The sequence below is a fragment of the Flavobacterium fluvii genome (assembly GCF_900129545.1).
Taxonomy (GTDB): domain Bacteria; phylum Bacteroidota; class Bacteroidia; order Flavobacteriales; family Flavobacteriaceae; genus Flavobacterium; species Flavobacterium fluvii.
Map to the genome: position 1 here is coordinate 576,713 of NZ_FQWB01000001.1, position 115,343 is coordinate 692,055.

Consider the following 115,343-nt stretch of genomic DNA (forward strand, 5'->3'; position numbering starts at 1 on the left):
GGATTGAGGCATTCGAAAGATTGTTCCACTCTTTTATTTCCTCGACTGAAACATTGTATTTCTTGGCTATGTTGCTCAAATTATCTCCTTTTTGAACTACGTAATAAGTAGCAACGGCAGTAGTTAATGTGTCTTTTTTAGCTTTTTCTTCTTTGTTTGTTTTGGTTTCTGAAGACGCTATTTGTGGACTGTCATTTTTAACTACCAAAGAATCTTTGTCTGTTTTTGGTTCTTTCTTGACCGTTTTAACAAAGCTTTCGTTAGTTATGATTTTCAGGCTTTTGCCACTAGAAACCGTACTGCTTTTTAGTTTATTCCATTTTTTGATGTCAGCAACGCTAACATTGTATTTGTCGGCAATTTCACCCAAATTATCACCTCGTTTTACGGTGTAATATTTTGTTTTGGCAAGAGTTACTTGCTGCTGGGTATAATTCAATGTATCCGTTGCAACAAGCGCTTTTGCAACCTGGAATGGTCTTTCACGAAAATCCAATTCACGCTGTGCATAAGCATAAATTTTGTCCTCGTTTGAAGCGAAAACCGAAATTTTGTCTTTTGGTAATCTTAAAAAATGAGGTTGATCGTGATAAAACGGAACCACGTTCATTTTGTAGGACGGATTCAACAATTGCAATTGCGACACGGGAATATCAAGCAAATCTGAAATTTGTTTGAACGACATTTCCTTTTTAATCAATATGGTGTCTGTTGCAAAATGTTTTATTGCCGCTCTATTAGGGACAATTCCGTGTTCTTTGTGGTATTCATATATGTACATAGTCGCCAAAAAAGCAGGAAGATAACCTTGGGTTTCTTTTGGCAAGTTTTTTCTTATATTCCAGTAGTTCTGCTGTCCTCCAGAACGACGAATCGCTTTGGCAACATTGCCCGGCCCCGAATTATAGGAAGCCAAAACCAAATCCCAGTCACCAAAAATAGCATACATATTGCTCATGTATTGGGCTGCGGCTTCACTGGCTTTTAGCGGGTCGCTTCGATCATCTACATAGGAATCAATTTTTAGATTGTATTGCTTTCCTGTATGGTACATAAACTGCCAAAGTCCCGTTGCTCCTACTCTTGAAACCGCTTTTGGATTCAATGCAGATTCCACTACCGCCAAATATTTTATCTCCAATGGCACATTTTGTTTGGCCAAAGCCTCTTCAAAAAGTGGAAAATAATATTCTGAAATGGCCATTAAACGCTCATAAGATTTTTTTCTGTTCTTTAGAAATGACTTGATGATGTTTTCCAGGCCTGGATTGTATTCGATATTGAATGGTGATTTGGCGTCCATTGCAGCCAGTCGTTCCTTCAACAACTCAGTAGGCAATTCATAATCGACTTTTTCGTCGATATTGATATTTTTTATATCACTTGAAATATCATTGTAGATGTCCAAATTAGCCAATTCCTTCATCCACAGGCTATCGACACAAGCAGCCAAATCGTCTTTTACGAAAGTCTTTTTGATGGAATCCAAATAGAAAGCATTGGCTTCATTTTTGACAATCCCTTTGTTTTCTACAGATTTCTGCGAAAACAAAGACATTGACAATAATAGAAAAAACGATATTGTGGTGTTTTTTATATTCATACTTTTTAATCAACGTTCTATGTTTCAAATGATTAAAACCAAATCATCTTTTGCAAACATAGTACGTTATAACTAAAAATTTCACTAAATATTGTTAAAAATGCATTTTTTACTCCAAAATAGCTGCAATTCCCGGTAAAATCCTACCTTCAAGCATCTCCAACATGGCTCCTCCACCTGTAGAAACATAGCTTACTTTATCCTCAAACCCAAATTGTTTTACCGCTGCAACAGAGTCGCCACCACCAACAAGCGAGAACGCTCCGTTTGCAGTTGCTTCTGCAATAAAGTTACCCAATTCAATGGTTCCGTTGGCAAAACTCTCCATTTCGAAAACGCCTAAAGGCCCGTTCCAAAGAATGGTTTTTGATTCTAAAATTACTTTTTTGAAGTTCTCCAAAGATTTTGGACCTGCATCCAATCCTTCCCATCCATCAGGAATTTCTCTTACATCAACTATTTGTGTATTGGCTGTATTCGAAAAATCGTCTGCCGCCACAACATCTACAGGAATATGAATTTGAACTCCTTTTTCTTTGGCCAATCTCAAGATTTCCAATGCCAATTCTTGTTTGTCGTCTTCACAAATGGAATTACCTACTTTGCCACCTAAAGCTTTCACAAAAGTAAAAGTCATTCCACCACCTATGATCATGTGGTCCACTTTATCTAAAATATTTTCGATAACCGTAATTTTTGAAGAAACTTTCGAACCTCCAAGAACTGCGGTTACTGGTTTCACTGAATCTTTCAAAACTTTGTTCAAGCTTTCGATTTCTCTGGCCAATAATAATCCGAAACATTTCTCTACTGGAAAAAACTGGGCAATTATGGTTGTAGAAGCGTGTGCTCTGTGTGCTGTTCCAAAAGCGTCGTTCACATAAATATCTCCAAGTGACGCCAATTTTTCTGCAAAAGCAACATCTCCTGCTTCTTCTTCAGCATAAAAACGTAAATTTTCCAACAACAAAATTTGTCCTGCTTCTAAAGCACTTACCGCTTTCTCTGCATCACTCCCGATGCAATCAGGCGCAAAATAAACGGTTTGACCCAAAATTTCAGAAGCTTTTTTTACAATATGTTCCAATGAATATTTTTTTTCCACACCTTTTGGTCGTCCCAAATGCGACATCAAAATCACGCTTCCACCATCGGCAAGAATTTTGTCGATTGTAGGTTTTGCCGCTTCAATACGAGTTGCGTCAGTTACATTGAAATTTTCATCTAAAGGCACATTAAAATCAACTCTGATTATGGCTTTTTTGTTTTTGAAATTGAAATCGTTTATAGTTCTCATGTATATTATTTTTTAGTTTTTTTGAAAGAATGACAAATATAGAACTTTTCAGGAACTTAAAAATAAGAATAGTTCTAAAATCATGTTAATCTTCTAACGAAAACGTTATAACACAATCACTTTTCCGTTTTTCAAATTTAATTTAAAAAAGTGTATCTTTATTTTACTGAAAATATTTGAACCTCTTTCCGGAAAAATAATCAGCAAGAAATCAACAAAATCAACTAACTATGGTACATTCTTTTTTAAATGATTTAGACGCATTTTACATTGTTCTCCTTTTGTTTTTTTCGATGCTTGTAGCGGTTTGGATAGGTTACAAAATAGCTTCCAAAAACCCGAAAGCCTCTACAATGGGAACAGAACTTTTATCTCCTTTGTTGGGATTGTTGGCTTTGTTGATGGCTTTTACTTTCGGAATGTCCAATTCTCGTTACGATGACAGGAAAAATAATTTAATCGATGAAGCCAACTGCATTGGCACCGCCATTTTAAGGTCAGATATTTATCCCGACAGTTTGAAAATGGAGTTTAAAAAGGATTTTGAATCCTATCTGGACTCCCGAAGAGATTTTTACACTTTGGGTAACGACGAAGCCAAAATAAATGCCTCTTTGAAAAAATCGGCAGAAATGAGCGACAAGTTGTGGAATCGTGCCAGTTTTTTTGCCAAAGACAAAAATTATTTTATCCAATCGAACATGATGCTGCCTGCTTTAAACGACATGTTTGACAGCGCATCCAAATCAAATATTGTTTTTAATTCGAAAGTGCCGGAAACCATCGTCTATTTGTTGTTGATTTTTTCAGTCATTATTTCATTGTACATTGGCTATAAATCAGGATTGGAGAAAAAAATAGAACGGAATTTTATTTTGGGTTTTTGCCTTTTAATCTGTGTCGTGATTTTTATCACATTGGATTTGGATCGTTCCAGACGTGGTTTAATTAAAATCGACACTGAAATTGAAATTATGCAAAAACTGAATCAAAAATAAAAAGGCTTGATTATCCATTCCTTATTTTAAATGGCTGTTTTGATGACGGTATTCCCCCGGCGTCAGGCTAACGATTTGTTTGAATTTTTTTGAAAAGTGCGGCAAATTGGAAAATCCCGTGTCCATGGCGATTTCCAAGAATGTTTTATCCGTGGTGGCAATGAGGTATTGCGCTCTTTCTATCTTTTTTTCATGAATATAATTTAAAGGTCTTTGCCCGGTATGAATCAGAAATTGTTTTGAAAAATAATCTTGATTCTGGTTTACTCTTTTGGCCAATTGTGTCACCGTAAGATTTTCGTCCAAGTGAAGTTGCACATAACTCATCGTATCGAGAATTTTGGAAGGTGTGGATTGAGAATTGTTTGACTTGAAACCATTTGAACCCAAGAATCTGGAAATCAGCTGAAGCAGGATTCCTTGATTTTCAAACTTGAGATGCGTTTTGATTTCATCATTAAGCAACTGATACTCCTTGTAATAAACTTCTTTTTCATAAACTTTCGGATTATTTGACCTATTAATTCCTCTTCCAGGATTACTTTGAAACAATTTTTTGACAAGAATTATGTCAATTTCGGTAGCCGCTATCTTCATCACCGACCTATTATTGGTAAACAAGGAGATTCCGTCGGGAGATTCCTCGAAAAACTGGATGAAATACTGGCTCAAATAAGTATCGCAGTTCAAATTGCATATCGTAAAACTGGGAATGAGGTACAGATAACCCGGCTCTAAAGTCAGTCGAATGGAACTGTCGGAAATAAATCCCATACCTTCATCAATATAATACAACCGATAATACGGACTGATAACGTTGTTAAAATTCCAATTATGGTTAAGCTTCACATAATCTATATGCAACAGAGAGAAAGAATATTTGAAAATACTTTTGGACATATTAATTGATAAAAATCGGTTTTAAATAATAAAAAATCGGTTTTGTGTAAAATAAAATTACTGAATCTCGGCTACATTTGTTTTAATTATTCCAAAATAATGGATTAAAAAAATCAATAATCAAATTTATCGATAAAATATGTGTCATATAAAAAGTTTTTAAGCCTGTTTTACTATTAAATTAAAACAGGAAACAAACCAACAAAGTCGGAAATATATAAATTACAATGCAAATCATGAAAAGATGAACAGAAGAAATGCTTTAAAACTAGGCGTATCAGCACTGGCTGGACTCTATCTATCTCCTTTATTGGGTCAGTCCCGTATTCTTGAAACTCCCGTTTTCAAAGGGACTTTTGAACCTACTTGGGATTCGCTAGAGAAATATCAAGTACCCGATTGGTTTCGGGATGCCAAATTTGGAATGTGGGCACATTGGGGACCTCAATGCGAACCAGAAGCCGGCGATTGGTATGGACGAGGGATGTATGAAGAAGGTTCACGCCAATATAAATTTCATGTCGAAAAATACGGTCATCCATCCAAATTTGGTTTTAAAGACGTCATCAATGTTTGGAAAGCCGACAACTGGAATCCAGAAGAATTGGTGAATTTGTATAAGGATTCTGGCGCCAAATATTTTATGGCCATGGCCAATCATCATGACAATCTGGATTTGTATGACAGCAAATACCAACCACATTGGAATTCGACCAAAGTAGGTCCCAAAAAAGACATCATTGCCGGATGGGAAAAGGCGGCTCGCAAAGCAGGTCTTCCATTTGCGGTGAGTGTCCACGCTGCCCACGCCTGGAATTGGTTTGATACTTCTCAGGGCTCTGATAAAAACGGGGCTTTGGCGGGAGTGCCTTATGACGGAAAATTGACCAAAGCTGATGGAGTCGGAACTTGGTGGGAAGGTTTAGATCCCCAGGAATTGTACGCACAAAATCATACATTGAGCGTGAAACCTTCAAATAAGTCATCTGTACACAGTCAATGGGATTGGGCAGATGGGGCTTCAATACCATCTTCAGCTTATTCTGAAAAATTCCATGACAGAACGATTGATTTGATCGATAAATACAATCCCGACATGATTTATTTTGATGACACTGCATTGCCTTTGTGGCCTGTCAGTGATGCCGGTTTGCGTATAGCGGCACACATGTACAATAAAAGTCTTCAAAAAAATAAAACAGTTCAAGCGGTAATTACGGGCAAAATTTTAAACGAGCAGCAAAAAAAAGCCATCGTTTGGGACATTGAAAAAGGTCAAAGCAATGCCATTGAACCTTTGCCTTGGCAAACTGATACCTGTATTGGCAACTGGCACTACCACCGTGATTATTATACGAACAAACGTTACAAATCAGCTAAAACCGTTATTCATACGCTGATCGATGTGGTCAGTAAAAACGGAAATTTAATGCTCAATATTCCGGTGCGTGGAGACGGAAGCATCGACGAATTAGAACGCGAAATTGTGAAAGAAATTGGTGTTTGGATGAAACTAAACAGCAAAAGTATTTATGGAACCCGACCTTGGAAAATATTTGGCGAAGGCCCGCAGCAAGGAAGTGCCGGAGCTTTAACCGCTCAAGGGTTCAATGAAGGGAAAGGGAAACCGTATACTTCAGAAGACATTCGTTTTGCGCAAAAAGACAAGACGCTTTATGCTACCGTTATGGCTTGGCCGGAAAACGGCACAGCAATTATTAAAAGTTTGGGCAAAGAATCACCTCATCATTTCGACAAAATAAAACAGGTAAAACTAGTAAGCACTGGCGAAAAATTGAAGTTCAAGCAGGATTCACAGGCTCTTGAAGTCTATTTTCCTAACCAAAAACCGGAAGCTTCGTTTGCCAACGCACTGGAGATTATTTAAATTTAAAAGGGAATTTATGGTTTCAAAAAAATTATGCTACGCCTGTGATTTAGTTGATAATCCAGAACTAATGGAACAGTACAAAAGCTACCATTCTAATGACAATACCTGGCCTGAAATTACTAAAAGTATCCGGGATGCCGGAATTATAGACATGGAAATTTACATCTTGGCCAACAGATTATTCATGATTATGGAAGTGGACGAAACGTTTACGCCGGAGCGCAAACAAAAAATGGATGCCGCCAACCCAAAAGTACAGGAGTGGGAAGAATTAATGTGGAAGTTTCAACAAGCACCTCCAGGCGCCAAGGATGGCGAAAAATGGGTGGAAATGGAGCAGATTTTTAAACTCTAATACACTATGAACTATAATTTATGATGCTTTGTGTTGAATATTTTTTCGAATTATAAACATGGATTAGTTCGTAAACGTTTACGGAGGTAGTTTTTTTATTATAAATTAGTCAAAATATTTTTTATCTATAACAAAATCATAAATCAATAAATATGTCAACAGTGATTACCAAAACATTTTTAAGTTTTACATTATTACTTGTATCTACCGTGTTTTATTCGCAGTCAAAACTATTGTCTTCAAGTCCGGATAAAAGTATCAAACTAAATGTTGAGCTTACGAATGGTAAAGCATATTACAGCGTGCAGTATAAAAATGTTGAATTTATAGGCAAGTCCCCTTTAGGATTATTGACCTCAATTGGTGATTTTTCAAAAGATTTAGAAGTTGTTAATCATTCAAATCGTAAAATAAAGGAGACATATAGCTTGAATCATTCTAAAGTTAGTACAGTAAACTACAATGCCAATGAGTTGAAATGCTCTTTTGTAAATGTAAAAAAGGATACAATTGACATTATTTTTAGGATAACAAATACAGATGTAGCGTTCACTTACAATATACCACGAAACGGAAGAGGAGCAATAGATTGCACTGTTGAGAAAGAACTAACGGGTTTTAAAATCCCTAAAGAAGCAACTACTTTTATTACGCCTCAGGCACCTGCCATGACAGGATATAAAAAGAGCAAACCTTCCTACGAAGAAGAATATACAAGAGAAGAAGCTGTGGGCAAGAAATCGGAATACGGATTAGGGTATACTTATCCCGCGCTTTTTCACTTGAATACAAATGGATGGCTACTTATATCCGAAACAGGTGTTGCCAATAACTATGTTGGAACTCGAATTAGCGATGCGTCTACTGATGGTGTTTATACCGTGATGTTTCCTCAAGCAGGCGAGAACAACAACATTGGAGCTATTACTGCAAAAGCAAAATTACCAATGCAAACTTCATGGAAAACGATTACACTTGGAAACAATCTAAAGCCCATTGTAGAATCTACTGCCGCAACTGATTTGGTTAAACCGCTTGTAGACACTTCCAAAAAATATTATAGTGGTCGTGCAGCATGGAGTTGGATTATTTGGCAGGATGCCAGTTGCAATTATGAAGACCAGATAAAATATATTGATTTAGCATCCGAATTAAAATGTGAATTTGTATTGATTGATGCGCTTTGGGATGTGAAAATTGGAAAAAACAAGATGGTTGATTTAGTCAATTATGCTAAATCGAAAAATGTGGACGTACTGTTGTGGTACAATTCAAATGGTAATTGGAATGAAACGCCTCAAACTCCCAAAAACCTTATGGATACACATGAAGCCCGTATTAAAGAAATGCAATGGCTTCAGGAAATTGGTGTAAAAGGCCTAAAAATAGATTTTTTTGGAGGAGACAAGCAGGTTACCATGGAGCTGTATCATGACATACTTGTTGACGCGGCCACTTACGGGCTGAATGTTAATTTTCACGGAACTACATTGCCAAGAGGCTGGGAAAGAATGTATCCTAATTATATGACTAGCGAAGCAGTTTTAGCTTCGGAAAATTTAGTTTTTCAACAAGCATTCGCTGATCGCTATCCATCTACGGCAACGATATATCCTTTTACGCGAAATGCCGTGTCCTCTATGGATTTTGGTCCTGTTTTTTTAAACAGCCGTTTGAATCGTAATCAAAACAAGGGAACAATTCGTCGTACAACAGATGCATTTGAGATGGCAACTGCGATACTGTTTTTTTCGGCAGTACAACATTGGGGACTAACCCCTGAAAATTTAAAGGAAAAACCATCGTATTTATTCGATTATATTAAAAAAGTGCCGACTGTTTGGGACGAAACTATATTTATAGACGGTTATCCGGGTAAATATTGTGTTATTGCTCGTCGAAAAGGAACTCAATGGTACATTGGAGCAATAAACGGCGGGAATATTGAAAGGACTATTAAAGTAAATTTACCAATGTTGAAGGGTAAAAAAGTCTCCGTGATACAAGATAGTAAAGGTATGGATTCTGAATATCTAACAAGAAAAATTGAAAAAAACACTATGTATGAATTAAAATTATCTGCCAATGGAGGAGCTGTAATTTATACACAATAAAAACATAGGCATAGAGATTTATTTTAATATAGCTTAATCTCAATTTTCGTGTCAATAATAGCAAACCTCAATTAAAAAAGAAGCAGCCAACCCAAAAATTCAGGAGTGGAAAAATCTAATGCGGGGGTTTTAATAAGTGCCTCCAGGAGCCAATAATGGCGAAAAATGGATGAAAATGGAACAAATATTTCGGTTAAGCTATGATTAATTTTGTGTAAAAAACGGCATTAGTCGTGTACAGGACTTTGGGTACATGGACAGTCGCTGATTCCTTGAAGGAAGTCCAATCCTACGGTGATCATGTGCGTACCAGAATTAAAGGCCGTCATTTCATTGAAAGTCATTTGATAAGAATATCCAAAATAGAAAATGGATTTTTTGAATCCCGCCATTGGCCCCAAATTTAAAGGTTTCAATACTTGGTCATTAAGAAAACGATAGGACATTCCTACCCAATAGTAATCATCATCCCGGTTGTATTTTCGATACTTGATATTCAAATCGGTGCTCGAACGTCCATCACTTTCAAATAATTGGAAATAGGCAGAAGGTTCAATCTCGGCCCAATTGGGAATCTTGATGACATAACCGGTATACACTTGATAATTTCGGAGCAAATTGGGTTCTATTTTATATCCGGAAAATTGGTCGATGTCTTTATTCAAAATATTGTTGGCATTCAAACTCAAATAAAAATTATCCTTGCGATACAGAAATCCAACGTCAAAATTATTGTTTGAAACCTTTCTGTCGTCTGTAATGGCAAAATCAGGATTATTGGGAACTAAATTTGCGATGTCAATACTAAATGTGTTGATGTTGTAAGACATCCCAAATGACAAATATTGTTTGGAATAATAATCCAATATTAAATGATGGGCAAAAGAGAATTTGGCCCCCGCTTGATTGGTATTTCCATTTTTGTCATTGTAGAAAGAAACTCCAACTCCTGAACGATCAGCAATTCTAAAATCTCCATATATGGATTGATTGTCGGGAGCGTCTTTTATCCCGACCCATTGCGTTAGCCCGTTAGCCCTGATTCTAAGATTATCGCCAATTCCGGCATAAGTAGGAGAAATCACGAAGGGATTATCGGCTAAATATTGCGTGAAAACCGGTAAATTTAACTCTTGGCTGTAACCCGAAGTTACAGTCAAGAGTAAAAAAGACAGTATTGCTATTTTTTTCATTTGAATTCTTTTTATTATGGGAACTCTGTCGTTTCCGGCTTAAATAATTATCTGTACAAGGTGAAATGACCAACAAATTCTCGGGAGTCATTTTCATTTTGCAGTTTTAAAACATACCAGTAATCCCCTGTCGGCAATTCTTTGCCGTTGTATTTACCATCCCAAGATTGTCCTTCTCTGTAAGTACCCACTTTACGTCCGTATCGATCAAAAACATGGAATATCAAATCTGGATAATTGATTGTGTTTGTCGGTGTCCATCCATCATTGTCACCATCACCGTTTGGCGTGAACACATTTGGAATTTTGATGTCGATGAATTCAAAATATCTCGTAGCCGTTGCCACACAACCGTTTGAATCGGTAACCGTAACGGTATAATCACCGGATTTGTAGAATATGAAAGAGTTTTGACTTCCAAAATCCACTTCATTTAGCGTGTATTTATACCCAGGACTTCCACCTGTCGTAGTTGCCACAATTTCATTTAATCCTCCATCGCTCAAGACCAATGTCAATGGGTCAATTTGTAAAATTTCGAAATCTGGCGTGTCTTTTTCGCAACCATTGGAGTGACGTGCCGTTATATGATGTATGCCCGGAGACAAGTTCGTGAACACGTTGCTCGCTTGATAAGAACCCGATCCGTCCAATGCGTAATCCACATCGGCAGGATTAGTAATACTGGCATCTATGGTCACCGTAACGGTTAAACTAGGTGAATTGTTCAAACAATCATAATCAACAATTGCTTTTGGATCCAATTTTACCGATGCCGGCAAAGCAACCGTAATTTCAGCATTACATAAATTTGCATCACGGATATACACCGTATGATCCCCTCCCGATAATCCTGTAAAATCAAACTGTGTTTGGGTTGCAGTACCCGGAGTAAATGGACCGTTGATTTTGTCCAAACTCACACTATAAGGCATTGTTCCCCCAGTAATATCAAGGAAAAAGGCGCCATCGTTATCACCAAAACACATCTCTGGGATAATGGTCAATGGATCCACTGACGGAATAATAAGAGGTGGCTCCTTAATTTCTATCCCCAAAGTATGAATGTAACATCCATTCTGGTCTTGGGCAATAATTTCATAAAACCCTGGCTGAAGCAGCTCAAATTTGTTTGAAACGAAAAACTGGTCTAAACGTGGTGATATGGCATATTTAATTATACCCGTTCCTCCAGAAGCATTAATTACTATTGTTCCGTTGTTGGCTCCATTACAGGTTGCATCCATTGCAACATAAGTTGCCGTTATTGGAGTGCTTGGTTCAGTAACGGTAATCAGGGCTGAAGTGGTCGAACAATCCAAGCTTGACACTTGAACTTTATAACCACCTGCGACAAGTTGGGTGAAAACACCTGGACTTGCCTGAACAGCAGCAAGAAGTGGATTACCTGAAGCATCTTGTAAAGTATATACATAATTGCCCAACCCTCCTTGGGCCGTTGCCACAATTACTCCCGTGGCATCTCCAGCGCAATTGACAACCGCGTTGGACAAATCCAGCTTAATCATCAATGTCGGCAATGGATCGATCTTGATGTCATTAGATATGTAACTGGTACAACCATTGGCATCTTTAACGTAATAATGATGCGTTCCAACAGCTACCGGGAATGTTGTCGACGGGTTGAATGTTGCAGCGTTATAAACAATTCCATCTGCGCTATAAGTGTAAGGAGGTGTTCCTCCAACGGCACTTAATGTAAGAGTGGTTAGATTGTTACACGTTTGGGTGGTTGCCACTACTAAACTAGCGGTTACAACTGATGGCTCTCCTATAACAATTGGTGTAGAAGAAGTAGCACTGCATCCCCAACCGTCACTCACGGTAATGGTGTATGTTCCAGCTCCCAAACCGCTAAACATAGGCGAAGCTTGAGGGCCACTGGCAGTAGCCGGCACCATAGACGTGGTGTTTAACGTGTATAAATAATTCGATCCTTGACCTCCTGTTGGCGGTGAAACAGTTATGCTGGCATTCCTGTCTCCAAAACAACTCACCGATGCCGCACTTGGACTTGCCGTAAACACGATAGGTGTTGGATTTGCCAAAAGTACATCAACAAAAACGGAACATCCTTTTGCATCTCTTGCACGAACCGTATAGGTGCCTTGGGTTAAGTCAATAAAACTAGTTTTCGTACTCCAAGGGGAAACAACAGTCGCTCCCAACTCCAATTGGAATTCATAACCTCCCGGCCATCCTCCCACGGCAGATGCCGAAATAGAACCATCATTATTTCCAGAAATACAAGTTATGGCTGTATGCGTTTCGGCAATAGTCAATGCTGCATTTGGTTGGTTGATGGTAAAGTTTTTGGTCGCACCACAATACGGACTATTGTTTAATGTAGCCGTGATTGAATAGGTGCCTGCAGCCAAAGCATTGATGGTGAATGGTCCTGCATTTGGACTTGTTCCAGAGGTAACCGGATTTCCTAATGCATCAACTATTGTATAACTGAATGGTCCAGCTTGGTCTGGATTGGTAGCCGTGATGGTTCTATCAATAATGGTAACATTGGCACTGCCATTTGTACCTCCAAAACAGGTTACATCAACAATATTGCTTATGGCAAGATCAAACGTATTTGGGTTGCTTACATAATGCACGTCTTGAATGCTGCATCCTGTATCCAAATTCTCGACAGTAATTAGATAATTCCCAATATTTAATCCCGTGAAAACTCCAGTCGTATTGGTAAAATTATAATTAGCTCCAATCACGCCTGTGGTCGCATTGGAATCAGCAACAGTATATCTCAGATTAGTCGGCGTTCCTCCAATACTGCTTGCCGAAACCGTGATGTCTTCCAGATTCGTACAGGTAATGGCATTGTTAACAGCAATATTTATTTTGTCCAAAGCAATAAATGGATTTAAGACAATAGGTGTCGTCGTAGTGCCGATACAACCTTTGTTGTCATAAACGTTTACCGTATAGCTTCCTCCCAATAAATTAGCCTCAGTATATACATTGCTGGCACCAAACTGTACTCGAGTTCCTCCTTTTAGGAATTCATAATTGACATAAACTCCTGAACCTCCCGTTACTCCCGTCACGGTAATCGTGGCAAAGTTCATGGCATTTGAACTTGAATTACAGCCAAATTGCATCACGTTAGGAGCAGGAACTACAATAATAGCCGGTTCAGCCACGGTAATGGTTTGAGTTGCCACACAACCCCTTCCTGAAGTTACCGTCACTGTATAATTTCCTGCTGTCAATCCGCTAAAAATAGCAGAAGTTTGGGTGGTAATTCCACCATCAATACTGTAGGTGTATATTGGATTATCGTTCACTCCAACGGCAGGAGGATTCATCGTCGCTGTTATAGTTCCATCATTTCCTCCATTGCAAGTAACATCCGTTTTTGAAAGGGCAAAACCAGTGATTGGAGTGGCTGCTCCAAAAGTTACCGGAATAGACTTGGTACAATTTGTTGTAACATCTCTAACGGTTAGTGTGTGCGTTCCTGCAAAAATGTTGGTAACGTTTGCGGAAGCTTGATACGCTCCTGAGTCTATGCTATAGTCATAATTACCCGAACCTCCTGTAGCGGTTAGTGTCAACGCACCATCCCCATCCGTACAACTTGGCAAAGTGGTGATAGCTGCCTGCAATTGCAAAGCCGGTGAAATAACAACTAAACCTGCTGCAGTAGTCGTACAACCATTTTTGTCTTTTACAATTACAGTATAGGTTCCCGGTGCATTCACGGTAAAAGTTGGACTCGTTTGGAATCCTGAACCAATGCTATATTCAAATGGAGCCATTCCTGTTGCCACATTTACAGTAAAAGTATAAGTGCCTGTAGAGCTCGGACATTGACTTAATCCCGGAACGGTTATTCCGGAAGGAAGAGGATCTGTTGCAATAGTAATCGGAAATGGTGTTGTAATCACGCAATTATTGGCATCTTTCAAATAAACATCCCAAGATGTTCCTAAAACTGGATCTAAAACTGCAGAAGCGGAAGTAGTATAAGTTCCTGCCGTCGCACCGCTTATCACGTACGAATAAGTGTATGGAGCAACTCCGCCGGAAGCAGTCACGCTTACTTGGGCACCAAAATTACAATTGGCATTGATAAATGGGTTTGCCGCTAAAGCCAATGGTGCAGGTTGTGCAACATTAATAGATGTTGTAGCAGTACATCCTGTAACCACATCAGTTACTACTATAGTTTGCGTACCTGCGGAATTTAATCCAGAAACTGTTATCGTCGGATTTGATTGTGGTACACTTGCAATTCCTCCATTGATTGAATAAGTATATGTGCCTGCAAAATTTGCAACCGAAAACAACACTTCTCCATTAGTTCCTGGATTACAAGTCACGTCACTAATCAACTGGTCTGAAACGGTGATATTCGTTACCGAATTAACCGTGTATGATTCTTGGTAGGTACAGAAATTGGCATCCGTTACCTGGAACAAGTACGTATCAGGCAATAATCCTGTAAAGATTCCGCTTGAAGCTCCAGTAACATTCGATGTTGCACTTGCAGGAGACAATATCGCATAACTTAATGCACCAACTCCGTTTGTAGTAGTTAGTGTAACGGTACTTGTCAAGTTCGAGCAGGTTACTGCAGTTGAAACAAAATCTAAATTTGTTGGCGGATTCAATGCCGGAACATTTGTCGTTGCCGGAACAGTGCTTATACAACCATTGGCGTCTTTAATATAAGCTGTTACCATTCCTGCAATATTTGTGGAATAAGTATTTGTTGCCGTGTAATTCATGCCTCCATCAAAACTATATTGATAAGAACCTGTTCCTCCACTTCCTGTTACAGTAACAATAGCAGCTTGGGTTGCATTGCCTGCACCGCAAGTCAATCCTTGGGTAAGTGCTGCTGTACCTCCAACAATGGTAGGTTGAGTTATTGTTAATGGACTTGTTGCCGAAGCACAACTTTTACTGTCTTTTACAACAACTGTATAGATTCCTGCAGCATTCAATCCTGTAAACACATTTGAAGCTTGATAAGTTGTACCATTGTCAATACTGTATTGGTATGGTGCAATCCCATTTGCCGCCGTAATCACGACACTGCCATCGGAACCACCATTACAACTTACATTAGTTTGAGTAAAAGCAAATGTTGGAGTAGTTTGTGGTGTTATCATTACTCCCGAAGAAACAGCTTGGCAACCTTGAGTATCTGTTACTCTAAAAATATAGGCTCCGGCTGTTGATGTCGTTAGTACATTACTGCCCATAGCCGTATAACTCGTTCCCGCATTTGTAGAATATTCATATAAAGTGTAAGATGTAGTACCACCACCAGCAGTAAGTGTTACAACAGCATCTGGACTAGTCGTGCAATCCAACTCTTTTGTCAAGACAGCATTCAATGATAATTGTGGCTGTACGACATAATCTACCACGTTCGAACTACAACCATTGGCATCCACAATACTCAATTTGTAAGTCCCCGGAGCATTAATGGCATAGATTGGACTCGTTTGGTTTGAACCGTTAATAGTATAGGTTGCCGGGCTTACAGCTACCGTTTGTCCAATTGAAAGATCAATGGTTAATGGTGTTCCAACAAAACATTGTGATGCAGGCATAACGATAATTGGCAAAGCATCTGTTGCAATAGTAATTGGTAATGGTGTTGTTATCACGCAACCATTGGCATCTTTAACCCATACATCCCAAGAGGTGGCAATAGCCGGGTCTAAAACTGCCGAAGCCGAAGTAGAATAAGTTCCTGCCGACGCACCGCTGATTACATAGGAATAACTATAAGGCGCAACACCTCCTGAAGCAGTCACGCTTACTTGTGCACCAAAATTACAATTGGCATTAACAAATGGGTTTGCCACCAAGGCTAATGGTGTCGGTTGTGCAACAGTAACAGAAGTGGTTGCAGTACATCCTGTTATTTCATCTGTAACAATAATGTTTTGCGTGCTTGCTGTTGTCAATCCTGAAACAGTTACTATTGGATTTGTTTGTCCCGTGATAACTGTTGTTCCTCCATCTAACGAGTAACTATATGTTCCCGTGAAATTTGCAACCGTAAATCGAACTTCTCCATTAGCTCCCGGATTACAAGTCACGTCACTAATTAATTGTCCTGAAACGGTGATATTCGTTACCGGATTAACAGTATATGATTCTTGGTAAGTACAGAAATTGGCATCCGTTACTTGAAATAAATAGGTTCCCGGTGTCAAACCTGCAAAGGTAGTTGTCGTTTGTTGCGGTACAATAATTGGAGAAGGTGCAATGGTTTCATATTGCAATATGCCTACTCCTCCTGTGTGGCCCGTAATTTCAACTGTTCCAGGTGCCAAGCAAGTAACTGCCGATGTCGTGCTGAAAGTTAAATCCGTTGGTGGAACTAAAGCTGGTATGTTTACCCCATTTATTAAAGTATAAACACAACCTTTAGCATCTTTTACAAGAACATCAAAAGCAGTTCCAACATAAGATTGATAGGTATTGGTAGCAGAATAATTGGCTCCTAAATCAAAACTATAAACGTATGGCCCAGTTCCGCCAACGCCATTTATGGTTACTGTCGCCGGTTGTGCCGCATTTCCTGCACCACAAGTCAATGGCGTGGTCAAGAATGTAGTTGCCGTTAAAACCGTAGGCTGCGTAATTGTAATTGGAGCACTCGGATAAAGACATGATTTCGCGTCTCTAACCGTAATAACATAAGTAGTTCCAGCGGCTAATCCAGCGAACACGTTTGAAGATTGGAAAGTTCCAGTATTCAACTGATATTCATAAGGTCCAACTCCAGAAGTTACATTCACGGTAATCGTTCCGTCAGTACCACCATTACAGCTTACGTTAGTTACTGTAGGAGCAGCAAATACTGTAGTTGGAATTGGATCTAAAGTGAAAGTTGTCGTTGCCTGACACAGCGTTGCATTATTGGCATCCGTAACCCTGAAATCATACGTTCCTGCTGTTGTTGCGGTATATGGATTTGACGCTGCTGCAAAACCACCACTATTGAAAGACACTTCATACGTGTAATTAACAGGTAGTGTTGTATTTCCACCTGTTGTTGTTAAGGTAATTTCAGCATTTGGTATCCCTGTACAATCCAGTTCTTTGGTTAAAGTGGCCGACAAATTTAACTTCGGATATACTTCGTAATCCACGTTTTCCGTACAACCATTCCCATCTTTAATTACCAAATTATATGTTCCGGCGGCATTGAATGTAAAGCTTGGCGATGTCTGGAAAGCACTTCCGTTGACGCTGTAAGTTGCACCTCCAACGATGTCTGGATCTACAGTACCCGAAAAAGTAATCGTAAACGGCATGCTACCGTCGTAACAAATTGGAGCTGTTGGTGCCGTAATTGTAGGTACATCGTCTGTATTTAATGTTACGGTCGCTTGTTTAATACAGCCATATGCGTCTTTCACATAGACGATATAATTGCCACTATCCTTCATAAATGTATTGGAAAAGTTCCAATTACTGTCAGAAGCTGTGGGCGGACTATCTTCCAGACCTATTCCAATTGGATTTACATCCGGTAAAATCTGGTATTGGTAAGGAATAGGAACTGATACTTGAGGAGGCACCGCTGATGGGTCTTCCCTGGATACTGTGGTTCCTCCATGGGCAATGGCCACAATTTGTCCTGAATTGGCATTACAATTGGCGTTTTTTACTACTGAAACGGTAACTATTAAATCCGTTGCAGATTCATATATATCAAAAGGAAGAGTAGCGCTTTTACAACCGTCATTAGTTCCCCCATGTTCGGTAATGACCACATAATAAGAACCTGGAGAAAGTCCACCAATCAAAGGCATTGCAAAAGGATAAGCACCAACAATTATTCCAGAAACTTGATTTGCCGGCAAAATTGGTAAATTGGTTTTGGAATCATATACAACATAATCTACCGATGTAGGAGCAACATATCCTGAAGGCGCAGTAGGTTCTTTATCCAATGTAATAGAAACAGTACCATCACCAGCTCCTTTACAGGTAACATCTGTTACCACCCGTAAAGTGGCTAAGCTAGTGACTTTTATTGTAGGAGTTGTTGCCTGTTTGATATATGAACAGCCTGTCGCCATATCATAAACTATAAAGGAATAAATTACTCCTTGAGTCAATCCTGTAAAAGTAGCTGTTGGTGTCCCTGGTATATCTTCAGTAATATAGGGTGCATCCGGCACGCCTGCGATAACATTAGGCACGCCCGGATACAAACCGGATACAGCATCCCTTTGATATATGGCAAAGTAAAATGGACCAGCACCCAACAGTCCCGAAGTAGCGGTAACTTTAACTGTACCACCGTCAGAACAACTTGCAGTCGATTGAATATCAATTGTTAAATCATTAGGCGGGGATGCAACTGTTATGTTCTTTTTAAGAGAACATCCATTGGCATCAACTACAGTTAAAGAATAAGTTCCATAATTTAATCCTGTAAACGTAAAGTTTGTACCAGGATTGTTGGTCTCTGTTTGTGTTGGGTCGCCAACGTTATTGGTTAGAATATAAGTGTAAGGAGCGGTTCCTCCTAAACCTGCACCTACATCTACCGTAACAGTTCCTAAAGTTGTTCCTCCCAAACCAGAACATTCTATATCTTTTTTTGAAAGGGTATAATTTAAAGTATCTGGCTGGTTAATGATAATTGTTTCAGTATCTATACAGCCATTGCCGTCTTTCACAGTTGCTGTATAAGTACCCGCAATTAATCCAGAAAACACATTAGATACTTGAAAAGTTGTACCATTTATGCTATAAGTAAATGGACCAACTCCTTTACTGGCATCAATGCTTACAGATATCGATGCTGTGGCTTCGCCGTTGCAATAGATATCTTGGGTTTGCGTAACTCCAGTAATATCAGGATTCACGGGTAATGTGGTAACAATTGGAGTTGTTGTTTCAACACTGCAACCATTCGCATCCGTAACTTTAAAAGTATAACTCCCGGCAACACTTGAATTAAATACATTGCTTCCCATAGCGGTATAAGAACCGGAAGCTTCTTTAGATTCATAAGTGAACGGAGCTTTACCTCCTGTTGCGGTTATCGTTATTTGGGCTGCGGCTAAAGTTGGATCTATATTACAAGTAATTCCTTTATTCAAAACAGAACTCAATGTCAGTTGCGGCGCGACAACTACTGGTGCACTATCGGCAGTACAACCATTGGCATCTTTTACTCGAATGGTGTAACTGCCTGCTGTAGTAACCACAAAAGTATTTCCTGCTTGATAAGAACCGCCATTATTAATACTGTAAGTCAATGTTCCAAGCCCACCAGAACCTGCGGCGGTGATAGTGTAACTTCCCACTCCCAAACATTGTCCTGTAGCAGAAGCCTTAACTGTAGGTATTGGATCTGTAGCAATGACAATGTCATACTTAATTGTACATCCATTAGCGTCTTTTATCCAAACGTCCCAATTTGCATTCGTCACAGGATTTAAATTGGCTACGTTAGCAGCTACATAATCTGTTGTTATTGGAGCCACTCCGTCTTGTTTGTAGGCATAAGTATAAGAAGCCGTTCCTCCTGCTGCAGTAACCGTAACCTGTGAAGTTGGTGTAAAACAGTTGGCGTTTACTTGTGCTATGCTTGCTGATAAAGCAGCTGTAGGTTGCGTTATTGTAATTGATGTAGGAGCAATACAGCCTGTAGTTTCATCTGTAAAGACAACATTATAAGTAGTAGTCCCTCCTAGATTTGGCAAAGTAAACACTGCAGCCGTTTGACCCGTGACGGCAGTTGCTCCATTCACGCTATAACTATAGGTTGTAAATCCGCTTACATTGTAACGTATCGAACCTGTCGTGTTTCCAAAACAATCAACATCCTTCAATTTTGTTGCTATAACCGCAATTGGCGTAACTGGATTTACAATATGTGATTCCGTATAATAACAGCCATTGGCATCCGTAACTTTAAAGATGTAAGTTCCCGGAGATAATCCCGCAAAAACGCCTGATGTATTTGAAGTCGCAGAGGCAGTTGGAAATATAATTTCGTAAGTCAATGTCCCCACTCCATTTGTTGCACTAGTTGTTACGGTTGTTGTGGTCGCAGTACACGTTATTGGTGTAGCCGTAAAGCCCAAATCCGTTGGTGGGTTTAATTTTAATAAGATGCCACTGCCTGATACAACACAACCTTTGGCATCTCTAACACTATAAGTATAAGGTTGATCCGATCCATTATCATTCAATGTTAATGTATTTACAGCACTGTAGCCACTTCCATTAAAACTGTATTGGTATGGTGCTGTTCCTGTTCCTAATGTTGAAGTTACTGTTACTGTTGCCGCTTGTTTCGTATTAGTGGCACTACATGCAAATGGAGTTACTGATGCTGTAGCCGCTAAAGCAGCAGGCTGTGTCAGGGTAACCATTTTAGTAATGTAACAATCCTTGCTGTCTTTAACATAAAAAGTATGTGTTCCATCTCCTAAACCTGTGAATAAAGATCCCGGAACATAAGTAACCCCATCTTTGCTGTAAGTGTAAGGTGCTACTCCTCCTGATGGAATTATTTGTACCGCACCATCCAAAGCACCATCACAAGATGGATTAACATCGGTAGTGGTTGCCGTTATCGGAACCAATGGATTTATTGTTGTCGTGGCGGTAGTCGTACAGTTGTTGGCATCAGTAATTCTAAATTGGAAAGTTCCAGCCGCTAAAGTCGAGTACACATTGGTTCCCATTGCGACATACGTACTTCCACCATCAGTGGAAACTGCATATGAATACGGGCTTTTTCCTCCTGCTGCCGTAATTGTAATAATTGCTGCTGGCCATATTGTACAATCCAACTCTTTTGTAATCGCCGGCAAAACAGTTAACTGTGGATAAACGATGTAAGTTGTTGTTGCTACACATCCGCTGGCATCTTTAAGGCTTAAAGTATAAGTTCCCGCAGCATTGATTGTGAAATTTGGACTGGATTGATATCCACTACCGATGCTGTAAGTTGGCACTCCAACATATGTTCCCGTAATGCTAATGTTAATTGGTGATCCAACATAACATTGGATGGCAGGTGTGTCAATCGTGGGTAAAGCATCACTTATCACGGTTACCGTGGTGGTTGCGATACAGCCTTTGGCATCTTTTACATAAACATCCCAAATTAAATTGGTAGCCGAGTTTGTGTCAACTGTTACTACATTGCTATTATTATAAGTTGTCGGAGCCGTTGCACCCGAAATTACTGCTGCATAAGTATAATTTATTGTTCCTCCTGAAGCAGTTATGGTAATTTGTGAATCGTCATTGTTACAGTTAACATGGGTTGCAGTTGCAGAAGATGCTACTAAAACAGAGGGTTGCGTTATTGTTACTGAAGCATTCGCAGTACAACCGGTTACCTCATCAGTAATCAAAATCGCATAGGTTCCCGCAGATTGATTGGCCAGGTTGATGGTTGTTGCTGTTTGTCCCGTAATAGTTGAGTCTCCATTAATACTATAACTATAGGTTCCCGAAAATCCGGAAACAGTATATTGAACCGATCCCGTATTTCCTCCATTACACAAAACATCACTCAATTTGTTTCCGATAACCGCAATTGGCGTAACTGGATTTACAATATATGATTCCGTATAATAACATTCATTGTCATCGGTTACTTTAAAGATGTAAGTTCCCGGTGATAATCCCGCAAAAACACCTGTCGTGTTTGAAGTTGCAGCAGTTAGAGGAAAAGTAATTTCATAAGTCAGCGTACCAACCCCTGTTCCAACAGTAGGTGTTACCGTAACTGTACTCGTTGTTGCATTACAAGTAATGGCAGAGTTGGTTATAGTGCCAACAATTGGTGAATTTAATTTTAATAAGGTACCACTACCTGATACAATACAACCTTTAGCATCTCTTACACTATAAGTATAAGGCTGATCCGATCCATTATCATTCAATGTTAATGTATTTGCAGCACTGTAGCCGCTTCCATTAAAACTGTATTGATATGGTGCTGTTCCTGTGGTAGGAACTGCAATGGTTATCGTCGCTGATTGTTTGGTGTTGGTAGCGCTACAACTAAAGGCTGTTGCTGTTGCAGAAACAACCAAAGCAGTAGGCTGTGTCAGGGTAACCGTTTTAGTAATAAAACATGCATTGCTGTCCTTGATGTAAAAAGTATAGGTTCCGTCTCCCAAACCTGAAAACAATGAACCCGAAACATAAGTAGTTCCATCTTTGCTATATGTGTAAGGTCCTATTCCTCCTGATGGAATTATTTGTACCGACCCATCCAAAACTCCACTACATGAAGGATTAACATCGGTAGTGGTTGCCGTTATCGGAACCAATGGATTTATCGTTGCTGTAGTTGTTGTAATACAACCTTTGGAATCAGTAATTTGGAATTGATAAGTACTTCCAACAGCAGTGGTATAAGTAAAAGTAGTCGCAGTTGGATATGCAATTGTTCCGGGTCCAGTTCCAGAAAGTACCGTTACCGTAAAAGGAGCCGTTCCACCAGAAATAGTTCCCGTAATTACAGCATTAGGACTGGCGGTACAATCCAATGTTTTGATATTGGTAATTGCCGTTGTCAATTGAGGCGCAATGACAATATTACTTATGGTCGCAGTACAATTGTAACTGTCTGTAACGATTATGTTGTGGGTTCCTGTTCCCACATTGGAGAACGTATTGCTGTTTTGAGCAGGAGCTCCGTCTAAACTATAAACAAAAGGCGAAGTTCCTCCTGAGACATTTACTACCAATGAAGCCTGATTCAAGCTGTCAAAACAGAGGTCTGAACTTGGATCCAAAGTAGCCGTTAAAGTTGGTGGAGCCACGACATTTATCGCAGCACCAACTGCGCTAACACATCCATTGGCATCTTTTACGAAAACAGTATAATTTCCTGCAAGCACATTGGTAAACTGTGCGTTTACTTGGTATGGTCGAATTACTGCAACTCCAGCGGCATCCCTCAATTCGTATTGGTAAGCCAAAGTTCCTCCTGCCCCAACTGCCGAAACGGTAGCCCCTGTAGAACAAGTAGCTGCCGTGGTTACCGAAGCCGTAACCGTAAGAGGTGATGGAGCCGTGATAATTTGAGAAAATGTTTTAACGCAAGTTCCAGTCGAAGTGGCATCGTAACGTATTAAAATTGCATAAGTGCCATTGGCCAATCCTGTAATAGTGTAAGGAGAAGTCAATTGGGTATTCCAAGTCGTTCCGTTATTTGTGGAATATTGAAACCCTTTTGTGGCATCAAAATTTTGTGCCGCAATAGTAATTTCACCATCATTTGCTCCAGAACAACTCACATTCTTGAATCCCGTGATGGAAGCATCAAAGGCTTTGCCAGTTGACACTGTTATGGTGAAATCTTTGGTAGTGATACACGATTTTGGTAATTGATAGACTATTATGTCATCAATTAAAGCGTCATTCCCATTATATAGAATACTACCAGAACGGATTTTAAATGTCAAATTAGTGTTATTCCCTGGATTTAGAGACAATGATTTTAGATTCCAAATCTCATTATTCTCAATTACACCTGTTGCTTGTGAAGCCACTACCACGCCTGAACCATTTACTAATTCTATTATGAAATCCGGTTTAGCTCCAGTTCGAGAAGCTCGTATCAAATTAGCAAGATACAAATCCACTTTTATGTCTTGATTTGGAATAATATCGACAATGGGTTTGCTGTATAAAACGCCATAAGGTCCAGCTGCAGAGCCAATATTAACCAATAAATATCTTCCATTTGCATTCGTTCCATTGCTTGTATGATCCGTAAAGTGGTACCAAGCTCCAGAATTATTACTACTTGGATCGTCTGGTCTCCAAAAAAAGCTGGCCACGGAATATTGGTTGTCTTCGACTGATCTTGTTGTACAAGCATAAGGTGCCAATACATGCTGATCGTTAAAACAATAAGCGCTTGCAATCCCCGGACTTGTGGTTGGCGCTCCAGATCCAAAATCTTCTTTCAACAAGTTGCTATAAGTGGGAACGCTTAATAATTTATAGGAAACACTGACCGTATGAGTTCCTGAAGGCACATTGGTAAAAACATTGGATGGAACATTCGTATTCGGAACACCGTCCAAAAGATATTGGTAACTATAATTGGCTCCTCCATTATTGGTTACGGTCACTGTACTGGTTGCAGTACCATCGCAATTGAAAACAGCTTCATCAACGCTAATAGTTGGTTCAACTGGTTTGGGGTCAATAATGATATTAGGCATACTGAAAATACATCCGTTAGCATCCCTGATGTACACCGTGTAAGTTCCTGGAGCTTTGTAAGCATCATTAACGCTTGTCCAAGTTGATTGATTGTCATAACTATATTCATAAGGAGCAGTTCCTCCTTGCGGATTGGTAATGCGTATTTTTCCTTCTCCCGAAGGGCCGCAACCAGCCAATTCGGACACTCCTGCCGATGCAGTCAAAGCTGTGCTTGGCTGAGTTATAGTTATTGGTTGCATTGTGCCATAACAAACGGATGTTCCTAAAGTGTAACGCACAATGGTATTGTAAGTTCCTGCAAATAAGTTGGAGAATGTTGGTGTCAGTAAATAAGTAACGCCATTGTCAATACTGTACGCCAAGGTATATCCATTGGCATTCGTTACATTAAAATTAATCACTCCCGTGTTGTCATTGTAGCATTTAATATCGGTATGGCTCATCGTATAAACCGGAGGCGGTATTGCAGCAACCGTAATTGAAGTGGTTGTCGTACAATTGTTGCTGTCCTCAACGACAATATTATAAATTCCTCCTGTTGGAAGTGGATTTGTAACTGCAATTTGTGGTGTACTTTGGAAAACAGTGGTGCTGTTTACATAATAAATGAAAGGAGGAGTTCCTCCAACAGGATATACAGTTATCTCCCCATCGGTGCAAGTCAATGGTTTGGTAATTGCAGCCGTTGCGGTCAACAAATCTGGCTCTTTTATTTCAACAGTGTTGGAATAATCACAACCATCATCTGTCCTGACTCTTACTGTATAAACTCCTGGATTCAAATTCGAAAATTGATACTCGTTAGCTGCTATTGGGCCAACACTGTTAACCAAAGTTGCTCCTTGGGAAACACTAAAAAAATATTGCGGAAGCGCATCATTGGCTACCAATTTTATGGCTCCTTTGTCTCCTTTACAAAGAGGTTGGGTCAGGAAAGTGGAAACCGTAAAATTTCTTTGTCTAATAAGGATGTCGGGAACCGAGAAAATACAAGGATTTGCATTCACGCCTACCTGTTTGATGTAAACAGTATATGAACCTGCATTTATAACCGGGAAACTTGCATTTGGAAAAACATTGCTGGATTGATAAGGACCTGCGGAATTTAAGCTGTATTCATAGCCTGAAGGTACGCCTCCAACTGTTATTTGTCCATTAGTAGTACAAAGAATGTCCTTGGAAGTAACCGTGGGATTCAAAAAATTTTGATATACATTAAAATAAAACTGGCTAAAACAGCCTCCTGTATATCTTATGGTAAGCCTGAACTGGCCTGAAGTGTTTGCCGTATAATCTGCCCCAGTGCCTACAAGCGACCAAGTACAAGACGTGTTTTCATTGGCGCAATCAGGATTGACAACAGCCACGCAACTACCTTCATTCAATTTGTACCATTCAATCGCTGTTGCATCGCTAATTCCTGTTCGGATTACTCGAGTATCATTGGCACCACAAAGAAAGAGATTCGGCAATTTTTTTCCGTCATCGGGACAGGTTACCACCTCACCCAGATAAGGCAATTGCGCATAAGGAATTACGGGATTGGTGTTGGTAACCCCAAAATGCTTTACCGTAATCTCTTCAACGATACTTTTACAAGTGGATGCCGCGGTGTTATGAACATAATAAGTACCTATTTGTGTTGCGGTAAACGTTTGTCCAGTGCCAATTGGAGAACTACCGTCTGGATTTCTGGACCAGGAATAGGTGCTGTAACCATCCGAGGCTTTCAGTACCACGCTGGAGCCACATAAAATTACATTTTGGGTAAACTTGCAATTGGTAATATCTACCAAAAAATTCGTGGATTCTGGAGAACCTAATTTACAGGCAGTCGAGGCAAAACTACCTTCTTCCTGAAATACATTGGTGTTAATCACCCCTTGATAGGTCGCAAAAGCCTGGTTCTTTATTTCATTGGAACAAGCCGTAGTCAGACTATTACAATCAGGAACCACTTGTACATTTATACGTATTGTGTAAATACCGTCATTAACTTCTACCGAAGTGTTTGGAATATTGAAAATAACTGTCCTTGTAAGTGGATCATAGGACTTAAATGTTGCTCCACCTGCATTGGAATAATCTATATTGGTGGCGGGATTAAATGTGATATTTATGGGAAGTATATCTTTGATTGTAAAATTTTTGACATTATCATTACCCACACTTTGATAACTGATTTCATAGGTCAAACTTTGTCCTAAAGTAACATTACCGCCACCAACGTTAACCCCTGAAGTGTTTTTTACTATTTTGGTCAGGTCAATTTTTGGTGCAATAATGTCTACTGCATAAGCACTAAAAAAAGCATAAACGGGATCCGCCTGTCCCTTGGCCACCTGCAAGGTAAAATCGGTAGAAGTCTGATTGTTGTCAATGTATTCGGGGTCTGCACCGATAACTTCCAAAACACCGGTATCATAACCCAAGGTATTGGTTCCGGAAGGATTTCTAGGAGTTGAAACTCCATTGGTATTTTCTATTGTGGAGATGAAAAAATTATTGGCAGGTCGCAAAGGGGTCACGACTTGCTTTGTTCCAAATTCCAGTTTAGTTCCCCCTTGAGGTTTATCTCCGTCCAAAGCTGCATAAGCAAATTGTAAATCTACATTACCCGATGGTGGGGTTGTAAATCCAGTAACAGGAATTTTTTCAGTATGGGCTGAATATATATGACTAAATCCATCAAAGACACTAAATGATTTCATGTGAAGACTAGGATCTTCATAAACCACGAAAAGAGTCCAACCGGCTGACAACCCCGTTGTGCCATTAGCACCTGTGCTTGAAATTACATTGGCCACGGTGTAAGTTCCGGAAAGATTTGTCAAACCTGACAATAAACTGGTTACATCGGCAAAACAGGCATAAGGTGTATTCGAATCGGGAATAATGGGACTGGCAATTGCATCATAAACAATCTCGCCATTAATGTCATTGTATGTTGTGGCTCCGGGCAATTTTAATTTCACTTTATTGATATCAGTTCTACTCCCGCTCTGAAGCATTGCCCCCCAATACAAAGCGGCATAGGCAACCCTGTAACAAGTGGTGGCACTTCCGTCCTTTTGTGGTGGTACTGAAAGATCCGCACTACTGGAATTGAAAGTCGAAGCATCCCCATCAATATCAATGTACTGCATCGAAATATTCTGGTTGGCTAATGTATTGTCATTAAAAGGAAGATTGTCTTTTCCGAGAATATTGTTCCCGGCAACAATCATTTTTCCTCTTATGTCTATTTTTTTCCTTATTGAAAAAGTCTTGTAGGTTTGGGCATAAGATGACAAACCGATTAACCCTGTTAAGAGAACTAAAATCAGTTTAGAAAAAACAGGTTTTTTTATTGCTTTTATTAATCCATATTCTCCTCCTTTTGTTGAAATTATGGAGCGTTTAATCACACGGGAAGAAAACCCTTGTAACAAGAATATTTTGTTGACAATTAAAAAAAAGTCAATAATTAGTAGGTAGTTTTTTTTCATCGAGGTAAAATTGTTTACTTCAAGTTTATATTTTTCTAAATTAACCAGAGGGGCATCTCGTTAATTTATAATAGATTAAACTCAATAATTTTTTTTCATAATTGATCCGTTATTTATTAATTCTCAATTTTGGCTATAGACATTTTACCGTTGTATGGAGTACTTCCTTTAGACTGTAAAGCTTTTTTAGCCTCTTCAATATTGTCAAATTTATCATAGTAAATAAAATATCTACTTGTGTTAACGTCATAGAAGAAATTTATGTTGGTCTGTCCCGCAGCGACTGTTTTTGTTAAAAAAGCATCTCTTTTCGCAACATCGCTATGAACGGCCACCACTAAATAATAACCACTATTCACATTTTTAATACTTTTTAAAATTTGCATGTTGGCCTGTTCTTCTCCATAATCAAAATCTGCTGGTTTTAACAGAGTAGCACTGTAAGGAGTCGTCTCTTTTATGCGTTCCAGGGTCGCTTTGTCTTGTGAAAATCTATCTCCTTCATTAACAAAGGCAGCCTTTTTTATTCTTCTTTTTTTCTCGATTTCGGTGGCAATTTTGATTTGTTCCAATGATGAAACTAAATCCTTGTTTGATTGAACTGCTTGTGATTGCTCGTTTTTCAGTGCTTCAATTGTTTTCAAATAATATTGGTTCAACGTTTCGTTTTTATCAGAAACTTTCTTGATTCTTTGATTGTACAAACCTTCCAATTCTTTGATCTTGTCATTTTGAATTTTGTTTACTTCTGCTATCTGAAGATTCAAGGTTTCCAATGCTTTGCTTTCTCCTGCAGTGCTCTTGAATGGTTTTGGCTCTTTGAATATGCCTTTTTCACTTAAATCATTTTCCTCCTTCATATCCTGAAGATCTTTCTGTTTAGCGGATACGGTAGCATTCAAGTTAGTCAATAATTGTTGTTGGGTCTTTTTAGCATTTTCTAATGACACAGCTATATTATCCATCGATTTTGCAATATCATCTTTTGGCGCTACAGCAGCTTTAGCGAGAGCATCGGCTTTAGCTTTAGCATCAGCATCCAATTTTGCTTTGGCATCAGCGGCTAATTTTGCTTGAGCAAGGGCGTCGGCTTTAGCTTTGGCGTCAGCGGCAAGTTTTTCTTGGGCAAGGGCGTCGGCTTTGGCTTTGGCATCAGCTGCTAATTTTTCTTGGGCAAGAGCGTCGGCTTTGGCTTTCGCATCAGCTGCAAGTTTTTCTTGGGCAAGAGCATCTGCTTTTGCTTTGGCATCTGCTGCAAGTTTTGCTTGAGCAAGAGCATCGGCTTTGGCTTTGGCGTCAGCGGCAAGTTTTTCTTGAGCAAGGGCATCGGCTTTGGCTTTGGCATCAGCGGCTAATTTTGCTTGAGCAAGGGCATCCGATTTAGCTTTGGCATCTGCTGCAAGTTTTGCTTGAGCAAGGGCGTCTGCTTTGGCTTTGGCGTCATCGGCTAATTTTGCTTGGGCAAGAGCGTCAGCTTTGGCTTTAGCATCAGCAGCTAATTTTTCTTGAGCGAGGGCATCCGCTTTGGCTTTGGCGTCAGCATCCAATTTGGCTTGAGCGACAGCATCTGTTTTTGGTTTGGAAACAGTTGTTGGTTTAGATTTGGCAAGAGCATCAGCTTTGGCTTTGGCGTCAGCAGCCAGTTTTGCTTTTGCAAGAGCATCTGCTTTTGCTTTGGCATCTGCTGCAAGTTTTGCTTGGGCAAGAGCGTCGGCTTTGGCTTTGGCGTCAGCTGCAAGTTTTGCTTTTGCAAGAGAATCCGCTTTAGCTTTGGCGTCAGCATCCAATTTGGCTTGAGCGACAGCATCTGTTTTTGGTTTGGAAACAGATGTTGGTTTAGATTTGGCAAGAGCGTCGGCTTTGGCTTTTGCATCAGCGGCCAATTTCGCTTGAGCGAGGGCATCAGCTTTAGCTTTCGCATCAGCTTTGACCTTGGCGTCAGCGGCTAATTTTGCTTTTGCAAGAGCATCGGCTTTTGCTTTCGCATCGGCAGCCAATTTCGCTTGAGCGACAGCATCTGTTTTCGGTTTGGAATCAGTTGTTGGTTTAGGTTTGGCAAGAGCATCAGCTTTGGCTTTCGCAGCGGCATCCAATTTGGCTTGTGCAACAGCGGCTCTTCTTACCTTTACCTCGGCAGCCTGTTGTTCTTTTTTCGCTTTTTCTTCAGGAGTTAGTTTAGGTGGCGTATATGCTGTTCTTCGAGTATCGGCAGCAGGAATTACAGATCCTTCTTCGTCATCAACATATGAATTATTCTTGCTTTTGAATTTATAAGCCAAAACAATTTCGTGTGAGGCTCCGAAATTTGATAAATCACCTGTTCCGGTTTCATAATTATATTCAAAAGATATGTTTTGTGTGATGTTCAAGCCTATTCCTCCAGAGATTCCGTACAGTGAGTTGTATCCGGCTTGCGCCCAAACTCCAATCGGTATGTTAAGCATGGCCAATCCTGAAACTATGGTTTTGTCTTTTTTGAATTCGGTCTTAAGTAAACCTGAAAATTTACTTCTGTCGAAAAACCCGTTTGCATCGATATATCCGGTGTGCATGATGTGGGCTTCAATGCTTTTTTCAGGATCATCCTCAACTATTTTGGAAGTATTGATATTATATAAAACCAAATTATTTACCGAAAGACCGAAATCAAGAAAAGCCGTTCCGTAATTAATTCCTGGATTCACGGTTATTAAAGCATTTGAAGGTATGTTTTCCAGTGATGGATCTGGGTAATTTGTAATTACTTTTGATTCATTTAAACCGCTTTTGTAAACTCCTAAATTAACCCCAAAAGTTAGATTGCTATCGCTTTGAAGTTGAACATTGTGGGCATAATTTGCCACTGCGCCAAAAGTGGTCAACATACCGTAATTTTGCTGAAACACGCCAAAAGCAATGGCTTCATTTTCCCTGAATCTTCCTGAATAACTAAATAAATAAGTTTGTGGAGCATTTTCGAATTGGATCCATTGCCTTTTATTATATAAACTAATATATGTGTTTTGTTCTCTAACAAAACTGAACGTTGGATTGATAATATATCTATTGAACTTTAAAGAATTCCTAACCGGAAGTGCAAACGAAACAACTCCATCCTCTTGGGAATAGAGCATTTGCTTCGCAAATAAAAGAAAGACAATAACTACAAAGTACTGTTGTTTCATATTATTTCACTAGAGTTATGGATCCTTTTTTTACTTTCCCACCTTGTGTTGTCAGAATATAATAATAAACCGGGTTTACATTTTTAAAATCAATTTGGCTTTCTGGCCAATTGTTTAAATAATTATTGGAGGTAAATACAACTTCGCCGGTAGCGCTCATTATTACAACTTCCGTGTTGCTGCCAACACTGTATTCTTGGGGTATTACCCATGTATCGTTTATCCCGTCATTGTTCGGGCTAATCAAATTGGGAATTTCGACAACACTTGAATCTACGGCAGAATTTACTTCAAAAGGAATTTCGTCCACAATGACACATCCTGAATTTTGGGTAACTATGACTTTATAACTTCCCTCGCTGGTTACTGCATAAGTATTTCCTTGAACCCCCGCTATTAATGTATTATTTTGATACCATTGAAAAGTGGGATTTACGGCATTTGTCGTTACAACAACATTCTTCGTTTCTCCATCTATAATAACACTTGGGTTGGGAATGTTTATGCTGCTTTCCATTTTAAATTCTTTCAAATCTATGGAATAAGTATTGTTACAACCGCCAAAATCAATGGCTACAGAATATAATCCTGCTTGGTTTGTCGTATATGTTGCACTGGTTGCCCCGTTTATTTTCACATTGTCTTTATACCATTGATGTGAATTTCCCGCCATTGAACTAAGTGTTGTGAGATTCCCTCCTGAACAAAAAGGATTTCCCAAACTTGAGGTTATGGCTCCTGATGTTCCTCCCGAAGCTTCGGAAACAGTCACGCTATTGGAACGAGAATTGGAATCGGTACATGAAGCATAATCAATGGCAACATAATAGGTTCCTGCCGAGTTTACAAGTAATGATGGCCCCGTTTGTCCAGAAATAACAGTCGTTCCTTTGTACCATTTATACTTTATATTCGGATAATTTGCCGGCGAGGAGTTGGGTATGCTTGGTGTTGGATTATCAATCGATAAAGTAACATTTCCGCCTGTGCAAATAGTGGCAGTTGATTGTCTGTTGTTAATATAATAAACGTCTTCAAATGGTTTGTAATAGGCCGGAAAGAACGACAAAGTGCCGCTCGGGTTATTGGGGTCTTTTATGGAAAAACTACCGCTAACAAATCCCGTGGAACTTTTGACTCTCAGCTTGTAATTTTCAGATCCAATTAAATTTGTGGGTACTGCAAATGTTACCGTTTTTTGGCTAACCGTCACGTCGATTGTGGACAAGGTTGTCGTACTAACAGGATTGGTGAAACTTCCTGAAATATCTGAAAGCTGTACTTCAAAAGTAGTTGAAACCGGGAAACCCGCATGATTGAAAGTCGCATCAAACTGATTGTAATTACCCGCACAAATTTTACTGAAAGTTAGCGTTTGGGGAGCTATGGTTTGGCCGTTAATTGTTGTGGTTAACGAGAAAACCAAAGACAAAAAACAAAAAAAATATTTATTTACAATGGAAATCTTCATCAACTAAAATATTTACTTAGCCGGTATTTAAATAAATATTTTTTTTATAAAAATTACGGCTCAATTATTACAAAAACGTTCATTTTATTTGTTTTATTTAATCTTCGCTTGAAACTGTTATTCCACCTATTCGCAATCTAAAATCGGGTCTTTTATCATTCATGAAATCAATGAAAGTCACATTGTTCTCGGCTTTGGAATAGACATTGGCAAAAGCGGCATTTCCGTACCAACTTTCTAAATCTTCGTTATTGGAATTGTCCGCAACAAAAATATTACCCTTGCATAGATTGAAATACATCTGTTCCAATTTGATTTTCTTTAGATTTTCATCATTAATATAGATTGCCTTATCCAACAATATCGCGGGATTAAAACCAGAAATCACACTTTTCTTGAAGTCAATCGAAGCATTGTCGGCAATGAAAACACCCTCTTTAATTAGGCCAGATTCTATATCGGCTTTCACATTTTCACTATTGTTGACCAATGTTAAATTTCTTGCCGTAACAAAAGTGTGCTTTTTGGTAAAATCAACTTCTTCTTTTTTATTATAAGAAAGCACATTCAAACAACGAGAACCCGTGCTGTTTGTCAAATAAGAAGAACGAATGGCCAATGAATTTTCTATACGGCATTGTGTGCCATAATTAAATTTATAATCATCATTGCTTGATTTATAAGAAATCAGCTTTAACAAATTGACTTCTCCTCCCAGGATTTCAAAAGAATCTCCGCCAGAATGACTTGCCATTACATTTTCGATTATGGTTTTATTTCCAACTCCCGCCAATAACAACGCATTAAAATTATCGCCTCCTTTGACTTTTGCTCCTGCGAATTCTATTCTTACGAATCTTAAAACTCCAGAATTACTGGCTGTATTATTTCCTCCATAACCCGATAAAAGGGCATCTGTGTCAAAATTTACTGAAGAAACATTCCCAAATTTATTGGTCGGCGCATCACCAAGAATAATTATTCCTCCCCAATCACCCGATTTTCTAACAGTTTTGTTGGAAGTAAAAACTATGGGATCCGTTTCTAAACCTTCGGCAATTATAGAAGCTCCTTTTGTAATAATAAGAGAAGCTTTGGACTCATAATCTCCCATTATAACTGTTCCGGGTTCAATGGTCAAGGTTGCATTGTTTGTTACATAAACATTGCCTTGCAACAGATATACATTTTTTTTGTACAGCTTTGTGTCTGCATTGATATTACCTGTCAAAATCTGGTTTACCTCGTCATAATCAATTTTGTTGGGTTTAAAGTCTGTCCAGTTATTTAACCAGCTGTTAAATCCTGTTATTCCTTTTTCTTGTTGTGCATTTATGTCACAAACCACCAAAAGGACTAATGCTATTATTTGTATTGATTTTTTCATGACTTAAAATTTATAATTTTTCAGCATTTTTTCTACCCAATTTTTAAACTTAAAAAAGAATGATCTTGTTGATGAAATTACATGTCGTCAAATTCATGCAATGATTTCAAAATGTTTTCATAAAATAGAATGGCTTTTACCAAATCGTCCTTGTCGGAATAAGGCAATATCTTTTTTTGATAACTGGTCGTTGTCTCAAGATAACTTGTCGTGTTTTCTTCCTGTGATTCAAAAGCCTTTCTGTACTCGGAAGTATAAGGAATTCCAAAATCAATCAGGGTAATCCCTGGTTTAGTGGCCAATGCTATATAAGGTAATGTTTTGGCAAGAACTCCCACTCGTTCTACACACAATTCTAGCAACGCACCTTTGGGCAGTTCGGACAATTCTTTCTTGTCATAAAACTTTTTTATTATGGCAGTCCTGCTGATAATACTTTGTGGAGCGTTTTTACTTTGAGAAAAAGTTGCTGTCGATACTAATAAAATAATAATACTGGTAAAAATAATTTTAGATTTCATAGGCTAAGCTTTAATTGGGTTAACAAACTTACAAAACAAAATTTAATCTACAATTTTATTTTTCAATTTTATATATTAAAAGTATTACAAATTATTAAAAATATTACAAAATATCGAATATATCTGCACTTAATCCGATTTTTTTGAAATGACTGACAACAATTTAACAAGATTAATAAGCTGCAAAAAAAATATTATAAAGAATTAACATAGCTTTTTTAAGACAATATTTAAATTTTTAAGCCGGCAAAACATCGCATTTCATAAAATAAAAACCATCGAATAAAAGACTCGTTAATCCGATTGTTTAAAAAATGTACGTTTGGAGGTCAAAAACAGAAACCTGTATAATGGACTCTCTGGAATCCACGATTTCTTAAAACTTTGCAATCTAAATTTCGGGGCTATTCCTATTTCTGCTATATTTGCCTTATGCAGTTTTCAGAAATTTTAGGGCAGGAACACATCAAAAACCACTTGACGCGAAGTGCCGATTTAGGCAGGATTCCCCACGCACAATTGTTTGTAGGACCGGAAGGAAGTGGCACTTTGCCAATGGCGATTGCCTATGCGCAATACATTTTGTGCAACAACCAGAACGGGGAAAATTCGGGTTCCAATGAAAGTTGCAATCTTAAATTCCAAAAAATTTCGCATCCCGATTTGCATTTCGTTTATCCAACCGTAAGCACCGAAGACGTGAAAACAAAACCCAAAAGCATTGATTTCATTGCCGATTGGAGACAATTTGTTGCCCAAAATCCCTACGGAGGTTTGTTCGATTGGTATTCCGTTTTAGGAGTCCAAAACAAACAAGGAGAAATCCGGGTTGACGATGCGCAAGAAATTTTGAAATCACTTTCCTTGAAATCCTACGAAGGCGGTTATAAAATCATGATTGTTTGGATGGCCGACAAAATGAACACGGCCGCTTCCAACAAATTGTTGAAATTATTGGAAGAACCGCCGGAAAAAACCATTTTCATACTCATTTCCGAAAACGAAGAAGACATTATCCAAACCATACGTTCTCGTTGTCAGGTTTTACATTTCATAGGATTAAGCGAAAGTGTTATTACCGAAGCCTTGGTTTCTCGCGAAAACATGGAGCCAAAACTGGCCACGAAAATCGCCCATCAAGCACAAGGAAATTACAACAAAGCCCTGCATTTGCTCAAGGATGACAGCGACGAATTTCCGTTCGAACAATGGTTCGTGGTTTGGGTTCGTGCGGCTTTCAAGGCCAAAGGAAATGCAGCCGTGATTGCGGATTTGATTCAATGGAGCGAACAAATAGCCGCTTTGGGAAGAGAAACCCAAAAGAAATTCCTGCAATTTTGCATCGATATTTTCCGTCAGGCGTTGCTGCACAATTATGAAACACCAAGTTTGGTTTATATCGAGCCAACGGTCGAAAATTTCACGATAGCAAAATTTGCCCCTTTTGTAAACGGCAACAACATTCACGAAATATTCCAGGAATTATCCGATGCCATATATCATATTGAACGCAACGGAAATGCCAAAATCATTTTGACCGATTTGTCCATCAAACTCACTCGTTTAATACATAAAAAATAAGTTTATGAACAACGCTGCCTCTATTCTAATTTTGATATTTCTGGCTCTTACATTTATACAATCGGGTTATGAAAAACTCTTTTATTGGAAAGATAACGTCGATTGGCTCAAGGAACATTTTGCCAAAACCAGACTCAAAAACTTGGTGCCTTTGGCCTTGGGACATCTTCTGGTTTTAGAATTAATTTCGGGAATTTTGTGCATAGTGGGTGTCATCGAACTTTTGGTGAACAATGGAAGAACTTTTGGTTTCTTTGGTGCCATTTTTTCGAGCATTACTTTACTGATGATGCTTTTCGGACAACGATTGGCCAAAGATTATGACGGCGCCAGAACCATCGTCATTTACTTTATTCCTGCCGTCATGGCGGTGTATTGGTTGAATTAGGAAAGAATCAATTTCAATGGCAATTTCAATGACAAATAATAAAAATAAAAACTTTGTGTCTTCGTGACTTTGGGGCAAAAAAAATTGTGACTTTGAAATAAAAACTTTGTGCCTTCGTGCCTTCGTGGCAAAAATCTTTACACCAATAAGCTATGACTCCAAAACATCCTTCCGAATCTTTGACCGTGTTGACCGATTTGGTTTTGCCAAGTGAAACCAATGCCTTGAACAATCTTTTTGGTGGCGAATTATTGGCTCGAATGGATCGTGCTGCCAGCATTTCGGCTGGAAGACATTCGCGCAGAATTGCCGTGACCGTTTCGGTAAACCACGTGGCTTTCAACAAGGCCGTTCCTTTGGGAAGCGTTGTCATTATTGAAGCCAAAGTATCCAGGTCCTTCAAGACTTCAATGGAAATATACCTTGACGTTTGGATTGAAGAACGAGAATCCGGCGAAAGAACCAAATCCAATGAAGCCATTTATACATTCGTGGCGGTAGATGAAATGGGGAAACCTGTTGAAGTACCGCAAATTATTCCCGAAACCAAACTCGAAATCCATCGGTATGACGATGCCTTGAGAAGAAAACAATTGAGTTTGCTCTTGGCCGGAAAAATCAAACCTGAAGAAGCCACGGAATTAAAGGCGTTGTTTGTGTAAAATTCTTTTTCTTAAACCAATTTAAAGACAATCTTAATGAAAAAAATTACCCTAAATCTGATAATAATTTTATTACTACAAAGTTGTAACGAAAACAAAACCATTAAGTATTTAAAACTAAATGACAATCAAACTCTTAAAAAAGGAGAATGGTTAAGCTCAACAGACTCTTTAGCGGGAATCAGTATTAGGGAAAACAAAATAGCTTTTTTCAAAAAAATGGTATTTAATTCCGAAGACATTTGTGGATTTTCTATTATAGATTCAATACATAAAAATGACAATTCAGAAAAGAAGATTGGGATGTTTTTATTAGTGGTCAAAAACAAAGACACTACAAAATACAAAATTTTAAAAAGAAGCGAGAAATTGCTTGTAATAGAAAATAAAGGCACAACAGAAACTTATAAATTCTGGAGATAAAAATGACCACATAAGAATAGTGTTTTTTTAATCCAAATTCTCAAAAACATTCCCATTGCTTCTTCCAAAAAAAGAAGTATTTTTACCAAAGATAAGTACCAAAATAAATGAAAGAAAAGATGAGTTCAGAAAAAGAAGCCAAATTAAAAGCACTACAACTTACACTTGACAAACTAGATAAAACCTACGGAAAAGGCACCGTGATGAAAATGGGCGACAAAGCCATCGAAGAAGTGGAAACTATTTCTTCTGGGTCTTTGGGAATCGATTTGGCCTTGGGAGTTGGTGGTTATCCAAAAGGAAGAGTGATTGAAATATACGGTCCAGAATCTTCAGGAAAAACAACCTTGACATTGCACGCCATTGCCGAAGCCCAAAAAGCGGGTGGAATTGCTGCTTTTATTGATGCAGAACACGCTTTCGACAGAAATTATGCCGAAAAATTAGGAGTAGACATCGAAAACTTGATCATATCGCAACCAGACAACGGGGAACAAGCCTTGGAAATTGCAGAGAACTTGATTCGTTCTGGAGCCATTGACATCGTAGTAATTGACTCGGTTGCCGCTTTGACTCCAAAAAGTGAAATCGAAGGTGAAATGGGAGATTCCAAAATGGGTCTTCATGCTCGTTTGATGTCCCAAGCTTTGAGAAAACTAACCGGAACCATCAGCAAAACGAATTGTACCGTTTTCTTCATCAACCAATTGAGAGAGAAAATTGGCGTGATGTTCGGAAATCCTGAAACCACGACAGGTGGTAACGCCTTGAAATTTTATGCATCGGTTCGTTTGGATATTCGTCGTTCCACACAAATCAAAGATGGCGAAAACGTGCTTGGAAACAGAACCAAAGTTAAAGTGGTTAAAAACAAAGTGGCTCCGCCATTCAAAACTGCCGAATTTGACATCATGTACGGTGAAGGAATCTCTAAAACGGGAGAAATCTTGGATTTGGCCGTTGAATTTGAAATCATCAAAAAAGCAGGTTCTTGGTTCAGTTATGGCGAAACCAAATTAGGACAAGGTCGTGATGCGGTAAAAGCGTTGATCAAGGACAATCCTGAATTAGCCGACGAATTGGAAGAAAAAATCAAGGCCAAGATTAAAGAAAATAATGCTTAATATTTTAAGAAAATTATTAAATGCTCGGATATTTATTCGAGCATTTTTTTTGGTCTAATTTCATTTGGCAACAGTAATTGAAAAATCATTTTTTGATAATCAATATTTTTTTGGGTAATGACGCAACCTTTTTCATTCATTTTCATCTTATACAAGATGCATCCAAATTATAAACCTAAAATGAAAAAAAAATGAAAAAAATCGTGTTATTTGTAATTCTAATTACCTCTTTATTAAGCTGTAGTGTCGATAATGACAATACTAGCTATACTTATAGCGTACTGCCAGTTGAAAGCTATGTTGTGCCTGCCAGTTTTACTTTAGGAGAAACCTATGAAATAAAATTGAAATACCAAAAACCTACTTCTTGTCATATTTATCAAGGAATTTATTATGACAAAAACTTGAACACCAGAACGATTGCCATTCAAACTGCCGTACAAAACAATCAGGTTTGTACAGCAGACGTTCCTCCTGTCTCAGAAGTTTCATTTAACTTTATCGTCAACAATACAGGCTCCTACATCTTTAAATTTTATAAAGGAAAAGATGCCAATGGAGAAGATCTTTTTGAAGAAGTTGAGATTCCGGTAGTTCAATAAAATAAAAAATCTGTGGTATTAGAAAAGCTAATTAGCGAATGTCAAAAAAACCAACCCAAAGCTCAAGAACAATTGTATCGATTGTTCGAAAAAAAGTTTTTTGGGTTGAGTTTGAAATATTCCTCTAGTTATGCTGATGCCCAAGATAATTTTCAAGAAGGATTCTTGATTATATTTCGAAAAATAAATCAATACAGCGGAAAAGGTTCTTTTGAAGGCTGGGCAAAAAGAATACTGATTAATAACGCACTCCAAAAATACAAAGGAGTGCGTTTTATGGAAGTAATAAACGACAACATTCCCGATGTTGATGTGGAAATAGACGATGAAGCAATATCATTGGACTATTTAATGCAAATCATTCAGGAACTACCCGATCAATATCGAATTGTTTTTAGTTTATATGTGTTGGATGATTATTCACATCAAGAAATTAGCGAAATGCTCTCCATTTCCACTGGTACAACTAAATCGAATTTGCATAGAGCACGGCTTATCTTGAAAGAAAAAATCGAAAAAAAAACAGTGACGAATCTAAAAATATCGGCAAAATGAAAGAGAAAAAAAATATAGACCGATTATTTCAAGAACAATTAAGGGACTTTGAGGCGAATCCGGACAATCAAGTTTGGCTCAATATCGAAGCGGAATTAAAGAAGAATAAAAAACGAAAAGTAGTCCCGATATGGTTTAAATATTCAGGAATAGCTGCCGCATTTTTATTGGGTTTATTCACTTTGAACACGAATCAAACTTTCCATTCGAAAACAGAAAACGGTATTGTTTTTGATACTAAAATTTCCGAAAATTCCTCCAACAAAAAACAAGCATATTATCAAAATAGTTCAAAGAAAGTACAAATTGTTGGCAATTCCAAAGAAAATATCAAGTACAAAAAAGAAAAAATTAATACTAATTTTTCAAAATCAGTTGTAAAAGATGAAAAAGAAATCAAGCCTTATAATTCCTCAAATGCCCTTGGTGACAAAAAAAAGAATCCTAATGATGCTGACGTTTTTCTACCAAAAAATAATTTGTCGGTAAAACAACCGGCAACTAATGAAAGTAATTCTAATTACAACTCATTAAATCCCGAGAAAAACAGCGTTTCAAATGCAAATTCTTTAGCGAACGCACCAAATCAAGCCATAGAAAAAAAGAACATCAAAGAGAACGAAGATTCTAAAAAACAACCATCAATCAATTCAGAATCGACAAACGAATTAGAAGAAATCTTGAAAGACAAATCGGATCAAAAAAAGGCTGTGGTATCTAATTCTAAAAATAAATGGCAAATTACTCCCAACGTTGCTCCAGTGTATCTGAATGCAAAGTCAGGCGGTTCCCCTATTGATGACCAACTATCTGATTATGAAAAAAAATCAGATAATAGCGTTAGTTTTGGTCTAGGCATACGCTACGCCGTGAGCAATAAAATAGCCATTAGAACTGGAGTCAATAAAGTAGTTCTTGGTTATAACACGAATAATGTATTGTATTCTACAGGGTTAACCGCCAACAATTTGAAAAATGTTGACTATTTATCAGACAACGTGGTTAAATTTGTAAATCAAGCCAATTATAGTTCATCCTCAACATTTGAAAAAGAAATACAAAGCACCAATAAAGGTACTTTAAACCAAAAGATGGGCTATTATGAACTGCCAATGGAAGTTTCTTATGCTGTTCTAGACAAAAAATTTGGAATTAATCTAATTGGTGGGTTCAGCACTTTATTCCTGAATGAGAATACCATTTCATTGGTGTCGCCTCAATCCAATATTGAACTTGGCGAAGCAAAAAACTTGAATCAAGTCCATTTTAGCACCAATGTAGGTTTAGGGTTTAAGTACCAAATTCTAAAATCATTCCAAATTAATGTCGAACCAATGGTTAAATATCAATTGAATACATTTTCAAATAATTCTGGTGACTTTAAACCCTTATTTATTGGATTGTATTCTGGTATCAGTTATGGATTTTAATTTGGATTCGAAATGAATTATTAAGCTAGTTTTTCTTCTGAAACTCCAACAATTGTGCGTAAATTATTTTCCACGATTGCTCTTTAATACTGTTTTTGTCAGCCATTGTTTTTGCTTTCGTTTCAATAAAAGAATGCACTTTAACCCTCATAATGCCGGGACTTCCGCTATGAAAAGTAAAAGAAAAACGTTCCTTGTTGTCTCCAAAAGTCATTGGAACAATAGGCAATTGGTGTTCGATGGCCAATCGAAATGCGCCGTCCTTGAAATGGTCCAAAAGTATGGATTCATCATCCGGAACGCCGCCTTCGGGAAAAATACAAATGCTGAGTCCTTGATTGATTCTTTTTTGGGCACGTTCAAAAACACCGTGCTTACTTCTTGAACTTTTCCTGTCCACCAAAATACAGGTGCGCTTGTAGAAAAATCCAAACAAGGGAATTTTAACCAATTCTTTTTTCCCCACAAAAACAAAGGGTTTGTTTATTGTGACAAGCATCAACATAATGTCGATCATCGAAGTGTGATTGGCAATAAGCATATAACTTTTGTCTTTGTCCAATTCCTGCTCTTTATCAATTTTATAATAAAATCCCATTCCGAAAAGAATGATTTTGGCCCAAATTCTAGCCATTTTAAAGAAATAAGGATAACCGCTTTCAGTCAAAATGGACAACACCAAAAAAGGAAGCATAATCAAAATAGGAACAGCCATTAGGATATAAAACCAAACCCGCCAAAGTACCCAAAAAACAATTTTTATTCCTCTCATAAAGCCAAAAGTAAGTAAAACTATGCTATTATTTATAAAAGCATTAAATTTGGAAACTTTTAAGAAATTAAAACAATAATCTTTGCGAACTTCGCGGTCAAGAAAAAAATTATAATGGCAAAAATACTCACCGGCGTTCAAAGTACAGGAACACCACATTTAGGAAATCTGCTTGGCGCAATCATTCCAGCAATCGAATTATCAAATAATCCAGCAAACGAATCCTTTCTTTTTATAGCCGATTTGCATTCGATAACCCAAATAAAAGACGGTAAAACATTAAGACAGAATACTTTTAGCGTGGCAGCTGCTTGGCTTGCTTTTGGTTTAGATATCAATCGTGTTACCTTTTACAGACAATCCGACGTGGTTCAAACCGCTGAATTAACATGGTATTTGAGTTGTTTTTTCCCTTTCCAAAGATTGACATTGGCGCATTCTTTCAAAGACAAATCCGATAGATTGGAAGACGTCAACGCCGGATTATTTTCTTATCCAATGCTGATGGCTGCCGATATTTTATTGTATGACGCACAATTTGTTCCTGTGGGAAAAGACCAGTTGCAACATGTGGAAATCACCCGTGACGTGGCTTCTCGTTTCAATCATCAAATGGGTGAAACATTCGTGCTTCCTGAAGCCAAAATTCAAGAAGACAGTATGCTTATTCCGGGTACCAATGGCGGAAAAATGAGTAAATCGGCCAATAACATCATCAATATTTTCTTGGACGACAAAGCCTTGCGCAAACAAGTAATGAGCATTGAAACCGACAGCACTCCATTGGAAGCTCCAAAAAATCCAGATACTTGCAATGCTTTTGCCATCTATTCCTTGTTGGCCAATGAAGAACAATTGGCACAAATGAGAGCCAATTATTTGGGTGGAAATTACGGTTACGGTCACGCCAAACAAGCCTTGTTTGAACTGATTGTGGAAAAATTCAAAACCGAAAGAGAGAAATACGATTACTACATCAACAACCTCGAAGAAGTAGATGCTTTATTGAAAAATGGCGCAAAAAAAGCAGCCGTTCAAGCCGATGGTGTTCTGGCAAGAGTTCGTGAAAAACTAGGATTTGAATAATAAGTTTAAAGTTCCTAAAATGAAAACAGCTCTGATTTTTATAATTTTAGTTTTAATAATCGGCTATCAGTTTAAAGGTAAAAAATTAATAATCAATATAAAGGACACTTACTTTGTTATGTCTTATTTTACATTGGCAATTTATATTGCTTATGGAACAATAATAATCCAGATATTACTCTTTATTGTAAAATATTTGAAAAGCAGGTAATTGTACCCAGTAGTTTTTGGCAAGAGTTAGAGAAAATTTGGGTTTGAATCTATCTAATTCCTATTATATATTTAAAAAGAATCCTAAAAAAATTGAGAATCTTTCAAACTATAACCATTATAAAAAATCGTTTAAATTCCAAAAGTATTGCCCTCATAATTTCAGACGCTTCCAGCGTGACAAACTAAATATAGCGCATTTATTACACATTAATATATTCTTGCTATTTGTCACGCTGGAAGCGTCTCTAAATAAAACAACTAAAACAAATCGTTTAAAAAATTCCAATCTGGATTAATCGTATTAATCAATATTTCTTTTTTATCTCGTTTCAAATCTTTAATTTCTTTCTCACGAGCAATAGCAAGCTGTATCCAAGTAAAATGTTCATAATAAAGCAAAAATTCAACATTATATCGTGCAGTAAAACTATTTGGATTTGTTTTTTCTTTATGTTCTTGCAAACGTCGTTTTAGGTCATTTGTAACACCTGTATATAACACTGTTTTGTTTTTGTTAGTCAATATGTAAACATAAAAACTGTAAATACCTTCTGTGTATTCTATCATAATGTACTCTTAAAATCTATTATTATTGCCCTCATAATTTCAGACGCTTACAGCGTGACAAACTAAGTAGAGCGCGTTTGTTGCTCATCAATATATTACCAACCTATTTTTTTTTGCTATTTATCTCGCTTGAAGCGTTTCAATTACCTTTTTTTTAAATTCGTTTATATCGCCTCAAACAATTTCCCCGGCAAAGGTCGAATCACGCCTTTGAGTTCCATATTCAACAGCATTCCCGAGATTTTATAAATTGGGAAATCACATCGCAAAGCGATAATATCCATCAATTCTTTTCCGTTTTTTAGGAGATAATCATACACTTTTTGTTCGTCATTTTCGAGCGTGACGAAAAGTTGCTTTTGCACTGGTTTTGCCTTGCTTTCAATATCCCAATTCAGGATGTAAACCAAATCGGCGGCGCTGGTCAACAGGTTTGCTTTTTGGGTTTTAATCAAGTTGTTGCAACCTTGGCTGTATTTGTCGGTGGTTCGACCGGGAACGGCAAAAACATCGCGGTTGTAATCATTGGCAATATTGGCCGTGATTAACGAACCGCCTCTTTCGGCAGATTCGATAACAATCGTGGCTTCTGAAATTCCTGCAACAATGCGGTTTCTACGAACAAAATTTTCTTTTTCGGGATTGGAGGAACTCCAAAACTCAGTCATAAAACCTCCGTTTTGCTCTACTTTGGCCACGTATTTCTTGTGATTTTTGGGATAAATTTGGTTCAAGCCGTGCGCCACGACGCCAATAGTTTGCAAATCGTGTTCCATCGCCAATTGATGGGCAAAAATATCAACTCCATAAGCAAAACCGCTTATGATTACAGGATCAAGCGGCGCCAAATCTTCAATCAATTTTCGACAAAATTCCATTCCGTAAGACGTGATTTGTCGCGTTCCCACAATGCTGATGGTTTTCTTGTTTTTCAAGTCGATATTTCCCGAAGTAAACAACAAAACAGGCCCATCAATGCAATGTTTCAACCGATCTGGATAATTTTCGTCCTGAAAATAGGCTACGTTGATTTCGTTTGATTTTATGAATTGAAGTTCTTGTTCTGCTTTTTCGAAAACGGTTTTGTTTTTTAATTTTTGCAATAAAACAGATCCTATTCCATCAATGGCAGCAATTTGGGAAGCTTTGGTCTTGAAAACTTCGGCTGCGTTTCCGCAATGAGCAATTAGTTTTTTGGCCATAATATCGCCCACGCCTTCCACTTGTTGCAATGCCAATAAATGAAATAAATCTTGGTCTGTCATACTAATCGTTTGAACCTGAAATGTATAAAATTTTAGGCGGATTGTTAATAAAAATTGTGAATAAAATTTTGATAACTATTCTCAATGTATAACTTTGTAACTATGAATATCGAACCTTACATCGCGCAACTCTTGTACCGTTACCAATGTGTAACCGTTCCTGGTTTCGGAGCTTTTTTGACCGAAATCCAATCGGCTCAATTAATTGAAAGCTCCCATTCGTTTTTTCCTCCAAAGAAAGTGATTTCTTTCAATGCCCATCTAAAAAACAACGATGGATTATTGGCGAATCACATTGCACAAGCCGAAAAAACGTCTTATGAATATGCCATCAGCGCCATTCAATACGAGGTTTTCAACTGGAAAAAAGCGTTACAGGAAAACGGATTGTTTTCCATCAAAAACGTGGGGAATTTTTCGCTTAACGCCGATAAAAATTTGATTTTCACGCCTTACGACCAAACGAATTATTTGACTAATTCTTTTGGTTTGAGTGCTTTTGTTTCACCGATGGTGAAAAGAGAAATTTTCGAACAAAAAATCGAAGCTTTAGAAGAAGAAAAAGAAGTTATTGCTTTCGAGCCAGAAACTAGAACAGCAAGACCTTATTTAAAATACGCCGCTATTTTTGTTCTTGGATTAGGTTTAACCGGCGTCATTGGTTATCCGGTTTACCAACAACAAATTGCCAATGAAACGATTATTGTAGAACAATCTGTTCAAAAGCAAGTTCAAAACAAAATTCAAGAAGCCACTTTCTTCATTGAAAATCCAGTTCCTGCCGTAGCCGTGACACTTACCGTGAAAGAAGAAAAAATGTCTTATCACATTATGGCGGGTGCATTTAGAGACGAAAAAAATGCCCAAAAGAAATTCAAGGAATTATCCAGCCAAGGTTATAAAGCGCGTAGAATTCCACAAAACAAATACGGATTATTTCCTGTTCTTTACGGAAGTTACGCCACTTTTGCCGAAGCCGAAAAAGCAAGCCAGGAAATTCAAAAAACTGTAAATCCTGATGCTTGGGTGCTGGTTGAATCATTATAATTTAAAATCCTGTTCATTTTTCGAACAGGATTTTTTTTGCTGTTTAATTCAAACTCGCCTTGAACATTCTTAACTCTTCCCAAGTGAATTTATCGCCATATTTTTCTTTTAATGGCGAGATTGATTCTTCTTTGTAACCATAAAAAGCCTCGGTTAATTCCTGTATTTTATCGTCAGGCAAAACATCATTGATGCTTATCGTTTTGGCAATAATTAATTTGGTTAAATGACTCAAAATAGTTTCCTCGGTAAACTTTCTAATCGCAGCAATTTCCTTGATAGTATTCTTTTCGAGCCACAATTCATAGGTTTCCTGAATCGTCGATTTCTTGGGTTCTTTTATTGCTTTTTTCTTTTTGGCGTAACGTTCAATATCGGCTTCATCTTCAATCAAGGTAATATTGACTTCCTTGAACTGATTTTGAATGGCCTCGGTTTTATGGCTGATGTATTTTTTGATTACATCCGAAGTTAATTTTTCCTTCGAAATCGTTTCTCCGGCCACCACGGTTTCAACCAGTAATTTGGCCTTCATCAATCGCAAAACGACCTTGGTTTGCAGTTCTTCCAAAACCATTAATTCATCATAAAAAGCTTTCGCCTTTTTGAGGCGTTTGACCTCTTCCACTTTCCAAAGAATTTCAAAAACCAAATCGTCCATTGGTTTGATAAAATAATTATATGCCGCTTGGAAACGTTCCGAAACGTGATTCAAATCGACGGTTTCCGTTTTGAAAATTTTATTCAATTGCAGAATGAATTTTTGGGATGGATCCAAAAGCCTGTCTATGGCTTCCAATTGTTTTGCCGCCCAATTGGCCTGTTTGGATTTGGCCGAGCTTTCGGAATTATCCGAATAACTAAACTTGTGATTGCGCCATTCTTGAGCCAATTCTGCCCAATCAAAACTGGTTGTCAAATAGTTGTGGATGAAATTCTTGGTTTCAAAGTGCAAAGCATTCGCTAAAAACGAATCAGAAGATTTGTTCAACGAATAATCCATCACGTCTTGATCGTTCGAAATACCGTTCATTCGCAACGGAGAAAGCAAAATTAAGCCTTTTAACGAACGCAAACGCGACAAAGCCACATATGCTTGTCCTGGAAGAAAAACTTGCGAAACATCGAGCGCAGCTTTGTCAAATGTCAATCCTTGGCTTTTATGAACGGTAATCGCCCAAGCGAGTTTTATTGGATAATGAACAAAAGTCCCCAAAACCTCCTCCTCGATTTCCTTGGTCAATTCATCCACTTTGTAACGAATGTTTTCCCATTCGTATTTCTCGACTTCGATGGTCGTGTTTTCTTCGGGAAAATGAACCAAAATCTCCTCTTTCGAAAGCGATTTTATAATTCCCATTTTGCCGTTGAAATACTTTTTGTCAAAAGACAAATCGTTTTTCACGAACATCACTTGTGCACCTACTTTCAACTTCAATTCTTCATCAACAGGATATATTTTATCCGGGAAATCTCCGACAATCGATGGTTTGTAAACCACCAGCTTTCCTTCCAAATCTTCCAAAGCTTGGGCATTCATTGCGTCCGCTTTGGCATTGTGGGTTGTCAAAGTGATGTAGCCTTTGTTGGCTTTCAAATCGAAATTAGGATTTACGTATTGGTTCAAATTTTGAATGTCTTCTGTAGAAATTTGATTGTTTCTCAAATTGTTTAAAATCGAAATAAAAACATCATCTGTTTGACGAAAAATCTTGGACAATTCGATGTATAATGGCGGATTTTGCTGGATAACGTGCGAATGAAAAAAGAATTTTCCTTTGTAATACGTTCTTAAAGTTCGCCATTCCTCGTCTCGAATCACGGGCGGCAATTGCAATAAATCACCAATATACAAAACTTGAACCCCACCAAATGGACTGCTTTTTTTGCGAACAGTTTGCATCATAAAATCCATCGCATCCAACAAATCAGCGCGAAGCATGCTCACTTCATCAATGATCAACAACTCCATATTTCGAATAACCGATTTCTTTAAACCACTCATTTTGAAATGTCTTCGCAAAGTGGCTTTGGTTTCGAACTTGGTATTTTCCGAAAAATGTGGCAATGAATTATCTGGAATAAATCCACCAAAAGGCAACTGAAACATCGAATGAATCGTAACTCCACCGGCATTCAATGCCGCAATTCCCGTTGGCGCCACGACAACCGTATTCTTGTGTGTCGTTTGAATAATTTCACGCAGCAAAGTCGTTTTACCCGTTCCGGCTTTTCCCGTAAGGAAAACTGAACGATGTGTCTGATTGATAAATTGCAGGGTGTAAACGGCGGCTTCGGAAATGGCTTGCATAAGGCGTATAAATTTGAAAGCTAAAATATTGTTTTTGAGGAGACAAAACAAAAAATGTCACGCAATTGCGTGACATTTGATAGGCTAATTTTACAGAAATTATTTTTTAGCTTCCTCTTTTGTGGCTGAAGCTTTGTATTTTTCATTCAATAATTTCACGATTTCTTTGGTGATGTCCAGTTTTTCTTCGGCATACAAAATAGATGCTGGTTCGCCAGTTCCGTAGATGTAAGTATATCCTTTTTCTTTACCGTAATCTTTGATGAATTTTTTCACGCCTGTAACTAAACTATCCATTTCAACACCAACTTCTTGTTGTAATTGTTGAGCCAATGCTTGTTGAGCTTGAGCTAATTGTTGCTCTCTTCTTTGCAATTCAGCACCTTTCTTTTGAGCCCATTCTTGACCGTTTGCTTGTGCCTGTGATTGAAAATTACTTGCCTCTTGTTTGAATCGATTAATTTCAGCTTCAAGCTGTCTTCCTTTTTCGTCTGCTTTGGCTTTGTACTTTTCTTGAATATCATTTGCCTCGGTATATTCTTTCATTAAAACCGAAGTATCAACATAAGCTGTTTTTAATTCCTTGGCAGCTGCTGCAGGTTTTTCATTATTATTACAGGAAACTATTGTAATTGCAAGAGCAATAATCACTATTATTTTTTTACTCATGTTTTCAATATTTTTTTTTGGGTATTCGTGAATCTTCGATTTCATTTTTATTTTTTTTCTGATTTTTAAGAATTGGTAACAAAAATATAAAAAAATAGATAGCATTGTTATAAAGTTGGAAAAATGCTACACTATTTATGGTATAAGAATTTGTTATTGTAATTTTAGAATTGATAATTTGAATTGATTAAAACCGGCTTTATTAGCTTTAAAATAATCGATTTTCTCAAAAAAGACAACACAGATTAGTTTTGGCAGCGAAAACACTTCTTAAAAGCGCTTAAAATGATTTTCACTTGTTTTTTAGGATGTAAATGTGTGAAGAATACTCAAAATTCTCCTTGGCCTTCCAATTGGATTGTAATCCCGTTAAAAAAGCGCTGATGAAATTCATTTTACCGGATTTGTATTTTTCGGAAAGCAAACTCACATAAAAAGAGTCAAATTTCATTGGCAAGACTTTTTCCAATTTCATTTCTTCACTTTCGAAAAGCAATTGTATCGCCGTTTTGGAAAAATGCCAAAAATGAATCGGCACGTCAAAAGCTGCCCAAAATTTTCCGTAGTGTTTTGCATCGAATGATTTGAAATTGGGAACTGCAATAATTAATGTTCCGGTTGGTTTTAGCAAACGTTTCAATTCTTTAATTTGTTTGTCTAAATCCGGAACGTGTTCCAAAACGTGCCACATCGAAATCACGTCAAAAGAATGATTTTCTAATTCACTTGTTTCCTCAACAAAAGAAACTCCTTTGTTTTTTGCAATTGCTTTTGCCCTGTCACTTGGTTCCACTCCAATTGTTTTCCAACCGTTATTTTTTGCCACAGACAAGAAATCTCCTGTACCTGCACCAATATCCAATATTCGTCCTTTATTAGGTTGAAGTGAATTGATTAAATTCAATTTATTCTTTAAAGCAATACTTTTTATGAAATGGTATAATTTTTCAAACAAAGAACGTTTGTTGTCGGTATGAGAAATATAATCTTCGCTTTCGTAGTATTTACCCAAGTTTTCCAAACTCGGTTGCGGATGTGTAATCAACATATCCAGAGTTTCGTCATAGTACAAATCGAAAGTTTCTTGAGAAACCGAATAATCTTTTACAGTAAGAAAATGTTTTTTGTTTGAAATGTCCATTTATTAATTTTATTCTTTTTTTTAAATTTTCAACAATACCAAGCCTTCACAAAGTAGTTTCACGTGGAACAAATGATTTTAGATTGTTGATTAACGATGTAAGATTGCAGATTTAAATCAAAAATCGTTAATCCACAATCTGAAATCACAAATCTTATCTTCCCATATAAATCAACAATACGGAAACATCGCTTGGCGACACTCCGCTTATTCTTGATGCTTGTGAAATTGTCACCGGGCGAATTTTGCTTAATTTTTGTTTGGCCTCAATCGACATAGATTTGATTTTGTTGTAATCGAAGTTTTCAGGAATTTTTACATCTTCCAAACGTGTCAATTTATTCGCGTTGTTTCTTTCCTTTTCGATATAACCGGAATATTTCACCTGAATTTCGGCTTGTTCCAATATTTCCTGATCTAAATTATTCTCCGCAACATAAGCAGCCACTTTTTCGAATTTGATAATATCTTCCAAATCGATTTGCGGACGAGAAAAAACTTTAAACATTTTATCCCCTTGCGTAATTAAAGCGGTATCCTTTGATTCCAAAATTGGATTCGCTTCGGCTACTGTTACACTGGTCTCTTTGAAAAATGTTACCATCTTTTCAGATTCATTCAATTTGTGCTCCATTCTACGCAAACGCTTTTCAGAAGCTAAACCAATTTCATACGACATTGGCGTCAATCTGAAATCGGCATTGTCCTGACGCAATAAAGTTCTGAACTCAGCTCGAGAAGTAAACATTCTGTATGGCTCTTCCGTCCCTTTGGTAATTAAGTCGTCAATTAAAACACCAATATAAGCTTCGTCCCTTTTTAAAGTAAATGGTTCTCTTTCCTGAGCTTTTAATGCGGCATTTATTCCGGCCATCAATCCTTGAGAAGCTGCTTCTTCATATCCTGTCGTTCCATTTATTTGTCCGGCAAAATACAAACCTTCGACTAATTTAGTTTCCAACGTATGTTTCAATTGTGTTGGTGGAAAATAATCATATTCAATTGCATATCCAGGACGGAAAAATTTAACTTTTTCAAAACCTGCTACAGAACTCAATGCTTTAAATTGAATGTCTTCTGGCAGCGATGTAGAAAAACCATTTACGTAAACCTCACAAGTATTCCATCCTTCCGGCTCTACAAATAACTGGTGTCTTTCTTTATCAGCAAAACGATTAATCTTGTCTTCAATAGATGGACAATATCTTGGCCCGATCGATTGAATTCTTCCATTGAACATTGGAGAACGATCAAAACCTTCTCTCAAAATATTGTGGACTTCAAGTGAAGTGTACGTCATATGACAAGACCTTTGATGAACCAAAGGCGATGTTACATCAGAATATGAAAATTTATCCGGCTTTGCATCTCCTTTTTCTTCGTTCATTTTAGAATAATCCAAAGAACGCCCATCCACACGCGGAGGCGTTCCCGTTTTCATTCTTCCGGATTGAAATCCTGCATTCACCAAATCCTCGGTAATTCCATAAGCAGCACTTTCACCTGCTCTTCCTCCGCCAAATTGTTTTTCTCCAATATGGATCAAACCATTCAGGAAAGTTCCATTCGTCAACACCACCGATTTCGATTTGATTTCAATTCCAAGTGCAGTCCGAATTCCTTTTACTTTGCCATTTTCAATTAGCAACCCTTTTACCATTTCCTGATAAAAATCAAGATTTGGCGTTCTTTCCAGCATCAATCTCCATTCTTCAGCAAAACGCATTCGATCACTTTGAACTCTTGGCGACCACATTGCAGGCCCTTTGGATTTGTTCAACATCTTGAACTGAATTGCAGTCTTGTCAGAAACAATTCCGGAATAGCCACCTAGCGCATCAATCTCACGAACGATTTGTCCTTTTGCAATTCCTCCCATTGCAGGATTGCAAGACATTTGTGCAATGTTTTGCAAACTCATTGTAACCAGCAAAGTTTTCGAACCCAAATTCGCAGCCGAGGCTGCGGCTTCACATCCGGCGTGACCTGCACCAACTACAATTACATCATATTCTTCTAGAAACATTTTCTTCTTGTTTTTGATTTCAGACTTACGTCTAAAATCATTGTTTTAAACTTTGTTCCACGTGAAACAATCAATTTCAAATTACACACAAAACGTTTTTGATTTCAAAATCGTTCTATGCAAAATTCTCTTTTCCTGAAACTGTTCCACGTGAAACAATCATATTGCATATTTAAAAAAAAGAACTATTGTTCCACGTGAAACATAGCAATTTTTTCATCTTCCTTGGTTCTCATCAAAAGCTCGTCTGCTTCAGATTTATCTTTATATCCACAGTAGTGCAATACGCCGTGAACAATAACTCGCTTCAATTCGTCGTCGAAAGAAACATTAAAATCTTGTGCATTTTCTTTAACTCTATCTACAGAGATAAACATATCCCCGTTGATTTCGTTTCCAACCGAATAATCAAAACTAATAATATCAGTGTAATAATCGTGTTGCAAGTGCTCTTGATTTATCTGCAACAAGTACTCGTCATCACAAAAAATATAATTAATTTCACCTTCTTTTTTGTCTTCAGATTTGATTACATTAGAAATCCAGTTGCCAATAGCTTCTTCGTTCTCTAGTGTAAATTCGGTTTCGTAATTAAAGTCTATCATTTTTTATTGAAATATTCTTGAACTTTTTGATTAAAATTGGAGCGCAAAGGTAAGGATTGTCTATTTAATATTTCTATACTGTTTAAATAATCCAATAATGCGGATGGCAAAGGTTTAGCCTGATTCGAAAACTCTTTCTTATTTGTTTCTGCTTGACGTTTGTTTTCTTGTCCTTGTTGTTGAATTGCCGTGTTCAATTTCAGTAATTCTTGCTTCACATTCAATATCCTTTGTAATGTTTCGTTTTTAAAACCTTTGTTCAATAATTGCTTTTCTATCTGCTTCATTTGTTCCAAAGCATTTTGTCCAATTCCACCAATTCCTTGTTTGTTCAATTCGTTTTGTAATGCTTCACGCAATTGCTTTTGCTCTTTGTAAATTTCCATAATTGCCTTAGCATCACCTTCACCGTCTTCTCCATTTTCACCTTGTAACCCGGATTTATTTCCTTTATCTCCTTCTTTTCCTTCGCCCGGTTTTGGTCCCTTTTTCATTCCTTCTTTCATCTTCTCGCCCAGACCTTCCTGCTTTTTGATAATGTCCGGAAGTTGCAATCCTTCTCCCTTACCTTTTTTTGGTGTTCCTTCACCTGAACCAGACATAGACATTTGCATATTGTTGAGGACTTCAGTTAAAAAATCCGCTAATTTATTGGCAGAAGAAACCGTGTATTGCTGATGAGAAACTCCTTTTGGAATCTGGGCATCTGCCAAAGTCTCCAATGATTTGTCCAAATTATAGTGGGCGTTTCCAATTTCTTTAGTGATGTTTTCTCCAATTTTTGGATTGCGTAAAGACATTGCAAACAAGCTGTCGTCAATATGTTTGAACTGTAATTTTAAGTCTTGCTGATTTTTTAAAGCTTTATTAAAAGCAGGCGAACCTATTTTATATCCTTTGAATTTACCCATTAAATCTTCTTGCGAAAACGAGAACGCCAAAAGGTTATCCAAAATCTGACGCAACATTGCAATGTCTTCTTCCAGTTCTTCTTGTTCCCCACCTTCCATTTCCTGTTCCATTTTTTGGGACATTTGTTTCATCTTTTTGGAAGCACTTTTTTGCTTTGGCTTAGCAGAAGATTTACTGTTCTTTTGCAATTCATCCGAAGCTTTTTTCAAATCTTCATCAATACTTTTTTCTTGTTCTTTGTCTGTTGGAATATCCAAAGGTTTTTTCAATTCTTTGTTTTCTTTATCCAATTCTTTTAAATCCTCCTGAATTTTATCAAATTCCTTGTTTATTTCGTCTTGGTTTTCTTTGGTATTTTCCTTGTCTTTATTTGATAAATCTTCTTGCTTGTCTGCCAATTTATCCAGTTTGTCTTTTAATTGTTCCGCCTTTTTCTGAACGTAATATTTCTTGGTAAGCTCCACCAATTGTTCCAAACTCTTGGATTGGTTTTTGGCAGTTTGTTTGAACTTATCCATTTTTTCCATCAAGTCTTCCTGCTTGATTTTGTCATTCAATTCTTTTAGTTCATCCAATAATTTTTTATTTTTCTCTAAATCCTTATCGACATTTTCTAATCTTTTTTGCAACTCTTCCTTAAATTCATCTTTCTTTTCTGTTTTAGTCTTATCTAAATTTTCTTTCATTTTTTCAGCAAACTCTTTCATCATTTTATCCTGCTGATTCTGACGCTTGATAAAATCATTGATTTTCTGTTGATCTTTAAACTCCAAATTATCTTTTTCTTTGCCAGATTTCTGTAACTTATCCATTTCAGAAATTTGCTTATCCTGATTTTTTAATGACTTTTCCAAACCATTAATACTTTCATTTTGTTGCTGAAATTGTTGATCTTCCTTTTCATCATCTGTAGCAATTCGATTAGAGAAAACAGAAGATTTTGTGCTTTTGAAATTATGAATCGCATCGTTGTCAAATACCTCAAAATAGTATTCATAAGAAACTCCCTGCTCTACCGGAAGCGAACTTGGGAAAGCAAAAATGAACTGATCATACAGATTCGATTTGACAGCGATTGTTCCACGTTTAACCAATTCAGGCTTATTTTTAGGATAATAAACCACCTGTAGCCTAGATAATCCGTAATCATCGGAAATTTGTCCTAAAACATAGCTTTTATCGATTTTAAGGCTATCCGGAGCGTTGTTTACATTAATGGTTGGAAACTGATCTTTGATTACCGAAATTTGGTAATTCAGTTTCTCGTAGTTCTTCACTTTAGCATTCGAAGTCAAGATTTGGTATTCTGTGTTTTGAGAAATTTGTTTCGATAAAGTAAAATTATTTTCAGACTTGGCAAAAGGAAAATTAGAACTTAAATCTTTCCAGACTACATTCTGGGTTGCCAAAGCATTAATTCTCCAGGTAACACGAGTTCCTTCCGGAAGGATAGCGTTTCCGTTGCCTTTGATAATTTCCTGTTTCTTTTTCAAGTAAGAAGGAAAATTCAAAACCATTTCGAAATTCGAAATCGATGGAACGGTAACTACATTCAATTCATAATCGGAAGAAGAAACAGCATTCGCCTCCACGTGGAACAAAACGTTGGATAATGGTTTTTCAATTCTGTATTGGAACTCTCCTGCTTTGGTAGTTTCCATAAAATAACTTTCGTCTCCAATAAAAATCATTGCATTTTCAGGAACTATTTTTCCTTCAGTTTTAATGCGAATGATGAAATCTTTATTTTGTTCAGTTTTCAAATTGCTGTTCAGCATCACAAATTCAAATGGTGCAGGTGGCAAAAACTGATCTCGAAAATGCACTACCCTGTTCAAACTTTGAGAAATGATTTTACTATTTCCGGAAACATAAAAGAAAGCAAAGAATAAAATCGGCAGTACAGCCAAAGGCAAATATTTTCTATTGGTATTGAAATTAATCGCATTTCCAAAAGGAATCGGCTGTAATGAATTTGCTTTTTGTTCAATCGAAGCCAATAACAATTCCGATTTATTCTGATGCAAATCAGAATCTGACAACTGAAGGAAATTCGTCAGTTTGTCGCTTACTTCCGTGAAATGATTTCCAATAATCGCAGATGCTTCTTTGTAATCAATTCCTTTTTGAAGTTTGAATAATTTGAATGTTGGAAACAAAATAAATCGGAACAGTAGAAAAATCTCTACGCCAATAAAAGTCCAAAACAAAAGCGTTCTTCCCATTGGCTTGAGCCAAAGAAAATATTCCACAAAAAGGGTGAACAGGAAATACAGCAATCCCAGACCGACGAAGAAAATCATTCCCCGAATCAGTTCGTTGGTGTAAAACTTCCTGATGAAAAGTTCCAGCTTTTGATATATGAATTTTGAATGTTCCAAAATTTATAACGTTTATTTATAACCGATAAAAGTAACCATTTTTCAATTCTATCAATGTTAAAAATTGATTAAAGCTAAATTCATAAACTAATTCTCTAAAAACTTCCGACTTCTAACTACTGACTTCCAACTTCTAATTATCTTTGCACCACACTTCGACAAGCTCAGTGTTAATTTGAATTAATTTTAATAACAAAAAATGTCAAAACAAGTTCGAGTGCGTTTTGCACCAAGTCCAACGGGACCTTTACATATTGGCGGAGTGCGTACTGCCCTATTCAATTATTTGTTTGCCAAAAAAAACAACGGCGTTTTCTTTCTTCGAATTGAAGACACGGATCAAAATCGTTTTGTTCCCGGTGCCGAAGAATATATAATGGAATCCCTGGAATGGTTGGGAATTGCTCCTGATGAAACCATTGGAAAAAACGAAAAATTTGGTCCATACAAACAATCTGAAAGAAAACATTTGTACAAGCAATATGCCGATGAATTAATCAATTCCGGAAATGCTTATTATGCTTTTGACACAGCCGAAGCTTTGGATTTACATAGAAAACAACACGAAGAGCAAGGAAAAACTTTTATTTACAACTGGCATAATCGCGAAAAACTAGATACTTCTTTGGTGATTTCTGCCGAGGAAACTGCGAAAAGAATTGCCAATGGTGAAGATTATGTGATTCGTTTTAAAACACCGGTTGACGAAACTTTGCACTTGCAAGACATCATTCGTGGTGACGTAAAATTTGAAACCAATCTTTTGGACGATAAAGTTTTGTTCAAAAGTGACGGAATGCCAACTTATCATTTAGCCAATATTGTCGACGATCATTTAATGGAAACTTCCCACGTAATTCGTGGCGAAGAATGGTTGCCATCTATGCCGTTGCACATTTTATTGTACCGTGCATTTGGTTGGGAAGCACCGGAATTTGCACATTTACCATTGATTTTGAAACCGGTTGGAAACGGAAAATTATCCAAACGTGACGGCGATAAGTTAGGATTTCCAGTATTCCCATTGGAATGGACAGATGCTTCCAGCATAGACAAAACTGTTTCTTCTGGTTACAGAGAAAAAGGATTTTTCCCTGAAACAGTAATCAACTTCCTGGCTTTGTTGGGATGGAATGACGGAACCGAACAAGAATTATTTTCATTGGAAGAATTGGTACAAAAATTTGATTTGAACAGGGTTCATAAAGCAGGAGCAAAATTTGATCCAGAGAAAAACAAATGGTTCAACCATCAATATTTGGTAAAACAAAACGATGCTGATTTGGCGAAAGCCTTTGCTCCAATCGTTGCTGAAAAAGGTTTCTCGACTACGCTCGAAATGACAAAATTGGAAAAAATAGTTTCACTAATAAAAGAACGTGCACATTTCGTTTCAGAATTCTGGGATTTGAGTGACTTCTTTTTTGTTGCTCCAAAATCTTATGATGAGAAAGCATCAAAAAACTGGAAGGAAGAAACTCCGGCTTTAATGCAGGAATTGATTTCGGTACTTGGAGAAATAACCGATTTTACTTCTTTGAATATCGAAACCATCGTGAAAGACTGGATGACAAAAAACGAAATTGGAATGGGAAAAGTAATGCAACCTTTCCGTTTGAGTTTGGTTGGTGCTTTGAAAGGTCCTCACCTATTTGACATTGTGGAACTCATTGGAAAAGAGGAAACGATTCAAAGAATTGAGAAAGCAATAACAACTTTATAAAAACTAAAAAGTCCCGATTTTATCGGGACTTTTTTTATAAATAAATTATCAAATTTCCATTCAGTATTCCTGGATTTCCTTTAAAATCATAACCTAAATTTTGGTTGTTTAAATTGCCGAGCATATTATTTAAGCCATACTGATAGGAAACATTCAAGCGAACGTGTCGAACTCCAGCCGTGATTCCAATTGTTGGATAAAAATTAAATTTGGAAATATCCACAATGTCTTTCGCCAACAAAGTGGTTCCAGAAATAATATTGTTTTCTTGATCTTGATCCACTTTTAGTTTTCCATTGATTTGAACTAGTGGTCCAAACTCCAAACTCAAATGATTTTCAACAATTTTATAACTCAACATAAAGGATACTTGTGCAGATGCCAATTTATAATTGGTGTCTTCTGTTATAAAAACACTGTTTGTGACTACAGAAAAATTATTCTCGCTGAACTGCATTGCATAAACCATATCCCAATCGTCATAGAAATTTCCTCTCATGGAAAGTCCCCCATTCCATCCTGTATCAGGTTTGGTCTGAAAATTATTGGTGTTTAGCGTAAATTGATTAACACCGAAAAAAATCCCAATTCTATTGGAATCCCTGTATTCATATTGTGCAAAACCAGCCATTGAAATTAAAACAAGAGCTGCCGTAAAACATATCTTTTTCATAAAATTGAATTAAACATCGGCAAACCTAAAGTTTTTTTGTAATTTAACAGTAATTTTTTAACTAAATTATACTTCCTATGGACATTTCTTTGACTATCATTCTGGTATTCGGATTATTTATTTTTCTTTCCTCATTCTTTACCGTAAAACAACAAACGGCTGTTATTATTGAACGTTTTGGAAAATTCCTGAGCGTGAGAAATTCCGGTTTACAACTCAAAATTCCATTGATTGACAGAATTGCTGGGCGTGTCAATCTTAAAATCCAACAATTGGATGTTATTATTGAAACCAAGACTAAAGACAACGTTTTTGTGAAAATGAAAGTTTCGGTTCAGTTTAAAGTAATTCAAGACAAAGTTTACGATGCTTTTTACAAACTCGAATATCCACACGACCAGATCACGGCTTATGTTTTTGACGTTGTTCGTGCCGAAGTTCCAAAGCTGAAATTGGATGATGTTTTTGAAAGAAAAGATGATATTGCCATCGCCGTGAAACGTGAATTAAACGAAGCAATGACAACTTATGGATATGATATCATCAACACTTTGGTAACCGATATTGATCCTGATATCCAGGTAAAAAATGCCATGAATAGAATTAATGCTGCCGACAGGGAAAAAACTGCTGCCGAATTTGAAGGTGAAAGCACCCGAATTAGAATCGTAGCCAAAGCCAAAGCGGAAGCGGAAAGCAAACGTTTGCAAGGTCAGGGTATTGCCGATCAAAGACGTGAAATTGCTCGTGGATTAGTAGAAAGTGTAGAAGTTTTGAACAATGTGGGAATCAATTCGCAGGAAGCTTCAGCATTGATTGTGGTTACCCAGCATTATGATACTTTACAAGCCATTGGTGCAGACGCTAATTCCAATTTGATTTTATTGCCCAATTCTCCACAAGCCGGAAGTGATATGCTGAATAATATGGTGGCTTCTTTTACCGCTTCAAACCAAATGGGAGAATTAATGAAGAAAACCAACAAAAAAGTAAAACCAAAAACGGAAGAACATTCCAGTTATCAAGCTCCAGAGGCACCTGAAGAACCTCAAACCGAGGTTTAGTATTTAGATAATTACAACAAAAAAGAGGCTTAGTTGCCTCTTTTTCTTTTTGTAAACCAATTGATTATCAAAGGAATTGCTATATTGAATATCGTTCCTGAGTAATTCGACAGAATCGATTTATAATCACCTATAAAACTCTTTAATAAATTTTTTGGTGATAGACTTTCTTTAGTTTTTTCAACATTTAAAACTATTCTCTTAAGATTTAGTGTTCTTTCCACTTTCAAAATCTCCAGTTCCAATTCAATTTGTGCGTAAGAAGAGTATTTTTTTGGCTCCATAATTTAGTCGTTAAAAAATATTTCTGAAAATTTCTCTAAAATTGGCCCTTCAACCATTTTATCTTTAATTAAAAATAAAAGTCCAGAAATCACTAAATAAATTCCGGCAATAATTAAAAATCCTAAGGAATAACTTCCCAGTGCATTTCCAATTGCAAGAGCACCGGCAATAGAACAAAAGAACAAAACCATCATTAACGCAATTGCAATCAATACAAATTTCAAAATCATGGTGGTTGATTTCATCGCCACCTTAAACCCCCATAACTTATAATAAGCTACGCTGTTCTCGATATATGCTTGTGCTTCTTTTTGAATGTTTTCGGTGTGTTCTTTTATTTCTTCAAAAGCCATAAATAAGTTATTTAAGATAATTATTTTTCGTGATCATGACCGGCCATTTCCTTTTTTTGAAGTTTGGCGTTTTGTGCTTTCAAATCAGCCAATTTGGTTTCCAAAAAAGAAATGACATCTTCGGTTTTATGACTCATGCTCGAAACCAAATCTTCGTAGGTTTCTTCTAAATCATGTTTTGATCCCGAAAATTTATTTCTCAATTGATGAGTGATGTCTTCTAATTTATGTTTTAAATTGTCTTTGGCATCATCATAACCATCTTTAATTTTTTCCCTGGTTTTTGAACCTTTATCAGGAGCAAATAAAATTCCAATTCCTGCTCCAATCGCTGCACCAAGTAAAAGTGCCAATACTGAATTTGTGTTATTTGACATCATTTCTAGAATTAAAATTAATAATACCCCAAGTTAATCAATTTATTAACACTGCAATGTTAATATGCCGTTAAAGTGATTTTAATTTGTCTAAAACTTCAAATGCGGCGTTTTATTCATATATTTTTCAAACAACAACAAAATAGCTGTAAAAAACGAAAAAAAGCCTTAAAATCAATTTATGAAAGCCGTTTTTAATTGTTAAAATTGATGTAATTTTTAAAATCAATCGGAAAAACAAATGATAAAAAAAAGCGCTTATAAAAGCGCTTCTTATAGTTTTTATTTATTTAAAACTTGTTCTATAAATTCCGTTTCTCTTTCGGTTGTACTTTTCGTCGGATTGGATTTTAATTTCAAAATTTCTTCTTTAAAGGAATTTACAAAATCCGAATCGTATTCTAAATCCAATAAATTTAAAAGTGCTCTGGAACGAACAAATGTTGATTCACTTCGCAAAGACATCAAATACAATTTAGAAACATCTTCTTTTTCAAAATCAGAAGTTTTTAAACTGGAATACTTCAAAATCAGCTGGGCAAACAACAAAGAAGTTTTATTGTTATTGATATTCTTTTTGAAAGAATTTTGCAATAAACTGTAATTGGCAATTCCGGCCAAGGTCTCACCTATTGCTTCTCTAATAGCAATACGTTCTTCTCTGGTAGCAACTTTGAAATATTTATTGATTTCTTTTAACGCATTATTGATACTGTTTTCCTCTTTTTTACCTTTTTCTTCCCAGGCATCTTTGAGTCCAACCGTTTTGTTAAACACTAATTTAGAAGGGGTTGAATCTTTATCAACATTGAAATAACCCAAACGCTGAAACTGAAATTTATCTCCTGATTTCGCTGTAGAAAGACTTGGTTCCACGAATCCTTTTACAATTTGCAAGGAGTTGGCATTCATAAAATCAAGGAAGTTTTTCTCCTTATGACTGTCAGGTGCTTCATCAATAAAAAGTCGGTCATACAAACGAACTTCCGCTTCGACAGCGTGTTGAATTGAAACCCAATGCAAGGTTCCGGCCACTTTTCTTTTTGAAGCTTCACTCCCGCTTCCACTTAAGGAATCAGTATCATAAGTGACGTTAATTTCCGTAATATTTCCTTCTGAATCTTTTACAACAGATTCTCCTTTAATGATATAAGCATTTTTCAAACGCACTTCATTTCCAATAGACAAACGGAAAAATTTAGCTGGAGCCACTTCTAAAAAGTCTTCTCTTTCGATGTATAATTCTCTAGAAAAAGGTACTTTTCTGAAACCTGCATTTTCATCTTCCTGATTGTTTTCGGCATCTAAAAGTTCTTCTTTTCCTTCCGGATAATTGGTAATAATAACTTTTACCGGATCTAAAACTGCCATTACTCTTGGAGCAGTTTTGTTCAAATCTTCACGCAAACAAAACTCCAAAAGCGAAACATCAATCACATTTTCTCTTTTTGCAACACCAATAATATCGCAAAATTTACGAATAGAATTAGCCGTATAACCTCTTCTTCTCAAACCTGAAATCGTTGGCATTCTTGGATCATCCCAACCGTTAACTATATTTTCCTGAACCAATTGCAATAGTTTTCGCTTGCTCATTACCGTGTAATTCAAGTTCAAACGGGCAAATTCGTATTGATGGGGTTTTACCTTTTTATCATTAGACCCTGAACTTGATTCAGGGTAAATCTGGTCTAAAAACCAATTGTATAATTCTCTGTGCATCACAAATTCCAAGGTACAAATAGAATGTGAAATTTGCTCGATATAATCACTTTCGCCGTGTGCATAATCATACATCGGATAGATTTTCCAATCATTACCGGTTCTGTGATGATGACGGTGCAACACTCTGTACATCAAAGGATCACGCATCAGCATATTGGTCGAAGCCATATCAATTTTGGCACGCAAAACGTGACTTCCTTCTTGGAAATCTCCATTTTTCATACCTTCAAATAAAGTCAAATTTTCTTCAACAGAACGATTTCTATAAGGTCCATCAACACCTGGCTGTGTAGGAGTTCCTTTTTGAGCCGCCATATCTTCAGAAGACTGGCTGTCAACATAAGCTTTTCCGTTTTTAATCATTAGAATTGCCCAATCATACAACTGCTGAAAATAATCAGAAGCATAACGTTCCTCAGCCCAATTAAAGCCCAACCATTGCAAATCTTCTTTGATAGCGTCTACATATTCCTGCTCTTCTTTGGCTGGATTGGTGTCGTCAAAACGCAAATTAACCGGCGCATTGTACTTTAAACCCAAACCAAAATTCAAACAAATAGATTTGGCGTGACCAATGTGTAAATACCCATTAGGCTCTGGCGGGAAACGGAAACGTAATTTATCTTGGGGAAAACCACTTGCTAAGCTGTCTTCAATAATTTGTTCTATAAAATGAAGTGATTTCTCTTCGGCTGACATAATTTTATTTTATTTCAGCAAAGATAAAAAAAGCTAGTTTAAAAAGGTTTAAAGTTTAAGGTTTATAAAGACAACCACCACTTTCTTTTGCTTATAAATTTAATAATGAAATAATATTCGAGAATTTGTGACGCAATTTTTATAGGTATCTTTGCATCTTAAATGCAAATAAAAAATAAAAAATGGGAATTATAAAACTAAAAAATATCCGAACCTACTCCTATCACGGTTGTTTGATTGAAGAAGGAAAAATTGGTTCCGATTACTCGGTAGATTTAGAAATAAAAGCTGATTTAGAGGAATCAGCGCTTACTGATGATTTACAAGATACAATAGATTATGTACATTTAAACCGCATTGTTGTGGAAGAAATGGCTATTCGATCCAATTTATTGGAGCACGTGGCACAACGAATCATCAAAAGAATTTTTAATGAAATCGAAGCTATTTCAAGAATCAAATTGGGAGTTTCAAAATTGAATCCGCCTATTGGTGGTGATGTTGAAGCGGTTACGATTGAAATGAAAGAATACAGAAAGTAAATTAATTAGAAATTAGAAATCACGATTTACGAATTTGTAAAAGTTTGTAATTATTGCTTTCCACTTTCCACTTTTTTAGTATATTTGCACACCAATAAATAATTGGCGTCGTGGCCGAGCGGCTAGGCTGGGCTCTGCAAAAGCTCCTACTCCGGTTCGAATCCGGACGATGCCTCTAAAACCTTCAAGGAAACTTGAGGGTTTTTTTGTGTTTAATTTTTAGGAAAAATTAAGTAAAGTTATAGTTCGAATCTGGTCGATGCCTCAAGAAGAGATACAGAAATGTGTCTGTTTTTTTTGTTTAAATTTTAAAAAAAAATATCCTCTGAATCCATATAAAAATATAAAACCTTCAAGTTTCCTTGAAGGTTTTATTATAGATATTTTTTAATTAAACAACTATTTATCAATCCTTTCCAAAGCATCTTTTAGCTTTTCTTTTTCTTTTGGAAACCAGCCTTGAATGATTAAAGCCACTCCAAAAACCATCAAAACAATACTGATAATTTTTTTTATTTTAAGAATATTGCTTGGCGTCATTTTGGTTTTTAACTGCTTGGCCAATACTATTTTTATACAATCAATAAGTAAATAAGTCAAAATTACCGTGGTGAAAAAAGTCATCATTCTGGAGTTTTCCATTTCCAATTTTGGCCCGACCGAAATAATGACAGCCAGCCAAAATCCCAATACTCCAATGTTGATAATGTTTAGAAAAAAACCTTTTATGAATAAACCTAGATAGTCTTTTCTAATAATCTCGCTGTCAATTTTTTTGGTATCTATCTTCTTTTCTTTATGTAAACCTATATACGAAATAACGCCGTATGCCAGCATCAATATACCACCAAACATAAACAAAGCCGAATTATCTTCCAGACTTTTTATTAACCGGTAACTTCCCAAATAGGCAATCGCAATAAAAACAATATCACCTAAAACTACACCTATATCAAATACCAACGCTGCTCTAAATCCTTTTATAATACTAGTTTCTAGTAATATAAAAAAAACTGGGCCTATCATAAAACTTAAAAAAATTCCCCAAGGAATTCCCGATAAAATATCATTAATCATTAAAAAAAAACTTTTAAAAATTGATTCATTTATTGAATTATAAAAAATTACCCGAAAATTTATTTCGGGTAATTTAATTATTTTTCAGTAATTGTTCCACCTGCAAGCGCTTGTTGTTTTATTTGTTTTGGTTTACCATAAATAGAAATGGAACCACCGGCATTTACTTTTGCATCAACCAATGTCGTTGCATTGATATCGGCACTTCCACCGGCAGATATGTTGATGGTGGTTTGCGAAGTTACCAAATCTTTGGCTTTTAAAATACCTCCAGAATTAATGGAAACCTTTTGAGTGACAGCATTGCCCATTAAACTAATTATTCCACCTGAATAAGCCTTGATTGATGCTTTATCAACATCAAGTTCCGCTTCTATCCTGGCACCTTCTTGGGCTGATAAAACCATTGAAATTTGTTTAAAAACAGTATTGCAACTCACATTGCTTCCTTCATTGGCATCTATGATTTCAATATTTTTAAAGTATAAAGTTACTTTAAGATCCTTATTGTCTTCCAATATTTTGGTTAATGAAATTCTAACTTTTAATAAACCATTTTTATTGACTGTTTCTACATTTCCCTGGTTTGTTCCAGTAATGACTATTTTATTTTCATTAGACGGAATCAAGGTTACATTCAATTGGTCAAACACTTTCAATTCATCAAAATCATTTAATTTGATGGTAGTTTGACCAAAATTTAATTGCGTTGCAAACACGAATAACATTAAAATTATCTTTTTCATCACTTTAAAATTTAATTATTTCTTCTTATAAAATTAAAATCCAATTGTTTTTTAACCAAATCGGCATTTTTAACTTTAACGTAAATCTCGTCTCCTAATTGCAGTAAAGCTTTGGTGGTAGCTCCAACCAAGGCATATTGTTTCTCGTCGAAAGTGTAATAATCATCTTTTATTTCCCTGATTCTCACCATTCCTTCGCATTTATTTTCGATAATTTCAACGAAAATTCCCCATTCGGTCACACCAGAAATTACGCCCAAGAATTCCTGGTCGTTGTGGTTCTGCATGTATTTTACCTGCATGTATTTGATGGAATCACGCTCGGCATTGGTTGCCAAACCTTCCATTGTGGAAGAATGTAAACATTTTGTTTCGTATTTTTCCTCATCAACCGATTTTCCTCCATCCAAATAATATTGCAATAATCGATGGACCATAACATCTGGATAACGACGAATTGGCGACGTAAAATGGCTGTAATAATCAAAAGCCAATCCATAATGTCCAATATTGTCCGTAGAATATTTGGCTTTACTCATTGTTCTAATAGCCAAAGTATCAATTAAATTCTGCTCTTTTTTACCATTGACATCATTTAATAAAGCATTCAATGATTTTGAAATATCTCCTTTATTCCTGAAATCTATCTTGTAACCAAATTTTGCAATAACGGTTTGCATGGCAATCAATTTATCTTCATTAGGTTCATCGTGAATACGATAAACAAATGTTTTCTTTTGTTTTCCAATATATTCGGCCACTTTTCTATTGGCCAAAAGCATGAATTCTTCAATCAAATGATTGGCATCTTTTGATATTTTGAAATAAACACCTTCTGGTTCGCCTTCGTTGTCCAAGTTGAATTTTACTTCCACTTTATCAAAAGAAATGGCACCATCATTCATCCTGTTTCTACGTAAAATTTTGGCTAAATCCTGCATTTTAAGCGTTGCAGCGACAATTTCATCCGAAACTACATAAGAACTACCCGTAATTGAAATTTCTCCTGGAATAGTGTTGTCTTTTGTTTCTATGATGTATTGTGCTTCTTCGTAAGCAAAGCGTTGATCTGAAAAAATTACCGTTCTACCAAACCATTGATTGACCACCTGTGATTTTTCGGTAATTTCAAATATGGCAGAAAACGTATATTTCTCTTCTTGAGGACGCAATGAACAAGCAAAATTAGATAAAACTTCCGGTAACATCGGCACTACTCTATCTACCAAATAAACCGAAGTTGCTCTTTGATAAGCTTCATCATCCAAAATGGTTCCTTCCTGAAGATAATGAGATACATCTGCAATATGAATTCCTATTTCGTAATTTCCGTTTTCCAGCTTTTTGAATGACAAGGCATCATCAAAGTCTTTGGCATCTTTTGGATCAATCGTGAAAGTCAACGTATCACGCATATCACGACGTTTCTTGATTTCTTCTTCGGTAATGGAAGTGTCTATTTTTTGGGCATAAGTTTCTACTTCAATGGGGAACTCTGCCGGTAAACCATATTCAGCCAAGATGGCATGAATTTCGGTATCGTGTTCTCCAGGTTTTCCAAGTACTTTTATAACTGAGCCAAAAGGACTATCTGCTCTTTTTGGCCAATCTTCAATATGGACCAAAACAACATCACCTTGTTCGGCTTCGCCTAACTTATCCTTTGGAATAAAAATATCGGTGTACATTTTGGGATTGGCAGTCGAAACAAAAGCAAAATTTTTCTGGATATCTATTACACCCACAAAATCAGTTTTCGCTCTTTCAACGATTTCAATTACTTCACCTTCCGGTCTTCTGCCTTTTCTTCGGTTATAAACATAAACTTTAACCGTGTCTTTGTCTAAAGCCCTATTCAAATTATTGGTTGGAATAAAGACATCTTCACCAAATTCAGGACAAACAAAATAAGCTGTTTTTCGACCTGTCATGTCTATTTTTCCTTCGTAGTAATCTTGACTAATGGCTTTGACTAGATATTTTCCAGGTTCTGTTTCCACTATTTTTTTTGAGGAAGCCAGGATTTTTAAATCTCGGATGATTTCATTCCTGCTTTTGGTGTCATCAACTTCTAAAATGGCAGCTATTTGCTTATAATTAAATGCTTTATTGGCATTTTGAGCTAATATTTTTATTATTTTTTCAGAGAAATCTTTCTCTTTTTTTACTGGTTTTCTCAGTTTTTTACTCATAAATCTTTTCTTAAAAGTCTAAAATTACGAATAAGATTTCGGTTTTTAGATTTTCGTTTTCATATTTATCTAAAATATAACTTTTGTATCTTTATAAAAAACAATTCAAATGGAAGAGTTCAAGACCATTGCCACTTTTAATTTTGTACACGAAATCGTGGTTTTGAAATCAATTTTGGAACACGAAGGAATTCGTTATTTTTTTCAGAATGAACATTTGATTGCAATTGATCCATTGGCAAGCTATGCTTACGGCGGAATAAAACTAAAAATTCATCCCAACGATTTTGAAAAGGTTCAAAGAATATTGGACGAATTAAATAATAATTTAAAAATTGTTTGAAATTCTAAAATTTGAAAGTTGTCAACATATATTAAAAACAACAAAAAGAAAAAGGAATTTAAATTAAATTTTTTATGGTTATTATAGCGTGTTAATAGTTGGAATAACTTTAATTTTAAAAGGATGATTTTGTGGTTAAGCTTTTTTATAATGATTTATTAACATTGTTATAACAAACTAAATCATTCATTTTAAAGTGATTTTAAAATACTGTCAACAGTTGTTGACAATTCAAAAAACAGGAATTTTGTAAATAAGTTGACTCTTGATTTTTGTTAACAAAACTATTTTTTCTATCAATAACTTTTCTAAAAATTGACCAAACTAAATTAGGTTTTTTCATCCCGGTTTTGGATTAGGAATTTATTTGACACGAACAAGAAATAGTTCTAATTTTCTATCCAAAGTTGTTAACACTTTATGTTAATTTAAGGTTAACTGATTATCAAGCGTTTAGAAAACACTGTTAACACTGGACTATTTTAACATATTAATTGTATAAAAAACAACGTTTTTTCTGGATTTATGTAAATAACATTCTCTTTAAAATGCAGTATAGTAGTACCATGAATGTTATATATTTAATTGGATATATTTAAAAAGTACGCAATTCTTTCAGTAAATTTGCAGTTCGAAATTTAATGCATAAATAAGCATTACCTAAAATTGGTCGAAATACCAACAAAGATATGCTAATTCCATATGACCTATAAAAATAAATAAATATCTACTTATGAAAATCTCCATCGGAAACGATCACGCAGGACCAGAATATAAAAAAGCCATTGTTAAATATTTAAAATCAAAAGGATATGAAGTAACTAATTACGGATCCGATTCAGACGCTTCTGTCGATTATCCTGATTTTGGTCATCCGGTTGCTTTTGATGTAGCTGAAGGAAAAGTTGATTTTGGAATCGTGATTTGTGGTTCAGGAAACGGTATTGCCATGACGGTAAACAAGCATCCAAAAGTAAGAGCAGGTTTGTGTTGGATAAAAGAAATTGCTTACTTGACCCGTTTGCACAACAATGCCAATATTCTTTGTATTCCAGCTCGTTATACTTCTATTCAACAAGCTATAGAAATTGTGGAAACCTTTTTGACTACCGAATTCGAAGGCGGAAGACATCAAAATAGAGTGGATAAAATAAGCTGTTAAACTATTTTGGAAAACCATCACAATCATAACCACGGTCACCACCATCATCAGGTAGAAGGTAAAAACCTGTTGTTTTCGATTGTTTTGAATATTGTCATTACGGTGGCGCAAGTCATCGGTGGAATTCTTTCGGGAAGTTTGGCTTTGATATCTGATGCGTTGCATAATTTCTCCGATGTCCTTTCTTTGGTTTTTAGTTATGTAGCCCATAAATTATCCAGAAAAAAAGCTTCGGTAAACCAGACTTTTGGTTACAAAAGAGCCGAATTGATTGCGGCTTTTGTCAATGCAATGACTTTAATAGTAGTCGCTTTGTTTTTGGTTTTTGAAGCAACCGAGCGTTTTTTCCATCCGCAAATAATTGAATTCGGATTGGTAATTTGGCTTTCCATTTTAGGAATTGCAATGAATGGTTTGTCGGTACTATTGTTGAAAAACGATGCCGATAAAAACCTGAACATGAAATCGGCTTATTTGCATTTGTTCACTGATATGCTGGCTTCGGTTGCGGTTTTGATTGGCGGATTGTTGATGAAATATTTCCAGTGGTTTTGGGTCGATAGTGTATTGACGTTGGTTATTGCTATTTATTTGATAATTGTTGGTTTTGATTTGCTTAAAAAATCGACTCAAATGCTGATGCTTTTTACGCCAAGTCATCTTGACATCAATGATATTATTAGTGAAGTGCATAAAATTTCGGGTGTTAATAAATTGCACCACATTCATGTTTGGTATCTCAACGAAGAAGAATTGCATCTCGAAGCCCATTTGGATTGTTCCGAAGACATAAAAATGTCAGAGTTTAATGTTCTTTTGGATAAAGTGGAGCAGGTTTTGTTAGAAAAATTCCATATCAATCACATTAATATTCAACCTGAATATAAAAAAGAAGAAGATTCCAAGGACTTTATAGTTCAGGATTAGATTTTCTGAAAAAACCGGGTGCTTCGCACCAAAAATAATTAAAGCCAGGCCAAAAAACGGGGATTTTTTTAAGAATGATATTCAATGGTTGAAATAAAACCAAATAATCAAAAGTTGTACAATTACAATCAGCCAAAATTTTAAAAGATAACTTTTTTTAGCCGTTTTATGTCTGAAAGCAAGCATTCCTAATACAGAACCAACAGTTCCTCCCAAAAAAACACAGCCTAAAAGTGTCCGTTCCGAAATTCTTTGTTTTTGAGTTTTTGCCAAATGTTTGTCATAAGCCATTAGCATAAAAGTGATTCCATTCAAAATCAAAAAATAGCAGAATAAAATATCCATTTAACTAAAATTAAGTTTCAAAGATATTATTTTAGCTGTCCGAAAAAATCAAAAAATGACTAACATACAATTCATAGCCAAGTCTGTTCAGACTGCAGCCATAAATATTCAAAACACGGTTCAATTATTAGAAGAAGACTGCACAATTCCGTTTATTTCTCGTTATCGAAAAGACAAAACTGGAAATTTAGATGAGGTTTTGATTGAACAAATTGCCAAACTTCAAAAGGATTATGAAGTCATAGTTAAGCGAAAAGAAGCGATTTTAAAATCGATCGAAGAGCAAAATGCATTGACACCAGAATTGGATAAAAAAATCCAGCAAAGTTTCGATTTACAGGAATTGGAGGATTTCTATTTACCGTTTAAAAAGAAGAAAAAAACCAAAGCCGATGTCGCCCGTGAAAATGGATTGGAACCATTAGCCAAAATTATAATGGCGCAAAACAATGATGATGTTGATTTTCTGGCGACGAAATATTTGAATGACAATGTGATTAATGAAGATGCAGCTTTGCAAGGCGCACGCGATATTATTGCCGAATGGATTAACGAAAATATCTATGTTCGTAAACAATTGCGTCGTTTGTATGAACGGAAAGCAACTATCACAACTAAGGTAGTTAAAACCAAAAAAGACGAACAAGATGCTCAAAAATTCAATCAGTATTTTGATTGGTCAGAACCATTAACAAAAGCGCCTTCACATAGATTACTGGCGATGCTTCGTGCAGAAAATGAAGGTTTTATCAAGTTTAAAGTAGAAGTTGATATCGACGAAGCCTATGATATTATTGACGAATTGGTTTTAAAAGGTCAAAATCCAAGTACGCCACACGTACAATTAGCGATTGAAGACAGCTATAAGCGATTATTGAATCCAGCGATTTCAAATGAAGCTTTGCAGGAAGCCAAAGCCAAGGCTGATGCCAATTCTATTCAGGTTTTTGCGAACAATTTGGGACAATTGTTGTTGGCACCGCCTTTGGGCGAAAAACGAATTTTGGCAATTGATCCAGGATTTCGTTCGGGTTGTAAAGTAGTTTGTCTGGACGAAAAAGGGGATTTGTTGTATAACGAAACGATTTATCCCCACGCGCCACAAAACGAGGAAGCGATGGCAATGAAAAAAATCCGTTCGATGGTGAATTCGTATAAAATTGATGCCATTTCTATAGGAAACAGAACGGCTTCGAGAGAAACGGAATTCTTTATCAAGAAAATAGCATTCGATAAACCGGTTCAGGTTTTCATCGTTTCGGAGGCTGGTGCTTCGGTTTATTCGGCTTCGAAAATTGCTAGAGAAGAATTTCCCAATTACGACGTGACGGTTCGTGGCTCGGTTTCTATCGGGCGAAGACTTTCTGATCCCTTGGCCGAATTGGTGAAAATTGATCCGAAAGCCATTGGCGTAGGCCAATATCAACACGATGTGGATCAAACCAAACTCAAGGAAGAATTGGACAATACCGTAATTCGTTGCGTGAATTCGGTCGGGATAAACATCAATACGGCGAGCAAGCATTTGTTGGGTTACGTGAGTGGAATAGGAGAGAAGCTGGCTGAAAACATTGTACAATACCGTTCGGAAAATGGCCCTTTTGAAGACAGGAAACAATTGAAAAAAGTGCCTCGTCTGGGCGAGAAAGCCTATCAGCAAGGTGTAGCTTTTATCCGAATTTCGAATGCTAAAAATCCGTTGGATAATTCTGCCGTACATCCCGAAGCGTATGGAATTGTAGAAAAAATGGCAAAAGATTTAAAATTGTCGGTAAATGATTTGATTGCCAATAAAGAGAAAACAGCTTTGATTAAGGCCGAAAATTATATCACTCCGGAAATCGGTTTATTAACCCTAAAAGACATCATCAAAGAGCTTGAAAAACCAGGATTAGATCCAAGAAAATCAGCTAAAGTTTTTGAATTTGACCCGAATGTAAAAACGATTAAAGACTTGAAAACTGGAATGATTCTGCCAGGAATTGTCAATAACATTACTAATTTTGGTTGCTTTGTAGATATTGGTTTAAAGGAAAGCGGTTTGGTTCACATTTCCCAACTCAAAGCGGGTTTTGTGAGTGACGTCAACGAAGTAGTAAAACTACACCAACACGTTGAGGTAAAAGTCACTGAGGTCGATGAAGATAGAAAACGAATTCAGTTGTCGATGATTTTATAAAAAATCACCAAAAATAAAAACCCAAATTGCAATTTTCGAATTGTAATTTGGGTTTTTTAAAATTTTGAAATCTCAAGAAATCTATTCTTTTGTTTCTTCTTCTTTTTTATCGGCTGCTGGTTTGTCATCTTTAGCGGCATTTTTGAATTCTTTAACTCCACTACCTAGACCTCTCATTAATTCTGGAATTTTTTTACCTCCAAAAAGTAATAAAATAGCTATACCAATAAATATCCATTCAGAACCTCCAGGCATTGACAAAAAAATAATTAGATAATTCATTTTATATATTTTAAAATTAATTCATAATTTACGGCACAAAGGTATATAGAATTAGTTAATATGAAATCATTTGAAGTTAATTATTTAGCTTTAATAGAGTTAAAACTTTCGTAAAATAAATGAATCCTCAGGAAAACTAACGATTAAAATGGCTAGTAATATCAAGGCATTAATTATTATATTTGTAACATAAACGCAAAATATGTCTGAAAAGAGGCTTAAAAGAAAAATACTTCATAAAAAATTGTTCACAAAAAACCGATTGGTTATTTTGAACGAGGATACTTTTGAAGAAATTTTTTCCTTTAAATTGAATCTAATGAATGTTTTTGTGGTAGCCACTTCGGGAGCGATTTTATTGATTTTTTTTACCACCGTAATTATTGCCTTCACTCCTTTGCGAGAGTATATTCCGGGATATTCTTCTTCTAAATTAAAAAAGGACGCCACTGAATTGGCCTTGAAATCGGATTCGTTGACCTTGGCTTTGAAGAAAAACGAAGCCTACATCAAATCCATCCAAAAAGTATTGACTGGTCAATTGGAATATGCCAAATTCAACAAAGATTCCATATTGGCCGCGAGCGAAGAAACGCCTTCTAAATTTGATTTATCCGCTTCGGAAGAAGAGTTGGAATTAAGAAAAGAGGTAGCCAAAGAAGAAAAAAATTCCCAATCCAACGCATCAAAAGCGAAAAAAAAATAAAACTTTCACAATGTCTTTAAAACCTTTTTTTGCTAAACTTTTTGCCCACAAAATCTACCGAAAAACACAGCTTTGGGCAACAAATCCAGTTGCAACGCAGCAGCGAGTTTTCGAGGATTTAATTCATCAAGCTAAAAACACCCAATTTGGGGAGGATCATCATTTCGACCAAATTAAAAAGACGGAAGATTTTGCCAAAGCAGTTCCTGTTCGGGATTACGAAGGTTTGAAATCCTATGTGGACAAGGTGGTGAAAGGAGAGGAAAATGTGCTCTGGAAAGGCAAACCGCTTTATTTTGCCAAAACTTCGGGAACGACTTCAGGAGCCAAATACATTCCGCTCACGAAGGAATCGATGCCTTTTCATATTGAAGCGGCACGAAACGCCATTCTGCATTACATTCACGAAACAGGAAATGCCGATTTTGTCGATGGGAAAATGATTTTTCTGCAAGGAAGTCCTATTTTGGAAGAAAAAAACGGAGTGAAACTGGGAAGATTGTCTGGAATTGTAGCACATTTTGTTCCGAAATATTTGCAAAAAAACCGAATGCCTTCCTGGGAAACCAATTGCATTGAAGACTGGGAAACCAAAGTAAATGCGATTGTCGAAGAAACTTTCGACCAGAATATGACCGTGATTTCCGGAATTCCATCTTGGGTGCAAATGTATTTTGAAAAATTGCAACAAAAAGGAGGCAGGCCTGTGGGCGAAATTTTCAAAAACTTCAATTTGTTCATTTATGGCGGCGTCAATTATGAACCTTATCGAGCCAAATTTGAAAATCTGATTGGAAGAAAAGTGGACAGTATCGAATTATTTCCCGCTTCGGAAGGGTTTTTTGCCTACCAAGATTCCCAAAAAGAAAAAGGAATGTTGCTGTTGTTGAACTCCGGAATTTTCTATGAATTCATCAAAAGCGACGAATTTTATACTGAAAATCCAAAAAGGCACACCATTGGCGAAGTCGAGTTGGACGTGAATTATGTGTTAATTATTTCTACCAATGCGGGACTTTGGGGTTACAACATTGGCGACACTGTCCAGTTTACGAGTTTGAAACCGTACCGCGTAATTGTGTCGGGAAGAATCAAGCATTATATTTCGGCTTTTGGCGAACACGTCATCGGAAAGGAAGTCGAAAGTGCTTTGCAGGAAGCTATAATCGGAACGGAGATTCGCATCAACGAATTCACTGTTGCGCCACAAATTACGCCAAAAGAAGGCTTGCCGTATCACGAATGGTTTATCGAATTTGAGAACGAACCTGAAAACTTCGATGCTTTTGCAGAAGCGTTGGACAATGCGATGCGCAAACAAAATATCTATTACGATGATTTGATTGTGGGCCATGTGTTGCGAAAAGTGGTAATCACGAAAGTGGCCAAAAACGGTTTTCAAGATTACATGAAATCCATTGGAAAACTGGGCGGACAAAACAAAATTCCAAGATTGAGCAATGATAGAAAAATTGTCGATTTTTTTATTTAAAATGAGAGAGTGAAATAATCATAAATAATAGCTTTTTACATTTCAAAAAATTATTTTTGTTACATGGAAAAAATTCAAGAGAATGAATTGTTAATTGAAGTACTAAAAAAATTAGATTTTTTTAGTACTGATTCTTCTATTGAAAATGATTTTCCTGAAATAGTTTTCGCCAAAAATCCCCCTTTAAATCTTCATCCTAAACATTATATTGCATTAGAGTTTGCAGAAATTCTTGAAGCTGATGCTGTGTATTTTAAATATTACGATGACAATCGTTTTTGTGTTCCGCAGGTTTATTTTTATGATAATTCCTCAGGGATTTATGATAAAAATAAAATAGCCGAAATTCATAGAAATGTTTATAGTAGTTGTCAAGTAAATATCATTTGTTTTATTGAAAAAACGACTCTTTCTTTATTTGATACTAGGCAACCTATCAAAATTAAATCATTAAAATCTAAATCAAATGAATTATTTAGTAATGAAGAGTCTATTAGTAATGAAGATTGTATAATCGAAAAAGAATTTGAATTATCTGATTTAGTACCACTAAAAAAGTTTTTCTCTGCTAAAAAGTTAAACACTAATTTATTTTGGGAAACTGATGAAGCAGCAAAACATTTTTCAAATAATACATCTGCATATGGAGAACTAGTTAAAGCACTAAATCTAATTAGAAAAAGTTTTATTGAGATTTTTAAAGGATTTGAAATTTTTAAAGAAAATTTAGATGATGCTGAAAGTTTAGCACAAGAAATTCTTTTTAAATGTATACTAATTAAATACTTGGAAGAAAATGGTAAAACTTTTGCCGAAGAGTTTTATAAGGAAAAGAAACTAAAATATTCAAGTCTATATGACTTTCTTTATAATAATAATTTTATTGAATTATTAGAAAAATTTGAAAATCATTTTAATGGAAATGTTTTTGATTTAAATGAAGATAAAAAAGAACTAATTAAGAAAATAAATCTTTCTAGCCTTGCAGAATGTTTAGAAGGAAAATTAGGAAGCAATAAAACATTGTATTTATGGAAAATGTATTCATTCAAATACATTCCTATTGAATTAATCAGCAATTTTTATGAAGAATTTATACCTAAAATAGACAAAAAGATAAAGGGCACGGTTTATACTCCAAGTTTTTTAGTGAATTTTTTAATTGATGAATGTTTACCAATATCCAATAAAAAGAATGATTTAAATTACAATGTCAAACTTGCAGATGTAAGTTGTGGTAGTGGAATTTTTATCACTTCTGCTTTTAAAAGATTAGTTCAAAGATGGCGAGTTGCAAAAATGGAAAATGGAATTTTGGCAATTCCTAAATTAGAAATTGTTCAAAATATACTAACAAATAATATTTTTGGCGTAGATATTCATCCTACATCTGTAAAATTATCAAAATTCAGCTTACTTTTAGCAATGTGTCAAATGTTGCCAAATGAAGAAATATGGTACAAATGGACAAATGAAAAAGTTTTTAAAGACACTAAAAGAAAAGTTTTTATAAATCTAAATAATAATGTTTTCAAAGAAGACTTTTTTGATTTTCTAACAAAAGAAGAGTATCACAAATTTCATAATAGTTTTGATTTGATTATTGGAAACCCACCATTCAAATTAATAGGAAAAATAGAATATTTAAAACATATTAATAAGTTAAAAACAGTTGGGTTTGAATTTAAGGTTGAAGTTCCTCGCTATCAATTAGCTTTAATGTTTTTAGAGGCAAGTGGAATTCTATTAAAAGAGAAAGCTGATTTATGTTTTATTCAAAAATCAACTTCTTTGATTCATAATAAAAAAGAAAATTCTCAAAATTACAAAAGCCATTTTTTTAATCAATTTTATGTTCACCAAATAATTGATTTTACTTTACTAAAAGATGTTTTATTTGAAAAAGCTTTGGTTGAAACTTGTGCAATTTTTTACAAAAAGGAAAAAAAACAAGATTATTCAACCTTACATATAGTTTCCAAGTTATTAAAAAACACAAAAGATGGAATATCTTTCGAATTTGATTACTATGATTTTTTTGAGATTCCCAAAGAAAGTGTTTGTAATGAAAAAAATATTTGGAGAATAAATCTACTTGGAAGTAATAGATTAAATCACTTAATAAATAAATTAGAGCAAAAGACTTCGACTCAAACAAATTTGGAAGATTATTTATATAATATTTTAAAATTCCCAAAAAAAAGATATGCCGAAGGATATATGGTTAAAAATAATGTTACAAAAAATCCTAAAAAAGCAGATTATTTAAATGGTAAATTTGGAATAACTGCAAATAATATAGATCATAATAGTTTCACAAAAGAAATGATTGATAAAGATATAGAATTTCATAGGATTGTTACAAAAGAATTATTTACAGCACCCCAAATATTAATTAAAGAATCTATAGAGGATAATAATATTCCAATTCATATGATGTATGAAGACACTCCATTTGATTCAAGAATAATTGGAATAAGTGCTGATCAGGATTATATCAACTATTTAGAAATCTTATATGAAACTCTTATTAAAAATCAAAGGGTTTATTGTTTACAATCAATATCAACAAGTTCTCAATTTTATTTTAGAGGAAATACAGCTATTCAAAAACAAGATATTGATAATTGGGCAATTCCATTAAATGGAACAGAAATTAAATTATCTTTTGCTGAAAAGATAATTATGAATGATGTTTTAGACTTTACATATCCATCTTGGCAACTTGGTGAAGATGCTAAAACAAATAAAATAATTTCGAAAAAAGAGGAAAATAAAATATTATATGACTTCGCAGACATCTTCAACCAATCATTCAATTCTATTTATAAAAAAGAAAATAAAGAACAGCGATTAAGAAAACTGTGTATTGGCAATGATTTTTACGCCTTAGAATTTTATTATAGTAACGAAAATCATGAAACGAAAATTATTGAAAATGCTGATTTTCAAATAGAAGAAATTATTAAAAATAACGTCTCTAGAAATGCAGTAGTAAATAGAGTATTAAAAATTTATGGTGAAAATACAATAACATTTATTAAACCTAAAAATTTACGTTTTTGGTTGAAGTCAATTGCCTTGCGTGATGCAGATGATGTTTTTGATGATATAATTGAAAACGGATTGAAATGATTAGAAATTCATCAACATTTGGCATAGAAAAAACACCATCATTAGATGTTATTTATGAAAATTTAGTTCAAGTTTTTGACGAGAATATTCACGGCTTTTTTGAGTTTAAAAACGAGAATGAGAAAATAAATGAAGATTTGTTAGTAAGAAATAATGAGTTGAAAAATGAAGATGATATTTCAAATGTTTTTGACTCATTTTTAAATTTTGAAATTCCAAAAAATGAAAATAAATTTCATTTTAAGTTTCAGTATAAAACAATTGAATCAAATACTTCTACTGATATTGGAGTAATCTCATTAAGGTATTCTAAACATAAATGTATTTGTTTTATCGAAGCTAAAAGACTACCAACACCTGTTTACTCAGGAAGTCAAGAAACGGAATATGTTTGTTATAAAAATGTGACAAAACAAGGTGGTATTGAGCGATTTAAAACTTGTAAACACGGCAACAAACTTCCTTTCAGTATAATGGTTGGTTATATTCAACAAGAAAATTCAAGTCATTGGTATAAAAAAATTAACGAATGGATTGATGGGCAAATTTCAAAGAGTTCAAATAAAGAGATTACTTGGTTAGAAGAAGATAAATTAGTTAAAGAAACTTCTTTTTCAAATTCAAAAATTACTAAATATAATTCTACGCATTCAAAAAAGAATTTTACTAAAATTAGACTAGCACATTATTGGTTTGAGTTAAAAAATAATTAATTTATATTCCTTAAATTATTTAAAAATCAACAAATGACTAAAAACATATCAAGATCAAGGGCACAAGAATCTTCGGCGGCAATTGAAAAAATGTACATTACGATGCGTCATTTGTTCAACCGTGGGTTTTACAAGCCAATGGGGATTTCAGGCGAAACTTTGCGGGAAGCATTATTGTCATTGCGACCTGAAATTTATGGAAATATCGCCGAAGAAAAAGTAGAATTAAACGGACTTTTATATGTAATCGAGCGTCTTCCAACAGGAATTGAGGAATGTAGATTCATCAATTTAACTTCGGACGAAGGTTATTCCAAATCGCATTTCAAGGCTATTGTTCCTCCAAAAAGACGCCGCAATTGTTATCGCATTGACGAAGAACAAATGAATGTTGAAATCACGCGCGGACGTTCGGACATTTATGATATTTTGACGCATTTGACCTTCATTTTCATAGAGTCGCACAAGATTAAAAACAGGATTTTACTGGACGATGCCGGTGAAGTTTCCCGAGATTGGCAAAAACTGGAATTGGCTGTTTCCCAAAAGAAAAAGCTTTCGCAAACAGAAAGAGAACAAGCCGTTTCGCACGCCGCAAACATCTTGGGTAGAACGTTTATAGAAGTTTTGGACATATACGATGCATTTGGTTCGGAATTATCGCCAGATCGATTTTTACACGTAATTTATTGGTTGGGAAAATTAGCCATAGAAGAAGTGCTCGATGACAACAAAAGAACCATCACTTTCAGCCCCATTTTAAGAGAACGTTTGGGACATCATCTTCATGGTGAAATTTGGGCAACCAATATCAAGGAAGTTTTAAAAGCAAACAATCTTTTAGACCGACCAATTCACGTCATCAGTGCCAATATGCACAGCGTAATGAACTCCATTTTTGCCACAACGGTCTTGAAAACCAAGTTCAAAGACAAGTCTGATTTCTTCATTTATGAAGAATTGAGCAAGTCGGGTGCGAATGAAGTTAGAAATAAAGTGGAAGAATTTGCAAAACAATACGGAATGATTTCGCTGCCAGATGCGGCTTCGGGAACCAATATTGACGTTCAAATTTTTGACACTGCCAAAATAGATTGGGAGAAATCATCGTTTCCAAAGGCCAAAACTGGAGATAAAAAACCAGTTTTGATCGTAATGGATTATGCTTTTGGCGAACAGGCTTATGAAACTATCGATGAACTTTTGAAACCCTACAAGAAAGACACATTTTTGAATGTAGAATCTTTATCAATTATGGGAAAAGCCGGAATTCTAGAAGGTGGAAAAGGAGACATCATGATTCCTTCGGCGCACATCAATGAAGGAACGGCAGACAATTATTTTTTCCACAATGAGTTGTCGGCAAAAATGTTCGAAAATGACGGCATTCCAGTTTATGAAGGTCCAATGGTTACGGTCTTGGGCACCTCTTTGCAAAACAAGGATTTATTGAAGTTTTTCCACGAATCGACTTGGGGCGTAATTGGACTGGAAATGGAAGGTTCTTATTATCAAAAAGCCATTCAATCGGCATCCAAAATCAGAAAAAGCATTCCGCTGGACGTGAAAGTGAGGTATGCTTATTATGCTTCGGATAATCCTTTGGAAACGGGAAGCACGTTGGCTTCGGGAGGTTTGGGAACAACAGGTGTGAAACCTACTTATTTGATTACCATCAAGATATTGGAACAAATTTTTAATGTAAAATAAATCGGATTTATAATCCAAATCATAAATATGAAAAGAATACTTATTACAGGTGCAGCAGGATTTTTAGGTTCACATCTTTGTGACCGTTTTATCAAAGAAGGCTATTTTGTTATCGGGATGGATAATCTCATCACTGGAGATTTGAAAAACATTGAACATTTGTTCAAATTGGAAAATTTCGAATTTTATCATCACGATATTACCAAGTTTGTCCACGTTCCCGGAAAACTGGATTATATCCTTCATTTTGCCTCGCCTGCAAGCCCGATTGACTATTTAAAAATTCCAATCCAGACCCTGAAAGTGGGTTCTTTGGGAACACATAACCTTTTGGGATTGGCGAGAGTTAAAAAAGCCAGAATTCTTATTGCATCCACTTCGGAAGTTTATGGAGATCCATTGGTTCATCCTCAAACGGAGGAATATTACGGAAACGTAAATACCATAGGGCCAAGAGGCGTTTATGATGAAGCCAAAAGATTCCAGGAATCCATCACGATGGCGTATCATACTTTTCACGGCGTGGAAACCAGAATCGTGAGGATTTTTAATACTTACGGACCAAGAATGCGACTCAATGACGGACGGGTTATTCCTGCTTTTATTGGGCAAGCGCTTCGTGGAGAAGACTTGACTATTTTTGGCGACGGAATGCAAACGCGTTCTTTTTGCTATGTGGATGATCAGGTCGAAGGTATCTTCAGATTATTGCATTCGGATTATGTTTATCCGGTAAACATTGGAAATCCTGATGAAATTACCATTAAAGATTTTGCAGAAGAAATCATTAAATTGACAGGGACCAACCAAAAAGTGGTGTATTATCCATTGCCGATAAACGATCCATTACAGCGTCAGCCGGACACCACCAAAGCCAAAAAATTATTGGGTTGGGAAGCCAAAGTGAATAGAGCAGAAGGAATGAAAATTACCTATGACTATTTCAAATCCTTGTCCACAGAAGAATTGTTGAAAGAAGAGCACAAAGATTTTTCCAAGTATATAAATTAGTGAATTTAAAAGAGAAAAAATACTCAGGCTATATTCGCCCTTTCTCTTACTTGATTGATTTAATCATCATCAATGTATTTGCTTTTTATATATTTCCGTTTCATGACAACGAAATTGTTTATTCGATTCTAATAAGTTTTGCTTGGTTTGCAATCGCTGTTTACCTAGGGTTTTATGAAGTGTATCGCTATACAAAAGTAATTACAATCCTAAACCGTACACTGAAGCAAGCTACTTTATTTGCCTTGTTTTGCTTGGCACTGGAATTGTTTTATTCTGATTTTCTATATCAAAAGAGAGTTGTTTTATTGGTTGTATCTGCTATATTTTTAATTCTTTTTTTCAAACTCTTCATCTATTATTTTCTCAAAAAATATAGAATTTTGTTTAACAGAAATTTCAGGACGGTGGTATTATTGGGCAATGATAAAAACATTGCTCCCTTAAAAGAATTTTTTACGGAAAACCCAGATTATGGCTATAAACTAGTGAAAGTGTTTACTCTTGAAGATAATAAAAGAGAACAATTTGACGAATGTCTATCATTTGTATTTAAGAATAATTTAGATGAAATATACTGCTCTACAGCTGATTTGACCGAAAAGCAAGTTGGAGACGTCGTTAGTTTTGCCGATAAAAATTTAAAAACCTTAAAGTTCATTCCAGATGAAAAACAATTGCTTTCTGGAAACGTAAAGTTCGAGTATTACGATTATATCCCTGTTATTTCTTCAAGGAATATTTTACAGGATGACACCATTAATAGATACATAAAGCGCATTTTCGACCTTTTATTTTCAATAGTAATTATTATTGGAATTTTGTCTTGGCTTACACCAATTTTAGCCATAATTATAAAATTAGATTCCAAAGGACCAGTTTTTTTTAGTCAAAAAAGGAATGGTTTAAACTATAAAGTATTCAAATGTTTTAAATTTCGATCGATGGTAAAAAACGACAAATACGATAGGGATTTGGCGTTAAAAAATGACATAAAAATAACCAGAGTGGGTAAATTCATCCGGAAAACCAGCATCGATGAATTGCCACAATTTTTCAATGTCTTATTGGGTGATATGTCGGTGGTTGGACCAAGACCGCACCCGGTAAGTCACAATGACAAATATGCTTTGATGGCTGATAAATTTATGGCGCGCCATTTTGTTAAACCAGGAATCACGGGGCTGGCACAAACTAAAGGTTATCGTGGAGAAGTTGAAAAGCATAATGATATCATAAACAGGGTGAAATATGATATTTTCTATATGGAAAATTGGTCTATTTTATTGGACATTGAAATTATTTTCAAAACCATTTACCACTTCATAAAAGGCGATGATAAAGCATTTTAAAAACTACCTTTATTAATCAAGTTTTTAATTTGAAAATCAAGATTAAAATGATTTTCGGCATAATTAAAAATCTTTTGCTTCATCACTTGAATAGGTTCTTTTCCTGTTTTCGAGATTTCGATTAAAGTAGCATTCAAGCTTTCAAAATTTCCAACTTGGGCAATCCAGCCTAAATTGTTTTCTTTTACGATGGTTTCGCCTTCGCCACCGCCAAAATAAAGTACAGGAAACCCTAATGCACCATATTCGAATATTTTTGATGGGACTGAGCCATAAATTCTTGTTTTTAATGGGACAATGGCAATGTCAAAAGTTTTTAGTTTTTCGTGCAGAATATGGCGTTCCAGCATTCCGTGAAAAAAGATTTTTTTCTCGGGATTTTGTTGGATCAAATCTTCGATTTGTGATTTCTCGGCTCCATCGCCAAAAATGTGCAATTCAATGTTTACATCCTGCAATTCGATATTTTGGCACAATTCAAAAACGCCTTGCGCAACACCCAACAATCCTGCGTAAAACAGTTTGATAGGTTCATTGGCATTGGTCGTAAAATCCATTTCTGCAGTTTGATGGTCTGGAAAATTACGGTACAAATAGCATTTTTTTTCAGGAAAAAGCGAATGAATGTGAGTGATAATTTCGTCGGATTGACCAAAAATATGGGTGGCTTTCGAATAAATAAATCGTTCAAAAAACAAAGAGACCTTATGTGAAAAACTGCCTTTTTTCAAAGCGTTTAATTCAATAGCCGCCAAAGGCCACAAATCAGAAACATTCAGGATTATTTTTTTTCGCATTAGCGAAAGAACCAGAACCGATACAAATGACAACAATAATGGAGGTGATTGAACTACAACTTTATTAGGTGTTTTTTTGCACAATAAATAGAAAAACAACACAGAAGAAAACGATAATACCGAAAGGGTTCTTTTAAAAATGTTTTTGCTGACACTCGGATAAATCCAAAGTCGTTTTACTGTAATGTTCTGAAGTTTCTCCGTTACCGAAAACTTGCCTTTGTACTCAGGAAATAACTCACCTTTTGGATAATTTCCCAAAGGGCAAAGAACAGAAACTTTATACTTATTTTGATTTAATTTCAGTGCCAATTGCTCTATTCTATTGGCTGCAGCGCCTTTTTCCGGCGGATAATAATTAGATATAATAAGGATTTCTTCCATTATTTTTGAAGCAAAATATCAATAATTCTTTCTGAGGCTTTTCCGTCCCAAAGTTCAGGAATTCCCGCTTTTTTTCTTCCATTTTTAAGGAATTCACCAAATAGTTTTTCCAAATTTTCTATTGAAGTTCCTACCAAAGTATTGGTTCCAATGCTTTGTGTTTCGGGTCTTTCGGTGTTGTTTCGCATTGTAAAACACGGAATTCCCATAACGGTAGTTTCTTCCGAAATTCCGCCAGAATCTGTAATCACGGCAAAACTGTTTTTGATGAGGTACATAAAATTCAAATAGCCTTGTGGTTCCACAAAAAGTATGTTTTTCAGTTCCAAATTCGTTTCCCCTAGAATTGCTTTGGTTCTCGGGTGAATCGGGAAAATCACTTTTTTGCCCTCAGCCATCTTGTCAATGCCTTGGAGTAGTTGAATTAAGGATTGTTCTTCATCTACGTTCGATGGACGATGTAGGGTAAGAATAATGTAATTTCCGGTTTCCAATTGATATTCATTCCAAAAAACAGGTTTAAAAATTCTGTTCAAATTTTGGTATAAAGTATCGATCATCACGTTGCCCACAAAATGAATATGGGTTGCTTCAACACCATATTTCAACAAGTTTTCTGATGCTGTGGTTGAGGTAGTAAAGAAATAATCGGTAATGCTGTCGGTTAAGATTCGGTTGATTTCTTCAGGCATTGTCATATCTCCAGAACGAATTCCGGCTTCGACGTGAGCAACTTTTATGTTTTGTTTTTTGGCTACAATTGCACAGGCCATAGTAGAATTAACATCGCCAACCACCAAAACTAAATCACAAGAATTTTGCTGTAATTCTTTTTCAAAAGCGACCATAATCGCTCCTGTTTGCTCCGCTTGTGATCCACTTTTTACTTCCAGATTGCTGTTGGGTTTTGGAATATTTAACTCCTCGAAAAAAGTGTCGCTTAGGTTTTTGTCATAATGTTGACCGGTATGCACCAAACTATAGGAAACATTCGCTCCTTCGTTTTGCTTTTTTTCAATCGCTTTGATGATGGGGGCGATTTTGATGAAATTAGGTCTTGCACCTGCAACTATGGTTATTTTCATTGATGTTATTTTTTTAATTTTCAAGATCACAAATTGTGACCTTAAACATCTTGAAGTGGCAATTTGCGATATCAAGATTCAATTTGGAGGACGCAATTTGCGTCCTCCAATTATTTTAGTAATGAAACGAATTGTTTCAATTTTCCGCTCTTGCTTCGTTCTAGTTTTTCTTTTCTAGCGAATGTAAAAACTAGGTCTTTTTCCAAATATAAAGCAATTGCAGCTTCAATTTTCTGGATTTGTTCTTGATTTAACTCGGTTTCGCTTACATATTCAATGTCAAAAGTATCTATTTTAGTTTGTTTGATGACAAATTCTTTTACGTTGCCGTCGTCTTCGATGATGCTTTTGGTGACATAATAAAAAGTCAATCCAGGCGATTTTTTTCCGCTTGGCAAAATGGCAACATCATTGGTTCGACCAATTAATTTCTTCAGAATAGGTTTTTTTGGCGTGCTTTTTTCGTCCAAAATTCCAATGTCGCCAATGTCGTATCGAATAAACGGATGCGCCTTGTTGAATAAAGAAGTTACTACGATTCGACCTGCTGCACCGTAAGGCAAAATCATATTGTCCTCATCCAAAATTTCCACAAAAAGCGTTTCGGAATTTACTTGCCATTCGCCATCCCGATTTTGAAAAGCAATCAAATCCAGTTCCGAAGCTCCGTATTCATTGACAACAGGAACGCCAAATTGTTTTTCCAACAGGATTTTGTCTTCCTCAAAAAGCATTTCAGAAGTTACGACACAGACTTTTAAAGTCGGACAAATGGTTTTTAAAACAATATTTTTTTGTTGTAGAAATTTGGCAAACAAAACGATTGAACTCGTATATCCGTTGATGTAATCGAACTTTCGAGTCTTGAATTCGTTTAAAAAACCTTCTAAAACCTTCTCCGATAAATCGAAAATCGAAAACCTAAAACGGTTGCCCAGAAAATCCTTGAAACGTTCTTTTTGGTTGCCTATAAAATCCAATGGAATTCCGTAAAAACGAGCTTGGTAGGATGAATTGAAATCAATTCCGTGCCAAGTGAAACGATTGATGATATTGGCCCAGGTTAAGGCGTGCGAAAATTTGTCTTTGGCAAAAATAAACGGATCACCGCTGGAACCAGATGTTTTGTTGACGTAAACATTTTTCAGGGAAAATCCAGTTGAAAGCCTTTCAATCAAAGGTTTTTGAAAGTCTTTCTTGGTCATTATCGGCAAATCGTTCCAAGTATTGAAAGTGGTTTTGCCCACGATTTTTTGATAGGAGGAATTGTTTTTTAAATGATAATCAACAATTTCTTGTTTTTTGTTTTCAATAAATGTTTCAAATTCCTGTTCGGGGATAGACTGGATTTTTCGCAATTCGGCTTTGGCTTCCTTTATTGGAAAACCATTTATTTGGAGCGAAAAATTGAAAAGTGGAAACATTTAGGCTACTTTTTGGGCATTAAATCGTTTGATGGATTCTAATTCTTGCCTTTTATTTTCTATTTCTTCTTCTATGTCAAAATCGTCTTGAAGGCCTAACCAAAATTTGGCAGAATTTCCAAAATATTGACTTAATCGCAAAGCGGTATCGGCAGTTATTCTTCGATTTCCCTTGATGATTTCTGAAATTCTGGTTTGGGGAATTTTCAAGTCCTTGCACAAGCGGTAAGAAGTTATTTCCAGAGGAACGAGAAATTCCTCCAGTAAAATTTCGCCTGGATGTATGTTTTTTAGCTTTTCCATAATTTTTAGTTTAATGATAATCAACAATTTCGACATTATTGGCATTTCCGTTTTCCCAGATAAAAATAATGCGCCATTGGTTGTTGATTCTGATGCTGTAATAATCCTTTAAATTCCCGCTTAATTTCTCTAATCGGTTGGAAGGAGGAATTCTTAAATCAATCAAATCTTGGGAGTTGTTGAGCATTCTCAGCTTTCTTCTGCCCATTTGTTGAATTTCTATCGCTGGTTTTTTTACGACAATCCCGTTCCAGATTTTTTCGGTTTCTTTAGATCCAAATGAAATTATCATACCTTTTGCGTTACTAACGTCAAAAGTAAGTAAAAAAAATTATTATTTCAAGTTAAAACAGACTATTTTTGCCAAACTTAAAAACTACACAATGACAATTTTACTTTTAGGTTCAGGAGGAAGAGAACACGCTTTTGCTTGGAAAATGATTCAAAGTCCGCTTTGCGACAAACTTTTTGTGGCACCGGGAAATGCAGGAACGGCTTCGATAGCCAACAATGTTGACATCAGCCCAACGGATTTTGATGCCGTAAAAGCATTGGTACTTCAGGAAAAAGTAGGAATGGTGGTAGTTGGACCGGAAGATCCTTTGGTAAAAGGAATTTTCGACTTTTTCAAAAACGACAATGATTTAAAAGATATTCCAGTTATTGGTCCGTCAAAATTAGGAGCAACTTTGGAAGGAAGTAAAGAGTTTGCCAAGGAATTTTTGATGAAACACAATATTCCTACTGCAGCTTACGATAGTTTCACTGCTGAAACGGTGGAAAAAGGATGTGATTTCTTAGAAACTTTGCAACCTCCTTATGTGTTGAAAGCAGATGGATTGGCGGCAGGAAAAGGTGTTTTAATCATTCACGATTTGGCGGAAGCCAAAGAAGAATTGAGAAATATGTTGGTTGGCCAAAAATTTGGTGCTGCAAGTTCCAAAGTGGTAATCGAAGAATTCTTGGACGGAATTGAATTGAGCTGCTTCGTATTAACTGACGGAAAAAGCTATAAAATATTGCCGACAGCCAAAGATTACAAACGCATTGGCGAAGGCGACACAGGATTAAATACTGGTGGAATGGGAGCGGTTTCTCCGGTTCCTTACGTTGATGCCGTTTTGATGGAAAAAATCGAAACACGCATCGTTAAACCAACAATCGAAGGTTTTCAAAAAGACGGAATAGAATACAAAGGATTTGTGTTTATTGGATTGATCAACGTGAAAAACGAGCCAATCGTGATTGAATACAACGTGAGAATGGGCGATCCAGAAACAGAAGTGGTGGTGCCAAGAATGAAATCGGATTTGGTGGAATTGTTTTTGGCCGTGGCCAATGAAAAACTGGACGAATTTGAACTAGAAATTGACGAAAGAAGTGCCACGACAATTGTGGTTGTTTCTGGTGGTTATCCGGAAGATTTCGAGAAAGGAAAAGTAATTTCAGGATTGGAAACCATAGAAGATTCCATTGTTTTTCACGCAGGAACGAAACTGGACAACGGCAAAGTGGTGAGCAACGGAGGAAGAGTTTTGACCGTGACATCCTATGGAGACAATTTCGAAGAGGCCATAAAAAAATCTTACCAAAACATAGACAAGCTAAATTTTGACAAGATGTATTTTAGAAAAGATATTGGGAACGATTTAAAATAGTTCCCAATATCTTTCGTTACAATTTCTTAAAGTATTATTTCAAGAAAGAGTGGGCGGTAGTATCTTGGTTTTCCTCTCCTTTTTCTTCGTACTTTTTTAACTCTAGACACCAATATACGATGGCAACAGAACAGATAGCCATAAAAATCCAGTTAAGAATATTAGCGGCAAACCAATGAGTAAGTTCTAAATTTCTTAGAAAATCGTGTAGAGCGAAAAAAATTGTTTCAAATAACCATTGAATTCCTTCAAAAAATGCTTTCATCTTTGTACAAGTATTATATTTACAGTCGCAAAAGTATAAAATATCCTTATGATAACAAGTGTTTTTAAAAAATCTACGCCATTAAATTTAATTTTGGTCGTAATTTTAATGCTGGTTTTCTTTTTAATATATCAATTTCAAGATTCTGCTTGGACAAATTCCGTTGTTTCCATTTTTAAAAAAGTGGGATTGTTTGTTGTGTTGTTAGGTTCTGTTTTTATAACAAATTTTGTTGCCAAGAGAAACGGATTGAGCAAAGACAGTAGTTACACGATATTTTTCTATTTTTTGTTTCTGCTTTTTTTTCCATCTTCATTGGATAATGCAAACTTAATTTTATCCAATTTCTTTATCTTGTTGGCACTTCGAAGATTGATTTCGTTGCAATCCTTGAAAGCCTCCAAAGAAAAAATATTTGACGCTTCTTTATGGATTTTTGTGGCTGCCTTTTTTCATTTTTGGAGTATTCTTTATATTGTTTTGGTGTTTGTCTCCATAATTTTTCATGTTTCCAGAGATTATAGAAACTGGGTTTTGCCTTTTATAGCCCTTTTTTCAGTGGCAACAATCACTTTGATTTTTCTGATAACTTTTAATATTGGTATTATTGAATTTGCAAAAGCACACGTAACCACTAATTTCAAATTGGATTATTTTACCAATAATTATCAAAATGGAGCCTTTTCCATCTATTTGACCATAGCGTTGTTTTTCTTGATATCGATGTTTGCCTCGCTTTCCAGCAAACCTTTGTTGCTGCATTCCTCTTTCAAGAAAATCATCACATCTTTTTTTATTGGAATCGTGATTTTTGTTGTTTCTGCAAACAAAAGCAATGATTTGTTGTTATTTACCTTTGCGCCATTGACAATGATGGCAACCAGTCACATCGAAATGAAACAATTGCAATTGAAACAGGAAATAGTCTTGGGCGTACTTATTCTTTGTAGTTTGTTTACGTTTTTCTCCCAATTATAGTTTGTTTCCGTAAGCCAAATCACCGGCGTCACCCAATCCTGGAACAATATATTTTTTATCGTTTAGCTTTTCGTCCAAAGCCGCTACCCAAAGATGGCAGGAATCAGGCAAATGTTCCTCAAGATAGGCAATGCCTTCTGGGGCGGCAATAATTACGGCAACGTGAATTTCTTTTGGAGTTCCTTTTTCCATCAATTTATTGAAGACGGCAACAATCGACTGTCCCGTGGCCAGCATCGGATCAAGCAACAACAAGTTTTTGTTTTCGATGTCGGCAATAGCCTGGTATTCCACCAAAATATCAAAATAATCATCGTTGTTGGGATGGTGTCTGTAAGCCGAAATAAAACCGTTTTCGGCACTGTCAAAATAATTCAAAAAGCCCAAATGCATCGTCAGCCCAGCTCTTAAAATGGAGCATAAAACCAATTGGTCTGCTATTTCGGTGGTTTTCTTGATGCCAAGAGGCGTTTGGATTTCGATGGTTGCATAATGTAGATTTTTGCTTAATTCATAAGCCATTATTTCGCCAATTCGTTCAATGTTTCTTCGAAAACGCATGCTGTCTTTCTGAACATTCACGTTCCTGATTTGACCCAAAAAGTGATTCAGGACACTGTTGTTTTCGGATAAATAATGAATTTGCATGGCTTGATGTTGAATTAAAATTTTGATGATTAAACTTTGAAAGTTTTTTCAAACTATAAATGTATAAAAAAGTATCTTTGCGTTTTAAAATATAGAGAGATGTTTTCAAAATTAGCGTATTCCGTTTTCGAACAAAGTATCCAGGATTATCATCAATTTGATAATGTGGACCAACCGATAAACAATCCTTTTCCGAAGGAAAAAATCGAACATTTATTATATCTAAAAAATTGGATTGACACCGTGCAATGGCATTTTGAAGATATCATTCGTGATCCCAATATCGATCCAGTTGCAGCATTGACCTTGAAAAGAAGAATTGATGCTTCGAATCAAGAACGCACTGACATGGTGGAATATATTGACGGCTATTTTCTTCAAAAATACAGTCATGTGAAGGTAAAAGACGATGCCAAAATTAACTCTGAAAGTCCTGCTTGGGCATTCGACAGATTGTCTATTTTGGCCTTGAAAATTTATCACATGCAAGAAGAAGCCACTCGTGCTGAAGCTTCGCAAGACCACAGAGACAAATGTCAAGCCAAATTGAATATTTTATTGGAACAAAGAACTGATTTGTCAACCGCAATTGAAGATTTGTTGACCGACATCGAAAACGGTGACAAGTTCATGAAAGTGTACAAACAAATGAAAATGTACAACGATGATGATTTGAATCCTGTTTTGTACCAGAATAAAAAATAAATATTTATTCTGTCATTTCGACGAAGGAGAAATCACATAACGAGAGCAACTAATGCAATTTCTCCTTCGTCGAAATGACAAATTTACCACTTTTTTTGCACAAAAAAATCCAACATATAGCCGTCATGAGACTTTCCGCAATGGGAGATGTCGCCATGACGGTTCCTGTTTTAAGGGCTATTGTCCAGCAAAATCCCGAAGTGAAAATCACGGTGGTTTCCCGACCGTTTTTCAAACCTTTTTTTGAGGGAATTTCCAATGTTTCTTTCTTTGCTTTCGACGAAAAACAACGCCATAAAGGTTTTCCTGGATTGTTGCGATTGTTCCAAGATTTGAAAGTTTTGCACATTGACGCTTTTGCCGATTTACACAACGTTTTGCGTTCCAAAGTGGTTCGAACACTTTTCGCCTTGAGCGGAAAAAAAACAGCTTCGGTAGATAAAGGAAGGGAAGAAAAAGCAGCCTTGACACGAGCAGAAAACAAAATATTCAAACCCTTGACCACAATGTTCGAAAGACACGTAAAAGTGTTTCAAGAACTGGGTTTTGCAGTAGATTTATCGAATCCGACATTTCCTGTAAAGACAGTTTTAGGCAAGGAAATCAGCCTTTTAATTGGAGGAAATAACCAAAAATTAATCGGGATTGCGCCTTTTGCCCAATACGATTCCAAGGTGTATCCTTTGGATTTGATGCAGGAAGTAATCAATAAATTAGCTGAAAACAAAACCCATAAAATTTTGCTTTTTGGCGGCGGAAAAAAAGAAATTGAATTGTTAAATTCACTTTTAAAAGGCAAAGAAAACGTCATAGTTGTTGCGGGGCAACTCAAGTTTCAACAGGAATTGCAACTCATTTCGAATCTCGATGTAATGCTTTCCATGGATTCCGGGAATGCCCATATTGCGGCAATGTTGGGCGTAAAAGTCATCACGCTTTGGGGAGCAACGCATCCTTTTACCGGTTTTTCACCTTTCAATCAACCCTTGGAAAATGCCTTGGTTTCCGATAGAAATTTGTTCCCGAAACTACCTACTTCGGTTTACGGGAATAAAATAGTGGAAGGTTATGAAGATGCAATGCGTTCTATTTCAGTGGAAAACGTAGTCGAAAAAATCAATTCTTCAATTTAGATTCGTAAAAAAAATAGCGGTATTGAATCCAATTTATTTTTAAGAAAATGTAATTTATCAAAGAAAACCGCTATCTTTATCTTAGGTTTAATTTTAATAAACAATTCCTATGCTAGATTCAAAATCCTCTAGAAGAAATTTTTTTAAATTCCTCGGCTTGACTGCCGGAACTACGTTGATCAGTCAGGCAAGTTTTGGTGCCCATTTGGATGAAACGGAAATCAAAAAGTTGAATCCTGAACAAAAGGAATTTATTCTGCTACACGAAAAATGGATGGATGAATTCATTGAAGTAATCAAAGTGCAGAAAACGGATCCAGAAAATCAAGAAAACAATAAAAAGATGATTGCGATTACTGAAATGGCGGATGAATTCAAGCCACAACTCAGCGAGTTTATGAAAGACGGTACTTTTGCGCTGATTTACAAAATGTCGCTGGAGCGAATGAGCAAAGAGATTTGATTCTTTAGGTTTAATTCCTCGAAGCTCTGCTTCTATTTTTTTGCCACAGATTCACAGATTAAAAAAGATTTTTGAAAATCTGTGAATCTGTGGCTATTATTTCGGTAATACCTTTGTGGCTATGTGCGAGGTAGTTTATTCGAAAAATTCATTCACAAATAGATTTTTTCATCTTGGCAACGCTTCAAAATATAGCTTTTTAGGTGCGAAATGGTTTCTTGGTATGCGGGAGCTTCAAAACCAAAACGTTCGTGTTCCATTTGTTCTTTTTCGATGGCGTTGCAGCCCTTGATGACTTCCTTGAGCATGTCGAGCATCGCCAATTCCTTATTGTTTGTTTTCTGGAATTTGAACTCCACGATTTCATCCTGCAATTGCTCGCAATAGTCCAAAAGTTGCGCCACTTCGGGTTCGTCAAGTAGGGAAGGGTTGGTTTTGAATATTTCTCGGGTGGATTTCATTTTAGCTGACTTTGAGGTTTTATTAATCCAGTAATGGCGAGTTGCCATAAACCACTTTTTTGAATTTTTAACGTTTTTGTATATGAGCTGTGTCGTGATTTAGCACGAACCTCTCCAAATAAAAACTGGCTTTGGGAAATCCGCAGGATTATCCAAGTGAGGACTGACCAAGCCATAGCTTATATACTGTGTTAGCTAAAGTTATTTTGTTGAGATTGCTGTATTAATATATTTTAAATGCTTCATCAATTCATTGTAGTTGGAGAAATTTTCAATTCCAAATAAATCTTTATCGTTTAACCAGTCTGTCGGAACCTCCAAGTTTTTAGATTTGTGAAAGTTTAATAAGTATGATCCACCATCATACCACATGTCTCCAAGTTTGTCAGAGAAGTTTTTTTCATAATATATGTATTTTTCATATTCTCTATGCATTAACTCTTCTTTTAGTGGTAAATATATTTTATTATATTCATTTCTGCTGCTTAAAGATTTCTCTTTGTTTTTATAATTTAAACTTCGATGTTTCTTTATTTCGGGAGAATATTCGTCTTCAAAGGCAATATATTCATCAACAGCTTCCTGCCATATTTTTCTTAGGTTTTTATAGTTAGGAGATTCATGCATAATCCATAAAAGATTTTTATCTTCTTGTGTAGCCAAAGAATATCTACTTTTTCCTTTTTTTATGTTTTGAAGATAAAACTCTAACTTTAAATAACTTAATTGTTTATCAATACTATCTTTCTCATTTTCCAATTCCGAAAGATTCATTGTTTCGTATTTAGAAGTAATTTTTTTGTTTTCCAATTCCGAAAGATTCATTGTTTCGTATTTAGAAGTAATTTTTTTGTTTTCCAATTCCGAAAGATTTATTGTTTCATATTTAGAAGTAATTTTTTTGGTTGAAGAACAACTTGTAATTAAACAAATAGTCGATGCAATAATTAAACATTTTAATTTCATAGTTTTAATTTTAGCTAACTTGTATATAGGTCTGAAAAAATCAGATTTTATTATTAATCAAATATAATGATTTTTTCTTACAAATCATCAAATGGACTTTTATATTAAAACCAAACTTTCTAAAACAAAAAAACTTCCCTTTTCAGAGAAGTTTTCGTTTATCATTTAAATTATATTTTAAACATCATCAAAATCAACCACAATTTCTGCGGAAGTTGGATGGGCTTGGCAAGTGAGAATCAAGCCTTCTTCTATTTCTTTATCGGTCAGGATGGAGTTTTTCTTCATTTCGGCAGTTCCTGATTTTACTCGGGCGAGACAGCTGCTGCAAATTCCGCCTTGGCAGGAATAAGGAGCGTCAATGCCTTGTTTTAGGGCTGCTTCGAGAATGGTTTGCTTTTGCGACATCTCGAAAGTCGTTTCGTCGTCGTCTACCGTAATACTGATTTTGGTGTGGCCTTCGTGAGAACTGGCTTCCAGATTTTCGACAGAAGAACTGGAGAACAATTCAAACTTGATGGCGGAATCCCTGATGTTGTGTTCCATCAAAACCTTGGAAACGGTGTTGATCATATCTTCCGGCCCGCACAAATAGAACTTGTCGAATTCCAATTCCTTGTGTTTGTTGTTCAAGACAAAATTCACGACAGATTTATCGATTCGACCGAAAAGTTCGCCATCGGCCTTGGCTTGACTGTACACATAATGCACAAATAATCTTCCGGTATATTTCAGGTGTAAATCGTGTAATTCCTGGTGGAAAATGGTTTCTTCCGGCGATTTGTTCCCGTAAACCAATACGAAAGAACTTTGCGGTTCGCTTTTCAAAACCGATTTCAGTATGGATATGGCAGGCGTAATTCCGCTTCCAGCCACAAAAGCCGTGTAATTTTTTTGTTGGTGGCTTTCAGGTTCGAAAGTGAATTTTCCTTCCGGTTTTCCTACTTCAAGAATGTCTCCCGCTTTTAGTTTGGTATTGGCAAATTGGGAAAAAGCACCGTTTTTTACGGCTTTCACCGCTATTCTCAATTCTCCGCTTTCTGGCGAGGAACAAATGGAATAGGCACGACGAATTTCTTTGCCGTCCAACGTTAATTTCAAATTGACATATTGACCAGCAATAAAAGTATAATGAGGTTTGAATTCTTCGGGAACATTAAAAAGTATGGAAACCGAAGCTCCAGTCTCGCGTTTTACTTCTTTAATGATGAGTTTTTTGAATAAAGGCATTGGAATATTTTTTGCAAAGATAGTAAACCAAAAAAAATATGGAAGTTTAAGAGTTTAGAAGTTTAGTTTTTTTTGTAACATTTACTTACATTTAACCACTAATACAAAATCAAATGGTAAAATTATGATAAAAAAATTCCTTTATCTCGAATGGAAAGCTTTTACTAGGTCGGCTTCTTTTGGAGCAAATTTGGCCATAAAAATACTGGTGGGTTTTATAGCACTCTATTTCACTTTAGTTTTTTTGATATTGGGAATAGGGACATTTTACATCCTCAAGAAATTGCATCTAGACCCCATCGTTACCGTCAATAAATACTTGATTTATTATTTTCTGCTTGATTTGATCATTCGACTCTTGTTGCAGAAAATTCCGGTGATGAACATTCGTCCGCTTTTGATTTTCCCCATAAAAAAACAGACAATCGTTCATTTTTCATTGGGAAAAACGGTCTTGTCCTTCTTCAATTTTGTTCACGCTTTTTTCTTTCTTCCTTTCAGCATTGTTATGATTTACGAAGGATACGACGTGTTGTCCGTCCTGCTTTGGCATACGGCAATGGTTTCATTGATTTACTTCAACAATTTTGTCAACATCATATTGGGCAACAAGGACAATTTATTTGCTGTTTTCCTTGGAATCACGGCTGTTTTTGGTGGATTGCAATTCTATGGTTTTTTTAACATCACGGATTACACGGCTCCTTTTTTTGACGCTCTTTTCAACACCTATTGGGCATTTGCCATTCCTGTACTCTTGTTGATAGGCTTGTATTATGTTACGTTCTATTATTTCAAAAGCAATTTGTACCTCGATGCGGGACTTTCCAGCAAACACGACATTGCCAAAACAGAAGATTTGACTTGGTTGAACCAATTTGGCACCATTGGGACATTCTTGAAAAACGACATAAAATTGATCAAAAGAAACAAAAGATCAAAAACCACGGTGGGTATGAGCGTGATGTTCCTTTTTTACGGATTGCTTTTTTTTACCAACGGAATCGAAGCCTACAACAATCCCGTGATGCATATTTTTGCCGGAATTTTTGTTTCGGGAGGATTTCTAATCACTTTCGGGCAATTTGTGCCGAGTTGGGACAGTGCTTATTACCAATTAATGATGACGCAAAATATTCCCTACAAAGGCTATTTGAGTTCCAAATGGTGGTTGATGGTAATTGCGACCATAGTGAGCACAATTCTGGCTTCGTTCTATCTTTATTTTGGATGGCAAATTTACATGACCATCGTTGTGGGCGCGATTTACAACATTGGGGTGAATTCCCATTTGGTTTTGCTTGGCGGCGCATACACAAAAACACCTATAAATTTAGATTCCGGAAAAGGAGCTTTTGGCGACAAAAAAGCGTTCAACGTAAAAACGATGTTGGTATCGATTCCGCAAATGGCTTTACCCGTTTTGCTCTATTGGGGCGGTTCTTCTTTGGCCAATGCCAATGTTGGACTGGCATTAGTGGCTTCGGCAGGAATACTGGGATTTGCCTTTAAAGACAAGGCTTTTTCCTTGATTGAAAAAATATACAAAACAGAAAAATACGCCACCATAGCATCGTACAAACAAAAATCGTAATTTGAAAATCAAATAGCTAAATATCGTAAATCAAGATGATACAAGTAAACAACCTTTCGAAATCATACAACGGAACCACCGTATTAAAAATAGACAATCTAGAAATTCCAAAAGGACAAAGTTTTGGACTTGTGGGCAACAACGGGGCAGGAAAAACCACGTTCTTTAGTTTGATATTGGATTTAATCCAGCCATCAACAGGCCACATCAACAACAACGATGTCCAGGTAAATACCAGCGAAAACTGGAAACCCTTCACGGCTTCTTTTCTGGATGAAAGTTTCTTGATTGGTTATCTCACGCCCGAAGAATATTTCTATTTCATTGGCGATTTGCGCGGCCAAAACAAAGCAGATATTGATGCTTTGCTGACCAAACACGAAGAATTTTTTAACGGAGAAATCCTGAAAAACAAAAAATATCTCCGCGATTTATCCAAAGGAAACCAAAAGAAAGTGGGTATCATCGCCACGCTAATCGGTAATCCGGAAGTCGTGATTCTCGATGAGCCGTTTGCCAATCTGGATCCAACAACAGTAAACAGACTGAAAAAAATAATCAAGGAACTGGCCGAAAATCCCGATGTTACCATTTTGGTTTCCAGTCACGATTTGCTTCACACGGTAGAAGTTTGCGATAGAATTGTTGCCTTGAACAAAGGCGAAGTGGTAAAAGACATCCAAACATCAAATGAGACCTTGCAGGAATTGGAAACGTTTTTTGCCGTTTAAATTTCGATATTTCAAAAAGAAACGTATTTTTACCAGTCATTATACTAAAGTGTACATTTAAAAGTTAAATGATAAACCGTTTCCCATTGAAAACCAAGATATTTAAACTCTCTTTCTTTACAGCATTTATACTATTTTTGGTCGCCTGTTCTACCAAGAAAGACACTTTTTTAGCCAGAAATTCCCACGCATTAAGTACAAGAGACAATATTTTGTATAATGGTCAGATAGGGTTGGACAAGGGAATCAAAGAGATAAAAACGGGTTCCAAAGACAATTTTTGGAAGCGGTTGCCCATCGAAAAAATGCAAATCATAGATGACAATGCCGCCGCCGAAAAAACCAAAAACGCCAATTTTGAACTAGCCGAAGCCAAAGCCACCAAAGCCATCCAGAAACATTCGATGAACATTGGCGGTCAAGAAAAAAATTATCAAATTGACGAAGCTTATTTACTGTTGGGAAAATCAAGGTATTACGACCAACGATTTATCCCCGCTTTGGACGCTTTCAATTATATTTTATACAAATATCCCACCAGCGACAAAATTTATCAAGCCAAAATTTGGAGAGAAAAAGCCAATATGCGTTTAGGAAACGACGCGCAGGTTATCAACAACATCAGCAAACTTCTGGAGGAAAAAGAGAAAGAAGATAAAAAGAAAAACGGGAAAAAGTTCAAGAAGCAAGTTATCGCTGATGCCAATGCACTTTTGGCAGCATCCTTTTTAAACTTGGAAGAAAAAGACAGCGCCATTGCCAAACTAAAAGTGGCCGAGCGTTTTACCAAAGTAAATTCAGAACGAGCTCGATACCGATTTATTCTTGGCCAATTGTATCAAGAATTGGGAGTAAGGGACAGCGCCATTTATTGCTATCAATCCGTGATAGACATGAACAGGAAAGCGGAAAGAGAAATCATTATCCAGGCTTATGCCAAAAAAGCACAATTATTTGATTATCAAAACGGGGACAAGGACTCTTTTGTAAAAACCTATAACAAGTTGGTTGACGACAGGGAAAACAGACCGTTTCTGGATGTCATTTATTATGAAATGGGCGTGTTTTATGACAAACAAAACGATCAAGAATTAGCCAAAGAATTTTACAATGCTTCGCTGGATGCCAATTCTCCAGATGTTTATTTGGTGGCGTCGAATTATAGAAATTTGGGGAACATGCATTTTAAAAACACCGAATATTCAACCGCGGCAAAATATTATGACAGTACCTTGGTCAAACTTGACGTTAAAACCAGGGAATACATCCACATCAAAAAAGTCAGGAAAGATTTGGACGAAGTCATTGAATATGAATCCATAGCCAAAGAAAAAGACAGTATTTTAAACATTGTTGCCCTATCGGAAACGGACAGGATTTTGTATTTTGAAAAGCATATCGACAAATTGAAAAAGTCTGATGAAGACAAAAAAATACAAGAAGAAAAAGAGAAAGAAACCCTTGCCAACATTGACAGAAACAACATCAACAGTGTTGACGATCCAGCTCAATCAAAGTCGGGTATGCCGGCAAAAAAATCTTCGGTTGCCCCTCCTTCAATGCCGGGCGCTTCCGGAAATACTGCGGCCAACACTTTCTATTTTTACAATCCTACCACGGTAGCTTTTGGAAAAATTGAGTTCAAGAAAAAGTTTGGAAACAGGGCATTGGGCGGCAATTGGAGATTGTCAACCATTAAAACAGATGCAGCTGCCGTAAGCGACACAACGGCCACGGCGAAAAAAGAAGACGCAAAAGAAGTGGAACAATACACGACTGCGTTTTATTTGGACCAGCTTCCAAAAACACAAGCGGAAATAGACGACATTGCCAAAAAACGCAATTTTGCCTATTATCAATTGGGCATAATTTATAAAGAAAAATTCAAGGAATATGGATTGGCCAGCAAAAAACTGGAGCAATTGTTGACATACAATCCCGAAGAAAAATTGGTGCTTCCGACGATGTACAATTTGTACAAAATATATCAAATCACGGATAACGCCAAGGCAGAAGAGATGAAAGCCCGTATTTCGAGCCAGTATCCAAATTCTCGTTATGCACAAATCATCAACAATGCACATCCTGATTCGGTTTCGTCAAATGAAACTCCTGAAGATGTTTACGACAAATGGTATAAATTATATCAAGAAGAGCATTTCGCCGAAGTATTGGCAAAATTAGACGGCTTGATTCTTCAATATTCGGGAGATGAAATTGTTTCAAAATTTGAATTGCTTAAAGCCAATATTCTGGGGAAACTCCAAGGATTGGAAGCTTATAAAAACGGCCTGCAATATGTGGCGGACAATTATCCAACCAGCGAAGAAGGCAAGAATGCGCGTGAAATTTTGACCGATCAAATTCCGACATTGGAAAAAATGAATTTTAGTCCTGTCGACACCAAAAACTGGAAAGTTCTTTTTAAAGTGGGTAAGTTTGAAGACAAGAATACCAAAGTCCTGCAAGATAAAATCAAGAAATTCATATCCAGCGAAAACGTGCAAAAATTGACTTATTCGTTTGACATTTATACCGAAAAAGAAAACTTTTTGGTCATCAGCGGTATAAATTCGGAGAGGTACGCCAATAATATTGCCGGGATAATGAAGGAGAATAAATTGTATAAAGTGGCGGAACCGGCTGTCGTGATTTCGAACGACAATTACAAAGTGGTTCAAATCAAGAAAAATCTCGACAAATATTTGGCACAGCCAAAAGTTGATCCAGTTGTTCCTGCTCAACCGCCTGTTGTTCCCCAATCACCAGACGTGAAACAACCCACGGCACCAGGAGCTACCAAACAAATGATGCCTCCGGGAATGCCACCTCCAGCTGGACAAACCAACTCACCTCCAAAGCAGTAAATCATGTTTGACAAAAAGACAAAATCATATACCGACCTTCTTGGAAAAACGAATAGAATTGTGGAAGGAACCCTAATAAAAGGAGACATTATTTCCCAAGCCGACTTTAGATTGGACGGCGAGTTGACGGGAAATTTCCAAACAATTGGGAAAATCGTCATTGGTCCCGCAGGTATTGTCACTGGCGATATTATTTGCAAAAACGCCGACATCGAAGGCAAGTTCAATGGAAAAATTCAAGTCGCCGAAATACTGAACGTAAAACACAAAGCCAGCATTTATGGCGAAGTGGTATGCGGAAAATTATCCGTGGAACCCGGTGCCGATTTTAGCGCTTCATGCAAAATGAAGACCAATTCAAAAAACACCACGACAAGCGATGGACAACCAAGATCCGAAGAAGCGAACCAATAACAAGTGGCTTGCACTTATCAATATTCCTATCCAAATGGGGGCAATCATCTTTTTGTTTTCGTATTTTGGTAATTGGCTGGACGAGAAATATCCCAATGTTCATAATGTGTTTGTCAAAATCCTGACGCTTGTGGGTGTCGCCATCGCCTTTTACAACATCAACAGACAACTCAAAGAGATCAACAAATCGTCATAAAAACCGAAATGAATTTAAAAAAATACAAACCCATTATAGAGCTTTTAGTGATTTCGGCTTTGGTTTATCTCGCTCACAAATTGGTTTTTTTCCTGAATGGAAACAACCCTAAATTTCAAGGGTATTATTTTTCGATAGAAACCATCTACGAGTTTTTCTTTATTTGTTCCGTAGTCATTATTTTTATCCTGATCATGGTCAAAGAAAAAAACATAGACAATGTGGGCTACACTTTTCTTTTGGTCACTTGTATCAAGATGGCTCTCTCTTATGCTGTTTTGTCACCCATACTAGATTCAGGAAATCCCAATATAAGAATTGAAAAACTAAACTTCTTTGTAATTTTCGCTTTGTTTTTAACTATTGAAACAATCGTAACTGTCAGAATCCTAAACAATAAGCATTAATTTTTTTTTAAAACGACAATTCTGCCAAAAAAAATTATTTATTGCTTTTGGCATATAAATTTAAAATGTACCTTTGCACCCAATTTCAGAAAGTAAAAATTAAGATAATTAACAGTTATGGTGATTTCAAACAAACCACTTCAATTTATAATAGCGATTTTAATAGCCTGTCTTCCAGTGTTTGGTTTTTCAAATACCCCATCGGAAAGCACACCAGTACAAACTGAAACAACAGCTGTTGCCCACGAAGCCGCTCCAACTTCTGGAGAAGAAACTTCGGAGATAAAAGAACAAATAAAAGAAGTAATTGGTCACCACGTTTTGGATGGTCACGAATTTTCTCTTTTTTCGGATTCTGAAACGGGAGCTCATTACGGATTTCCATTGCCAATCATTCTTTGGGACAACGGAGTTCAATTTTTCTCTTCTTCTAAATTTGAACACGGAGAAGCTGTTGCCGAATCTAACGGGAATTTCTACAAATTACACCACGAAAAAATATACAAAACCGATGCTGCCGGAACTTTAACCGGAGACGAGCATCATCCAACAAATGCAAAACCAATTGACCTTTCTATCACAAAAGGAGTTTTGACCATTATGGTTGTGGCTTTGTTGATGTTTTTATTGTTTACCAGCTTGGCAAAATCTTACGCCAAGAACGGAGGAATTTCTTCAGGATTTGGAAGACTTTTCGAGCCAATCGTATTGTACATCCGTGACGAAATCGCGATTCCAAACATTGGCGAAAAACACTATAAAAGATACATGAGTTATTTGTTGACCATCTTCTTCTTTGTATGGTTCTTGAATATCTTTGGTTTGACTCCACTAGGAATCAACGTTACCGGAAACATCGCCATCACTTTTGGATTAGCGATAATCACGTTTATCATCACTACACTTACAGCCAACAAAAATTATTGGGGACACATTTTCTGGATGCCAGGCGTGCCAACTCCAATGAAAATAATTTTGGCGCCTATCGAATTATTGGGAGTATTCATCAAACCATTCGCATTGATGATTCGTTTGTACGCCAATATTTTTGCAGGTCACGTGGTATTGATGAGTTTGATTGGATTGATATTTATTTTCAAAAGTTGGTTGGGAAGTAGCTTGTCATTTATGTTGTCATTCGCTATTTCAATCATCGAAATATTAGTTGCCTTGTTGCAAGCCTATATCTTCACAATGTTGTCGGCATTGTATTTTGGATCGGCAGTTGAGGAGCATCATCACGAAGAAGCTCATCATTAATACCGGTTTTGGCTTTTGGCCAATGCCTTGAAAAAGAATGTTTAATTTTTAATACATATTTTTATGGAAATTCCTAAAATCGTTGGAGCAGGATTAGTAGTTATTGGAGCAGGTATTGGTATTGGTAGAATCGGTGGTTCTGCAATGGATGCTATCGCTCGTCAACCAGAAGCTACTGGAAAAATTCAAACAGCTATGCTTATTGCAGCTGCGCTTATTGAAGGTATTGGATTTGCAGCTTTATTCGCTGTATAATTCTTCAAAACAAAAAGCTGTAACGGTTGGTTGCAGCTTTTGTTTAAAAAAATTAAATTAAAAGAATACAATTTAAAGAGATACTATGGAAAAGTTAATAAATGATTTTTCGTTTGGATTATTTATCTGGCAAACAATAATTTTTGTTGGATTGATTTTGTTATTGAAAAAATTTGCTTGGAAACCTATTTTGGATGCTGTTAACGAAAGAGAAGAAGGTATAAAAAATGCTTTGCTTTCTGCTGACAACGCCAGAAAAGAAATGCAAAACCTTCAAGCAGACAATCAACGTATTTTGCAGGAAGCAAGAATTGAGCGTGATGCTTTGTTGAAAGATGCACGTGAAATGAAAGACAAAATGGTTGCCGATGCAAAAAATGAAGCACAAGCTCAAGGTCAAAAAATGATTGAACAAGCTAAAGCTGCCATCCAAAACGAGAAAAATGCAGCCATGGCTGAATTGAAACTTCAGGTTTCTACTTTGTCACTTGAAATTGCAGAAAAATTATTAAAAGACGAATTGTCTAACAAAGAAGCTCAAGTAAAATTAGTGGAAAAAATGTTAGGCGACGCTAAATTAAACTAATATGTCAAGTACAAGAGCAGCAATTCGTTACGCAAAAGCAATTTTGGAAATAGCCGACTCAAAGAAGGTGGCTGCCGAAGTGAGCGCTGATATGGCTTTAATTGCTTCGACAATAAAAGGCAATGCCGAATTGGACAAGTTTATTCAAAGTCCAGTTATCAAAGTTGAGCAAAAAGAAAATGCATTGTTGGAAGTTTTTGCTACTGCAAATGCCGTAACAAAAAGTCTTTTCCATTTGTTGTTGGAAAACAAAAGATTCGAAATCTTGGAGGCCATTGCATTGGAATACAACAAATTGTTTGACATCATGAATGGTGTTGAAGTAGCCAAAGTTACCACTGCCATTCCTATGGATGCAGCTTTGGAAGCTAAAGTATCGGCTAAAATAGCAACCCTTTCCACAAGCAAAAAAATTACGATTGAAAATACGGTAGATGCTTCCATCATTGGAGGGTTTATCTTAAGAATAGGCGACAAGCAATACAATGCTTCCATTGCCAACAGATTACAAGTTTTAAAAAGAGAATTAAGTAACTAGTTATTTATAAATAATTATGGCGGAAATTAAACCTGCTGAAATTTCAGCAATATTAAAAAAGCAAGTAGAAGGTTTTGAATCTGGTGCTACATTGGAAGAAGTAGGTTCAGTACTTCAAGTTGGAGATGGAATTGCTCTTGTTTATGGGCTTTCAAATGTTCAATATGGTGAACTTGTAGAATTTGATAACGGTCTTGAAGGTATCGTTTCGAATCTTGAAGAAGACAATGTTGGTGTGGTACTTTTAGGACCATCAACAGGGATCAAAGAAGGTTCAACTGTAAAAAGAACCCAACGTATTGCGGCTTTAAAAACCGGAGAAGGAATGGTAGGACGTGTAGTTAACACGCTTGGTTTTCCAATTGATGGAAAAGGACCAATCGGAGGTGAATTATTCGAAATGCCTTTGGAAAGAAAAGCTCCTGGAGTTATCTTCCGTCAGCCAGTTACCGAGCCATTGCAAACAGGTATCAAAGCAGTTGATGCAATGATTCCAGTAGGTCGTGGACAACGTGAGCTAGTTATTGGTGACCGTCAAACAGGTAAATCTACCGTTTGTTTGGATACCATCTTGAACCAAAAAGAATTTTATGATGCAGGAAAACCTGTATTCTGTATCTATGTTGCAATTGGACAAAAAGCTTCAACTGTAGCAGGAATTGCAAAAATGTTGGAAGAAAAAGGTGCAATGGCTTACACGGTTATTGTTGCTGCCAATGCTTCTGATCCAGCTCCAATGCAAGTTTACGCTCCTTTCGCAGGTGCTGCAATTGGAGAATATTTCAGAGATTCTGGTCGTCCAGCTTTGATTATTTATGATGATTTGTCTAAACAAGCTGTTGCTTACCGTGAGGTTTCTCTTTTGTTGAGAAGACCACCGGGACGTGAGGCTTATCCTGGAGACGTTTTCTACCTACACTCTCGTTTATTGGAAAGAGCTTGTAAAGTAATTGCCGATGACAGTATCGCTAAAGACATGAACGATTTACCAGATTCATTGAAAGGTATCGTAAAAGGTGGTGGTTCATTGACTGCTTTGCCAATTATCGAAACCCAGGCTGGTGACGTTTCTGCATATATCCCAACCAACGTAATTTCGATCACTGATGGTCAGATTTTCTTGGATGGTGATTTGTTTAACTCAGGTGTTCGTCCAGCGATCAACGTAGGTATTTCTGTATCTCGTGTTGGAGGTAACGCACAGATTAAATCAATGAAAAAAGTGGCAGGTACATTAAAACTGGATCAAGCACAATTCCGTGAATTGGAAGCGTTTGCCAAGTTTGGTTCTGATTTGGATGCCGTTACTTTAAACGTAATCGAAAAAGGAAAAAGAAACGTTGAGATTTTGAAACAAAATCTAAACGACCCTTATACTGTTGAAAACCAAACTGCCATCATCTATGCAGGTTCTAAAAACTTGTTGAGAAATGTTCCCGTGAATAAAGTAAAAGAATTCGAAAAAGATTATTTGGAATTCTTGAACAACAAAAACAGGGCTACTCTTGATGCATTGAAAGCAGGTAAACTGACTGACGAAATCACGGACGTTTTGGAAGCAGCAGCTAAAGAAGTTTCAGCGAAATATAACTAAGAAGTACTAAGTAAAGAGTATTAAGTATCAAGATTTCTTGGTACTTAATGCTTAATACTAAAGTCTTAATACTTACAAAAAAATGGCAAATTTAAAGGAAATCCGTAATAGAATTACTTCCGTTTCATCGACGATGCAGATTACTTCTGCGATGAAAATGGTTTCTGCAGCAAAGCTGAAGAAGGCACAAGATGCCATCACCGCAATGCGACCTTATGCCGAAAAATTAACGGAATTATTGCAAAATCTTTCGGCAACTCTTGATGGAGATGTTGGAGGAGAATTCACCAAACAACGCGAGCTCAAGAAAGTATTGGTTGTTGCCATTACTTCAAACAGAGGTTTGTGCGGTGCTTTTAACAGCAACGTGATCAAGGAAGTTAAAAACCGTGCCGATTTTTACGCAGGAAAACAAGTTGATGTTTTTGCCATAGGTAAAAAAGGAAACGATATTTTGACTAAAACACTTACCGTTGTTGACAATCAAAGTCACGTTTTTGATGCATTGACTTTTGACAATGTTACAGTAATTGCTGAAACTTTGACTCAAAAATTCGTGTCTGGTGAGTATGACAAAATCGAATTGGTGTACAACCAATTTAAAAATGCCGCTACTCAAATCGTTCAAACCGAACAATTTTTGCCATTGGCTCCAATAAAATCAGACAAACCGGCTTCAACTGGTGATTATATTTTTGAACCATCCAAAGAAGAAATCGTGTTGACCTTGATTCCAAAATCATTGAAAACACAATTGTATAAAGGAATTAGAGATTCATTTGCTTCTGAACACGGAGCGCGTATGACTGCAATGCACAAAGCAACAGACAACGCAACTGAATTGAGAGACCAATTGAAATTGACTTACAACAAAGCGCGTCAGGCTGCAATTACCAACGAAATCTTGGAGATTGTTGGTGGAGCAGAAGCTTTGAAAGGATAATATTTTTATTCGATAGATATTAAAAGTCCCGCATTTGCGGGACTTTTTTTTAGTCCTATTTTCTATTTTAGTTAGGCAATAATAACCAATGAAATTAGATTTTAGTCTTTATTTAATTTTTTAAATTCGGAATTTTTTGCAAATAAAAAATCCATTAATTCCAGTTCATTGGAGTTTTCTATTAATTTTTTTGATTTTGAATCAGCATCACAAAACTCCAAAAACAGATGGATTTCGTCAGGATTTAATTTTAAATATTTACTAAAAAACTCTTGACTAATATTGTTTTTAGCTAATTCTTTAAAATCCATTTTAATTATTTCTTTAGCCTTGTTTTCCTTTTGTTTGGTAAATAATTTTGCCATTCTTCCGAAAATTTTAATTATATCTGGACCATAAGTAATACTTCCATCAGTGCCAAAGGGATTTTTTTTCTGGCTGTAGGCGTCATCCGGAACCTGGGTATCAAGAAGTTCTTGCATATTAGGAATTAATGGTGCTATAATTTTGTTTGTAATTACGACTTCATCCAATTCTTCCGTTTTTTTGATAAGCTTAATGACCAAATTGGTGTTCTGAAAGTCGGCTTCTTTGAAGGTTATAGTTTTGTATTCATAATTTTTGGATATAAAAATAATTTCATCTCCCACTTTTGCCAAGATTGAAAAAACACCAGAATTATTGGTAATCACGATGTTTTTAGAAACTAAATTGACTACTTCTATGCCTTGTAATGTAAAATCATTACACATAACAGTACCCTTTACTTTTTCCGTTTGTGAATGCAATAATTGTGATGAAATAAAAAAATAAGTCAGGAGTAATTTATATCCCATAGGCTGGTTTTTAATCTAAAATTAAATGTAGTGTAACGGTATGTCTATCTTATAAAGAGCAGTTACATTTATGAAGCAACAATAGTAGTAATTATTTGTTATGGATATAATATTCTTGTGACAGTATTAACAGATTAGTACTACAGTTTTTTTGAAAAAAGAGATGACGAGCTATTATTTGCATAATCAAAACTATTTTTAGCGAAGCATTTAAGAGGATAGAAAAAACACTTTATAAAAAAGGCGATTGAAAATAGTTTTCTATCGCCTTTTTTGTGTTTTGTAATCGGGTTAAAACAGTTGGTGTTTTTCTTCTATATTGATTACCACTATTAGTTGTTTCTATCCAAATAGCGATGCGTTTCCGTTGTGGCCAATAAAAACGGAATCAATTTTTCTGTTTCGTCATTATTTGGGTAATTGATTTATTTCCAGTACTTGTATCATCGTGGGTTCCGTTTTGGCGAGTCCTTCACCATCAATTTGATTCACCTTTTGGACAAAAATATGCAGTTTGTTTTTCTTGTCCCATAGCGAAATATCATGATTGGGTTCCCATTCACCTACTGGAGTTGCCGATAAATCCATCACTTTCCATGAATTTCCTTGGTTTAGATTGGTATAAGCCACCGCTATTTTATTGTCACGTTCTTTGTCTCGAAAAAGAAGGTATAAATAGCGATTCTTTCCTTGTTCTTGGACTAATACATCGGGTCTGGAAATCGGAATCTGTTTGGTGCCACCGCCTCCCAAATAAAAGGACGTTTGTCGAAAAGCGGTGTTTGTTTTTTTCCAAACGCCATTTTCCAAATACACAATTTGAAATTGTGGAATATTGTTATCGCTCCAATAACTGGCGATATAAGGATTTCCTTTGGCATCAGTCGTCATGGCCGTTTGATTGATTAAACTGCTTTTTTCTGGAATCTTCCAAGCCAATTCAGCCGTAGCGACAGTTATGGGCAAGGTGTATTTTTCACCATTCGATTTTTCCCAACTCAAGCCGCCATCTTTGGAGCGGGCATAACATAAATCGTGGTTGGTGGACACGTCCCAACTTTCTCTCCAAACCCAGGAAAGATGAATCACGCCTTTTGAATCCACTTTGGCTTGCCAATAGGCGCTGCGGTTGTTTTCGCCGTTCAATAAATTCGTTTGCAATTGTGACCATTTCTTGTCTTCCAGATTATAGGAATTGATAACCATGTTCCCTCTGCCGGAAGCACCGGAACGATAAAAAAATAACAGATTTCCGTTGGGTAGATTGTAAAACTCGGGATAAGTAAGCTTTTGTTCTGAAATGCCGGTCATTGGTTCTTCGTTTCCTAAATCCAGACCTAAAGGCAGTTTACTTTTGGCATATCGAAGTTTGGTGTCGTGATGATCCCAACTTACATGCAAATAACCATCTCCATCCACGGCAATACTGATACTGTTGTGGGCATCTTTTACATTTCCTTTATAAGGTGTTTTAACGATGTCCCAATGAGTGGTGTTTAATTTTCTTTTGCCCAAAACCAATGTGCCATCGGCATCGTAATACCCAATGAATTGAAAATTTTTGAAGCTTGTCAACGCGTTTTTTCTAAACTTGACGGTATTGACGGAATTATTGCTCCAACCATAACCAACAGCGGTTTCCACATTATTTTTTGTGGCACAGGCAAATAAGCTCAGTATGCATAAGCCACAAATAATTTTTTTATAGATATTCATTGAATCGGTATTTTAAAAAAAGTAAAAATAGCGAACTTTATGACTAATATGAGTCTATAAATTCACTTTTTTGGGTTGCAGATGGTTTAGATAGAGATTCCAAATCGAGAAAAAATATGTTTTTCAAGCTAGGACAGTTGGCAACAAGCCGTGAATAATTACTAAATATATTGAATCAACAAAACCCGCATTAAACCAAAGAAATGGTTATTTTTGTCTTATAAAAATTAACAGACACACTTTTGGGATTATATAAAAACCTTTTCAAACAAACGGCCATATACGGACTAGCGACGGTTTTGCCTCGAATGCTGAGTTTCTTGCTGGTACGATTGTATACGGGAATATTGCCAACGGCCGAATATGGTGAAGTTTCCATCTTGCTTTCTTGGATGGTTTTTTTCAACGTGATTTTGTCCTACGGAATGGAAACCGCTTTTTTTCGCTTTTATAATTCCGAAAAAGACAAGCAAAACGTGATTGCCACCAGCACGATTTCCATATTCTGGTCTTCGATGTTCTTCCTTTTTGGCGCCTTGATTTTCAGGAATTCCCTGGCGGCTTTGGCCAATGTCGAAGTGCAATATGTGACCTATTCCATTTGGATTCTGGTTTTGGATGCCTTGGTTATCGTTCCGTTTTCGAAACTGCGGGCCAATCAACGACCAATGATGTATGCCGCCATCAAGATAGGAAATGTGGCGGTCAACTTGATTCTCAACATTTTCTTTTTATTGTATTTGCCAAAATTAGCAGCCGATAATCCACATACATTCATAGAAAGTGTATACATCGAAAACTTCGAAATCGGCTATATTTTCGTTGCCAACTTATTGGCCAGCTTCTTGACGCTGGTCGTGCTTTCGCCAAACTACCTTTCCTTGAATCGAAAATTCGACAAGTTGCTTTGGAAAAAAATGATGAAATATGGTCTGCCTATTTTGGTGGCGGGAATTGCTTTTGCGGTCAACGAGCATTTCGACAAAATTCTATTGGGTTATTTACTTCCGGAAAATATTGCCAAATCTGAGGTTGGGGCTTATTCCGCCTGTTATAAATTGGGATTGTTCATGGTTTTGTTTGCCACGGCTTTCCGTCTGGGAATCGAACCTTTCTTTTTTAGTCATTCCGGCAACGAAAACGCACCGCAGACGTATGCCGTTATTACCAAGTATTTCGTGATATTGGGGTCCTTGATTCTGCTTGGCGTGATTGTTTTTGCCGATATCTTGAAATTTCTTTTGCTCGACAAAGAATCCTATTGGGAGGCGATGAAAGTCGTTCCGCTGATCATTTTGGCCAATTTCTTTTTGGGTATTTACAACAACCTTTCCGTTTGGTACAAACTGACCGACAAAACCCAGATTGGGGCTTATATTTCCATTGTGGGAGCAGTGCTGACCTTGGTTTTAAATTATTTATTAATTCCAAAATACAGTTATTATGGTTCGGCAATTGCCACCATAACAGCTTATGGAAGCATGATGGGGATTTCTTATGTACTCGGAAAGAAGTATTATCCAATCCCGTATGACATGAAAAAAATTGGCGGATATTTGGGCTTGTCCATCCTTTTTTCTGTTATTTCTTTCTATAAATTTAGAGAAAATTATTTCGTTGGAATCCCGTTGTTAATTGGATTTATGTATTTTGTTTATCACAACGAGAAAGAGACAATATTAGGAATCTTAAACCGAAAAAAATAAAAATTATAAACATGGACAAGTGGCGACTTGTCCCTAGGTCACATCAAAATAAAAAAATGAAAATAAATATTATCAACAAATCGCAACACGACTTGCCCAACTATGAGACCATTGCTTCGGCTGGAATGGATTTAAGAGCGAATCTAACTGAATCCATAACCTTGAATCCATTGGAAAGAACGATTGTAAAAACAGGTCTTTTCATCGAATTACCCATAGGTTATGAAGCGCAAGTTCGACCAAGAAGCGGCTTGGCTGCCAAAAAAGGAATTACGGTGCTCAATTCACCCGGAACTGTTGATGCCGATTATCGTGGTGAAATTGGAGTGATTTTGGTAAATTTATCCAATGAAGCTTTCGTTATTGAAAATGGTGAACGCATTGCCCAATTAATAATTGCCAAGCACGAAAGAGCCGAATGGATTGAAGTTCAGGAATTATCCGAAACATCAAGAGGAGAGGGCGGTTTTGGAAGTACGGGAGTGAAGTAAGTATTCAGTATTTAGTCGCAGTTAGCAGTTTTAAACAGAAAATTAATAGTTGAAAGTATTTAGTTTAGTCTTAATACTCAAATCTTAACACAATTAGAAAAATGAAAATAATAGTACCAATGGCTGGACGTGGTTCCAGATTAAGACCTCACACATTAACCATTCCTAAACCATTAATTCCAATTGCAGGAAAACCGATCGTTCACCGTTTGGTTGAAGATATTGCAGGGGTTTTAAATCAGGATATTGAAGAAATTGCCTTTATCATTCACGAAAGCTTTGGAAAAAAAGTAGAAGAGGATTTAATCGCCATTGCTCAAAAGTTAGGTTCAAAAGGGACTATTTATTATCAAAATGAAGCACTTGGAACAGGTCATGCGATTATGTGTGCCAAAGATTCTTTGAGCGGACCAGCGGTTATTGCTTATGCCGACACCTTGATTCGTGCCGACTTCGATTTGGATCAAAATGCAGACAGCGTAATTTGGGTAAAAAAAGTGGATCAACCGGAAGCTTTTGGCGTGGTCAATTTGAATGAAGCAAATCAAATCATTGAATTGGTCGAAAAACCTAAAGAATTTGTTTCTGACCTTGCCGTTATCGGGATTTACTATTTCAAGGATGTTGCGGTTTTGAAAAATGAATTGCAATATGTGTTGGACAACAACATTATTCACGGTGGCGAATACCAGATTAATGACGGAATCAAGCAAATGATGGCCAAAGGCATGATTTTTGTACCGGGAGAAGTCGCCGAATGGATGGATTGCGGCAACAAAGACGTTACGGTTGAAACCAATTCCAGAATGTTGGGATTTTTGCATCAAGATGGCGAGCAATTGGTAGCCAAAAACGTAAAATTGGAGAATTCAGTTATTATTCCTCCTTGTTATATTGGAGAAAACGTAATTTTAATTAACTCAACGGTTGGGCCAAACGTGTCTTTGGGAGATGGATGTCACGTTATTGACAGCGTAATAAAAAATAGTTTGGTGCAAACATATTCGCATATCAAAAATGCCAAGTTGGACAACGCGATGATAGGAAGTCACGCCAGTTTCAACGGCAATTTTACCAGTATCAGCATTGGCGATTATTCGGTGTTGGAATAATAAAGATGTATTAATTCCGCTTGAAAATTTAAGAAATAAAGCTATTTTCTTTTCAACCATTAAGAAATGAAGGTTCATTAAGACTAAAAACTTAATTTTCTTCATTTCTTAATGGTTTTAAAAAAGCATAAATGAAAAAAACGGTTTCATTCTTTTTATTCTTGGTTTTGCTTTGCAATTCGGCCGTGTTATTGGCGCAAACCGAACCCGAAGAAATCAAGCAGGAGCCCGATAAATTCCAGGATTATTTTTATGAATCCTTGAAGCAAAAAGGAATCGAGAATTACGATAAAGCCATTACGGCATTGGAACAATGTTTGAAATTGAAACCCAATGATGCCGTCGTTTATTCGGAAATGGGAAAGAATTATTTCGCCTTAAAAAAATACGATGAAAGCTATGTTTCATTCGAAAAAGCCACACAAATTGACCCCAAGAACAAATGGTTTTGGGTAGGGATGTATGAAGCAAGTTATGCAGACAAAAATTATGGTCGAGCCCTGATTTCAATCAATAAATTGATAACGTTTGATGAAATTTACAAGGAGGATTTGACTTCTCTTTACATGGTCACGCAACAATATGACAAAGCGCTCGTTCTCATCAATGAGCTGAACGAGACAATTGGAAAAACAGACTTGAGGGAGAATTATAAAATGCAGATTTTGTCGCAAGGCAATTTTCAGAATACCGAAATAGACAATCTAATTGTCCAAATAGAAAAAAATCCAAAAGAGCAATCCAATTACGTCAACTTGATTCGATTGTATTTGAATAATGGAGATACCAAAAAAGCATTTGATATCACCAAAAAATTGGAGGCGGCCATTCCAAATTCGGCTTGGGCTCAAGTAGGGATGTTCAAGTATTATTTGGTCAATAAAGAAAACGAGAAAGCCATAAAATCAATGAATGTGGCTTTGGCAAGCCCCGAAATAGATTCCGCCATAAAGCATCAAATACTGAACGAGTTTTTGATTTTTGTAACCAAAAATCCGCAATATGGACCCGATTTGGAGAAAGCAATAACCTATTTTGACAAAGACCCAAACATAAATGTAGCCAAGGAAATAGGGAAATATTATCACAATAAAAAGCAATGGGATAAAGCTATTTACTATTATGAACTAAGCTTGAAAAACAGTTCTGGACAAGATGTCGAGACTAATTTGCTATTGCTTCAGGCGTATGTCGAAACCAAACAATTTGAATTGGTTGCCAAAAAAGCAACGCCATTGGTAGAAACATTTCCTACGCAGCCGCAGTTTTATTATTATTCGGGAATGGCTTACAATCAATTGCAGCAATTCAAGAAGGCAAAGGAAATGCTCGAAATGGGAATGGATTATGTGGTTGATGATCTGCCGTTGGAAATTAATTTCAACATTCAATTGGGAGAAGCGTACAATGGATTGGGTGATTTCAAGAAAAAAGAGCAATATTTTTCCAAAGCCAATCAATTATTAAAAAATAAAAAATAACAATTCAAATGAGGAGAGTCTTAGCAAAAGGAGTATTTGTTTTTTTGGTGTGCTGCGCCAGCTCGCTGACACTTGTGTCGTGCAAATCAAAAGCGGTTGCGGTGGAAGCCGCGAAAACCTCGACCCGAATGTCGGCCAATAAAATCATTGAAAACTACTACAACAATAAAATCGATTTTTCGACATTATATATAAAATCGGATGTTCAATATTCTGATGACAAACAGACACAGAATGTTAGCGCCGAAATAAAAATCAAAAAAGATGAACAGATTTTGGTCAGCGTTCGTTTTCTGGGATTCGTGGTCGGCAAAGCATCAATCACGCCAACATCGGTGAGCTATTACGAGAAAGTGAAAGGCACTTATTTTGAAGGCGATTTCAGTACCTTGAGCCAATGGTTGGGAACGGATTTAGATTTCGATAAAATCCAGAACTTGTTGTTGGGACGCGCGATTGATGACTTGGAAAAAGGGAAATATACCGAGTCATTGACGGATCAGGTGTATAAATTGGAGGATGAATCGGCGGATGCCTTCAAAAAATCCTTTTATTTAGATGCCAATACCTTTTTGTTGAACAAACAAGAAATTGCCCAAGCCACCAAAGGTAGAATGATTGCAGTGGACTATTTCAACAAATCTGTTTATAAAGAAGGAACCTTGCCCTTGAAGGTGTTTATCAACGCCATTCAAGAGAAAGGGAAAAGCCAAATTAACCTTGAATACAACACCGTAACGTTTAATGAAAAACTTTCTTTTCCTTATGTTGTTCCAGATGATTATAAAAGAATTATAATTAAGTAAATTTGCACAAACTTATTTCGAATATGCCAAAATTTCTCCTAAGCCTGATATTTATATGCTTGACTTCGCTATCGTGGAGCCAGGAATCCCAGCAAGAAAAACTAGAAGCCCGTAAAGCCC

The 115,343-nt window shown here is 36.4% G+C and carries 91 protein-coding genes and 1 tRNA gene (2 of these 92 running past the window's edge); 52 read left to right on the top strand and 40 right to left on the bottom strand.

The annotated features are described in order from the left end of the window. Together BUC16_RS02485 and BUC16_RS02490 are read right to left on the bottom strand one after the other, a co-directional pair. On the bottom strand, window positions 1–1,603 hold the 5' portion of the coding sequence (locus tag BUC16_RS02485; RefSeq protein WP_073367670.1) for a LysM peptidoglycan-binding domain-containing protein. The gene continues 446 nt to the left of window position 1, outside the view; the window shows 1,603 of its 2,049 coding nt (coding positions 1–1,603); the start codon lies at window positions 1,601–1,603; its stop codon lies off the left edge, out of view. 109 nt (window positions 1,604–1,712) lie between these two features. Further along, the gene (locus tag BUC16_RS02490) at window positions 1,713–2,900 is read right to left on the bottom strand and encodes a phosphoglycerate kinase (protein WP_073367672.1); all 1,188 of its coding nucleotides are present in this window, start codon (window positions 2,898–2,900) and stop codon (window positions 1,713–1,715) included. A 230-nt stretch (window positions 2,901–3,130) separates the two neighbouring features. Here BUC16_RS02490 and BUC16_RS02495 point away from each other — a divergent pair, with 230 nt between their 5' ends. Continuing rightward, on the top strand, window positions 3,131–3,898 hold the full coding sequence (locus BUC16_RS02495; protein WP_141226061.1) for a hypothetical protein: 768 nt from the start codon (window positions 3,131–3,133) through the stop codon (window positions 3,896–3,898). A gap of 21 nt (window positions 3,899–3,919) precedes the next feature. On the opposite strand, the gene BUC16_RS02500 is transcribed toward BUC16_RS02495, so the two are convergent. Beyond that, window positions 3,920–4,798 carry a helix-turn-helix domain-containing protein gene (locus BUC16_RS02500; RefSeq protein ID WP_073367675.1) on the bottom strand — a complete coding sequence of 293 codons (879 nt, stop codon included), beginning with the start codon at window positions 4,796–4,798 and terminating at the stop codon, window positions 3,920–3,922. 244 nt (window positions 4,799–5,042) lie between these two features. Between BUC16_RS02500 and BUC16_RS02505 the strand changes: the two genes are divergently transcribed. From BUC16_RS02505 to BUC16_RS02515, 3 genes are all read left to right on the top strand, one after another. Continuing rightward, on the top strand, window positions 5,043–6,686 hold the full coding sequence (locus BUC16_RS02505) for an alpha-L-fucosidase (RefSeq protein WP_073367677.1): 1,644 nt from the start codon (window positions 5,043–5,045) through the stop codon (window positions 6,684–6,686). Window positions 6,687–6,702: 16 nt separating this feature from the next. Continuing rightward, window positions 6,703–7,044, top strand: coding sequence for an L-rhamnose mutarotase (locus BUC16_RS02510; protein WP_073367678.1), 342 nt, complete (start codon window positions 6,703–6,705; stop codon window positions 7,042–7,044). 152 nt (window positions 7,045–7,196) lie between these two features. Continuing rightward, window positions 7,197–9,158, top strand: a complete 1,962-nt coding sequence (locus BUC16_RS02515) for a glycoside hydrolase family 97 protein (protein ID WP_073367680.1) — start codon at window positions 7,197–7,199, stop codon at window positions 9,156–9,158. Window positions 9,159–9,385: 227 nt separating this feature from the next. Here the strand turns inward: BUC16_RS02515 and BUC16_RS02520 are convergent, their stop codons facing one another. The 6 genes from BUC16_RS02520 to BUC16_RS02545 all read right to left on the bottom strand — a co-directional run bounded on the left by BUC16_RS02520 (window position 9,386) and on the right by BUC16_RS02545 (window position 34,617). Then, a complete protein-coding gene (locus tag BUC16_RS02520) occupies window positions 9,386–10,351 on the bottom strand; it encodes a PorP/SprF family type IX secretion system membrane protein (protein WP_073367682.1) in 966 nt (321 codons plus the stop codon). 47 nt (window positions 10,352–10,398) lie between these two features. Next, window positions 10,399–28,074: a T9SS type B sorting domain-containing protein gene (locus BUC16_RS02525; protein ID WP_073367684.1), complete on the bottom strand. Its 17,676-nt coding sequence runs from the start codon at window positions 28,072–28,074 to the stop codon at window positions 10,399–10,401. 116 nt (window positions 28,075–28,190) lie between these two features. Next, the gene (locus BUC16_RS02530; protein WP_073367685.1) at window positions 28,191–31,238 is read right to left on the bottom strand and encodes a PorP/SprF family type IX secretion system membrane protein; all 3,048 of its coding nucleotides are present in this window, start codon (window positions 31,236–31,238) and stop codon (window positions 28,191–28,193) included. Window position 31,239: 1 nt separating this feature from the next. Further along, complete coding sequence (locus BUC16_RS02535; protein ID WP_084546073.1) at window positions 31,240–32,709, bottom strand: T9SS type B sorting domain-containing protein; 1,470 nt, start codon at window positions 32,707–32,709, stop codon at window positions 31,240–31,242. 97 nt (window positions 32,710–32,806) lie between these two features. Then, window positions 32,807–34,096, bottom strand: coding sequence for a beta-helix domain-containing protein (locus BUC16_RS02540; protein ID WP_073367688.1), 1,290 nt, complete (start codon window positions 34,094–34,096; stop codon window positions 32,807–32,809). A 77-nt stretch (window positions 34,097–34,173) separates the two neighbouring features. Next, window positions 34,174–34,617 carry a hypothetical protein gene (locus BUC16_RS02545; RefSeq protein WP_073367690.1) on the bottom strand — a complete coding sequence of 148 codons (444 nt, stop codon included), beginning with the start codon at window positions 34,615–34,617 and terminating at the stop codon, window positions 34,174–34,176. Between the two features lie 432 nt (window positions 34,618–35,049). Here BUC16_RS02545 and BUC16_RS02550 point away from each other — a divergent pair, with 432 nt between their 5' ends. The 8 genes from BUC16_RS02550 to BUC16_RS02585 all read left to right on the top strand — a co-directional run bounded on the left by BUC16_RS02550 (window position 35,050) and on the right by BUC16_RS02585 (window position 41,382). Beyond that, window positions 35,050–36,198, top strand: a complete 1,149-nt coding sequence (locus BUC16_RS02550; RefSeq protein ID WP_073367691.1) for a DNA polymerase III subunit — start codon at window positions 35,050–35,052, stop codon at window positions 36,196–36,198. A gap of 4 nt (window positions 36,199–36,202) precedes the next feature. After that, window positions 36,203–36,586: a DoxX family membrane protein gene (locus tag BUC16_RS02555; protein WP_073367693.1), complete on the top strand. Its 384-nt coding sequence runs from the start codon at window positions 36,203–36,205 to the stop codon at window positions 36,584–36,586. A gap of 152 nt (window positions 36,587–36,738) precedes the next feature. Next, window positions 36,739–37,248: an acyl-CoA thioesterase gene (locus BUC16_RS02560; RefSeq protein WP_073367695.1), complete on the top strand. Its 510-nt coding sequence runs from the start codon at window positions 36,739–36,741 to the stop codon at window positions 37,246–37,248. 36 nt (window positions 37,249–37,284) lie between these two features. Next, on the top strand, window positions 37,285–37,671 hold the full coding sequence (locus BUC16_RS02565) for a hypothetical protein (protein WP_073367696.1): 387 nt from the start codon (window positions 37,285–37,287) through the stop codon (window positions 37,669–37,671). A gap of 119 nt (window positions 37,672–37,790) precedes the next feature. Next, entirely contained in the window at window positions 37,791–38,795 is a 1,005-nt protein-coding gene (gene recA / locus BUC16_RS02570; protein ID WP_073368665.1) for a recombinase RecA, read from the top strand. A 191-nt stretch (window positions 38,796–38,986) separates the two neighbouring features. Then, on the top strand, window positions 38,987–39,397 hold the full coding sequence (locus BUC16_RS02575) for a hypothetical protein (protein ID WP_073367698.1): 411 nt from the start codon (window positions 38,987–38,989) through the stop codon (window positions 39,395–39,397). Between the two features lie 12 nt (window positions 39,398–39,409). After that, window positions 39,410–39,952, top strand: a complete 543-nt coding sequence (locus BUC16_RS02580) for an RNA polymerase sigma factor (RefSeq protein ID WP_073367700.1) — start codon at window positions 39,410–39,412, stop codon at window positions 39,950–39,952. Beyond that, the gene (locus tag BUC16_RS02585) at window positions 39,949–41,382 is read left to right on the top strand and encodes a hypothetical protein (RefSeq protein WP_073367701.1); all 1,434 of its coding nucleotides are present in this window, start codon (window positions 39,949–39,951) and stop codon (window positions 41,380–41,382) included. The genes BUC16_RS02580 and BUC16_RS02585 overlap by 4 nt, the downstream gene beginning before the upstream one ends. Before the next feature lie 25 nt (window positions 41,383–41,407). On the opposite strand, the gene BUC16_RS02590 is transcribed toward BUC16_RS02585, so the two are convergent. Next, window positions 41,408–42,154 (bottom strand): lysophospholipid acyltransferase family protein, encoded by a 747-nt coding sequence (locus tag BUC16_RS02590; protein WP_073367703.1) that lies wholly within the window; start codon window positions 42,152–42,154, stop codon window positions 41,408–41,410. A gap of 114 nt (window positions 42,155–42,268) precedes the next feature. Between BUC16_RS02590 and trpS the strand changes: the two genes are divergently transcribed. Continuing rightward, a complete protein-coding gene (gene trpS, locus BUC16_RS02595) occupies window positions 42,269–43,240 on the top strand; it encodes a tryptophan--tRNA ligase (RefSeq protein WP_073367705.1) in 972 nt (323 codons plus the stop codon). Window positions 43,241–43,711: 471 nt separating this feature from the next. On the opposite strand, the gene BUC16_RS02605 is transcribed toward trpS, so the two are convergent. Further along, a complete protein-coding gene (locus BUC16_RS02605) occupies window positions 43,712–44,020 on the bottom strand; it encodes a GIY-YIG nuclease family protein (RefSeq protein WP_073367708.1) in 309 nt (102 codons plus the stop codon). 164 nt (window positions 44,021–44,184) lie between these two features. After that, window positions 44,185–45,285: a DNA-processing protein DprA gene (dprA, locus tag BUC16_RS02610; protein WP_073367710.1), complete on the bottom strand. Its 1,101-nt coding sequence runs from the start codon at window positions 45,283–45,285 to the stop codon at window positions 44,185–44,187. 102 nt (window positions 45,286–45,387) lie between these two features. Here dprA and BUC16_RS02615 point away from each other — a divergent pair, with 102 nt between their 5' ends. Beyond that, window positions 45,388–46,332: an HU domain-containing protein gene (locus BUC16_RS02615; RefSeq protein ID WP_073367711.1), complete on the top strand. Its 945-nt coding sequence runs from the start codon at window positions 45,388–45,390 to the stop codon at window positions 46,330–46,332. A gap of 43 nt (window positions 46,333–46,375) precedes the next feature. On the opposite strand, the gene BUC16_RS02620 is transcribed toward BUC16_RS02615, so the two are convergent. From BUC16_RS02620 to BUC16_RS02645, 6 genes are all read right to left on the bottom strand, one after another. After that, complete coding sequence (locus tag BUC16_RS02620) at window positions 46,376–48,643, bottom strand: helix-turn-helix domain-containing protein (protein WP_073367713.1); 2,268 nt, start codon at window positions 48,641–48,643, stop codon at window positions 46,376–46,378. A gap of 99 nt (window positions 48,644–48,742) precedes the next feature. Continuing rightward, window positions 48,743–49,357 carry an OmpH/Skp family outer membrane protein gene (locus tag BUC16_RS02625; RefSeq protein ID WP_244534324.1) on the bottom strand — a complete coding sequence of 205 codons (615 nt, stop codon included), beginning with the start codon at window positions 49,355–49,357 and terminating at the stop codon, window positions 48,743–48,745. A 247-nt stretch (window positions 49,358–49,604) separates the two neighbouring features. Beyond that, a complete protein-coding gene (locus tag BUC16_RS02630; protein WP_073367714.1) occupies window positions 49,605–50,453 on the bottom strand; it encodes a class I SAM-dependent methyltransferase in 849 nt (282 codons plus the stop codon). A 154-nt stretch (window positions 50,454–50,607) separates the two neighbouring features. Continuing rightward, window positions 50,608–52,479, bottom strand: coding sequence for a tRNA uridine-5-carboxymethylaminomethyl(34) synthesis enzyme MnmG (mnmG, locus tag BUC16_RS02635; RefSeq protein ID WP_073367716.1), 1,872 nt, complete (start codon window positions 52,477–52,479; stop codon window positions 50,608–50,610). Window positions 52,480–52,664: 185 nt separating this feature from the next. Further along, on the bottom strand, window positions 52,665–53,084 hold the full coding sequence (ybeY, locus tag BUC16_RS02640; RefSeq protein ID WP_073367718.1) for an rRNA maturation RNase YbeY: 420 nt from the start codon (window positions 53,082–53,084) through the stop codon (window positions 52,665–52,667). Further along, entirely contained in the window at window positions 53,081–56,377 is a 3,297-nt protein-coding gene (locus BUC16_RS02645; protein ID WP_073367720.1) for a DUF4175 family protein, read from the bottom strand. The genes ybeY and BUC16_RS02645 overlap by 4 nt, the downstream gene beginning before the upstream one ends. Before the next feature lie 199 nt (window positions 56,378–56,576). On the opposite strand from BUC16_RS02645, the gene gltX reads away from it, so the two are divergent. Continuing rightward, window positions 56,577–58,100, top strand: a complete 1,524-nt coding sequence (gene gltX / locus BUC16_RS02650; RefSeq protein ID WP_073367722.1) for a glutamate--tRNA ligase — start codon at window positions 56,577–56,579, stop codon at window positions 58,098–58,100. A gap of 34 nt (window positions 58,101–58,134) precedes the next feature. Here gltX and BUC16_RS02655 read toward each other — a convergent pair whose 3' ends face one another. Further along, window positions 58,135–58,773: an outer membrane beta-barrel protein gene (locus tag BUC16_RS02655; RefSeq protein WP_073367726.1), complete on the bottom strand. Its 639-nt coding sequence runs from the start codon at window positions 58,771–58,773 to the stop codon at window positions 58,135–58,137. A 77-nt stretch (window positions 58,774–58,850) separates the two neighbouring features. On the opposite strand from BUC16_RS02655, the gene BUC16_RS02660 reads away from it, so the two are divergent. Beyond that, complete coding sequence (locus tag BUC16_RS02660) at window positions 58,851–59,837, top strand: SPFH domain-containing protein (RefSeq protein WP_073367728.1); 987 nt, start codon at window positions 58,851–58,853, stop codon at window positions 59,835–59,837. Between the two features lie 29 nt (window positions 59,838–59,866). Here BUC16_RS02660 and BUC16_RS02665 read toward each other — a convergent pair whose 3' ends face one another. The 4 genes from BUC16_RS02665 to BUC16_RS02680 all read right to left on the bottom strand — a co-directional run bounded on the left by BUC16_RS02665 (window position 59,867) and on the right by BUC16_RS02680 (window position 63,276). Beyond that, window positions 59,867–60,121 carry a DUF6327 family protein gene (locus tag BUC16_RS02665; RefSeq protein ID WP_073367730.1) on the bottom strand — a complete coding sequence of 85 codons (255 nt, stop codon included), beginning with the start codon at window positions 60,119–60,121 and terminating at the stop codon, window positions 59,867–59,869. 3 nt (window positions 60,122–60,124) lie between these two features. Beyond that, entirely contained in the window at window positions 60,125–60,475 is a 351-nt protein-coding gene (locus BUC16_RS02670) for a phage holin family protein (RefSeq protein ID WP_073367731.1), read from the bottom strand. A 20-nt stretch (window positions 60,476–60,495) separates the two neighbouring features. After that, complete coding sequence (locus BUC16_RS02675) at window positions 60,496–60,852, bottom strand: YtxH domain-containing protein (RefSeq protein WP_073367733.1); 357 nt, start codon at window positions 60,850–60,852, stop codon at window positions 60,496–60,498. Window positions 60,853–61,134: 282 nt separating this feature from the next. Then, entirely contained in the window at window positions 61,135–63,276 is a 2,142-nt protein-coding gene (locus BUC16_RS02680) for a glutamine--tRNA ligase/YqeY domain fusion protein (protein ID WP_073367735.1), read from the bottom strand. Between the two features lie 182 nt (window positions 63,277–63,458). On the opposite strand from BUC16_RS02680, the gene folB reads away from it, so the two are divergent. Beyond that, window positions 63,459–63,818, top strand: a complete 360-nt coding sequence (folB, locus tag BUC16_RS02685) for a dihydroneopterin aldolase (RefSeq protein ID WP_073367737.1) — start codon at window positions 63,459–63,461, stop codon at window positions 63,816–63,818. Between the two features lie 104 nt (window positions 63,819–63,922). Then, a tRNA-Cys gene (locus BUC16_RS17700) sits at window positions 63,923–63,993 on the top strand. Window positions 63,994–64,217: 224 nt separating this feature from the next. Here the strand turns inward: BUC16_RS17700 and BUC16_RS02690 are convergent. From BUC16_RS02690 to rnr, 3 genes are all read right to left on the bottom strand, one after another. Next, window positions 64,218–64,895: a LysE family translocator gene (locus tag BUC16_RS02690; protein ID WP_073367738.1), complete on the bottom strand. Its 678-nt coding sequence runs from the start codon at window positions 64,893–64,895 to the stop codon at window positions 64,218–64,220. Window positions 64,896–64,972: 77 nt separating this feature from the next. Next, window positions 64,973–65,641, bottom strand: a complete 669-nt coding sequence (locus BUC16_RS02695; protein WP_073367740.1) for a head GIN domain-containing protein — start codon at window positions 65,639–65,641, stop codon at window positions 64,973–64,975. An 11-nt stretch (window positions 65,642–65,652) separates the two neighbouring features. Next, a complete protein-coding gene (rnr, locus tag BUC16_RS02700) occupies window positions 65,653–67,833 on the bottom strand; it encodes a ribonuclease R (protein ID WP_073367741.1) in 2,181 nt (726 codons plus the stop codon). A 109-nt stretch (window positions 67,834–67,942) separates the two neighbouring features. Between rnr and BUC16_RS02705 the strand changes: the two genes are divergently transcribed. The 3 genes from BUC16_RS02705 to BUC16_RS02715 all read left to right on the top strand — a co-directional run bounded on the left by BUC16_RS02705 (window position 67,943) and on the right by BUC16_RS02715 (window position 70,265). Continuing rightward, on the top strand, window positions 67,943–68,176 hold the full coding sequence (locus tag BUC16_RS02705) for a hypothetical protein (RefSeq protein ID WP_073367743.1): 234 nt from the start codon (window positions 67,943–67,945) through the stop codon (window positions 68,174–68,176). A 733-nt stretch (window positions 68,177–68,909) separates the two neighbouring features. Beyond that, complete coding sequence (rpiB, locus tag BUC16_RS02710; protein WP_073367744.1) at window positions 68,910–69,338, top strand: ribose 5-phosphate isomerase B; 429 nt, start codon at window positions 68,910–68,912, stop codon at window positions 69,336–69,338. Between the two features lie 6 nt (window positions 69,339–69,344). Further along, entirely contained in the window at window positions 69,345–70,265 is a 921-nt protein-coding gene (locus tag BUC16_RS02715; RefSeq protein ID WP_073367746.1) for a cation diffusion facilitator family transporter, read from the top strand. 81 nt (window positions 70,266–70,346) lie between these two features. Here the strand turns inward: BUC16_RS02715 and BUC16_RS02720 are convergent, their stop codons facing one another. Further along, entirely contained in the window at window positions 70,347–70,610 is a 264-nt protein-coding gene (locus BUC16_RS02720) for a DUF1294 domain-containing protein (protein WP_073367748.1), read from the bottom strand. 55 nt (window positions 70,611–70,665) lie between these two features. Here BUC16_RS02720 and BUC16_RS02725 point away from each other — a divergent pair, with 55 nt between their 5' ends. After that, complete coding sequence (locus BUC16_RS02725; protein ID WP_073367749.1) at window positions 70,666–72,789, top strand: Tex family protein; 2,124 nt, start codon at window positions 70,666–70,668, stop codon at window positions 72,787–72,789. An 81-nt stretch (window positions 72,790–72,870) separates the two neighbouring features. Here the strand turns inward: BUC16_RS02725 and BUC16_RS02730 are convergent, their stop codons facing one another. Continuing rightward, window positions 72,871–73,071 (bottom strand): Sec-independent protein translocase subunit TatA/TatB, encoded by a 201-nt coding sequence (locus tag BUC16_RS02730; RefSeq protein ID WP_073367751.1) that lies wholly within the window; start codon window positions 73,069–73,071, stop codon window positions 72,871–72,873. A gap of 202 nt (window positions 73,072–73,273) precedes the next feature. Between BUC16_RS02730 and BUC16_RS02735 the strand changes: the two genes are divergently transcribed. From BUC16_RS02735 to BUC16_RS02765, 7 genes are all read left to right on the top strand, one after another. After that, a complete protein-coding gene (locus BUC16_RS02735) occupies window positions 73,274–73,777 on the top strand; it encodes a peptidase (RefSeq protein ID WP_073367752.1) in 504 nt (167 codons plus the stop codon). A 10-nt stretch (window positions 73,778–73,787) separates the two neighbouring features. Continuing rightward, window positions 73,788–75,269, top strand: coding sequence for a GH3 family acyl-acid amido synthetase (locus BUC16_RS02740; protein WP_073367754.1), 1,482 nt, complete (start codon window positions 73,788–73,790; stop codon window positions 75,267–75,269). Window positions 75,270–75,332: 63 nt separating this feature from the next. Further along, complete coding sequence (locus BUC16_RS02745; protein WP_073367756.1) at window positions 75,333–78,404, top strand: Eco57I restriction-modification methylase domain-containing protein; 3,072 nt, start codon at window positions 75,333–75,335, stop codon at window positions 78,402–78,404. Then, window positions 78,401–79,117 carry a hypothetical protein gene (locus BUC16_RS02750; protein WP_073367757.1) on the top strand — a complete coding sequence of 239 codons (717 nt, stop codon included), beginning with the start codon at window positions 78,401–78,403 and terminating at the stop codon, window positions 79,115–79,117. The genes BUC16_RS02745 and BUC16_RS02750 overlap by 4 nt, the downstream gene beginning before the upstream one ends. A 33-nt stretch (window positions 79,118–79,150) precedes the next feature. Then, window positions 79,151–80,827, top strand: a complete 1,677-nt coding sequence (locus tag BUC16_RS02755) for a DUF6909 family protein (protein WP_073367759.1) — start codon at window positions 79,151–79,153, stop codon at window positions 80,825–80,827. 27 nt (window positions 80,828–80,854) lie between these two features. Then, a complete protein-coding gene (locus BUC16_RS02760) occupies window positions 80,855–81,838 on the top strand; it encodes a UDP-glucuronic acid decarboxylase family protein (protein WP_073367760.1) in 984 nt (327 codons plus the stop codon). Beyond that, window positions 81,838–83,190 (top strand): exopolysaccharide biosynthesis polyprenyl glycosylphosphotransferase, encoded by a 1,353-nt coding sequence (locus tag BUC16_RS02765; protein WP_073367762.1) that lies wholly within the window; start codon window positions 81,838–81,840, stop codon window positions 83,188–83,190. The genes BUC16_RS02760 and BUC16_RS02765 overlap by 1 nt, the downstream gene beginning before the upstream one ends. On the opposite strand, the gene BUC16_RS02770 is transcribed toward BUC16_RS02765, so the two are convergent. The 5 genes from BUC16_RS02770 to BUC16_RS02790 form a co-directional block, all read right to left on the bottom strand. Further along, window positions 83,187–84,371 (bottom strand): glycosyltransferase family 4 protein, encoded by a 1,185-nt coding sequence (locus BUC16_RS02770; RefSeq protein ID WP_073367763.1) that lies wholly within the window; start codon window positions 84,369–84,371, stop codon window positions 83,187–83,189. The two genes, BUC16_RS02765 and BUC16_RS02770, sit on opposite strands and share 4 nt — an antisense overlap. After that, complete coding sequence (wecB, locus tag BUC16_RS02775) at window positions 84,371–85,456, bottom strand: non-hydrolyzing UDP-N-acetylglucosamine 2-epimerase (RefSeq protein WP_073367765.1); 1,086 nt, start codon at window positions 85,454–85,456, stop codon at window positions 84,371–84,373. The genes BUC16_RS02770 and wecB overlap by 1 nt, the downstream gene beginning before the upstream one ends. 110 nt (window positions 85,457–85,566) lie before the next feature. Beyond that, window positions 85,567–86,880, bottom strand: a complete 1,314-nt coding sequence (locus BUC16_RS02780) for a phenylacetate--CoA ligase family protein (RefSeq protein ID WP_073367766.1) — start codon at window positions 86,878–86,880, stop codon at window positions 85,567–85,569. After that, the gene (locus tag BUC16_RS02785) at window positions 86,881–87,183 is read right to left on the bottom strand and encodes a HigA family addiction module antitoxin (RefSeq protein ID WP_073368671.1); all 303 of its coding nucleotides are present in this window, start codon (window positions 87,181–87,183) and stop codon (window positions 86,881–86,883) included. Window positions 87,184–87,193: 10 nt separating this feature from the next. Next, window positions 87,194–87,475, bottom strand: a complete 282-nt coding sequence (locus BUC16_RS02790) for a type II toxin-antitoxin system RelE/ParE family toxin (protein WP_073367768.1) — start codon at window positions 87,473–87,475, stop codon at window positions 87,194–87,196. Between the two features lie 91 nt (window positions 87,476–87,566). On the opposite strand from BUC16_RS02790, the gene purD reads away from it, so the two are divergent. Beyond that, window positions 87,567–88,841 (top strand): phosphoribosylamine--glycine ligase, encoded by a 1,275-nt coding sequence (gene purD / locus BUC16_RS02795; RefSeq protein ID WP_073367769.1) that lies wholly within the window; start codon window positions 87,567–87,569, stop codon window positions 88,839–88,841. Between the two features lie 34 nt (window positions 88,842–88,875). On the opposite strand, the gene BUC16_RS02800 is transcribed toward purD, so the two are convergent. Beyond that, complete coding sequence (locus tag BUC16_RS02800) at window positions 88,876–89,106, bottom strand: DUF6341 family protein (protein WP_073367771.1); 231 nt, start codon at window positions 89,104–89,106, stop codon at window positions 88,876–88,878. Between the two features lie 48 nt (window positions 89,107–89,154). Between BUC16_RS02800 and BUC16_RS02805 the strand changes: the two genes are divergently transcribed. Next, window positions 89,155–90,084: a DUF6427 family protein gene (locus BUC16_RS02805; protein WP_073367772.1), complete on the top strand. Its 930-nt coding sequence runs from the start codon at window positions 89,155–89,157 to the stop codon at window positions 90,082–90,084. Here BUC16_RS02805 and upp read toward each other — a convergent pair. Then, window positions 90,079–90,732, bottom strand: coding sequence for a uracil phosphoribosyltransferase (upp, locus tag BUC16_RS02810; RefSeq protein WP_073367774.1), 654 nt, complete (start codon window positions 90,730–90,732; stop codon window positions 90,079–90,081). The two genes, BUC16_RS02805 and upp, sit on opposite strands and share 6 nt — an antisense overlap. A 99-nt stretch (window positions 90,733–90,831) precedes the next feature. Between upp and BUC16_RS02815 the strand changes: the two genes are divergently transcribed. From BUC16_RS02815 to BUC16_RS02825, 3 genes are all read left to right on the top strand, one after another. After that, window positions 90,832–91,437, top strand: a complete 606-nt coding sequence (locus BUC16_RS02815; RefSeq protein ID WP_073367775.1) for a DUF4254 domain-containing protein — start codon at window positions 90,832–90,834, stop codon at window positions 91,435–91,437. 125 nt (window positions 91,438–91,562) lie between these two features. Beyond that, window positions 91,563–92,570, top strand: coding sequence for a glycosyltransferase family 9 protein (locus BUC16_RS02820; RefSeq protein ID WP_084546075.1), 1,008 nt, complete (start codon window positions 91,563–91,565; stop codon window positions 92,568–92,570). Window positions 92,571–92,679: 109 nt separating this feature from the next. Beyond that, entirely contained in the window at window positions 92,680–93,033 is a 354-nt protein-coding gene (locus BUC16_RS02825; protein ID WP_073367778.1) for a hypothetical protein, read from the top strand. Between the two features lie 152 nt (window positions 93,034–93,185). Here BUC16_RS02825 and BUC16_RS02830 read toward each other — a convergent pair whose 3' ends face one another. From BUC16_RS02830 to BUC16_RS02845, 3 genes are all read right to left on the bottom strand, one after another. Then, window positions 93,186–93,494, bottom strand: a complete 309-nt coding sequence (locus tag BUC16_RS02830) for a hypothetical protein (protein ID WP_073367780.1) — start codon at window positions 93,492–93,494, stop codon at window positions 93,186–93,188. A gap of 201 nt (window positions 93,495–93,695) precedes the next feature. Next, window positions 93,696–94,460, bottom strand: a complete 765-nt coding sequence (locus tag BUC16_RS02840) for a hypothetical protein (RefSeq protein ID WP_073367783.1) — start codon at window positions 94,458–94,460, stop codon at window positions 93,696–93,698. A gap of 177 nt (window positions 94,461–94,637) precedes the next feature. Next, a complete protein-coding gene (locus BUC16_RS02845) occupies window positions 94,638–95,690 on the bottom strand; it encodes a ferredoxin--NADP reductase (protein WP_073367785.1) in 1,053 nt (350 codons plus the stop codon). A 124-nt stretch (window positions 95,691–95,814) separates the two neighbouring features. Between BUC16_RS02845 and BUC16_RS02850 the strand changes: the two genes are divergently transcribed. The 12 genes from BUC16_RS02850 to atpG all read left to right on the top strand — a co-directional run bounded on the left by BUC16_RS02850 (window position 95,815) and on the right by atpG (window position 107,075). Next, complete coding sequence (locus BUC16_RS02850; RefSeq protein ID WP_073367786.1) at window positions 95,815–97,284, top strand: DUF5687 family protein; 1,470 nt, start codon at window positions 95,815–95,817, stop codon at window positions 97,282–97,284. A gap of 35 nt (window positions 97,285–97,319) precedes the next feature. Further along, the gene (locus BUC16_RS02855) at window positions 97,320–98,015 is read left to right on the top strand and encodes an ABC transporter ATP-binding protein (RefSeq protein ID WP_073367788.1); all 696 of its coding nucleotides are present in this window, start codon (window positions 97,320–97,322) and stop codon (window positions 98,013–98,015) included. 86 nt (window positions 98,016–98,101) lie between these two features. Continuing rightward, entirely contained in the window at window positions 98,102–100,882 is a 2,781-nt protein-coding gene (gene porW / locus BUC16_RS02860; RefSeq protein ID WP_244534325.1) for a type IX secretion system periplasmic lipoprotein PorW/SprE, read from the top strand. A 3-nt stretch (window positions 100,883–100,885) separates the two neighbouring features. Then, window positions 100,886–101,296 carry a bactofilin family protein gene (locus BUC16_RS02865; RefSeq protein ID WP_073367791.1) on the top strand — a complete coding sequence of 137 codons (411 nt, stop codon included), beginning with the start codon at window positions 100,886–100,888 and terminating at the stop codon, window positions 101,294–101,296. Then, a complete protein-coding gene (locus tag BUC16_RS02870) occupies window positions 101,262–101,492 on the top strand; it encodes an AtpZ/AtpI family protein (protein WP_073367792.1) in 231 nt (76 codons plus the stop codon). The genes BUC16_RS02865 and BUC16_RS02870 overlap by 35 nt, the downstream gene beginning before the upstream one ends. Before the next feature lie 8 nt (window positions 101,493–101,500). Continuing rightward, complete coding sequence (locus BUC16_RS02875) at window positions 101,501–101,899, top strand: hypothetical protein (RefSeq protein ID WP_073367794.1); 399 nt, start codon at window positions 101,501–101,503, stop codon at window positions 101,897–101,899. A 117-nt stretch (window positions 101,900–102,016) separates the two neighbouring features. After that, window positions 102,017–103,159, top strand: coding sequence for a F0F1 ATP synthase subunit A (gene atpB, locus BUC16_RS02880; RefSeq protein WP_073367796.1), 1,143 nt, complete (start codon window positions 102,017–102,019; stop codon window positions 103,157–103,159). Between the two features lie 63 nt (window positions 103,160–103,222). Further along, window positions 103,223–103,414 carry an ATP synthase F0 subunit C gene (gene atpE / locus BUC16_RS02885; protein WP_073367797.1) on the top strand — a complete coding sequence of 64 codons (192 nt, stop codon included), beginning with the start codon at window positions 103,223–103,225 and terminating at the stop codon, window positions 103,412–103,414. An 85-nt stretch (window positions 103,415–103,499) separates the two neighbouring features. Further along, window positions 103,500–104,000, top strand: a complete 501-nt coding sequence (locus tag BUC16_RS02890; protein WP_073367799.1) for a F0F1 ATP synthase subunit B — start codon at window positions 103,500–103,502, stop codon at window positions 103,998–104,000. A gap of 1 nt (window position 104,001) precedes the next feature. Beyond that, entirely contained in the window at window positions 104,002–104,538 is a 537-nt protein-coding gene (atpH, locus tag BUC16_RS02895) for an ATP synthase F1 subunit delta (protein WP_073367800.1), read from the top strand. A gap of 16 nt (window positions 104,539–104,554) precedes the next feature. Then, window positions 104,555–106,132, top strand: coding sequence for a F0F1 ATP synthase subunit alpha (gene atpA / locus BUC16_RS02900; RefSeq protein WP_073367802.1), 1,578 nt, complete (start codon window positions 104,555–104,557; stop codon window positions 106,130–106,132). A gap of 82 nt (window positions 106,133–106,214) precedes the next feature. Continuing rightward, the gene (gene atpG / locus BUC16_RS02905) at window positions 106,215–107,075 is read left to right on the top strand and encodes an ATP synthase F1 subunit gamma (protein ID WP_073367803.1); all 861 of its coding nucleotides are present in this window, start codon (window positions 106,215–106,217) and stop codon (window positions 107,073–107,075) included. A gap of 101 nt (window positions 107,076–107,176) precedes the next feature. Here the strand turns inward: atpG and BUC16_RS02910 are convergent, their stop codons facing one another. Both BUC16_RS02910 and BUC16_RS02915 read right to left on the bottom strand, forming a co-directional pair. Further along, window positions 107,177–107,911, bottom strand: coding sequence for a BamP family beta-assembly machinery protein (locus BUC16_RS02910; protein ID WP_073367805.1), 735 nt, complete (start codon window positions 107,909–107,911; stop codon window positions 107,177–107,179). 408 nt (window positions 107,912–108,319) lie between these two features. Then, complete coding sequence (locus tag BUC16_RS02915; protein ID WP_084546076.1) at window positions 108,320–109,627, bottom strand: BNR repeat-containing protein; 1,308 nt, start codon at window positions 109,625–109,627, stop codon at window positions 108,320–108,322. 242 nt (window positions 109,628–109,869) lie between these two features. On the opposite strand from BUC16_RS02915, the gene BUC16_RS02920 reads away from it, so the two are divergent. From BUC16_RS02920 to BUC16_RS02945, 6 genes are all read left to right on the top strand, one after another. Then, complete coding sequence (locus tag BUC16_RS02920; RefSeq protein WP_073367806.1) at window positions 109,870–111,333, top strand: lipopolysaccharide biosynthesis protein; 1,464 nt, start codon at window positions 109,870–109,872, stop codon at window positions 111,331–111,333. Window positions 111,334–111,389: 56 nt separating this feature from the next. Then, complete coding sequence (gene dut / locus BUC16_RS02925) at window positions 111,390–111,824, top strand: dUTP diphosphatase (protein ID WP_073367808.1); 435 nt, start codon at window positions 111,390–111,392, stop codon at window positions 111,822–111,824. 101 nt (window positions 111,825–111,925) lie between these two features. Then, complete coding sequence (locus BUC16_RS02930) at window positions 111,926–112,936, top strand: sugar phosphate nucleotidyltransferase (RefSeq protein WP_073367809.1); 1,011 nt, start codon at window positions 111,926–111,928, stop codon at window positions 112,934–112,936. Window positions 112,937–113,067: 131 nt separating this feature from the next. Then, complete coding sequence (locus BUC16_RS02935) at window positions 113,068–114,417, top strand: tetratricopeptide repeat protein (RefSeq protein ID WP_073367811.1); 1,350 nt, start codon at window positions 113,068–113,070, stop codon at window positions 114,415–114,417. Between the two features lie 8 nt (window positions 114,418–114,425). Beyond that, a complete protein-coding gene (gene lolB1, locus BUC16_RS02940; RefSeq protein ID WP_073367812.1) occupies window positions 114,426–115,223 on the top strand; it encodes a lipoprotein insertase outer membrane protein LolB1 in 798 nt (265 codons plus the stop codon). A gap of 23 nt (window positions 115,224–115,246) precedes the next feature. Next, a protein-coding gene (locus tag BUC16_RS02945) for a murein hydrolase activator EnvC family protein (protein ID WP_073367814.1) crosses the window boundary here: on the top strand, window positions 115,247–115,343 show its start. The gene runs 1,229 nt beyond the window's last position; 97 of the gene's 1,326 nt are visible here — the first part of the coding sequence; its start codon is at window positions 115,247–115,249; the stop codon falls past the right edge of the window.

Bases quoted from the DNA above. Each gene is read 5' to 3' on its own strand.
- BUC16_RS02620 (WP_073367713.1), bottom strand. From the start codon at position 48,643: ATGCAAGCCATTTCCGAAGCCGCCGTTTACACCCTGCAATTTATCAAT.
- BUC16_RS02680 (WP_073367735.1), bottom strand. From the start codon at position 63,276: ATGTCAGCCGAAGAGAAATCACTTCATTTTATAGAACAAATTATTGAA.
- BUC16_RS02780 (WP_073367766.1), bottom strand. From the start codon at position 86,880: ATGTTTCCACTTTTCAATTTTTCGCTCCAAATAAATGGTTTTCCAATA.
- BUC16_RS02850 (WP_073367786.1), top strand. From the start codon at position 95,815: ATGATAAAAAAATTCCTTTATCTCGAATGGAAAGCTTTTACTAGGTCG.
- atpH (WP_073367800.1), top strand. From the start codon at position 104,002: ATGTCAAGTACAAGAGCAGCAATTCGTTACGCAAAAGCAATTTTGGAA.
- BUC16_RS02750 (WP_073367757.1), top strand. From the start codon at position 78,401: ATGATTAGAAATTCATCAACATTTGGCATAGAAAAAACACCATCATTA.
- BUC16_RS02695 (WP_073367740.1), bottom strand. From the start codon at position 65,641: ATGAAAAAGATAATTTTAATGTTATTCGTGTTTGCAACGCAATTAAAT.
- BUC16_RS02675 (WP_073367733.1), bottom strand. From the start codon at position 60,852: ATGTCAAATAACACAAATTCAGTATTGGCACTTTTACTTGGTGCAGCG.
- BUC16_RS02845 (WP_073367785.1), bottom strand. From the start codon at position 95,690: ATGCCTTTATTCAAAAAACTCATCATTAAAGAAGTAAAACGCGAGACT.
- BUC16_RS02830 (WP_073367780.1), bottom strand. From the start codon at position 93,494: ATGAAATCCACCCGAGAAATATTCAAAACCAACCCTTCCCTACTTGAC.
- BUC16_RS02720 (WP_073367748.1), bottom strand. From the start codon at position 70,610: ATGGATATTTTATTCTGCTATTTTTTGATTTTGAATGGAATCACTTTT.
- BUC16_RS02705 (WP_073367743.1), top strand. From the start codon at position 67,943: ATGGAAGAGTTCAAGACCATTGCCACTTTTAATTTTGTACACGAAATC.
- atpA (WP_073367802.1), top strand. From the start codon at position 104,555: ATGGCGGAAATTAAACCTGCTGAAATTTCAGCAATATTAAAAAAGCAA.
- BUC16_RS02605 (WP_073367708.1), bottom strand. From the start codon at position 44,020: ATGATAGAATACACAGAAGGTATTTACAGTTTTTATGTTTACATATTG.
- folB (WP_073367737.1), top strand. From the start codon at position 63,459: ATGGGAATTATAAAACTAAAAAATATCCGAACCTACTCCTATCACGGT.
- BUC16_RS02555 (WP_073367693.1), top strand. From the start codon at position 36,203: ATGAACAACGCTGCCTCTATTCTAATTTTGATATTTCTGGCTCTTACA.
- BUC16_RS02820 (WP_084546075.1), top strand. From the start codon at position 91,563: ATGAGACTTTCCGCAATGGGAGATGTCGCCATGACGGTTCCTGTTTTA.
- BUC16_RS02560 (WP_073367695.1), top strand. From the start codon at position 36,739: ATGACTCCAAAACATCCTTCCGAATCTTTGACCGTGTTGACCGATTTG.
- BUC16_RS02910 (WP_073367805.1), bottom strand. From the start codon at position 107,911: ATGGGATATAAATTACTCCTGACTTATTTTTTTATTTCATCACAATTA.
- BUC16_RS02540 (WP_073367688.1), bottom strand. From the start codon at position 34,096: ATGAAAAAATCAATACAAATAATAGCATTAGTCCTTTTGGTGGTTTGT.
- BUC16_RS02800 (WP_073367771.1), bottom strand. From the start codon at position 89,106: ATGAAAGCATTTTTTGAAGGAATTCAATGGTTATTTGAAACAATTTTT.
- BUC16_RS02915 (WP_084546076.1), bottom strand. From the start codon at position 109,627: ATGAATATCTATAAAAAAATTATTTGTGGCTTATGCATACTGAGCTTA.
- BUC16_RS02870 (WP_073367792.1), top strand. From the start codon at position 101,262: ATGGACAACCAAGATCCGAAGAAGCGAACCAATAACAAGTGGCTTGCA.
- rpiB (WP_073367744.1), top strand. From the start codon at position 68,910: ATGAAAATCTCCATCGGAAACGATCACGCAGGACCAGAATATAAAAAA.
- BUC16_RS02725 (WP_073367749.1), top strand. From the start codon at position 70,666: ATGACTAACATACAATTCATAGCCAAGTCTGTTCAGACTGCAGCCATA.
- BUC16_RS02655 (WP_073367726.1), bottom strand. From the start codon at position 58,773: ATGAAAAAGATATGTTTTACGGCAGCTCTTGTTTTAATTTCAATGGCT.
- BUC16_RS02935 (WP_073367811.1), top strand. From the start codon at position 113,068: ATGAAAAAAACGGTTTCATTCTTTTTATTCTTGGTTTTGCTTTGCAAT.
- BUC16_RS02515 (WP_073367680.1), top strand. From the start codon at position 7,197: ATGTCAACAGTGATTACCAAAACATTTTTAAGTTTTACATTATTACTT.
- BUC16_RS02665 (WP_073367730.1), bottom strand. From the start codon at position 60,121: ATGGAGCCAAAAAAATACTCTTCTTACGCACAAATTGAATTGGAACTG.
- ybeY (WP_073367718.1), bottom strand. From the start codon at position 53,084: ATGATAGACTTTAATTACGAAACCGAATTTACACTAGAGAACGAAGAA.
- BUC16_RS02690 (WP_073367738.1), bottom strand. From the start codon at position 64,895: ATGATTAATGATATTTTATCGGGAATTCCTTGGGGAATTTTTTTAAGT.
- BUC16_RS02575 (WP_073367698.1), top strand. From the start codon at position 38,987: ATGAAAAAAATCGTGTTATTTGTAATTCTAATTACCTCTTTATTAAGC.
- BUC16_RS02855 (WP_073367788.1), top strand. From the start codon at position 97,320: ATGATACAAGTAAACAACCTTTCGAAATCATACAACGGAACCACCGTA.
- upp (WP_073367774.1), bottom strand. From the start codon at position 90,732: ATGCAAATTCATTATTTATCCGAAAACAACAGTGTCCTGAATCACTTT.
- BUC16_RS02930 (WP_073367809.1), top strand. From the start codon at position 111,926: ATGAAAATAATAGTACCAATGGCTGGACGTGGTTCCAGATTAAGACCT.
- BUC16_RS02745 (WP_073367756.1), top strand. From the start codon at position 75,333: ATGGAAAAAATTCAAGAGAATGAATTGTTAATTGAAGTACTAAAAAAA.
- BUC16_RS02840 (WP_073367783.1), bottom strand. From the start codon at position 94,460: ATGAAATTAAAATGTTTAATTATTGCATCGACTATTTGTTTAATTACA.
- lolB1 (WP_073367812.1), top strand. From the start codon at position 114,426: ATGAGGAGAGTCTTAGCAAAAGGAGTATTTGTTTTTTTGGTGTGCTGC.
- wecB (WP_073367765.1), bottom strand. From the start codon at position 85,456: ATGAAAATAACCATAGTTGCAGGTGCAAGACCTAATTTCATCAAAATC.
- BUC16_RS02815 (WP_073367775.1), top strand. From the start codon at position 90,832: ATGTTTTCAAAATTAGCGTATTCCGTTTTCGAACAAAGTATCCAGGAT.
- BUC16_RS02890 (WP_073367799.1), top strand. From the start codon at position 103,500: ATGGAAAAGTTAATAAATGATTTTTCGTTTGGATTATTTATCTGGCAA.
- BUC16_RS02660 (WP_073367728.1), top strand. From the start codon at position 58,851: ATGGACATTTCTTTGACTATCATTCTGGTATTCGGATTATTTATTTTT.
- BUC16_RS02740 (WP_073367754.1), top strand. From the start codon at position 73,788: ATGTCTTTAAAACCTTTTTTTGCTAAACTTTTTGCCCACAAAATCTAC.
- BUC16_RS02525 (WP_073367684.1), bottom strand. From the start codon at position 28,074: ATGAAAAAAAACTACCTACTAATTATTGACTTTTTTTTAATTGTCAAC.
- dprA (WP_073367710.1), bottom strand. From the start codon at position 45,285: ATGACAGACCAAGATTTATTTCATTTATTGGCATTGCAACAAGTGGAA.
- BUC16_RS02865 (WP_073367791.1), top strand. From the start codon at position 100,886: ATGTTTGACAAAAAGACAAAATCATATACCGACCTTCTTGGAAAAACG.
- BUC16_RS02490 (WP_073367672.1), bottom strand. From the start codon at position 2,900: ATGAGAACTATAAACGATTTCAATTTCAAAAACAAAAAAGCCATAATC.
- rnr (WP_073367741.1), bottom strand. From the start codon at position 67,833: ATGAGTAAAAAACTGAGAAAACCAGTAAAAAAAGAGAAAGATTTCTCT.
- BUC16_RS02530 (WP_073367685.1), bottom strand. From the start codon at position 31,238: ATGAAACAACAGTACTTTGTAGTTATTGTCTTTCTTTTATTTGCGAAG.
- BUC16_RS02565 (WP_073367696.1), top strand. From the start codon at position 37,285: ATGAAAAAAATTACCCTAAATCTGATAATAATTTTATTACTACAAAGT.
- BUC16_RS02520 (WP_073367682.1), bottom strand. From the start codon at position 10,351: ATGAAAAAAATAGCAATACTGTCTTTTTTACTCTTGACTGTAACTTCG.
- BUC16_RS02615 (WP_073367711.1), top strand. From the start codon at position 45,388: ATGAATATCGAACCTTACATCGCGCAACTCTTGTACCGTTACCAATGT.
- BUC16_RS02550 (WP_073367691.1), top strand. From the start codon at position 35,050: ATGCAGTTTTCAGAAATTTTAGGGCAGGAACACATCAAAAACCACTTG.
- BUC16_RS02735 (WP_073367752.1), top strand. From the start codon at position 73,274: ATGTCTGAAAAGAGGCTTAAAAGAAAAATACTTCATAAAAAATTGTTC.
- BUC16_RS02760 (WP_073367760.1), top strand. From the start codon at position 80,855: ATGAAAAGAATACTTATTACAGGTGCAGCAGGATTTTTAGGTTCACAT.
- BUC16_RS02805 (WP_073367772.1), top strand. From the start codon at position 89,155: ATGATAACAAGTGTTTTTAAAAAATCTACGCCATTAAATTTAATTTTG.
- BUC16_RS02590 (WP_073367703.1), bottom strand. From the start codon at position 42,154: ATGAGAGGAATAAAAATTGTTTTTTGGGTACTTTGGCGGGTTTGGTTT.
- BUC16_RS02495 (WP_141226061.1), top strand. From the start codon at position 3,131: ATGGTACATTCTTTTTTAAATGATTTAGACGCATTTTACATTGTTCTC.
- purD (WP_073367769.1), top strand. From the start codon at position 87,567: ATGACAATTTTACTTTTAGGTTCAGGAGGAAGAGAACACGCTTTTGCT.
- BUC16_RS02790 (WP_073367768.1), bottom strand. From the start codon at position 87,475: ATGATAATTTCATTTGGATCTAAAGAAACCGAAAAAATCTGGAACGGG.
- BUC16_RS02755 (WP_073367759.1), top strand. From the start codon at position 79,151: ATGACTAAAAACATATCAAGATCAAGGGCACAAGAATCTTCGGCGGCA.
- BUC16_RS02825 (WP_073367778.1), top strand. From the start codon at position 92,680: ATGCTAGATTCAAAATCCTCTAGAAGAAATTTTTTTAAATTCCTCGGC.
- gltX (WP_073367722.1), top strand. From the start codon at position 56,577: ATGTCAAAACAAGTTCGAGTGCGTTTTGCACCAAGTCCAACGGGACCT.
- BUC16_RS02770 (WP_073367763.1), bottom strand. From the start codon at position 84,371: ATGGAAGAAATCCTTATTATATCTAATTATTATCCGCCGGAAAAAGGC.
- BUC16_RS02500 (WP_073367675.1), bottom strand. From the start codon at position 4,798: ATGTCCAAAAGTATTTTCAAATATTCTTTCTCTCTGTTGCATATAGAT.
- BUC16_RS02585 (WP_073367701.1), top strand. From the start codon at position 39,949: ATGAAAGAGAAAAAAAATATAGACCGATTATTTCAAGAACAATTAAGG.
- BUC16_RS02630 (WP_073367714.1), bottom strand. From the start codon at position 50,453: ATGGACATTTCAAACAAAAAACATTTTCTTACTGTAAAAGATTATTCG.
- BUC16_RS02730 (WP_073367751.1), bottom strand. From the start codon at position 73,071: ATGAATTATCTAATTATTTTTTTGTCAATGCCTGGAGGTTCTGAATGG.
- recA (WP_073368665.1), top strand. From the start codon at position 37,791: ATGAGTTCAGAAAAAGAAGCCAAATTAAAAGCACTACAACTTACACTT.
- mnmG (WP_073367716.1), bottom strand. From the start codon at position 52,479: ATGTTTCTAGAAGAATATGATGTAATTGTAGTTGGTGCAGGTCACGCC.
- dut (WP_073367808.1), top strand. From the start codon at position 111,390: ATGAAAATAAATATTATCAACAAATCGCAACACGACTTGCCCAACTAT.
- BUC16_RS02875 (WP_073367794.1), top strand. From the start codon at position 101,501: ATGAATTTAAAAAAATACAAACCCATTATAGAGCTTTTAGTGATTTCG.
- BUC16_RS02545 (WP_073367690.1), bottom strand. From the start codon at position 34,617: ATGAAATCTAAAATTATTTTTACCAGTATTATTATTTTATTAGTATCG.
- BUC16_RS02505 (WP_073367677.1), top strand. From the start codon at position 5,043: ATGAACAGAAGAAATGCTTTAAAACTAGGCGTATCAGCACTGGCTGGA.
- BUC16_RS02510 (WP_073367678.1), top strand. From the start codon at position 6,703: ATGGTTTCAAAAAAATTATGCTACGCCTGTGATTTAGTTGATAATCCA.
- atpE (WP_073367797.1), top strand. From the start codon at position 103,223: ATGGAAATTCCTAAAATCGTTGGAGCAGGATTAGTAGTTATTGGAGCA.
- atpB (WP_073367796.1), top strand. From the start codon at position 102,017: ATGGTGATTTCAAACAAACCACTTCAATTTATAATAGCGATTTTAATA.
- atpG (WP_073367803.1), top strand. From the start codon at position 106,215: ATGGCAAATTTAAAGGAAATCCGTAATAGAATTACTTCCGTTTCATCG.
- BUC16_RS02625 (WP_244534324.1), bottom strand. From the start codon at position 49,357: ATGAAATCGAAGATTCACGAATACCCAAAAAAAAATATTGAAAACATG.
- BUC16_RS02785 (WP_073368671.1), bottom strand. From the start codon at position 87,183: ATGGAAAAGCTAAAAAACATACATCCAGGCGAAATTTTACTGGAGGAA.
- BUC16_RS02535 (WP_084546073.1), bottom strand. From the start codon at position 32,709: ATGAAGATTTCCATTGTAAATAAATATTTTTTTTGTTTTTTGTCTTTG.
- BUC16_RS02670 (WP_073367731.1), bottom strand. From the start codon at position 60,475: ATGGCTTTTGAAGAAATAAAAGAACACACCGAAAACATTCAAAAAGAA.
- trpS (WP_073367705.1), top strand. From the start codon at position 42,269: ATGGCAAAAATACTCACCGGCGTTCAAAGTACAGGAACACCACATTTA.